This window comes from Caulobacter sp. FV2ye17ST (assembly GCF_058680955.1).
This window is the reverse complement of record NZ_CM178727.1, coordinates 1066612-1177032: the sequence shown is the minus strand read 5'-3', so window position 1 is coordinate 1177032 and position 110421 is coordinate 1066612. Positions and strand designations below refer to the sequence as shown.

General features: G+C 67.1%; 108 protein-coding genes, 3 tRNA genes and 2 pseudogenes (2 of these 113 cut by a window edge). 56 read left to right on the top strand and 57 right to left on the bottom strand.

The window, feature by feature from the left end; genetic code table 11:
- The 6 genes from cckA to ACW17V_RS05580 form a co-directional block, all read right to left on the bottom strand.
- Window positions 1–348, bottom strand: the start of a protein-coding gene (gene cckA / locus ACW17V_RS05605; RefSeq protein ID WP_492107876.1) for a cell cycle histidine kinase CckA. The gene continues 1740 nt to the left of window position 1, outside the view; 348 of the gene's 2088 nt are visible here — the first part of the coding sequence; the start codon lies at window positions 346–348; its stop codon lies beyond the left edge, outside the window.
- Between the two features lie 117 nt (window positions 349–465).
- On the bottom strand, window positions 466–1551 hold the full coding sequence (gene flhB, locus ACW17V_RS05600; protein ID WP_492107875.1) for a flagellar biosynthesis protein FlhB: 1086 nt from the start codon (window positions 1549–1551) through the stop codon (window positions 466–468).
- A 9-nt stretch (window positions 1552–1560) separates the two neighbouring features.
- Window positions 1561–2316, bottom strand: coding sequence for a flagellar biosynthetic protein FliR (gene fliR / locus ACW17V_RS05595; RefSeq protein ID WP_492107874.1), 756 nt, complete (start codon window positions 2314–2316; stop codon window positions 1561–1563).
- A 16-nt stretch (window positions 2317–2332) separates the two neighbouring features.
- Window positions 2333–2596: a flagellar biosynthesis protein FliQ gene (fliQ, locus tag ACW17V_RS05590; protein ID WP_492107873.1), complete on the bottom strand. Its 264-nt coding sequence runs from the start codon at window positions 2594–2596 to the stop codon at window positions 2333–2335.
- Between the two features lie 153 nt (window positions 2597–2749).
- The gene (locus ACW17V_RS05585; RefSeq protein ID WP_492107872.1) at window positions 2750–3049 is read right to left on the bottom strand and encodes an energy transducer TonB family protein; all 300 of its coding nucleotides are present in this window, start codon (window positions 3047–3049) and stop codon (window positions 2750–2752) included.
- 103 nt (window positions 3050–3152) lie between these two features.
- Window positions 3153–4529, bottom strand: a complete 1377-nt coding sequence (locus ACW17V_RS05580) for a hypothetical protein (protein ID WP_492107871.1) — start codon at window positions 4527–4529, stop codon at window positions 3153–3155.
- A gap of 425 nt (window positions 4530–4954) precedes the next feature.
- On the opposite strand from ACW17V_RS05580, the gene ACW17V_RS05575 reads away from it, so the two are divergent.
- A complete protein-coding gene (locus ACW17V_RS05575) occupies window positions 4955–5431 on the top strand; it encodes a ribonuclease H family protein (RefSeq protein WP_492107870.1) in 477 nt (158 codons plus the stop codon).
- A 589-nt stretch (window positions 5432–6020) separates the two neighbouring features.
- On the opposite strand, the gene ACW17V_RS05570 is transcribed toward ACW17V_RS05575, so the two are convergent.
- From ACW17V_RS05570 to ACW17V_RS05545, 6 genes are all read right to left on the bottom strand, one after another.
- Window positions 6021–6398, bottom strand: coding sequence for a methylglyoxal synthase (locus tag ACW17V_RS05570; protein ID WP_492107869.1), 378 nt, complete (start codon window positions 6396–6398; stop codon window positions 6021–6023).
- 10 nt (window positions 6399–6408) lie between these two features.
- Entirely contained in the window at window positions 6409–7344 is a 936-nt protein-coding gene (locus ACW17V_RS05565) for a glycosyltransferase family 2 protein (RefSeq protein ID WP_492107868.1), read from the bottom strand.
- Window positions 7341–8270 (bottom strand): Gfo/Idh/MocA family protein, encoded by a 930-nt coding sequence (locus ACW17V_RS05560; RefSeq protein WP_492107867.1) that lies wholly within the window; start codon window positions 8268–8270, stop codon window positions 7341–7343. The genes ACW17V_RS05565 and ACW17V_RS05560 overlap by 4 nt, the downstream gene beginning before the upstream one ends.
- Window positions 8267–8833 (bottom strand): dTDP-4-dehydrorhamnose 3,5-epimerase family protein, encoded by a 567-nt coding sequence (locus ACW17V_RS05555; protein ID WP_419320742.1) that lies wholly within the window; start codon window positions 8831–8833, stop codon window positions 8267–8269. Before ACW17V_RS05555 ends, ACW17V_RS05560 begins: the two co-directional genes overlap by 4 nt.
- Before the next feature lie 77 nt (window positions 8834–8910).
- Entirely contained in the window at window positions 8911–10512 is a 1602-nt protein-coding gene (locus tag ACW17V_RS05550) for a peptide chain release factor 3 (protein WP_492107866.1), read from the bottom strand.
- 80 nt (window positions 10513–10592) lie between these two features.
- The gene (locus tag ACW17V_RS05545; RefSeq protein WP_492107865.1) at window positions 10593–12992 is read right to left on the bottom strand and encodes a TonB-dependent receptor plug domain-containing protein; all 2400 of its coding nucleotides are present in this window, start codon (window positions 12990–12992) and stop codon (window positions 10593–10595) included.
- Window positions 12993–13225: 233 nt separating this feature from the next.
- Here ACW17V_RS05545 and ACW17V_RS05540 point away from each other — a divergent pair, with 233 nt between their 5' ends.
- Window positions 13226–13360, top strand: a complete 135-nt coding sequence (locus ACW17V_RS05540; RefSeq protein ID WP_492107864.1) for a hypothetical protein — start codon at window positions 13226–13228, stop codon at window positions 13358–13360.
- A 12-nt stretch (window positions 13361–13372) separates the two neighbouring features.
- Here the strand turns inward: ACW17V_RS05540 and ACW17V_RS05535 are convergent, their stop codons facing one another.
- Together ACW17V_RS05535 and ACW17V_RS05530 are read right to left on the bottom strand one after the other, a co-directional pair.
- A complete protein-coding gene (locus ACW17V_RS05535) occupies window positions 13373–13753 on the bottom strand; it encodes a hypothetical protein (protein WP_492107863.1) in 381 nt (126 codons plus the stop codon).
- Window positions 13754–13895: 142 nt separating this feature from the next.
- Window positions 13896–14225, bottom strand: a complete 330-nt coding sequence (locus ACW17V_RS05530) for a DUF1491 family protein (RefSeq protein WP_419254702.1) — start codon at window positions 14223–14225, stop codon at window positions 13896–13898.
- 106 nt (window positions 14226–14331) lie between these two features.
- Here ACW17V_RS05530 and ACW17V_RS05525 point away from each other — a divergent pair, with 106 nt between their 5' ends.
- A complete protein-coding gene (locus tag ACW17V_RS05525; protein ID WP_492108743.1) occupies window positions 14332–15183 on the top strand; it encodes a hypothetical protein in 852 nt (283 codons plus the stop codon).
- On the opposite strand, the gene ACW17V_RS05520 is transcribed toward ACW17V_RS05525, so the two are convergent.
- Window positions 15184–16944: a sensor histidine kinase gene (locus tag ACW17V_RS05520; RefSeq protein ID WP_492107862.1), complete on the bottom strand. Its 1761-nt coding sequence runs from the start codon at window positions 16942–16944 to the stop codon at window positions 15184–15186.
- Window positions 16945–17143: 199 nt separating this feature from the next.
- Between ACW17V_RS05520 and ACW17V_RS05515 the strand changes: the two genes are divergently transcribed.
- Together ACW17V_RS05515 and ACW17V_RS05510 are read left to right on the top strand one after the other, a co-directional pair.
- Window positions 17144–17929: a sensor histidine kinase gene (locus tag ACW17V_RS05515; protein ID WP_492107861.1), complete on the top strand. Its 786-nt coding sequence runs from the start codon at window positions 17144–17146 to the stop codon at window positions 17927–17929.
- Between the two features lie 38 nt (window positions 17930–17967).
- Window positions 17968–18393, top strand: a complete 426-nt coding sequence (locus tag ACW17V_RS05510) for a SufE family protein (RefSeq protein WP_492107860.1) — start codon at window positions 17968–17970, stop codon at window positions 18391–18393.
- Between the two features lie 21 nt (window positions 18394–18414).
- Here ACW17V_RS05510 and ACW17V_RS05505 read toward each other — a convergent pair whose 3' ends face one another.
- Window positions 18415–18576 carry a hypothetical protein gene (locus ACW17V_RS05505; protein WP_492061277.1) on the bottom strand — a complete coding sequence of 54 codons (162 nt, stop codon included), beginning with the start codon at window positions 18574–18576 and terminating at the stop codon, window positions 18415–18417.
- 79 nt (window positions 18577–18655) lie between these two features.
- Here ACW17V_RS05505 and trhO point away from each other — a divergent pair, with 79 nt between their 5' ends.
- From trhO to ACW17V_RS05490, 3 genes are all read left to right on the top strand, one after another.
- Entirely contained in the window at window positions 18656–19633 is a 978-nt protein-coding gene (gene trhO, locus ACW17V_RS05500) for an oxygen-dependent tRNA uridine(34) hydroxylase TrhO (protein WP_492107859.1), read from the top strand.
- A 67-nt stretch (window positions 19634–19700) separates the two neighbouring features.
- A complete protein-coding gene (locus ACW17V_RS05495) occupies window positions 19701–19994 on the top strand; it encodes a hypothetical protein (protein ID WP_492107858.1) in 294 nt (97 codons plus the stop codon).
- 56 nt (window positions 19995–20050) lie between these two features.
- Window positions 20051–20503, top strand: coding sequence for a PA2169 family four-helix-bundle protein (locus ACW17V_RS05490; RefSeq protein WP_492107857.1), 453 nt, complete (start codon window positions 20051–20053; stop codon window positions 20501–20503).
- A 59-nt stretch (window positions 20504–20562) separates the two neighbouring features.
- Here the strand turns inward: ACW17V_RS05490 and ACW17V_RS05485 are convergent, their stop codons facing one another.
- The 7 genes from ACW17V_RS05485 to ACW17V_RS05455 all read right to left on the bottom strand — a co-directional run bounded on the left by ACW17V_RS05485 (window position 20563) and on the right by ACW17V_RS05455 (window position 25856).
- On the bottom strand, window positions 20563–21294 hold the full coding sequence (locus ACW17V_RS05485) for a DUF6456 domain-containing protein (protein WP_492107856.1): 732 nt from the start codon (window positions 21292–21294) through the stop codon (window positions 20563–20565).
- Window positions 21291–21662: a helix-turn-helix domain-containing protein gene (locus ACW17V_RS05480; RefSeq protein WP_492107855.1), complete on the bottom strand. Its 372-nt coding sequence runs from the start codon at window positions 21660–21662 to the stop codon at window positions 21291–21293. Before ACW17V_RS05480 ends, ACW17V_RS05485 begins: the two co-directional genes overlap by 4 nt.
- 137 nt (window positions 21663–21799) lie before the next feature.
- The gene (locus ACW17V_RS05475) at window positions 21800–22642 is read right to left on the bottom strand and encodes a hypothetical protein (protein ID WP_492107854.1); all 843 of its coding nucleotides are present in this window, start codon (window positions 22640–22642) and stop codon (window positions 21800–21802) included.
- 79 nt (window positions 22643–22721) lie between these two features.
- A complete protein-coding gene (locus tag ACW17V_RS05470) occupies window positions 22722–23654 on the bottom strand; it encodes a sugar kinase (RefSeq protein WP_492107853.1) in 933 nt (310 codons plus the stop codon).
- Window positions 23655–23761: 107 nt separating this feature from the next.
- Complete coding sequence (locus tag ACW17V_RS05465) at window positions 23762–25540, bottom strand: DUF885 domain-containing protein (protein WP_492107852.1); 1779 nt, start codon at window positions 25538–25540, stop codon at window positions 23762–23764.
- A gap of 121 nt (window positions 25541–25661) precedes the next feature.
- Window positions 25662–25736, bottom strand: a tRNA-Gly gene (locus ACW17V_RS05460).
- A gap of 45 nt (window positions 25737–25781) precedes the next feature.
- Window positions 25782–25856: transfer RNA gene (locus ACW17V_RS05455), tRNA-Gly, on the bottom strand.
- A gap of 149 nt (window positions 25857–26005) precedes the next feature.
- Here ACW17V_RS05455 and ACW17V_RS05450 point away from each other — a divergent pair.
- A complete protein-coding gene (locus ACW17V_RS05450; protein ID WP_492107851.1) occupies window positions 26006–26866 on the top strand; it encodes an SDR family oxidoreductase in 861 nt (286 codons plus the stop codon).
- A 175-nt stretch (window positions 26867–27041) separates the two neighbouring features.
- Window positions 27042–28094 carry a DUF5694 domain-containing protein gene (locus ACW17V_RS05445; RefSeq protein ID WP_492107850.1) on the top strand — a complete coding sequence of 351 codons (1053 nt, stop codon included), beginning with the start codon at window positions 27042–27044 and terminating at the stop codon, window positions 28092–28094.
- A gap of 125 nt (window positions 28095–28219) precedes the next feature.
- Here ACW17V_RS05445 and ACW17V_RS05440 read toward each other — a convergent pair whose 3' ends face one another.
- Genes ACW17V_RS05440 through ACW17V_RS05430 form a run of 3 tightly spaced genes read right to left on the bottom strand, consistent with a single transcriptional unit; the run spans window position 28220 to window position 29706 of the window.
- Window positions 28220–28504 carry a type II toxin-antitoxin system RelE/ParE family toxin gene (locus ACW17V_RS05440; RefSeq protein ID WP_492107849.1) on the bottom strand — a complete coding sequence of 95 codons (285 nt, stop codon included), beginning with the start codon at window positions 28502–28504 and terminating at the stop codon, window positions 28220–28222.
- A 3-nt stretch (window positions 28505–28507) separates the two neighbouring features.
- Complete coding sequence (locus ACW17V_RS05435; RefSeq protein ID WP_419320702.1) at window positions 28508–28777, bottom strand: CopG family ribbon-helix-helix protein; 270 nt, start codon at window positions 28775–28777, stop codon at window positions 28508–28510.
- Window positions 28778–28833: 56 nt separating this feature from the next.
- Complete coding sequence (locus ACW17V_RS05430) at window positions 28834–29706, bottom strand: alpha/beta fold hydrolase (protein ID WP_492107848.1); 873 nt, start codon at window positions 29704–29706, stop codon at window positions 28834–28836.
- Window positions 29707–29760: 54 nt separating this feature from the next.
- On the opposite strand from ACW17V_RS05430, the gene ACW17V_RS05425 reads away from it, so the two are divergent.
- Together ACW17V_RS05425 and ACW17V_RS05420 are read left to right on the top strand one after the other, a co-directional pair.
- Entirely contained in the window at window positions 29761–30942 is a 1182-nt protein-coding gene (locus ACW17V_RS05425; protein ID WP_492107847.1) for a glycosyltransferase family 4 protein, read from the top strand.
- Window positions 30939–31907, top strand: coding sequence for a glycosyltransferase family 9 protein (locus ACW17V_RS05420; RefSeq protein ID WP_492107846.1), 969 nt, complete (start codon window positions 30939–30941; stop codon window positions 31905–31907). The genes ACW17V_RS05425 and ACW17V_RS05420 overlap by 4 nt, the downstream gene beginning before the upstream one ends.
- A gap of 1 nt (window position 31908) precedes the next feature.
- Here ACW17V_RS05420 and ACW17V_RS05415 read toward each other — a convergent pair whose 3' ends face one another.
- On the bottom strand, window positions 31909–32514 hold the full coding sequence (locus tag ACW17V_RS05415) for a YitT family protein (protein WP_492107845.1): 606 nt from the start codon (window positions 32512–32514) through the stop codon (window positions 31909–31911).
- A gap of 218 nt (window positions 32515–32732) precedes the next feature.
- Here ACW17V_RS05415 and infC point away from each other — a divergent pair, with 218 nt between their 5' ends.
- From infC to ACW17V_RS05345, 14 genes are all read left to right on the top strand, one after another.
- Window positions 32733–33254, top strand: coding sequence for a translation initiation factor IF-3 (gene infC / locus ACW17V_RS05410; RefSeq protein ID WP_492108742.1), 522 nt, complete (start codon window positions 32733–32735; stop codon window positions 33252–33254).
- A 159-nt stretch (window positions 33255–33413) separates the two neighbouring features.
- The gene (locus tag ACW17V_RS05405; protein WP_492107844.1) at window positions 33414–35357 is read left to right on the top strand and encodes an alpha/beta hydrolase family protein; all 1944 of its coding nucleotides are present in this window, start codon (window positions 33414–33416) and stop codon (window positions 35355–35357) included.
- Between the two features lie 90 nt (window positions 35358–35447).
- Window positions 35448–36659, top strand: coding sequence for an MFS transporter (locus ACW17V_RS05400; protein WP_492107843.1), 1212 nt, complete (start codon window positions 35448–35450; stop codon window positions 36657–36659).
- 150 nt (window positions 36660–36809) lie between these two features.
- Window positions 36810–37010: a 50S ribosomal protein L35 gene (rpmI, locus tag ACW17V_RS05395; protein WP_007672148.1), complete on the top strand. Its 201-nt coding sequence runs from the start codon at window positions 36810–36812 to the stop codon at window positions 37008–37010.
- A gap of 13 nt (window positions 37011–37023) precedes the next feature.
- Window positions 37024–37383, top strand: coding sequence for a 50S ribosomal protein L20 (gene rplT / locus ACW17V_RS05390; protein WP_062147973.1), 360 nt, complete (start codon window positions 37024–37026; stop codon window positions 37381–37383).
- A 121-nt stretch (window positions 37384–37504) separates the two neighbouring features.
- Window positions 37505–38593, top strand: coding sequence for a phenylalanine--tRNA ligase subunit alpha (gene pheS / locus ACW17V_RS05385; protein ID WP_492107842.1), 1089 nt, complete (start codon window positions 37505–37507; stop codon window positions 38591–38593).
- 61 nt (window positions 38594–38654) lie between these two features.
- A complete protein-coding gene (gene pheT, locus ACW17V_RS05380) occupies window positions 38655–41054 on the top strand; it encodes a phenylalanine--tRNA ligase subunit beta (protein WP_492107841.1) in 2400 nt (799 codons plus the stop codon).
- 310 nt (window positions 41055–41364) lie between these two features.
- On the top strand, window positions 41365–41502 hold the full coding sequence (locus ACW17V_RS05375) for a hypothetical protein (protein ID WP_492107840.1): 138 nt from the start codon (window positions 41365–41367) through the stop codon (window positions 41500–41502).
- A gap of 119 nt (window positions 41503–41621) precedes the next feature.
- A complete protein-coding gene (locus ACW17V_RS05370) occupies window positions 41622–41918 on the top strand; it encodes a hypothetical protein (protein WP_492107839.1) in 297 nt (98 codons plus the stop codon).
- Window positions 41915–42178, top strand: a complete 264-nt coding sequence (locus ACW17V_RS05365; RefSeq protein ID WP_492107838.1) for a hypothetical protein — start codon at window positions 41915–41917, stop codon at window positions 42176–42178. The genes ACW17V_RS05370 and ACW17V_RS05365 overlap by 4 nt, the downstream gene beginning before the upstream one ends.
- 67 nt (window positions 42179–42245) lie before the next feature.
- Window positions 42246–42842, top strand: a complete 597-nt coding sequence (gene msrA / locus ACW17V_RS05360) for a peptide-methionine (S)-S-oxide reductase MsrA (RefSeq protein ID WP_492107837.1) — start codon at window positions 42246–42248, stop codon at window positions 42840–42842.
- A 73-nt stretch (window positions 42843–42915) separates the two neighbouring features.
- Window positions 42916–44286 (top strand): DUF4139 domain-containing protein, encoded by a 1371-nt coding sequence (locus ACW17V_RS05355; RefSeq protein ID WP_492107836.1) that lies wholly within the window; start codon window positions 42916–42918, stop codon window positions 44284–44286.
- Window positions 44283–45884, top strand: coding sequence for a DUF4139 domain-containing protein (locus tag ACW17V_RS05350; protein WP_492107835.1), 1602 nt, complete (start codon window positions 44283–44285; stop codon window positions 45882–45884). Before ACW17V_RS05355 ends, ACW17V_RS05350 begins: the two co-directional genes overlap by 4 nt.
- A gap of 20 nt (window positions 45885–45904) precedes the next feature.
- Window positions 45905–46432: a TIGR00645 family protein gene (locus tag ACW17V_RS05345; RefSeq protein ID WP_492107834.1), complete on the top strand. Its 528-nt coding sequence runs from the start codon at window positions 45905–45907 to the stop codon at window positions 46430–46432.
- Window positions 46433–46449: 17 nt separating this feature from the next.
- Here the strand turns inward: ACW17V_RS05345 and ACW17V_RS05340 are convergent, their stop codons facing one another.
- Window positions 46450–47031, bottom strand: a complete 582-nt coding sequence (locus ACW17V_RS05340) for a DUF1134 domain-containing protein (RefSeq protein ID WP_492108741.1) — start codon at window positions 47029–47031, stop codon at window positions 46450–46452.
- 204 nt (window positions 47032–47235) lie between these two features.
- On the opposite strand from ACW17V_RS05340, the gene lepA reads away from it, so the two are divergent.
- Window positions 47236–49044 carry a translation elongation factor 4 gene (gene lepA, locus ACW17V_RS05335; protein ID WP_492107833.1) on the top strand — a complete coding sequence of 603 codons (1809 nt, stop codon included), beginning with the start codon at window positions 47236–47238 and terminating at the stop codon, window positions 49042–49044.
- A gap of 24 nt (window positions 49045–49068) precedes the next feature.
- On the opposite strand, the gene ACW17V_RS05330 is transcribed toward lepA, so the two are convergent.
- The 5 genes from ACW17V_RS05330 to ACW17V_RS05310 form a co-directional block, all read right to left on the bottom strand.
- Window positions 49069–49932: a NaeI family type II restriction endonuclease gene (locus ACW17V_RS05330; RefSeq protein ID WP_492107832.1), complete on the bottom strand. Its 864-nt coding sequence runs from the start codon at window positions 49930–49932 to the stop codon at window positions 49069–49071.
- Window positions 49933–49969: 37 nt separating this feature from the next.
- Complete coding sequence (locus ACW17V_RS05325) at window positions 49970–51037, bottom strand: DNA cytosine methyltransferase (RefSeq protein WP_492107831.1); 1068 nt, start codon at window positions 51035–51037, stop codon at window positions 49970–49972.
- Between the two features lie 94 nt (window positions 51038–51131).
- Entirely contained in the window at window positions 51132–51497 is a 366-nt protein-coding gene (locus tag ACW17V_RS05320) for a very short patch repair endonuclease (RefSeq protein ID WP_492108740.1), read from the bottom strand.
- A 386-nt stretch (window positions 51498–51883) separates the two neighbouring features.
- A complete protein-coding gene (locus ACW17V_RS05315) occupies window positions 51884–52483 on the bottom strand; it encodes a retropepsin-like aspartic protease (protein ID WP_492107830.1) in 600 nt (199 codons plus the stop codon).
- Window positions 52458–52718, bottom strand: a complete 261-nt coding sequence (locus tag ACW17V_RS05310; protein ID WP_492107829.1) for a hypothetical protein — start codon at window positions 52716–52718, stop codon at window positions 52458–52460. The genes ACW17V_RS05315 and ACW17V_RS05310 overlap by 26 nt, the downstream gene beginning before the upstream one ends.
- A gap of 280 nt (window positions 52719–52998) precedes the next feature.
- On the opposite strand from ACW17V_RS05310, the gene ACW17V_RS05305 reads away from it, so the two are divergent.
- Both ACW17V_RS05305 and ACW17V_RS05300 read left to right on the top strand, forming a co-directional pair.
- Window positions 52999–53910 carry a hypothetical protein gene (locus ACW17V_RS05305; protein WP_492107828.1) on the top strand — a complete coding sequence of 304 codons (912 nt, stop codon included), beginning with the start codon at window positions 52999–53001 and terminating at the stop codon, window positions 53908–53910.
- Window positions 53911–53968: 58 nt separating this feature from the next.
- Window positions 53969–55576 carry a GMC family oxidoreductase gene (locus ACW17V_RS05300; RefSeq protein WP_492107827.1) on the top strand — a complete coding sequence of 536 codons (1608 nt, stop codon included), beginning with the start codon at window positions 53969–53971 and terminating at the stop codon, window positions 55574–55576.
- Here ACW17V_RS05300 and ACW17V_RS05295 read toward each other — a convergent pair.
- Window positions 55573–56388: a protein NO VEIN domain-containing protein gene (locus ACW17V_RS05295; protein WP_492107826.1), complete on the bottom strand. Its 816-nt coding sequence runs from the start codon at window positions 56386–56388 to the stop codon at window positions 55573–55575. The two genes, ACW17V_RS05300 and ACW17V_RS05295, sit on opposite strands and share 4 nt — an antisense overlap.
- Before the next feature lie 52 nt (window positions 56389–56440).
- The gene (locus tag ACW17V_RS05290; RefSeq protein ID WP_492107825.1) at window positions 56441–56977 is read right to left on the bottom strand and encodes a hypothetical protein; all 537 of its coding nucleotides are present in this window, start codon (window positions 56975–56977) and stop codon (window positions 56441–56443) included.
- Between the two features lie 82 nt (window positions 56978–57059).
- Here ACW17V_RS05290 and ACW17V_RS05285 point away from each other — a divergent pair, with 82 nt between their 5' ends.
- Entirely contained in the window at window positions 57060–57227 is a 168-nt protein-coding gene (locus ACW17V_RS05285) for a hypothetical protein (protein ID WP_492107824.1), read from the top strand.
- 3 nt (window positions 57228–57230) lie between these two features.
- Window positions 57231–57851, top strand: coding sequence for a glutathione S-transferase family protein (locus ACW17V_RS05280; RefSeq protein WP_492107823.1), 621 nt, complete (start codon window positions 57231–57233; stop codon window positions 57849–57851).
- On the opposite strand, the gene ACW17V_RS05275 is transcribed toward ACW17V_RS05280, so the two are convergent.
- Complete coding sequence (locus ACW17V_RS05275) at window positions 57848–58603, bottom strand: class I SAM-dependent methyltransferase (protein ID WP_492107822.1); 756 nt, start codon at window positions 58601–58603, stop codon at window positions 57848–57850. The two genes, ACW17V_RS05280 and ACW17V_RS05275, sit on opposite strands and share 4 nt — an antisense overlap.
- Before the next feature lie 170 nt (window positions 58604–58773).
- Between ACW17V_RS05275 and ACW17V_RS05270 the strand changes: the two genes are divergently transcribed.
- Complete coding sequence (locus tag ACW17V_RS05270; protein WP_492107821.1) at window positions 58774–60876, top strand: acylase; 2103 nt, start codon at window positions 58774–58776, stop codon at window positions 60874–60876.
- Window positions 60877–61238: 362 nt separating this feature from the next.
- Here the strand turns inward: ACW17V_RS05270 and ACW17V_RS05265 are convergent, their stop codons facing one another.
- From ACW17V_RS05265 to ACW17V_RS05245, 5 genes are all read right to left on the bottom strand, one after another.
- Complete coding sequence (locus ACW17V_RS05265; protein ID WP_492107820.1) at window positions 61239–61364, bottom strand: hypothetical protein; 126 nt, start codon at window positions 61362–61364, stop codon at window positions 61239–61241.
- A 31-nt stretch (window positions 61365–61395) separates the two neighbouring features.
- Window positions 61396–62073, bottom strand: a complete 678-nt coding sequence (locus tag ACW17V_RS05260) for an RNA polymerase sigma factor (RefSeq protein ID WP_492107819.1) — start codon at window positions 62071–62073, stop codon at window positions 61396–61398.
- 103 nt (window positions 62074–62176) lie between these two features.
- On the bottom strand, window positions 62177–62554 hold the full coding sequence (locus ACW17V_RS05255) for a flagellar protein FliS (protein WP_492107818.1): 378 nt from the start codon (window positions 62552–62554) through the stop codon (window positions 62177–62179).
- Complete coding sequence (fliD, locus tag ACW17V_RS05250; protein WP_492107817.1) at window positions 62541–64238, bottom strand: flagellar filament capping protein FliD; 1698 nt, start codon at window positions 64236–64238, stop codon at window positions 62541–62543. Before fliD ends, ACW17V_RS05255 begins: the two co-directional genes overlap by 14 nt.
- Before the next feature lie 58 nt (window positions 64239–64296).
- Window positions 64297–65121 (bottom strand): flagellin, encoded by an 825-nt coding sequence (locus ACW17V_RS05245; protein ID WP_492107816.1) that lies wholly within the window; start codon window positions 65119–65121, stop codon window positions 64297–64299.
- A gap of 246 nt (window positions 65122–65367) precedes the next feature.
- Between ACW17V_RS05245 and ACW17V_RS05240 the strand changes: the two genes are divergently transcribed.
- From ACW17V_RS05240 to ACW17V_RS05210, 7 genes are all read left to right on the top strand, one after another.
- A complete protein-coding gene (locus ACW17V_RS05240; RefSeq protein WP_492107815.1) occupies window positions 65368–65643 on the top strand; it encodes a flagellar hook assembly protein FlgD in 276 nt (91 codons plus the stop codon).
- 3 nt (window positions 65644–65646) lie between these two features.
- Window positions 65647–66927, top strand: coding sequence for a flagellar hook protein FlgE (flgE, locus tag ACW17V_RS05235; protein ID WP_492107814.1), 1281 nt, complete (start codon window positions 65647–65649; stop codon window positions 66925–66927).
- Between the two features lie 2 nt (window positions 66928–66929).
- Entirely contained in the window at window positions 66930–67232 is a 303-nt protein-coding gene (locus ACW17V_RS05230) for a hypothetical protein (RefSeq protein ID WP_492107813.1), read from the top strand.
- A gap of 5 nt (window positions 67233–67237) precedes the next feature.
- The gene (flgK, locus tag ACW17V_RS05225; protein ID WP_492107812.1) at window positions 67238–68575 is read left to right on the top strand and encodes a flagellar hook-associated protein FlgK; all 1338 of its coding nucleotides are present in this window, start codon (window positions 67238–67240) and stop codon (window positions 68573–68575) included.
- Window positions 68576–69472 (top strand): flagellin, encoded by an 897-nt coding sequence (locus ACW17V_RS05220; RefSeq protein WP_492107811.1) that lies wholly within the window; start codon window positions 68576–68578, stop codon window positions 69470–69472.
- 206 nt (window positions 69473–69678) lie between these two features.
- Entirely contained in the window at window positions 69679–70284 is a 606-nt protein-coding gene (locus tag ACW17V_RS05215) for a beta/gamma-crystallin (protein WP_492107810.1), read from the top strand.
- Window positions 70285–70365: 81 nt separating this feature from the next.
- Entirely contained in the window at window positions 70366–70503 is a 138-nt protein-coding gene (locus tag ACW17V_RS05210) for an entericidin A/B family lipoprotein (protein ID WP_492056807.1), read from the top strand.
- 5 nt (window positions 70504–70508) lie between these two features.
- On the opposite strand, the gene ACW17V_RS05205 is transcribed toward ACW17V_RS05210, so the two are convergent.
- Window positions 70509–70664, bottom strand: a complete 156-nt coding sequence (locus ACW17V_RS05205) for a hypothetical protein (protein WP_492107809.1) — start codon at window positions 70662–70664, stop codon at window positions 70509–70511.
- A 257-nt stretch (window positions 70665–70921) separates the two neighbouring features.
- Between ACW17V_RS05205 and ACW17V_RS05200 the strand changes: the two genes are divergently transcribed.
- The 4 genes from ACW17V_RS05200 (at window position 70922) to ACW17V_RS05185 (ending at window position 73750) form a co-directional block, all read left to right on the top strand.
- Complete coding sequence (locus ACW17V_RS05200; protein WP_492107808.1) at window positions 70922–71305, top strand: DUF983 domain-containing protein; 384 nt, start codon at window positions 70922–70924, stop codon at window positions 71303–71305.
- A 103-nt stretch (window positions 71306–71408) separates the two neighbouring features.
- Complete coding sequence (locus tag ACW17V_RS05195; RefSeq protein WP_492059700.1) at window positions 71409–71564, top strand: DUF3309 family protein; 156 nt, start codon at window positions 71409–71411, stop codon at window positions 71562–71564.
- 87 nt (window positions 71565–71651) lie between these two features.
- Window positions 71652–72956 carry an MFS transporter gene (locus ACW17V_RS05190; RefSeq protein ID WP_492107807.1) on the top strand — a complete coding sequence of 435 codons (1305 nt, stop codon included), beginning with the start codon at window positions 71652–71654 and terminating at the stop codon, window positions 72954–72956.
- A gap of 44 nt (window positions 72957–73000) precedes the next feature.
- Entirely contained in the window at window positions 73001–73750 is a 750-nt protein-coding gene (locus tag ACW17V_RS05185; protein ID WP_492107806.1) for a DUF599 domain-containing protein, read from the top strand.
- Here the strand turns inward: ACW17V_RS05185 and ACW17V_RS05180 are convergent.
- Together ACW17V_RS05180 and msrA (ACW17V_RS05175) are read right to left on the bottom strand one after the other, a co-directional pair.
- Window positions 73747–74097, bottom strand: a complete 351-nt coding sequence (locus tag ACW17V_RS05180) for an MmcQ/YjbR family DNA-binding protein (RefSeq protein WP_492107805.1) — start codon at window positions 74095–74097, stop codon at window positions 73747–73749. The genes ACW17V_RS05185 and ACW17V_RS05180 overlap by 4 nt on opposite strands.
- Window positions 74094–74747 (bottom strand): peptide-methionine (S)-S-oxide reductase MsrA, encoded by a 654-nt coding sequence (gene msrA / locus ACW17V_RS05175; RefSeq protein ID WP_492107804.1) that lies wholly within the window; start codon window positions 74745–74747, stop codon window positions 74094–74096. The genes ACW17V_RS05180 and msrA (ACW17V_RS05175) overlap by 4 nt, the downstream gene beginning before the upstream one ends.
- A 152-nt stretch (window positions 74748–74899) precedes the next feature.
- On the opposite strand from msrA (ACW17V_RS05175), the gene ACW17V_RS05170 reads away from it, so the two are divergent.
- Window positions 74900–74989, top strand: a tRNA-Ser gene (locus ACW17V_RS05170).
- Between the two features lie 67 nt (window positions 74990–75056).
- Here the strand turns inward: ACW17V_RS05170 and ACW17V_RS05165 are convergent.
- The gene (locus tag ACW17V_RS05165) at window positions 75057–77183 is read right to left on the bottom strand and encodes a PAS domain S-box protein (protein ID WP_492107803.1); all 2127 of its coding nucleotides are present in this window, start codon (window positions 77181–77183) and stop codon (window positions 75057–75059) included.
- A 164-nt stretch (window positions 77184–77347) separates the two neighbouring features.
- On the opposite strand from ACW17V_RS05165, the gene ACW17V_RS05160 reads away from it, so the two are divergent.
- A complete protein-coding gene (locus ACW17V_RS05160) occupies window positions 77348–78574 on the top strand; it encodes a PQQ-dependent sugar dehydrogenase (protein ID WP_492107802.1) in 1227 nt (408 codons plus the stop codon).
- Window positions 78575–78577: 3 nt separating this feature from the next.
- Here ACW17V_RS05160 and ggt read toward each other — a convergent pair.
- From ggt to ACW17V_RS05135, 5 genes and pseudogenes are all read right to left on the bottom strand, one after another.
- Window positions 78578–80332 (bottom strand): annotated as a pseudogene (gene ggt / locus ACW17V_RS05155) (gamma-glutamyltransferase); the annotation flags it as partial.
- Between the two features lie 104 nt (window positions 80333–80436).
- Window positions 80437–83706, bottom strand: a complete 3270-nt coding sequence (locus tag ACW17V_RS05150; protein WP_492107801.1) for a TonB-dependent receptor — start codon at window positions 83704–83706, stop codon at window positions 80437–80439.
- A gap of 140 nt (window positions 83707–83846) precedes the next feature.
- Window positions 83847–84836 carry a FecR family protein gene (locus ACW17V_RS05145; RefSeq protein ID WP_492107800.1) on the bottom strand — a complete coding sequence of 330 codons (990 nt, stop codon included), beginning with the start codon at window positions 84834–84836 and terminating at the stop codon, window positions 83847–83849.
- Window positions 84800–85390 (bottom strand): RNA polymerase sigma factor, encoded by a 591-nt coding sequence (locus tag ACW17V_RS05140; RefSeq protein WP_492107799.1) that lies wholly within the window; start codon window positions 85388–85390, stop codon window positions 84800–84802. The genes ACW17V_RS05145 and ACW17V_RS05140 overlap by 37 nt, the downstream gene beginning before the upstream one ends.
- A 174-nt stretch (window positions 85391–85564) precedes the next feature.
- Window positions 85565–88354 (bottom strand): TonB-dependent receptor, encoded by a 2790-nt coding sequence (locus tag ACW17V_RS05135; protein ID WP_492107798.1) that lies wholly within the window; start codon window positions 88352–88354, stop codon window positions 85565–85567.
- Between the two features lie 390 nt (window positions 88355–88744).
- Between ACW17V_RS05135 and ACW17V_RS05130 the strand changes: the two genes are divergently transcribed.
- Entirely contained in the window at window positions 88745–90073 is a 1329-nt protein-coding gene (locus ACW17V_RS05130) for an MFS transporter (protein WP_492107797.1), read from the top strand.
- A gap of 14 nt (window positions 90074–90087) precedes the next feature.
- Window positions 90088–91938, top strand: coding sequence for a DUF8034 domain-containing protein (locus ACW17V_RS05125; protein ID WP_492107796.1), 1851 nt, complete (start codon window positions 90088–90090; stop codon window positions 91936–91938).
- A gap of 4 nt (window positions 91939–91942) precedes the next feature.
- Here the strand turns inward: ACW17V_RS05125 and ACW17V_RS05120 are convergent, their stop codons facing one another.
- The 4 genes from ACW17V_RS05120 to kdgD form a co-directional block, all read right to left on the bottom strand.
- A complete protein-coding gene (locus ACW17V_RS05120) occupies window positions 91943–93511 on the bottom strand; it encodes a carboxylesterase/lipase family protein (protein ID WP_492107795.1) in 1569 nt (522 codons plus the stop codon).
- A 51-nt stretch (window positions 93512–93562) separates the two neighbouring features.
- On the bottom strand, window positions 93563–94471 hold the full coding sequence (locus ACW17V_RS05115; protein ID WP_492107794.1) for a LysR substrate-binding domain-containing protein: 909 nt from the start codon (window positions 94469–94471) through the stop codon (window positions 93563–93565).
- A 128-nt stretch (window positions 94472–94599) separates the two neighbouring features.
- Window positions 94600–96177: an aldehyde dehydrogenase (NADP(+)) gene (locus ACW17V_RS05110; RefSeq protein ID WP_492107793.1), complete on the bottom strand. Its 1578-nt coding sequence runs from the start codon at window positions 96175–96177 to the stop codon at window positions 94600–94602.
- Window positions 96161–97105, bottom strand: a complete 945-nt coding sequence (kdgD, locus tag ACW17V_RS05105; protein ID WP_492107792.1) for a 5-dehydro-4-deoxyglucarate dehydratase — start codon at window positions 97103–97105, stop codon at window positions 96161–96163. Before kdgD ends, ACW17V_RS05110 begins: the two co-directional genes overlap by 17 nt.
- Before the next feature lie 300 nt (window positions 97106–97405).
- Between kdgD and ACW17V_RS05100 the strand changes: the two genes are divergently transcribed.
- The 7 genes and pseudogenes from ACW17V_RS05100 (at window position 97406) to ACW17V_RS05070 (ending at window position 105836) form a co-directional block, all read left to right on the top strand.
- On the top strand, window positions 97406–97744 hold the full coding sequence (locus ACW17V_RS05100) for a hypothetical protein (protein ID WP_492107791.1): 339 nt from the start codon (window positions 97406–97408) through the stop codon (window positions 97742–97744).
- 319 nt (window positions 97745–98063) lie between these two features.
- Entirely contained in the window at window positions 98064–98273 is a 210-nt protein-coding gene (locus ACW17V_RS05095; RefSeq protein WP_062148160.1) for a cold-shock protein, read from the top strand.
- Window positions 98274–98375: 102 nt separating this feature from the next.
- Window positions 98376–98735, top strand: coding sequence for a DUF6481 family protein (locus ACW17V_RS05090; RefSeq protein ID WP_492107790.1), 360 nt, complete (start codon window positions 98376–98378; stop codon window positions 98733–98735).
- 166 nt (window positions 98736–98901) lie between these two features.
- Window positions 98902–101205 (top strand): glycoside hydrolase family 3 N-terminal domain-containing protein, encoded by a 2304-nt coding sequence (locus ACW17V_RS05085; RefSeq protein WP_492107789.1) that lies wholly within the window; start codon window positions 98902–98904, stop codon window positions 101203–101205.
- Window positions 101206–101363: 158 nt separating this feature from the next.
- Window positions 101364–102201: pseudogene (locus ACW17V_RS05080) on the top strand (response regulator transcription factor).
- A complete protein-coding gene (locus tag ACW17V_RS05075; RefSeq protein WP_492107788.1) occupies window positions 102198–103547 on the top strand; it encodes a FecR family protein in 1350 nt (449 codons plus the stop codon). The pseudogene ACW17V_RS05080 and the gene ACW17V_RS05075 overlap by 4 nt, the downstream one beginning before the upstream one ends.
- 57 nt (window positions 103548–103604) lie before the next feature.
- Window positions 103605–105836 (top strand): CHASE2 domain-containing protein, encoded by a 2232-nt coding sequence (locus ACW17V_RS05070; protein ID WP_492107787.1) that lies wholly within the window; start codon window positions 103605–103607, stop codon window positions 105834–105836.
- Here ACW17V_RS05070 and ACW17V_RS05065 read toward each other — a convergent pair.
- The 3 genes from ACW17V_RS05065 to ACW17V_RS05055 form a co-directional block, all read right to left on the bottom strand.
- Window positions 105833–106333, bottom strand: a complete 501-nt coding sequence (locus ACW17V_RS05065) for a hypothetical protein (protein ID WP_492107786.1) — start codon at window positions 106331–106333, stop codon at window positions 105833–105835. The genes ACW17V_RS05070 and ACW17V_RS05065 overlap by 4 nt on opposite strands.
- A gap of 103 nt (window positions 106334–106436) precedes the next feature.
- A complete protein-coding gene (locus ACW17V_RS05060) occupies window positions 106437–106586 on the bottom strand; it encodes a hypothetical protein (RefSeq protein WP_492107785.1) in 150 nt (49 codons plus the stop codon).
- A 319-nt stretch (window positions 106587–106905) separates the two neighbouring features.
- A complete protein-coding gene (locus tag ACW17V_RS05055; protein WP_492107784.1) occupies window positions 106906–107541 on the bottom strand; it encodes a TetR/AcrR family transcriptional regulator in 636 nt (211 codons plus the stop codon).
- 424 nt (window positions 107542–107965) lie between these two features.
- Between ACW17V_RS05055 and ACW17V_RS05050 the strand changes: the two genes are divergently transcribed.
- Both ACW17V_RS05050 and ACW17V_RS05045 read left to right on the top strand, forming a co-directional pair.
- Window positions 107966–109144: an efflux RND transporter periplasmic adaptor subunit gene (locus tag ACW17V_RS05050; RefSeq protein WP_492107783.1), complete on the top strand. Its 1179-nt coding sequence runs from the start codon at window positions 107966–107968 to the stop codon at window positions 109142–109144.
- 113 nt (window positions 109145–109257) lie between these two features.
- Window positions 109258–110421: the 5' portion of an efflux RND transporter permease subunit gene (locus ACW17V_RS05045; protein WP_492107782.1), read on the top strand. 2016 nt of this gene lie beyond the right edge of the window; 1164 of the gene's 3180 nt are visible here — the first part of the coding sequence; its start codon is at window positions 109258–109260; its stop codon lies beyond the right edge, outside the window.

Genomic DNA, 110421 nt, shown 5'->3' with positions numbered 1-110421 from the left:
GGCTTCGCCCATGATCAGTCGCCAGGCGACATTGGCCGCCAGCAGGCGCCCGTCGGCGGCGACCAGGGCGGTGGGTTCGTTCAGGGCGTCGATGAAGCCTTCGGCGGCGTCCAGGTCGCTCTCATGATGGGCCGAAGCGCGGATGGCCACGAGGCCCAGAATGGCGACGCCGGCCACGCCGCCCAGCAGCAGCAGCCCGGCCAGGGTGGCCGGTCCGGCCCGCAGGGCGGGAACCGCCGCCAGACCGGCCGCAGCCACGAAAAAGATCGCCGCGCCCCAGATATAGGGGTCGAAGCGGCGGCGCGAGACGCCGGTGTCGACAATGTCCTGGACGGGCATTTCGGCCATGGACGACTGCAATCCTTGTTCAAAGCCCGGTCGCGACTCACTTTGAGCCGATCCGAGGATACTCTTTATGGAACGCAAGGTCAGAGGGCGTCTGAATTACGCTTTAAAAACGGCCAATTAGAGCGGACGGGCCCGCGCCTTCGGCTTCTTGCCGTTCATGATGAAGCCGATGACCTTGGCGACGGCCTCGAAGTGATCGGCCGGGATTTCCTCGTCGATCTCGACGGTCGCATAGAGGGCTCGGGCCAGGGGCGCATCTTCCAGCACGGGCACGCCGTGCTCCTCGGCGACAGCGCGGATCTTCAGGGCCAGGTCGTCCATGCCCTTGGCCACGCACAGCGGCGCGGGCGTCTCGCCCGGCTCGTACTTCAGCGCGACGGCGTAGTGGGTCGGGTTCATGACCACGACGGTGGCCTTGGGTACGGCCTGCATCATCCGCTGGCGAGAGCGCTGCATCTGGATCTGGCGGCGCTTGGCCTTGATGTGCGGGTCGCCGTCCGACTGCTTGTACTCGTCCTTGACCTCTTGAAGGGTCATGCGCATCCGCGTCATGAACCGCTGGCGCTGCCAGAACCAGTCAAAGCCGGCGGTGATGGTCAGCAACAGCAGCACGGCGAAGAACAGCTTGGTCGCCAGCTTCATCGCCGCGGGGATCATCGCGGACGGATCCATGCCCACCATGTTGATGACTTCGCCCGTGTGCGGCTTGAGCACGAAATAGGCGATGATGCCCGTCACGATGAACTTCAGCGCCGACTTGGCGAACTGCACCAGGCCGTCGATGCCGAACAGCCGGCCCATGCCCTTGATCAGGTCCAGCTTCTTGAAGTCGGGCTTGATCTTCTCGGGCGTCATCATGAAGCCGGTCTGGGCCACGTGGGCGACAACGCCGAAGATGGCCGTGGTCAACATCACCAGCACCAGCGGCGGCAGGGCCGCCATGATCGCCTGCCGGGCGATGACGACAGCGCCGCCGCTGCTGAGATCCATCTGGCCCGCATGCGCCAGGAACGGCACCAGCGCGGCGGCAAGGTCGCGGGTCAGCCAGCCGCCCGCCATCAGGATCACGCAGACCGCGCCCAGCAGCGAGGCCAGCTGCGGAACGTCCGCGCTCTTGGCGACGTCGCCCTTGGCCTTGGCGTCCGACAGCTTCTTGGCCGACGGCTCTTCTGTTTTCGAGTCGTTGTCTGTGTCTTCCGCCATGGCCCGCCCCTAGTTGAAGATCAGGAGGAGGTCGCGGTAGCGGTCGGTCCAGACCATGGCGATGCCGCCAAGGCTGAGCGCCAGCAGGGACAGGCCCAGGATCACGCTGAGCGGAGACGCCACAAAGAAGATCTGGAACGACGGCATGACCCGTCCCACCAGACCGACGGCCAGGTTGAAGACCAGCGAGAACACGATCACGGGCGCGGCCAGCTGGATGCCCAGGGAAAAGCTCTCAGCCACCGTGCGCACGGCCAGGGTGGCGGCGTCATGCACCGGCACGGCGCGGCTGAACGGGAAGATGTCGTACGACTTGACGATCGCCCCGATGAACAGGTGATGCAGGTCGGTGGCCATGATCAGGGTCAGGCCCAGCATCGACAGGAACGTCGCCACCGCGGTGCTGGACTGGCCCATCGAGGGGTTGGTGGTCTGGGCGAACGACAGGGTGGTCTGCATCGAGATCACTTCGCCGGCCGTCGACATGGCGGTGAAGAACAGCTTCAGCACCGAGCCGATCATCAGGCCGATCAGGATCTCGTGGATCACCTGACCCCACAGGCCGCCGACCGAGGTCGGCACGCCCGGGACGGTGTTCTGCAGCAGGGGAGTCAGCAGCAGGGACATCAGCAGGGCAAAGCCCAGACGAACACGCGGCGGCACCGCGGTGTCGCCGATGCCGGGCATCAGCATCACCATGGCCCCGACCCGCGCGAAGACGAGGCCGGCGACATAGACCTGGGCGGCTGTCGCGTAGGAGTCCAAGCGGCCCTCGCCTCCCCTACATGCCAGCGATGCGGGCGGCGATCTGGCGCATGAAGCCCGACATCAGGGCTCCCATCAGCGGCAGGAAGATCAGCAGGGATATGAAGATGGCCACGATCTTGGGCGCATAGACCAGGGTGGCTTCCTGGATCTGGGTCAGGGCCTGGAACAGGCCGATGGCCACGCCGACCACCAAGCCGACGATCAGAACGGGCGCGCAGAGCTGAAGGGTCAGCCAGATCGCATCGCGACCGACATCAAGAACTTCGGCGCCGGTCATCCAAAAAGCCTCGTGAAAGCGAGCCGAACAGGCCTCAGAATCGAGGCTTCAGGATGCGTCGGGTATGGTTAACAGGGCGTTAGGGGTTGGCGATTGCGGACGCCGGGACGGCGACCGCGACGCTGGGCCGCAAGCCGCCGAACAGCGCTCGGATCAGCGGATCCGAATGCGCACGGGCACCTGGACGTAGGACCCCGCGCGGCTCTTGCCGTCAGGACCCAGCAGGTCGACCTGGAACTGGGAGACCATCTTCAGGGCCGCGTCGCCGACGCCCAGTTCCGGCGAGCTTTCGCCTTCGACGGTGCAGGCCGTCAGGTGGCCGTCGTCCTTGACCAGGCAGTTGAGGATGGCGACGGCTTCGCGCGGCTGCGAGGCCGGGATCAGGAGGTCGGTGTCGGCCTTGGCCGGCGCGGCGTTGGAAAGAGCGGCGGCGAGAACAAGCGAAGCAATCACGATTTCGTCCCTGTTAGTTCCTGATCCGCTGCCTCGCCTGAGCGATGCGCCGACCTTTGTTTCGACGGGGCGACCCTGCCGCCCCCTGTTGTCCCGATCCGGGTCAGTGGGCGTGAGCCGCCTTCAATCGTTGCAGTCCCTGTGCCGCCAGATCGGTCAGCGACCGCAGGCCAAGCTCGGAGAACACATCGAAGGCGCAGGCCAGGGCCACGGCGGCCCGGTCCAGACGGCCGTCGTCGCGACCGGTGATCTCGACCCGCGCCTCGTAGAGCCGGGCCAGGTTCATCTGGGCCACGGCCCAGGAGGCCGGATCGCGTGCGCCCGGCTGGGCGGAAAGTTCGGTCTTGAAGGCCATCTCGGCGGCGTCCAGCACCGCCAGATCGGCGGTCAGTTCGGCGCAGCGCGCCAGGCTGAGGGCCCGGTTGTTGGCGACCACCGCGCGAAGGGCCAGGGACGGTTGGGCCTTGAGCACCTGGGTGGCGCGGTCATAGCAGGTCACCGCCTGCTCGAAGGCGCGGTCCGAGGTCGTGGCCTCGCCCACCGACTGCAGACCCATGCCCAGCGCGGCCTGGGCGCGGGCCCAGTCCATCGGGCTGTGATCCATCGACAGCGGCTCCAGCGCGGCGGTCAGGGCCTCGACGCCATCGGCGATCTGGGCCAGTTCGCCGTCCAGTTCGCCCAGTTGCACCAGGGCCGAGCCACGCAGACCTTCAAGCCGCGACCAGGTCAGGGGCTCGAAATCAGGATCCAGGGCGGCGGCGGCGGCCGTGGCCTCGGTGATCGCCAGCTGGGTCAGGGCGCGATCCTTCAGACGCGCGCCGCAGGTCAGGATCAGTTCGATGCGCGCGGCGCGCTGCTCGGCCAGCAGCAGCCGGGCCGAGCCGCCCTTGACGCGCTTGGCGGCGGCCAGGGCGCGCAGCGGGGCGTCATAGCCCTGCACGGCGGCCAGGGCGCGATCGATATTGTTCTCGGCCAGGCCCGCGCGGCCATCGAGGCCGGCGACCAGCGCCAGGGCCAGGCCGCAACGCTGTCCCGGCGCGGTGCGCGCCAGGGTCAGGGCCGCGCCGGCGGCGGCGTTCAGGCCCTCGTCGCCAAACAGGTCGGCGCCCAGAATGGCCAGGACGGCCTGCTCGCAGCGGGTCGAGGCCAGGGCCTCCAGGCGGCGTTCGCTTTCGAAGATCTTGCCGGCGGCCTCGGCGTGCGAGGCGGCCTTGCGCAGGGCGGCGGCGTCACCGGATCGGCGGGCCAGCTCGCGCCAGACCACGGCCGCTTCCAGAAGGCGCGCGCCACGATCGCGGGTTCCAATGCGGCCCGCGGCCACATCGGCCGAGCGCGCCTCGTTGGTCAGCAGTCTTATGTCGAGAAGCTCGAGCAGCGAGGTGTCGCCGCCCGTCAGGCCCTCGCGATACGACGCCGCCTTGGACTCCGCTCCGGCATCGACGCCGAAGAGACGTTTCAGATCACGACCGAACTCGAACATCGACGCGCATCTCCGCACACGGACCGTCCCACACCGGGACGTCCGGCAAGGGTTCAACGCATCAGGAGCAAAGCCGGAGCCAAGAGACTTAACAAGTGGTTAATGGGTGTTTACGGCGCGTTAACCATAAATAGTCGGGGACTCATTGGAAAATGAGCCAAACCCCGACAATTCAGTCCATTTTGACCCAAATTGGCACACTTCTTGCTGGAGCGGCGGCGGTCGCGCCGCTTCGCAAACCAATGTTGTTAGAACATTGTTCATGAATGCGAAGATGACGTTAACCATCAAATTTAAGATCCCGTTTACTTTTCGTTCCACTCCACGGGCCCGTTGCGACGGGTTCGGGCCCTCGCCATCTGGCCGCCCCTCCCCTTCCGCGCGAAACAGGCTAGAAATCCGGCTCCAGCGCGAGGGAGCCCGCCATGACCGTCATTCTGTGGACCGCCAGCCTGTGCCGCTCGGACCCTGGCTATGGCGGCTGGTCCTTCGTGCGGCGGATGGAGGGCCAGACCGGCCCGGAAGCCATCAAGGGCGCGGCCGGCGGCGAGCGGCGGACCAGCAGCGCCCGCATGTCCCTGATCGCCCTGACCGAGGCCCTGGCCAGCCTCACGGACCAGCCCGCCGACGCCGCCGTGACCCTGTACTTCGAAGATCCTGCCCTCGCGACCGAACTGGTCAGCGCCGACGGCGCCTATGCCACGGCCGAGCCTGAGCTCTGGGAGGCCGCCAGAGCAGCGGTCGCCGCCCACCCCGTTCTGAACCTCGCGCCCCTGCCCCCCAATGCGCCGGCCGCCGGGTTCCTGGCCGCCTGGGCCGATTTCGGCCTCGACACCGCCAAGACGCGCGGCAGCTTCAAGGCCGCGATCCCCAAGCCCAACCTGCTGAAGTTCCCGGGTTAGACACAGAGCACGGGTTCGCATCCTCGCCGGTTTCAAGCCGGCAAGTGTGGGGAGGCGGCGGAGCGTCCGGGCCAGGCCCGGATGGGTTTGTAGTGGAGTACCGTTTCGGCCGTGGCCGGAGCGCTCCGCGCGGTCGTTATCCCTCTGGCCGGGGCGCGCGGGTCTTGTTCAACCCTATGCCCCACCCGGATTTCATCCTCCTCGCGACGGACGCAGCCTTGGGCTGCAGCCACGCCGATTCCGGAGGAACCCGGAGCGAACCTTCGGACGGGCGGAGGCTTGGCTTTCCTCCGATAGGCGGGTTTACGTCACCCGCCCTCTTGCACCCGTACAACCGCCTCCACCGCCCGTCAGGTCGCCAGCTGGACGCCCTCCCCTTGCGATGAAGCGGGGAGAAGTATGCGGGCGTTTTGGAGGGGGCTGCGTCGATTTTGGATCGTGACGCTGGGTGCCGGGCTTAGGGCGTTGAATTTGTTGGGGTCGACAGTTGGATATCCCCTTGCCGGCACGGGGATAGGCGCTCTGCGGAGGCCCTCTCAAGGCGAGACTTCGCAAGGCCCACCCCGGGCCGTACTCCGGACCGCGCTCGCTAGCCCAGCCCGCCGGCGATCAGATCGGCCGTCGCCGGATTGCACGCGAACGGGATGTCGGCCAGAGTCGCCATCCGGATCAGCGCCTTCACGTCCACGTCGTGCGGCTGCGGCGACAGCGGGTCGACGAAGAAGATCAGCACATCCAGCCGCCCCTCGGCGATCAGCGCGCCCAGTTGCAGGTCGCCGCCCAACGGGCCGCTCTTCAGGCGCGTCAGGTTCAGATCCGGCAGGGCTTCCAAAATGCGGCCGCCGGTCGTGCCGGTGGCGTAGAGGGTCTTGCCAGCCAGAAAGCCAGCATGGGCCCGGACCCACTCGACCAGAGCGGCCTTGCGATCGTCATGGGCGACAAGGCCGATGGTCACCATGACCGACATCAAGCTCCGGCTACGGGAGGGAAGGATTAGATCCGAGAACGGGATCCGACGAGGGCCCGCCCTTCAGGTGTTGGATCTCCGCCTCCAGCGCCGCCACCTTCTCGCGACCAACGGCTTCAAGCACCATCAAACGGCGCTCGAGAATCTCGACCTCATCGATCAGCTTTGCCTGTTCATCCCGATTTCCCCACAGGATGCCGATGACGCCCTTGAGAACGCGCTGACGGATGTCGTCGCGGCCCGCAGAGGTCTTCATAAGGTCGAGGTAGCCCGCAGCCTCTTCTCGGCGTCGATCCAATGACCACCCGGCGCGAAGTTGAGCGGCGAAATGGAGCGACGTAATGGCGTGGCGGGTCCCCAGCCTCAAACCGGGCGCAGCCAGGAATTTCCGCCACATCGCCAGATCGGTCCACAAGTCTGCCGGCGCCGGCGACCAGCCCACGGGCAAGTTGCGGTATGCGTCCAGCCTATAGCCCGCCGAGGTGGGTCCAAAGATATTGAACTTGCTCGTCAGCATGAGCCTGCGCATCACATCGAGAGACAGATCGCCGCAGGTTGAGGACATCGCGCCGTCAACCTCGACCCGCACATGGGCCAGATTGCCGAAATCGACGCTTTCCAGTAGCGCGCCCATCTCGATAAGATGATTGGGCAACCAAAGATCATCATCAGCGATCTGGCAGACATACTGTCCGCGGGCCTCGCCCAGAGCCGTGTGACGGTGAGCCTCACCGTGTCGCTCGCCCTTGGGGAAATCGAACACCCGGATGCGATCGTCGGTCTCCGCCAACTGCCTGGCTGCAGCGACGGTTTCCCGCGGCGCGCCGTCGCAAACGATCATCAACTCGAACCGCTGCTCAGCTTGCCCGAGCACCGAGGCTACGGCGAAGGGCAGCAGGTCGGGTGGGCGCACCACCGGCAGGAGGATCGTGAACACCGGGTTCATACGGCCACCGCCGGAGCCATGCCCAAAGCGGCCTCGATCTCACCGAGCCGCTCGACGATCGCCAGCCCATCGGCGGCAGAGCTCATGGGGGCAGGACCTTCTCCGGCGACATAGCTCAGGAACCGCTCGATCTCGACCCTGAGCGGCATGGCCGCCCCGGTAAGCCGGATACGTTCGACGGCGGTCGGATCGCCCGGCAGGCCGTCGCGGATGACCAGCTTGTCCTCGTCGCCGTCACGCAACTCCAAACAGCCGCGAGAACCAATCACCTGGCAACGTCGCCGATGCTGCGGGCTGGCGATGCCGATATCCAGCGTCACTGACGGAAAGCCGGAGCCACCCAGATGGACCATCATGCCCAGATCAGCGCGGGCCGGCGCGATCGGAAAGGCCGCGACCAGAGGCGGCAGGCTTCCGGTCAGGTGCAGTACAATTGAAAGGTCGTGGGGCGCGAGGACCCAGAGGGCGCTGACGTCGCTGTGTGGAGTGGACCAGCCTTGTCGAACGCACTGGATCGCCAGGACCTCGCCAACTCTCCCCGAGGCGATCTCGTCACGCATGGCGTCCACCACCGGATGGTAGCGCCACTTGTCCATGACGAAGAGCCGGTCGCCCGCCAGCTCGACCAGACGGCGGGCTGACGCCAGATCACTTGTCATCGGCTTTTCGACGAAAAGCGGCTTGCCGGTATGGGCCAGCAGTTCCACGACCGACGCGTGAGTCACTGTCGGAGTGGCGACAACATAGCCATCCATGAGCGGCAGATCCGCCGCCGAGATCACCGCACGGGTCGCCCCGCCCTCGATCGCAGAAGCCCTGGAGTGCTCTTCTGGAGTAGCGACATGGACCTCAGCGCCGCTGGCCAGAAGATCCCGCAGAATCAGCCGACCCCAGCGCCCGCATCCAATCAAACCAATTCTGATCAAGAGGCCGCCGGCTTAGCGGCGAACCGCGCAAGCATCTCGCCATAGGTTCCGGCCTTGGCGTCCCTGTTCGACAACAGCGGAGCGTCGCAGGGCCAGGCGAATCCCATTTCCGGATCGTCCCAGCGACAGTCCAGGTTCTCTGGCTGGATGAAATAGGCCGAGACGCCCAAGACGTATGCGCTGGGCTCCGGGCAATAGAAGCCGTGCGACACGCCGGGTGGGATCACCACCATGTGTGGATCACTCCACTCGAGAGTCATCATCGATGCCCGCCCGAAAGTGCTGGAACTGGCGCGGCTATCTCGCAGGGCCAAGATCATCGTCCCCGCCACCACGACGAGATAATCGTATTGGACCTCGTGAGTGTGCACGCCACGCAGCACGTTGGCGACCGAGTGCGAGTAGTTCCATTGCAGCGGCCTCGGGCCGAGCTCCCACGCTTCGCGATAGAGCTCGGCGAAGGCTCCCCGCTCATCGTCATAGAGCGTTAGCGGGGCAATGAGCACGCCATCCGGGAGCTGGTCATTGGCGGCGGCAAGGCTGCGCGCGGTAGGGTGCTGCATAGACATCGCGGTAGGGTGCTGCATAGACATAGAGCCTGAATACACTTCGAAACCGGCCTACACTAGAGCTAGCGCGCTCACCCCCGCTCCCGCGTCCGCTCGAACCGCACCTTGGGGAACTTCTCGGCCACGTAGCCGATTTCCCAGGACGACTTGCCCAGGAACACCGGCTGGTCGTCGATGTCGGTGGCCATGGCGGTCTTGTGCTTGTCCTGGAAGTCCTCGACATCGGCGCGTGCGCCGCTGATCCAGCGGGCCTCGGCATAGGGCGAGGGCTCGAAGATCACGTCCAGCGCATATTCGCCGCCCAGCCGGTCGGCCATGACCTCGAACTGCAGCTGGCCCACGGCGCCGACGATGAAGTCCGAGCTGCCCAGCATGGGGCGGAACAGCTGGGTGACGCCTTCCTCGGCCAGGCCTTCCAGCGCCTTCTTCAGGTGCTTGGCCTTCAGCGGATCCTTGACCCGCACGCGGCGCAGGATTTCCGGGGCGAAATTGGGCAGGCCGGCGAAACGCAGGGTCCCGGTCTCCGACAGGCTGTCACCTACCCGCAGCACGCCGTGGTTGGGAATGCCGATCACGTCGCCGGCATAGGCGTCTTCGGCCAGTTCGCGGTCGGAAGCGAAGAACATCACGGGCGCATTGACGCTCATCGACTTGCCGGTGTTCTGGGCCTTCAGCTTCATGCCGCGCGTGAAGCGGCCGCTGGTCAGGCGCAGGAAGGCGATCCGGTCGCGGTGATTGGGGTCCATGTTCGCCTGGACCTTGAACACGAAGCCCGACACCTCGGGATCGCCCGGGGCGACATGGGTCTCGGCGCCATTGCGGACGGCCTTGGCCGGGTGCGGCGCGGGCGCATAGGCACCGATGCCGGCCAGCAGTTCGGCCACGCCGAAATGGCGCAGGGCCGAGCCGAAGAACACCGGCGTCATGTGGCCCTCCAGGAAGGACTGCACGTCGAAGGGCTTGGCGGCCTCGGAGACCAGCATCGCGCCCTCCTCGACCTCGGCCTGCTCCTCGGGGTCGAGGAAGCGGCTGATGGCGTTGGACTTCAGGGCCACCGGCGCGGGATGGCCGTCGTCGTCGGTCGAGCTCTTCTTGGCGTAGGGGATGAAGGTCTGCTTGCGCAGGTCGAGCATGCCCTTGAAGCGTCCGCCCGAGCCGGCGGGCCAGTACAGCGGCGCGGGGTCGAGGGCCAGCTTGGACGACACCTCGTCCAGCAGCTCGAACGGGTCCTGGGCCTCGCGGTCCATCTTGTTGATGAAGGTGATGATCGGGATGTCGCGCAGGCGGCACACCTCGAACAGCTTCAAGGTCTGGGGCTCGATGCCCTTGGCGGCGTCCAGCACCATGATCGCCGCGTCGGCGGCCGTCAGGGTGCGGTAGGTGTCTTCCGAGAAGTCCTCGTGGCCCGGGGTGTCGAGCAGGTTGAACATCAGACCATCGTGGTCGAACGTCATCACCGAGGCTGACACCGAGATCCCGCGCTCGCGCTCGATCTTCATCCAGTCGGACTGGGTGCGGCGGGTCTGGCCGCGCGCCCGCACCGCGCCGGCCGCGCGGATGGCGCCCCCGGCCAGCAGCAGGTTTTCGGTCAGGGTCGTCTTGCCGGCGTCAGGGTGACTGATGATGGCGAAGGTGCGCCGACGGGCGGCTTGCGCGGCGGGAGAGGTGCTCATGGCGCGGGGTTAGCCGTCCAGGCTCGATTTGTCACCTTCCGGCTTGAGGGCGGACCTGACGGCCCGCCCTCTTTTCGGATCTAGAACGCCACCGCCAGACGCGCGTAGTACAGGCCGCCGTCGGTGTCATAGACGGCGTTGCGCGAATAGATCAGGCCGCGCGAGGCCTGGAACGTCGCCTCGTCGGGATAGGTGTCGAACAGGTTTTCGGCCCCCACGGTCAGCTTCAGGGCGTCGGTGATCTGGGCGCTGGCCGACAGGTCGACGAAGGTCTTGCCGCCGAACACCTGGATCAGGTTGGCGGTGCCGTTCAGCTGGGCGTCGGTCCATTCGCCCGTGTAGCGCACCCGCGCCATGACGCTGTAGCGCCCCTTGGCATAGTCGAAGGTCAGGTTGCCGGCGTATTCGGGCAGGCTGTCCTCGATATTGATCCGGGCCAGGGCGCTGATCTGGGCTGCGTTGGCGCGACGCACCTGGGTGTCGTTCCAGTTCACGGCGCCGGTCACGCCGACCTTGCCGCCCAGCCATTCGCCCTTCCAGGCGGCCACGGCGTCGAGGCCCTGGGTGCGGGTGTCGAAGGCGTTGGTGAAATAGGACACCGTCGTCAGGCTGTCGGCGCCGGGGACGCCCAGGGCCAGCAACTGCGCCTTGATCGCCGCCGTCACCGTAAAGCCCTGCGACGAGGCAAAACGGTTGTCGACGTCGATGCGGTAATAGTCGAGCGAGGCGGTAAAGCCCGCCCGGCGATAGACCGCGCCGAGGGCCAGGTTGGTCGACTCTTCAGGCTGCAGCGGCTTGGCGCCAAAGAACACGGCCACGGGATTGGTGGTCGCCAGGCGACCCGAGGTGAACAGCTGCAGAGTCGTGGTGTTCAGCCCCTGCGAGGTGCGGGTGCTGTAGATCTGGCCAGGCGTCGGGGCGCGGAAGCCGGTCGAGACCGCCCCGCGCAGGGCGAAGTCCGGGGTGATCTCGTAGCGCGCCGTGATCTTGCCGTCGGTGGTCGACCCGAACTCCGAGAAGTCCTCGTGGCGGACGGCGATGGCGGCGGTGAACTTGTCGCTGATCGGCAGGTCCAGATCGACATAGCCGGCATAGCTGGTCTGATCCCACGATCCGGCCTGGCTGGGGCTATAGCCCGGGAAGCCGTTGGAGCCGCTGGGCAGGCCGCTGGCCGCGCCGGGGCCGACATCCCACGAATAGCGGTCGCCCGCCTCGATCTCATAGGTCTCGGTGCGCGCTTCCAGACCCATGGCCAGGTTGGCCGGCTGGGCCAGGAACGACCAGGCCAGGGGGCGGGTGACGTCGAAATTGACGGTCTTTTCTTCCTGGATCAGCGCGCCGGCGTCGAAGCTGGTCGGTGAGTTCGGACCAAACGAGGCGTTGATGCTGTTGTTGAGGCGGTAGTTGATCTCGTCGCGACCAAAGCCGGCGCTCAGATCCCAACGATAGGCGCCCAGATCGCCGCGCACGCCGCCGTTGAGCTGATAGTCGGTCTCGTCCTGCCCAAACCTGGGCGAGAAGCCGGTCGGATACAGCTGATGCAGCGTCCAGCCCGGGAAGGCCGTGCTGGTGCGGTACGAAGAGTCGTTGGACGGGTTGCGCCAGTTGAAGTCGGTCAGTCCGGTGCTGTCGGTATAGGTGGCGAAGGCGTAGGCCTCGGCGCTTTCGCCCAGCGGCAGGCCAGCGTTCAGCGTGCCGCGCCAGGATTCACGATCGGGTTGACCCCAGCGCTGCACGGGGTTGGGCACCTTCAGGGTCGGGTTGGCGGCCTGGAAGGCGATGGCGTCAGGGCGCTGGCGGGTGCGCGAAGTGGCCTCGGCGTCGGTATAGTCCAGCCCGGCGACCAGATAGCCCTCCTGGCCCAGCTTGACGCCATAGCGGCCGCCGACCTCGAGCTTGGCCCCGTCGCCTTCATAGTACTGGCTGGTCTGGGCAAAGCCGCTGAAGCCCAGGCGGTCGCTGAGAATGATGTTGATGACGCCGGCGATGGCGTCGGAGCCGTATTGCGCCGAGGCGCCGTCGCGCAGGACCTCGATCCGCTCCATGCCGCTGGCGGCGAACTGGGCCATGTCGACGCCCTGCTGGCCGCGACCGCCGAGGGCGGCCGAGCGGTGGCGGCGCTTGCCGTTGACCATCACCAGGGTCTGGTCGGGCGACAGGCCGCGCAGGGTGGCGGGCCGCACGAAGGCCTGGCCGTCGGCGGCGGGCAGGCGCTGGACGTTGAACGACGGCGTCGTGGCCTGCAGCTTGTTCATGATCTCGTCGGAAGCGACGCTTTCCAGCGCCTCACGCGACACCACATCGACCGGGGCGGCCGACTCGAAGGCGGTGCGGTTGGTCCGCCGGGTGCCCGTGACCACCACGGCCTCGATCTCGGTGGCCGCGGCGCCCTGGGCGGCGACGGCTGGCGCCTGGGCCCAAGCGGGCGTGGCGATGGCCAGGGCCAGAACGGTCCAGGCGGTGGAAGTCATAAGCGTCATGAGTCGACGAGCCCCGTTTGTTACTGGGCCGGGGCATAGAAAGCGGCGATGACCGCCACGCGACAGGCCCGTATTGCTTAAATGACGATCACTTTTCACCCGCGCCGCTGCGACCAGACGCCGCCGGACCCGGCGACAAATGGCCCCTTTCCCTGAAGGGGGATCGGAGTCATGCTCAAGGCTTCAGGAACGTGTCACCCATTGAGAGTGGCCGGCCTGGTGAGGAAACAAAGATGGCCCTCTGGGACGAACCTCGTGGTTCACGCGGCCCGCGCGCCGAAGCCAGCGCTCTGTGCATGACGATCACCATTGGCGGACTGGTCGCTCTGGCCGTCGCCATAAAGTGGCTGATCGCTCTGGTCCTCTAGGACCAGACGAAATCAGGCGGCCAGGCGACGCCAGACCTGGCGATCGGCCTCGACATTGGTCAGAGAGCCCGCCTTCTGGCGCGTCAGCAGCGCGCCCATGACCTCAATACCGATCTGCGCGTAGCGGACCTGCACTTGGTCGACCAGGCAGCCGCGCCCCGGCGCGATGAACAGGGCGGCGTTGATTTCCGGCGCCTTGGAGATGATCAGAGACGCCAGTCGCCTGGCCCGCTCCGGGTCCTTCAGATGCAGCAGCGGCTCGTCGGCGTACAGTTCCCGTCCCAGCTCGCTGACATAGTTCAGCGACAGCTTCGCGAAGCGGTCGCGCGCCATCGGCGGGGCCATTTCGCCCGCGTCGAAGCTGAAAACGACATCGTTCATCAGGAAAAGCATGGCGAAACGGGCAAAATCTCTGAAAGCGACTGGAGACGAGAGATTGCCGCACCGAGCTTTAAGTCCGGTGTAGGAGCGCGGTTAACAAGACGTAGAAGTAGAGCTATCCACAGGAAGCCCGTCGCGCGGCGGCCGCGTTTTGCTACTCTTCCACGGCCTCGGTCAGGAAGTGTCGGCCGTCGCGATCCTCGATCTCGATCACCCAGATGTCGGGGTCGATGCGCGCCGCGCGCTCCGCATAGGCGTCCAGGTCCGGCTCGAAATCCGACTTGGTCGGCTGCATCCAGAAGCGCTCGCCATCGCCACGCGTCGCTTCCGCGAACAGGCGGGCCTTGTTCTCGCGGCGATCGACAGCCTTGACCAGCACGGCGCCGGCCTTGGCGTCACCCTTGCGCGCCACGGTCGCGAAGGCTCCGCCCAGTTCGGCGCGGCGGATCAGCGCGCTCACCCAGATATCCGTCGACAACAGCATGCTAACCGAACCGCAACCACGAGGGCTCTACGGTGGCCCTTCAAGTCTCGAAGCATACGAGAAAACGACGCTGATGAACCTTCTTAAAGGTCACGCGGCGCGGTGGATGGGGTTCCTGGCCGGCGCGGTGTGTCTGACATCGCCCGGCGTCCTGTTTGCCGCCAACGCCGCCGACCAGCTTTATGAGCGCACCCTGATGACGGCCGCAGACGGCCGTTGCCGGCTGTTCGCGCCCGCCATTGGCTCGGCGCTCGATGCGGCGCGAGCCCAGGCGCGCGGCGCAACCCTGCGCTCGGGCGCCACCCAGGCTCAGGTCGAGGCGCTGGAAGGCCGCGCACGATCCAAAGCCGCCTCGGCCGGCTGCAAGTCCAAGGATCTGACCACCGCCGCTGATCGGGTTCGCGGGGCCTTTGAGGCCTATGCCACCCTGCAGAAGATGACCTATCCAGGCGATGTTGCGACCTGGCAGGCCGACCGCCCCGTCTCGGCGACCTTCCCCGTCTGGCGTCTGTCGCAACCCAGCAACTTCGGCCCCGACCGCCTGATCTTCGGCCTGGCCGGCCGCGCCAAGGCGGTGACCGCCGTGGCGACCTTCGCCGACGGCGCCCAGCCCTATGCGGCGCGGGTGGTGATGCGCGATCCGGCCCGCACCCAGGGTCCCTATATCGACGCCCGCGGCGGCCGCAGCCTGTCGGCCAAGGTCGCGCCGCGCTCGGCCAGTCAGGTGTTCAACGCCGAAACCCGCGAACAGGCAGCCCTGACCTTGCTGCCCACCGGCGCCAAGACCGGCCTGGGCTTCCGGTTTCCGGTCGCGACGGCCGACGCGCTGTCGCTGCTGGACCCGCGCGAGGCGGTGACCATCGAATTCACCTTCGCCGGCCGAAATGGCGGCGACGTGGTGCGCAAGGCCTATGTCGAGGTCGGAGACTTCGCCGCCGGACGGGCGTTCCTGCGGTAGCTACCGCGGCGCGAACGCGATGACGTTGTCGCCCAGGCTGGTCGGCGGTTCGGATTCCTGGGCTGGCATGGCCGCGTCCGGTTCGGGCGACGGCTCGGTCGGCGGGGGCGGCGCCTTCAGCGGGGCCAGCAGCACCGGCAGTCGCACCGAGACGCTGGTGCCCGCGCCCATCCGGCTCTCGATATGCATCTCGCCGCCATGCAGCTTGGCGAAGGCGCGCACCAGAGACAGGCCCAGCCCCGTGCCCATGGCGCGCTGGTCGGCGCCGCCGGCCTGCTCATAGGGTCGACCCAGGCGTTCCAGATCTTCCGGGCTGATGCCGACGCCGGTGTCAGCGACCACGATTTCCAGCACCCCGTCATAGCCATCGGCCGTGACCGTCACCTGGCCGCCGCGCGGGGTGAACTTCAGGGCGTTGGAGATCAGGTTCAGCACGATCTGCTTGAGGGCGCGACGGTCGGCGTCGACCTCAAGGTCGGTGGGCGGCAGCACGCCGCGCAGCTGGACGCCGGCCCCGTCGGCCTGAACGCGCATCAGCCGCATGGCCGCCGTCATCGCCTCACGGGCGTCGAACACGCCGCGCGACAGTTCGAAGCGCTCGGCCTCGATCTTGGACATGTCCAGCACGTCGTTGATCAGGTCCAGCAGGTGGCCACCGCTCTCATGGATCAGTTCGGCATATTCGCCGTAGCGGTCGCTCAGCGGGCCAAACATCCGCGAACGCATGATGTCGGAGAAGCCCATGATGGCGTTCAGCGGCGTGCGCAGCTCGTGGCTCATATTGGCCAGGAAGCGGGCGCGGCCGGCGGCCAGGGCCTCGGCGTCCGAGCGGGCCCGGTCCAGATTGCTCTCGCGATTGCGCTCGACGGTGACGTCGCGCAGCAGGCCCACCAGCATCACCGGCGAGGCGCGCTGCAGGTCCAGGGCCACGATCCGGTCCACGCCCAGGGCGGGACTGAAGGTCAGGCTGACCTGGCCCTCGCGGAAGGCCTGGGCGATGGCGCCGCCAACCTTCTGGCGGTCATTGGGCGCGGCGGCGCCGGCCAGGCCGCGATTGACGATGTCGGCGATGGTCACGCCGGGCGGCGGCGAGCCGCGCACGACGGTGACCTGGCCCTTGGTGGTCACGGCGATGGCCAGTTGCGGAAGGGCGTCGAGCATCACCTCCAGAGCGGCCATCTCGGCGCCATGGCGGGCGTCGCGCGCGCCAAACCGGCGGTGACCGATCAGCAGGCCCGAGGCCAGGCCAAGGCCCGTGGTGGTCAAGGCCAGGAAGCCCAGGATGAAGGACAGGGCGCCGGTCGGCGCGGGCGGGGCCAGGCCCGACAGCTGGGTCAGGGCCGCGACGCAGCCGCCGATCAGCGACAGGGCCGCGCCCTCGGCCAGGCGGCGCGACGAGACCAGGGTCGAGGCGGCGGCCACCGGGGCCAGGCACCAGGCGGCCATGGCGCCCGAGACGCCGCCGGTCAGCACGGCTGCGGCAGATCCGCCCACCGCCCACAAAACCAGCAGAACCGACTGAACGCGATCGTCCTCACGCGCGCTCTCGCCCGACAGGGGCAGCGACAGCAGGGCCGGCGCAGCGCCGGCCAGGAACGCCGCCCAGACCGGCCAGCGGAACTCGCCGGGCAGAAAGGCGGTCGCGAAAGCCGCCATACCGATCGCCGCCAGCCAGCCCAGACGCCATACGCGCGCAGGGCCTAGGCCGCGCGGGGCGCGCGCTGGCCGCTTGAACGGGTCCGGTAGCAGTTCGAATTCCAAACCGGGCGACTTCTTTCATTGCGGCGCCGAGCAACGCCGTCGCCAAACCTTAACGCGCCTTGGACCTTCCCTCCAGACCACTCAATCATCGAGCGATCATTCGCGGTGGAGGGCCTGTGGACGGAAACGGAATAGTAAGCGCCTTGGGGCACTGTTCCAGACTGCGCCAATGCGGACAGAATGTCCGGGAGCTTATCGCATGCCTGAACCGGCGTCCCTCGACGCATCGCCCGCCTACGACGCATCGACCGCGCGACGCGCAGCGGCCCATGCGCGTCGTCGGGCCGCGCTGGACGACCGCAAGCGCTCGTTCCTGCGCATGGTCAGCCATGAACTGCGCACGCCGCTGAACGCGGTAATCGGCTTTTCCGAGATCCTGTCGCACGAGCTGTACGGCCCGCTGGGTTCGCCCCAGTACCGCGAATATGCCCAGATCGTGCACGACAGCGGCCTGAAGCTGCTGAAGCTGGTCAATCAGATCGTCGAGATCGCGCGCCTGGAAGGCCATGTGACCGATCTGGACCTCGCCCCCGAGGGCCTCGACGAGGCCATCGAGGATGCGGTCGAACAGTTGAAGGCCGAAATCGCCCTGCGGCAGGTGACCGTGACCGTCCCGGGGGACGGCGCGTTGCCGGTCGTGCTGGCCGACAGTCGGGGCCTGCGAACCGTGCTGGGCAATCTGCTGCAGAACGCCGTCAGCCATTCGCCGGTAGGCGGAGAGGTGTGCATCTACGCCCAGGCCCTGCCGGGCGGCGTGGTCGAAATCGCCATCGCCGACCAGGGACCTGGCGTCGAGCCCGAGGAACTGCCACGTCTGCTGCGGCCGTTCGAACAGGGCGGATCCACCCTCACACGGACGAGCGAGGGGGCGGGCCTTGGTCTGCCGATCGTGGATCTGCTGGCCCGGGCGATGGGAGGCGGTCTGCGCCTGACCTCGCATCCGGGCGCGGGCCTCACGGCGCAGGTCACCCTGCTCGAAGGGTGACGCTTGCCAGCGGCCTGCCGGGCCCCTAATTGGCGGCCATGACACGCCCCATCGACGCCGCCCTCGTGGAACTTGCCGACGAGTTCGAACTGCTGGGGGACTGGGAAGAGCGCTATCGTTATGTGATCGAGCTGGGTCGCGACCTGGCGCCGCTCAGTGACGCCGAACGCTCGGAAGCCAACAAGGTGCGCGGCTGCGCCAGCCAGGTGTGGCTGGTGACCGAGCCCCAGGGCGACGGGTCCATCGACTTTCGCGGCGACAGCGACGCTCATATCGTCAGCGGCCTGATCGCGATCCTGCTGCGGCTCTATTCGGGCCGGCCGGCAACGGATATCGCGACCTTCGACGCCAAGGCGGCCCTGGACAGGCTTGGCCTGTCTGAAGCCCTGTCCTCGCAGCGCTCGAACGGACTGAAGGCGATGGTCGCCCGCATTCAGCGCGACGCCCAGGCGGTGCTGGGCTAGCCGCGCTGAACGGGCGTTGGCCTAGAAGAAGCCCGCGCGATTGCCGATGAACAGGATCGCAACCACCACCAGAAGGAGCTGGATGATCCAGTTCACTGGCGACGGAATTGGCGACCGCTGCACGATGTAAAGGGCAAGTCCGAGGAGGACCAGGGCGATGATGATGACGATCAGGATGCTCATGCCAGCTTAACCGCCTGAGCGAATGTTGGTTCCCCTGACGCTTGAGACCCAGACGGCAATTTCCTATGGCCTGCCCCCGATGACCGCAGACACCCAAACCTTCCGCGTAGCCGCCCTGTACCGGTTCACGCAGTTCGACGATCCGGCGGCGCTGCAGGGCCCGCTGGCCAGGGCCTGCTGCGAGGTCGGCGTCAAAGGCACCCTGCTGCTGGCGCGCGAGGGGATCAACGGCACCATCGCCGGAACCGACGCCGCCATCGAAACGGTGCTGACCCATATCCGCGCCCTGCCCGGCTGCGCCGACCTGACGCCCAAGACAGCGTGGGCTGACGACATGCCCTTCCACCGCATGAAGGTGCGGCTGAAGAAAGAGATCGTCACCCTGGGCCTGCCCGACCTCGACCCCGCCGCCAATGCCGGGACCTATGTCGAGCCCGCCGACTGGAACGCCCTGATCGCCGATCCCGATGTCGTGGTGATCGACACCCGCAATGACTATGAGGTCGCCATCGGCGCCTTCGCGCGCGCGGTCGATCCCAAGACGTCCAGCTTCTCGGCCTTTCCTGACTGGTTCCGCGACTACCGGCAGGGCCTTGAGGCGCAGCGCGGACCGGACGCGCCGCCGCTGAAGGTGGCCATGTACTGCACGGGCGGGATCCGCTGCGAAAAGTCGACGGCCTTCCTGAAGTCGGAGGGGATCGAGGACGTCTTCCACCTGAAGGGCGGCATCCTCGACTATCTCGAACAGGTTCCTGAACCTGAAAGCCTGTGGCGCGGCGAATGCTTCGTGTTCGACGAGCGCGTGGCGGTCGGTCATTGCCTGTCGCCCGGGACCCACGGCCTGTGCCGCGCCTGCCGCCGCCCGGTCAGTCCGGAACAGAAGGCCTCGCCGCTCTATGTCGAGGGCGTCGCCTGTCCCGCCTGCCATGACGAGCGCGACGAGGCCAGCAGAGCCCGCTACGCCGAGCGCCACAGGCAGGTCGCCAGGGCCCGCGAACTGGGCATCGCTCATGTCGGGGCCCAGGTCGGGGCCAAGCTCGAAACCGGCGAAGACTGACTACGGCGAGGGATCGCCTCGCCCGTCATCGCGTTATCGGAGGCAACCCCCAGCAAGGAGCCTCCCCATGGTCGCCTACGACTCCACCTATGGCGCGACGCCGCCCTCCGCCAAGCGCTCGCGCGCTGCTGGCAAGATTTCCAGCCTGCTTGGCCACAAGACCGCGGACGCAGGCCTCGACCCGGTCGCCCCGGCGCCCGACTACGCCCTGACGCCGGACCAGCACGGCAAGATCACCCTGGCCCTCGCCGTGCTCGGCGCGGGCGTCGCCGCCGTTCTGCTGATCAACCCGCGCACCCGTGGCCCGATGATCGCGGCCGCCACCCAGGCGTGGGGCTTTTTCGGCAAGAAGCTGGCCTGAACGCAACCGCCCGCTCCCCCGCCGCGTTAGCTGATCTCATTCCCAAGGACCTCCCCATGCCCCACACCAACGAAGACCACATCAAGCTCGTCAATGGCCTGGTCGAGACCACCATCGACAGCGCTGACGGCTATCATGAAGCCGCCAAGGACGCCGATGGCCAGCGTTACAAGACGCTGTTCGAGCAGCGCGCCCAGGAGCGCCGCACCATCGCCACCGAACTGCAGGACGAGGTTCGCCGTCTCGGCGGTGAGCCCAAGGATGACGGCACGATCCTGGCCGCCGCCCACCGCGTCTTCGTCAATCTCCGCGACAGCCTGTCCAAGGGCGACGAGGCGGTGATCAACGAGGTCGAGTCCGGCGAGGACTTCATCAAGGCCAAGTACGAAAAGGCCATGCAGGACACCGACGTCGACGCCCATACCCGCGCGGTCATCGAAAAGGCCTGGACCTCGGTGAAGTCCGGCCACGACCAGATGCGCGACATCAAGCACATGCTGAAGCACTAGGCTTCCCGCGCAGGGAAGATTGCGAAGGGCGGGACCGAAAGGTCCCGCCCTTTTCGCGTTCAGGCCATGCGGTAGTGAACGACCAGCCGCTGCAGGGCCAGCTTGAGCACCGTCTTGCCCGCCCGACGCGGCAGGCCCAGCGAACGCTCGGCGGCCTCCAGCGCGGTGCCCGCAAGGCAGACATGTTCGAGGATCTCGCGCAGGCCCGGTCCGGCCGCGTCCAGCGCGGCGGCGATACGGTCCTTGGCGGCCCGCGCGCGTTCGGCGGGATCCAGGCGGGGTCCGCCGCCGCCCGAGCGGGGCGAGGCGTCCCAGTTCATGGTCAGTCGCCCCACGGTCCCGGCCCGATGGAAATCCTCGCGCAGACGCTCGCCCGCCGCCGCCTCGACCGGCGCGATCCAGGGGCGGCCCTTGCCGTCCCGACGTCGCGCCAGCCAGGCCAAGGGCGACTCTCCCAGATTGGCCTTGAAGGCGGCGCGGCCAACGCCCGGCTCTTCCAGGGTCACCTCGCCCTCGATCACGCCAGGACGGCCAGGCGGCGGCGCGGGCTTGGCCGGCGGCGTGAAGACCATCGACCAGCCGCCCTGCGCCCTCGGCTTCAGCGTGGCCAGACGCACCAGCGCCTCAAAGGCCGTCTCGTCGATGACCAGCATCGGCCGCCGTCGGCGACTGGGCCCAAACCGCACCGCATAGCCCAGCGGCGCGGCCTCGATCACCGCGCCGGGACGGGCCAGCAGACGAGCGGCGCGCAGGGCCAGATGCTCGGTGGCCAGATCGAGGGTCCCGCTCATCGCGCGCCCTCCAGAATCTGGCGGGGCGCCTGGCGGAGACAGTCCTCCAGCGTGGCCAGCCTGGCGTCGAAGCCCGCGTCCTCGCGCAGGTCCTCGATCTTGTGGCAGGCGTGGGCGCAGGTTGTGCGATCGCGCCCGAACGCGAAGGCCACCCTGTTCAGCGGCCAGTGAAAGGTGACGTGGGTCAGGTAGATGGCGATCTGCCGCGCCCGCGCCGCGGCGATGCTGGTGCGCTTGTGCGCCGAGATGTCGCCGGGCGAGACATCGGTGGCCATGGCGACCAGATGGGTGACAAAGGCGACCGCGAGACGGTCACGACGGGGATCGGGCGAGATCGCCCAGATATCCTCAAGAGCTTGAACCAACATGGGGTCCTCCAATCGAGATCGCGATCCAGCGACCACGACTCGATGATAGGCTTAATTTCTGTTGGTGAGGATAATATTCCTATCGTGACGCACAAGTAGGAAAATAAGCCGTTGAAAATCCTACGTCCGATACTGTCTTATCCCCGTCCGGGCACGGGGATAGCCAGCTTCCGCGTAGCCAGCAGATCGCGAGAATGGGCGGCCAGCCAATCGTTATTCGACGCCAGCCCGTCGGCCCGCGCTGATCGGCATGCGCTCAAGGCAGCCTCCAAGCTGGCGCCCGGATTGGCCGCCAACAGATCGGGCGGACAGCGCGAGCGGATCGCTTCCACGACTGCCACGGGCGGAACTGGCCCCTCCCCCAGCCAGCGCTCCGATAGGGTGAACTGACTCGCTCGGAACAGATCGACCATATACCGGGCATCCGAGTAGATGCGGGCGTTACCCCGAGCGTCCACGCCGATCATCGGAAACAAGGGCGCCAGTGTTGGCAGGGCGAGATTGGCGTAGAACGTGACGCCCCAGTACTGCTCGGCGATCCTGGCGAAATGCGCGGCGTCGCGAACCGCCTCAAGGCCGGACTGCGCCATCGGCAGGATCTCGACCTTCGGCTTGCTGACATCGACGGTGTCGTTGGAAACGTCGATGTACAGACTCCCTATGTGAAAGGCGTTCTGAAAGAAGCGCTCGCGCAGCACGCCCCAGACGCGCCGCGCCGCGCCGCCAGAATTCAAATAAGCCTTGATCGCCCGCTCTCCGGGGTGCTCCGGCTGTTTCAGCCGCGCTTTCAGACGCGCCTGCACATCTTTGGTGATCTCCAGGCAGTAGCCGTAGGGATAGGGCTTGCCGTATCGGGCCCGCGCACTCTGCCCCAGTGTCTGATCGGTTTCCGCACGCAGAGCCAGAAAGAGATCTTCGAGCAAAGGCTCGACGGGGCTCAGAAACCGCGCGGTCATAGCCGCTTCGCGCCGGCTAGTCATGAGCATCGCCTGATCCACTCACTCTGTCAGGCGTCAAGCACACCCCACGCTTCCCCTAACCGCCAAGCACCGGGAGTCGCTATGAGGCATCAAGGCGCAGGGGTGTGCCATGCGGCACGATGGCGCCGCGACAGCCCACCACAATGGCCGCCAATCTATGAGCCCGCTCGACCGCTGTCTCGATGGGCATACCCGCCATGCGGGCCGACAGATAGGCCGCGTTGAAACTGTCGCCCGCGCCGGTGGTGTCCAGCGCCTTCACCCTCTCGGGGGCCGGCGTGGCGGTGCGCCCGTCCGGCCGATGGACGTTGACGGCATGGCTCTCGTCGCGGGCCACCACCTCGGCGCCCAGCGCCGCCCATTGCGCGGCCAGATCCTCGGCCTCGCGGCCATAGAGCGGGCGGGAGTCCTCACTGCTCAGCGAGATATAGCGGCAGGAGGGGGTGACGCCGTCCAGCGCGCCGCGCGCGGCCTCGGCGCTGGCCCACAGGGCCGGTCGATAGTTGAAGTCGAGGGCCACCGCCACGCCCAGCGAATGCACATAGGCCAGGATGTCCTTCAGCCGCGCCCGGCCAATATCGCCGATCACCGCCAGGGTCACGCCTGACAGATAGACAAGGTCGCTGGCCTTGGCGGCCTCGATCAGCTGGTCGGCGGTATGCTCGGAAAACAGGTCGCGGATCGGGGCCCGCTCGCGCCAGTAGTGGAACTTCCGCTCGCCGCTGTCGTCCAGCACGATGGCGTAAAGCCCCGGCAGGCGGTTGCTGACCTCGCGCACCAGGCGGGTGTCCAGGCCCTCGCGGCGCATGGCGCCCAGCACGCCTTCGCTGAACGGGTCGCCCTGCCCCAGCGCCGTGCAATAGGCCACCGCGTCGCCCAGCCGGGACATGTAGACGGCCGTGTTGAAGGTATCGCCCGCAAAGCCCATCCGGTAGCGCGGCGCGCCGTCGTCGGACTGGCCGTCCGGCGACATCTCGACCATGCATTCGCCCAGCACGGTGATCCTGGCCATGACACCGGTTTCCTTTCGCGTTTTCCGCCTGATAGTCGGTTTCGGCGCGGAAGGTTAGAGCGCGCGCGTATTTGCGACTGGAAGTCGGCGCTCTCGCTCACCCATGCTCAAGCCCCGCCTGCCGCCTTTCGCTCGGCGATCCAGGCGTCGATCCGCTGCTCCAGCACGGCCATGGGCATCGAGCCCTGCAGCAGCACGGCGTCGTGGAACTTGCGCTCGTCGAACCTGTCGCCCAGCGCGGCCTCGGCCCGCTTGCGCAGTTCCAGGATCTTCAGCTCGCCGATCTTGTAGGCCAGGGCCTGGCCAGGCCACGACACGTAGCGGGCCAGTTCGACCTCGATATTGACCGACGAAAGGGCCGTGTTGTCGGTGAAGCAGGCGCGGGCCTTGTCGATGCTCCAGCGCTTCCAGTGCATGCCGGTGTCGGCCACCAGCCGGCAGGCGCGCCACATCTCGTAGGACAGCCGGCCAAACAGTTCATAGGGGTCGCGATAGATCCCCATCTCCTCGCCCAGCCACTCCGAATAGAGACCCCATCCCTCGCCAAAGGCGTTGAAATACAGGCCCTTGCGGAACTCGGGCGCGTCTGTCTGCTCCTGGGCCAGCGAGGTCTGGATGTGGTGGCCCGGCGCGCCCTCATGCAGCACCAGGGCCGGCAGCTCATACAGCGCCCGCTGGTCCAGCTCGGAGGTGTTGATCATCAGCCCCCCGGCCCGACCGATCTTGGGATCTCCCCCGAAGTAACGGCCCGTGGTGTAGCCCTTCTCGATGCTGGCCGGCACGGGGCGCACCCCATAGCTCAGACGCGGCAGCACGCCGAAGTGAGCCGGCAACTGGTCGTCGGCGCGCTTGGCGATCTCGCTGGCCTTTTCCAGCAGTTGCTGGCGGCTGGTGGCGTAGAATTTCGGGTCCTTGCGCAGATAGGCGATGAACTCCGGCAGGGTCCCCTTGAAGCCGGTCTGCGTCATCACCGTCTGCATGCGGGCGCGAATGCGCGCCACCTCGCTCTGGCCAATGTCGTGGATCTGGTCCGGGGTCATGGCCGTGGTCGTGTGACGCCGGGCCAGGAAGGCGTAGTAGCGCTGGCCATCGGGCAGATCGACGGCGGCCAGGCTCTTGGCCGCTTTGGGCAGGTACTCGGTTTCCATAAAGGTGACGAAACCGGCCCGGGCCGGAGCGACCTTCTCGGCCAGCACCTTTTCGCCCTGGGCGATCAGGGCCGCCTTGCGGTCGGCGGGCACGCTGGCCGGTAGGGCGCGCAAAGGCGCCAGCAGCGGCTCCTCGGCCACCGGCGTGGCGGCCGTGCGCCTGGCGCGGTCGAGCACCGACTGGGCGGTGGGAACGGCCTGGACGAAGCCGCTGGCGATACCGCGACGGGCATTGACCAGATTGGCGTCGTACCAGGCGGGGGTCTTGGCCAGCAGCTCCAGCCATTTGAGCGCCTCGGCCTCGTTCTTCAGCCGCATGCCGTTGGCGCGGTAGAGCAGGGTGACGTCGAAGCCGCCGTCGCTGCTGAAGGGCATGCGCGACTCGTCGAACGACAGGCCCTCGATCCGCTCATCGAGCGTGAACTTCAGAAGCTGGGCGGTCAGTTGCTGGTCGGGCGTCAGGCCTTTCGTATCAAGGCCTTCCAGAAGACCCCGGGCCTCGACCAGCTTGGCCTTGCGCCGGGCGTCGGCTTCCGCCCCGACCGGCGGCAGGCGCCAGCGCTGGGCCTCGCTGCCACCGCCGTCGTCATCCTCGCCGCCGGCGGTGCTGGACTCGTAGACCTTGATCGCCTGGGCCAGGCGATCATTGGCGACAGGCGCGGCCTGGGCGGCGCCCGCCAGCATGACGGCGGCGATCAGACTGCCGGCGGCCCAGCGGCCAAGACGATGATCAAGCATGAGAGACCCCGAACACGATGACGGGGAAGGGTTAGATCAGGAATCCGCTCGGCGCCAAACCCTGTCGGGCCGGCGCGGGGCTCGCTGATGTAACTGACCTGTGGAAGGCTTTAGGAGAAATTGGAGCGGGCGAAGAGATTCGAACTCTCGACCCCAACCTTGGCAAGGTTGTGCTCTACCACTGAGCTACGCCCGCATCCGGATTTCTCGGGTCTCGTTCCACTCTCCAAGAGGGGAGAAATGGAGCGGGCGAAGAGATTCGAACTCTCGACCCCAACCTTGGCAAGGTTGTGCTCTACCACTGAGCTACGCCCGCATCGTGGAAGCGAAAGAACCGCCCCGCGACGAGGAGGCGGCTTATGGCAGAGCGATCCCGCCTTGGCAAGCGCCCTTTGAGGGGTTGCGAAGCGCCGTCTTTCAGGGGCTCATTCAGCCCCTGTTTTTCGGGGTGGCGGAGCTTCCAACTTGCGTCTGTTCGTGTTCGGTCTGGGTTATGTCGGCGCGGCTTTCGCCCAGGCGCTGCGGGCCCGGGGCTGGGATATCGCCGCTTCGGCGCGCTCGCCGGAGCAGGCCAGGACGCTGCGGGCGGCCGGGATCGAACCGGCCGATCCAAGCGACCGCGACGCCATGGCCAGAGCCCTGACTGGCGTCAATGCGGTGCTGATCACCTCCCCGCCTGGCGAAGACGGCTGCGCGGCGCTGGAATCGGTCATTCCGGCGCTAGCCCAGGCCGAGGCCTTCCCCGACTGGATCGGCTATCTGTCGAGCACGGGCGTCTATGGCGATTTCGAGGGTCGCTGGGTGTTCGAAACCTCGCCGCTCAAGGCCCAGTCGGTCGAGGGCGCCCGCCGGGTCGGGGCCGAGCGCGACTGGCGCCAGGTCGGCCGCGGCATGGGCCTGACCGTGACCACCTTCCGCCTGCCCGGCATCTATGGTCCCGGCCGCAGCGCTCTGGACCGCCTGCGGGCCGGCGAAGGCCGCCGCCTGGTCAAGCCGGGCCAAGTGTTCAGCCGCATCCACCTGGACGACATCGTCTCGGGCCTGCTGGCCTCGCTGGACCAGCCCAAGGCGGGCGGCATTTATAACCTGTGCGACGACGAGCCGGCCCCGCCGCAGGACGTGATCGAATACGCGGCCCGCTTGCTGGGCGTGCCCGTACCACCGGACCTGCCGTTCAACGCCCTTGGCATGTCGCCCGCCACTCGGCGCTTCTATGCCGAGAACAAGCGAGTCTCCAACGCCCTGGCCAAGGCCGAGCTGGGCTGGCGGTTGAAGTATCCGACCTATCGCGAGGGCCTGACGGCGATCCTCGAGAGCGGCGGCTGACGGTCCGCAAGACTCTGGGATCCGGGATGCTGCGCCACATTAAATAAAATTCAGGCGCCTCCATTGGCCGCCTTTGAGGCCTCTAAGGTTGAGTAGCCATCGAGAGCGCCTCATGTTTCGCCCAGTAAGCCAGCCTTTCCTTCGTCTTATGGTCGCGAGCGCCGCTGCGCTGGTGATGAGCACGGGCGCCGCAGTGGCGCAGGACTATCGGCCTAGCTTCCATCCCGACACGCTGAAGGGGCCTCCCGCCGGGAAGGTCAATGAAGTCCTGGTGCTGGGCACCACCCACCTCTCCGGCCTGCCCAAGACCTTCGACATGGCGCTGCTGGCCCCGCTGGTGGATCGCCTAGCGGCCTGGAAGCCTACAGGCATCGCCACAGAGGACCTGTCGGGCCTGCAGTGCGACGCCCTACGGCGCTATCCCGCCCGCTACGCCGAGACGGTGAAGAGCTACTGCTACGATCCGACCATGGCGGGCCAGGCCGTCGGCCTCGACGTGCCCGCGGCCAACGCCGAGGCCGAGCGCCTGCTGGCTGCGTGGCCCGGCCAGCCCACGGCCGCCGAGCGCCGACATCTGGCGGCCGTTTTCCTGGCGGCGGGCGAGCGAAACTCGGCCCTGGTGCAATGGCTCCGGTTGCCGCAGGCCGAACGCCTCGCCGGCGACGGCCTCAACGACGCACAGGCGACCTATCTGGAGTCCTTCAAGAGCCGCCGCAATGAGTCCACCCTGATCGCGGCCGTGCTGGCCGCGCGCCTGGGTCATGAACGCCTGTGGAGCGTCGATGATCACTCGGCCGACACACCCGACAGCAGCGATCCGGTCGAGCAGAAGGCCTTCGAGGCCGCAATCATGAAGGCGTGGGACAACCCCTACAGCCACGCCCGTCGGGCCGAGAACGAGCGCCTGCAATCCGACCTGGACAAGCCAGACGGCGTGCTGAACCTGTACCGGGCCTACAACGGCGCCGACGCCCAGATGATGGCCTTCAAAGGCGACTTCGGCGCGACGTTCGTAGAGCCGTCGCCGCAGGGCTTCGGCCGGCGGTATCTGGGCTATTGGGAGACCCGCAACCTGCGCATGGTCGGCAATATCCGAGAGGTGCTGGGCCTGCATCCGGGCATGCGAATGCTCGCCATCGTCGGCGCGTCGCACAAGGGCTACTACGAGGCCTATCTGAACCAGATGCACGACGTGCGCCTGGTCAGCGCCGACGCGGTGCTGCGCTAGGACGGCGCGAGGGGCGACAGGGGTCGAAAGCGGGCCAAACCCGGCCCGCAGCCGCCTAACTCCTCGTCCGCCCCGATAGCCGCCGCCAAGGCCAGGCTGGCGCCTTGAGCCAGATCTGCCGTTGACTAGAGATTTTCCGGCCAGCGCCTGGAGCCATGGAGCACGCGAAGAAGCTCGATCTGCTCACCCTTTACCCGATAGGCCACGATGAACGGGCCGTTGGAGATCACGAGTTCACGAGTGCCGCCCCGGCGACCCGGTCGTCCAAGATGAGGAAAATCCGCTAGCAATGCCACGGCGTCCACGATCCGGATGACCTGCCCGGCGGCCGCTGTGGGCCTGTCTTGCGCGATCCATGCCCGGGCGAACGCAAGGTCACGGAGGGCCAGATCCGTCCAGCGAACCCGCACGGCTCAGTCGCGGCGGGGCATTGGGCGCTCGTTGGGCTGCCCCCATGACGCAACCCAATCCGCGACCTCATCATGCTCGAAAAGACGCCCTTCTTCGGCCGCACGCAGACCTTCGTCGATTGCGGCGTCCTGCCAGTCGCGCAGTTCGAGAAACTCACGCACAGCGCGCTCGACGACCACCGCTTTAGGCTGATCGAGCACCGCCGCCGTCTCCGTGAGACGACGATCCAGTTCACTATCGAGCTCAAGACTGAGAGGAGCGCTTTTTACCATCGGCTTTCTCGAACAAGTCGTGAACACAGCATAGGCCCGAGAGCGAAAAAGGCTAGCTATTCCTCATCAATCGGCGCCGCTCGCGCGACGATACCCGTCGCCTCCAGCCCCGCCGCATTGCGCAGGCGAGCCGCCCGGGCCAGGCGCCGGGCCACCAGGTCGCCCTCCTCCGGCGCGGCCAGGCCCCGCGCCTCGCTCACCGCCGCGACCAGCCGCTCCAGATCCTGCGGCCGCGACAGGCGATGGTCGCCGTCCTTGATCAGGGTGAAGACCACGTCGTCACTCTTCAGCGCATTGGCCAGTTCCAGCGCGTGGGTCCACGGCACGTCAGGATCGGCCCCGCCCTGCAGCACGCGGACGGGAACCTCGATCGGCACGTCGCCCAGCAGGATCGACCACCGCGCGCCGTCCTCCAGAAGCTCGCGGGTGATGGCGTAGCCGCCGTCATCATACTCGGATGGCCGGATCCAGAAGCCATCGCGGGCGATGGCGGCCCTCGCCTCGTCCGACAGCTCCGGCTCCATCAGTTTCTCGGTGAAATCCGGCGCCGGGGCGATCAGCACCATGGCCTTGACCCGCTCGGGCCGGGCGATGGCGGCCAGACAGGCGATCCAGCCGCCCATGGATGAGCCGACCAGCACCAGCGGCCCTTCGGTCAACTCGTCGATCACCGCCAGGGCGTCCTCGCGCCAGCGGCTGATCGTTCCGTCCCGGAACTGCCCGTCGGACTCGCCATGGCCGAAATAGTCGAAGCGCAGATAGGCCCCGCCCGTCGCCTCGGCGTGATCAGCCAGGACCTGGGCCTTGGTCCCGGTCATGTCGGAGTGAAATCCGCCCAGCCAGACCACCGTGGGCCCCTCGCCGGCCACCAGACGGTAGGCCAGGCGCTGATTGTCAGCCCTAACCAGAAACTCCGGGTATTCGGTCATGGCGCGGCCTTGATCCTTTCGCTAACTAAACTGGTCATCTCACCCGAGAGTCGCGTGCCCGCACTTCCCGCCGATTTCACCTTGCTGCAGGTCACCCCCGAACTGGAAACGGGCGGGGCCGAGCAGACGACGATAGATGTCGCCCACGCCGTCGTGGCGCAAGGCGGCAAGGCGTTGGTCGCGACACGGGGCGGACGCATGGCCTCGCGGCTGGAAGCCGATGGCGGCCGCCTGGCCCACATGCCGGCCCAGAGCAAGAACCCGCTGATCATGCTGGGCAACGCCGCGCGCCTGATCGACCTGATCCGCCGCGAGAAGGTGAGTCTGGTTCACGCCCGCTCGCGCGCCCCGGCCTTCAGCGCCCTGTGGGCGGCCCACGCGACCAAAACGCCCTTCGTGGCCACCTATCATGGCGTCTACAACGCCCGCTCCAACCTGAAGCGCTGGTACAATGCGGTGATGACCAAGGGCGACCTCGTGATCGCCAACTCCGAATATACCCGCGCCCATGTGATCAAGGAGCATGGCGTCGATCCCGACCGGGTCGTGGCCATCCCGCGTGGCGTCGACCTGACCCGCTTCGAGCCGGGCATGGTCAGCGCCGACCGGATCGAGGCCCTGCGCAAGGCCTGGGGGATCGCCCCCGACGAACGCCGCCTCAAGGTGCTGCTGGCCGGCCGCCTGACCCGCTGGAAGGGCCAGGCCCTGCTGGTCGAGGCCATGGCCAGGCTGAAGGCCGCCGGCGACGCCAAAGTTCTGCTGCTGCTGGTCGGTGACGACCAGGGCCGCAAGGCCTATCGCGCCGAGCTGGAAGCCCAGATCGCCGCCGCCGGCCTGCAGGATGACGTGAAGATCGTCGGCCATTGCGATGACATGCCGGCCGCCTATCTTGTGGCCGACCTCGCGATCGCACCGTCGCTGGAACCTGAGGCCTTTGGTCGCACGGCGGTCGAGCCGCAGGTGATGGGACGCCCCGTGCTGGCCGCCGATCACGGCGCCGCGCGCGAGACCGTACTGCCGGGAGAAACCGGCTGGCTGGTCGCGCCTGGCGACGCGGAGGCCTGGGCCGCGGCGCTGGTCAAAGCCCGCGACGCCGGCGCGGCAAAGCGCCAGACCATGGGCCAGACCGCCCGGGCTCGCGCTCGAAGGTTGTATTCGGTGGACGCCATGTGCGAAGCCACCTTGAACGTCTATGCGCGCGTGCTGGAAGCCAGAGTTTTGGAGCGGAGACCGTGAGTAAGGAGATCAAGAAGGTCCTGGTGATCAAGCTGGGGGCCCTTGGCGATTTCGTTCTCGCTCTGGCGGCGATGAAGAAGATTCGCGAGGCCCATCCCAAGGCCAAGATCACGCTTCTGACCACCCCGCCCTTCGAGGCCCTGGCCAAGCTGAGCCCCTATTTCAATTCGGTCGAGACCGATGGCCGTCCCGAAGACTTCGGCGACCTGACCCGGATGCTGGGCCGTCTGCGCGCGGCCCGCTACGACCGCGTCTACGACCTGCAGACCAACAGCCGGACCAACTGGTACTTCCAGGCCCTGCGCCCGTTCGCGCCGCAATGGAGCGGCATCGCCTTTGGCTGCTCCCTGCCCCAGCGCAGCAAGGCGCGGCAGACCATGCATACGCTGGAGCGTCAGGCCGACCAGTTGCGCGCCGCCGGCATCTGGCCCGACGCCCCGATCGAGCACGGCAACGCCCCGCCGCCGGACCTGTCGTGGATCCTGCGACGCCACAAGGAATCACGGCCCGTCGCCGGCGCCGCCGCGCCGCGCCCCTATGTGCTGTTCGTGCCCGGCGGCTCGGCCCACCGGCCGGAAAAGCGCTGGCCCGTCGAGGCCTTCGCCCAGCTGGGCTCGCTGCTGAAGGCTCGGGGCCTGGACATTGTCATCATCGGCGGCCCGCAGGAAAGCGCCATGGCGCGGGCGATCCAGAAGTCCGTCGGCCAGGCCCGCGACCTGACCGGCCGCACCGATTTCGCCCAGCTGGCGGTTCTGGGGGCCAAGGCGGCGCTGGTGGTCGGCAACGACACGGGTCCGACCCATTTGCTGGCCGCCTCGGGCGCCCCGACCATCGCCCTGTTCTCCGACGCCTCGGATCCCGAGCTGTGCGGCCCGCGCGGCCATGTGGCGGTGATCAAGTCGCCGGACCTGAAGGCCCTGCCCGTCTCGACGGTGGCCAGCGCGGCGATAAGCCTGCTGCCCTGACCTAGTACCCCGCGTAGCGTCCGGGCCGGTGATTGGCGATGATCACCGCGCTCAGCGCCACCGCCGACAGAATCGACAGTAGCAGCTTGACCGGGCTGATCACCGCGAACGCGGCCGCGACCACCAGGCAATCGGCGATCATCTGCACCTTGCCGGCGCTGATCCCGCGCTTTTCCTGAAGATACAGCGCCAGCACCCCCACGCCGCCGACGCTGGAGCGGTGACGCGCCAGGGCCAGGATGCCCATGCCGATGATCGTGCCGCCAAACACCGCCGCGAAGATCGGGTCCACGCCCTCCACCTTCAGCCAGTGCGGCATGCCGAACGCCAGTCCGGCCAGCAGCAGGTTGGTGGCCAGGGTCTTGATCGTGAAATCCCGCCCCAGCGCCCGGTAAGCCAAGACGTAGAAGGGAATATTGAGCACCAGGAACACCGTCCCCACAGGCCAGTCGGTCAGGTAGGAGACGATCAGGGCCACGCCAGCGACCCCGCCGGTGACCAGGCCAGCGGCCTTCAGCAGGGTCAGACCCACGGCGATGAAGCTGGAGCCGATCAGCAGGGCGTGGACGTCTTCGATCGGGGTGTGTCGATGCGTGTTCGTGGGCAAGGCGGGTCAATATCCGTCAGCGAAAAACCAGGTTCCCGCCCGACCGTTTCCGTCCCTGATACGCCTTGCGCCCAAAAGGATTGGCTGCGCTGGCGCCTGTTTGGTTCGCGCCGCTTGATAGGGGGCGCCCGACAGGTCATATATCAACTTCTCGCCGCGCGCCTTCGCGCAGCGCGAATACCTTCAACTGTACCGGAGCCGCCCCTATTCGCCGTCCTATGCAAACGCCGCCCGTCAAAGACGGACCGCGTATCAACGATGAAATCCGCGTCCCACGCGTCCTGCTGATCGACCAAAACGGCGAGAAGCAAGGCGAGATGCCGACCGCCTCCGCCCTCGAAGCGGCGGAAGAAGCTGGTCTGGACCTGGTGGAAATCGTTCCGAACGCCAATCCTCCCGTCTGCAAGATCCTGGACTACGGCAAGTTCAAGTTCCAGGAGCAGAAGAAGAAGAACGAGGCGCGCAAGCGGCAGAAGATCGTCGAGCTCAAGGAAATCAAGCTCCGCCCGAACATCGACATCCACGATTACGAGGTCAAGGCCAAGGCCATGACCCGGTTCTTCGAGGAAGGCGACAAGGTCAAGGTCACCCTGCGCTTCCGCGGTCGTGAAATGGCTCACCCCGAGCTGGGCATGAAGCTGTTGATCAAGGTGAAGACCGACTTCGAGGAAATCGCCAAGGTCGAGTACGAGCCACGTATGGAAGGCCGGCAGATGATCATGATCCTGGCGCCGCGCTAACAGCGCAGTTTCGGATCCAGGATTTCAGATCAACGCCCCGGCTTTCGCCGGGGCGTTTTTCGTTTCCGGCTTCGACTTTATCAAGATCAACCATCAAGGCCGCTCGACACGAACACGCGCCTTGATAGAGTCCCCTCAGGGTTTGGGGGATGAGACAGCGTGTTTGACAGAAGCTTGGCCGTCGCGGCGGCATGTGTGGCGATAAGCGCGGGTACCGCGCACGCCGAGGAAAAGATCCCGCTCGCCGCCTATGGACGGTTGCCCAATGTGGAGGGCATCGAAATCTCTCCGGACGGCAAGATGCTGGCGGTGACGGTCACCAATGGCGAGCAGCGCGTTCTGACGGTTCGCAAGACCGACGGCGTCATTGTCGCCGGCCTAAACATGGGCGCGGCCAAACTGCGCGATGTGCAATGGGCGGGCCAGGATCACCTGGTGGTGATCGTATCGCAGGCCGCCAAGGTCGCGGACGTATCGGGGCCTCAGCGCGAATACTTCATGGCCATGGACTTCAACCTGACCACCGGAAAGCAGACGGGACTGCTCAACGGCAAGTCCAATTCGATGAACCTGGCCGGGGCGATGAACGTGGTGCTCGGCAACCCGATGCTCCGCACGGTCGACGGCGCGCCACATGCTTTCCTGGAAGGCATCCGCTTCGTGGACAATATCGGCGTGAATACGCTGTACCGCGTCAACCTTGCGAACGGCCTGACCCGCATCGCCGACTACAGCGGCGAACCCAACACCGATAGCTGGCTGGTGGACACCGAGGGCAAGCCGGCCGCCATGTCGCTCTATGATCAGGAAAAGGGCGTCTGGCTGCTGAAGTTGCGGATCGACGACCACTGGCAAGAGGTCGAACGCGTCGTTACGCCCATGGGATCATACGGCCTGTCCGGCTTTGGTCGCGACGGCAAGTCGGTGCTGGTCAGCATGACCAACGACAAGAACGAGTCCTTCCTTCGTGAATATGGTCAGGACGGCTCCAAGACGGATTTGCCGCAACTGGGCGGACTTCTGCACGATCCGAGCGACCTCAAGCTTCTGGGCGGCGTGAACCTGATCGGCGACGACCTGGTCTATTCCTTTTTCGACGCCAAGAGCCAAGCGACCTGGAACGCCGTGACCAAGGCCTTCAAGGGCAGCATCGTCGGCCTGGCCTCGTGGTCCCAGGATCGCCGCAAGGTGGTGGTGAGGGTCGATTCGCCCGTCGCCGGCCCAGGCTACGCTCTGGTCGATCTGGACGCCAAGAGCGCCAATTGGCTCGGCAATATCTATCTCGGCGTGCCGCCCCAGGGACTCTCGCCGGTCAAGGCTATCCGCTACAAGGCCAAGGATGGCCTGGAGATCAGTGGCTATCTCACCCTGCCGCGTGGAAAGATCGCCAAGAACCTGCCGCTGGTGGTGCTGCCGCACGGCGGACCGGAGGGCCGGGACTCGCCTGGCTTCGATTGGTGGGCCCAGGCCCTGGCCTCGCGCGGCTATGCGGTCCTGCAGCCCAACTTCCGGGGCTCGGAAGGGTTCGGCTGGGAGTTCGTCAAGGCGGGCTTTGGCGAATGGGGCAAGAAGATGCAGACCGACCTGTCGGACGGGGTGCGCGACCTGGCCGACCAGGGCCTGATCGATCCCAAGCGGGTTTGCATCGTCGGCGCGTCCTATGGCGGCTACGCCGCTCTGGCCGGCGCGACGCTCGACAAGGACGTCTATCGCTGCTCGGTCTCGATCGCAGGGCCCAGCGACCTCCAGCGCATGCTACAGGATAATCAGCGGATGTGGCAGTTCACCGGCAACTCGACCCTGCGCTACTGGCTGCGCTTCATGGGCGGCGACCGGGTCAAGGATCCTGACCTCGCCGCGATCTCGCCCGCCCGCCTGGCCGACAAGGTCGAGATCCCGATCCTGCTGATCCACGGCAAGGACGACACGGTCGTGCCCTATGTGCAGAGTCAGGTCATGGCTTCGGCGTTGAAGAAGGCCGGCAAGTCCGTGGAGCTGGTGACGCTGGAAGGTGAGGATCACTGGCTGTCCAGTGGCGCGACCCGTCTCACCATGCTGAGCTCGACGGTGGACTTCCTGGAAAAGCACAACCCGCCGAACTGACGCGCGCCGGCTATAGCGGCTGGCGGGCGAAGTTTTGGTCGTCCGCCACCGCGAAAAAGCGTATTCGGCGGCTCTTCGAAAGCGCCGACCATGTCCCCGACCGCCTCCCCTGCGCCGTCCGCCCACAGTCCCCACGCCCTCTATGTCCTGCTGCTGGTTGTGTTCATCAACCTAGTGGGCTTTGGCCTGGTCATTCCGCTGCTGCCCTTCTATGCGCAGTCGCTGAAGGCCGAGCCCTGGCAGATCACAGCGCTGTTCTCAGCCTACAGCCTGGGACAGTTCTTCGCCGAGCCGTTCTGGGGGCGGCTGTCGGACCGGATCGGCCGGCGGCCGGTGCTGATCGTCACCATCCTGGCTAACACCCTGTCCTATGTGGCGCTGGCCTTCGCCCCGACCATCTGGATCGCCTTCGCCATTCGCCTGGTCGGCGGGTTCGGCAGCGGCAATATCTCGACCATCCAGGGTTACATGGCCGACGTCACCCCGCCAGAGAAGCGGGCGGGGCGTATGGGCCTTCTCGGAGCGGCCTTTGGCGCCGGCTTCGTGGTCGGTCCTGCGCTGGGCGGCCTGCTGGCCCATCCGGAAGCCGGACGCCTGGGGTTCCAGATCCCGCTGTTCGTGGCCGCCGGCATGGCGGCCCTGGCCTCGCTGGGCGTCTTTCTGTTCGTGGTCGAAAGCCGCTCGCCCAGCGCCCCCGGCGCGGCGCGACCGCACCGGCGCGAGGCCCTGCAGGCGGCCCTGGCCAACCCGGTCCTGAGCCGGGTGCTGCTGGTCACCCTGGTCTCGACCGCCGCCTTCGCCGGCATGGAATCGGTGTTTGGCCTCTGGACCCACGCCCGGTTCAACTGGGGCCCGCGCGAGGTGGGCCTGTGCTTCGCGGTGATCGGGGTGATCGCCTCGATCGGACAGGGGGCTGTGACCGGGCGGCTAGCGCGGCGCTTTGGCGAACCGCTGGTGCTGACCACCGGCCTGTCGATCATCGCCGTGACCCTGTTTCTCACCCCCTTCGTCCCCAGCGCCGCCCTGGTGCCGGTGATCGTGGGCGGCACGGCCTTTGGCCAGTCGCTGGTCTTTCCGTGCGTGGCGGCCCTGATCTCGCGCAACACCGCGCCTGATCGCCAGGGCGAGATGCTGGGCCTGAACATGGCCGCCGGCTCGCTGGCCCGCATGGCCGGCCCCCTGGTGGCCGGGCCGCTGTTTGGCCTGGCGATCGGCGGTCCCTACTGGTTCGGGGCAGCGCTGATGCTGCCCGCCGTCTGGCTTGGCGTGACGCTGGTGGGCCGCGCCAAGGCGGCGGCCTGAGTGTCGTGGCGCCGCTCCGGACCGTCCGCCCTTGCCTTCCCCGACTCTTTCCCGTACTAACCCCGCCTTTCCGGAACCGCCTGGCTTATTGGCATGCCATGGCGGTTCGTCTTGCTATCCCAGAGGACGGGGCGAAAGCTCCGACGCGAAATGCCTAAGTTGAAGACCAAGTCGGGCGCGAAGAAGCGCTTCAAGATCACGGCCACGGGCCTGCTGAAAGCCGGCGTCGCCGGCAAGCGTCACCGTCTGATCGGCCACAACGGCAAGTACATCCGCCAAAACCGCGGCACGAAGGTCATGAGCGAATCCGACGCCAAGACCATCCGTTCGTACCTGCCCTACGGCCTTTAAGGAGCGCTGACACATGGCTCGCGTCAAAAGGGGCGTCACCGCCCACGCCAAGCACAAGAAGGTTCTTGAGCAGGCAAAAGGCTTCTACGGTCGCCGCAAGAACACCATCCGCACCGCCAAGGCCGCCGTCGACAAGGCCGGCCAGTACGCGTACCGCGACCGCAAGGTTCGCAAGCGCGCGTTCCGTTCGCTGTGGATCCAACGCATCAACGCCGGCGCCCGCACCGAGGGCTTCACCTACTCGCAGTTTATCCACGGCCTGGACGTGGCGGGTATCGTGATCGACCGTAAGGTCCTCTCGGATATCGCGGGTAACGACCCTGCCGCGTTCAAGGCCATTGCTGACAAGGTCCGCACCGCCCTGGCCGCCTAAGGTCTTTTTCGGGTTCGTCCCGATTGCGATCTAAGAAAAGCCCTCCGGTGCGAACCGGGGGGCTTTTTGCTGCGCGCTCCCCTACTCCGCCCCGCCCGAATGCTCTAGACGGAAGCCCGTCATGACCGATCTCAAAACCCTCGAATCCGATGTGCTGGCGCAAGTCGCCGCCGCCGCCGATCTTTCCGCCCTCGACGCCGTGCGCGTCGCGGCCCTGGGCAAGACCGGCTCGATCTCCGGCCTGCTGAAAACCCTGGGGGCGATGAGCCCCGAGGAGCGCAAGACGCAGGGCGCGGCGATCAACGCCCTGCGCGACGCCGCCGCGACCGCCATCGCCGACCGCAAGGCCGCGCTGGAGACCGCCGAGCTGGACGCGCGCCTGGCCAGCGAGACCCTGGACCTCACCCTGCCGGCTCCGTATCGCCGCAAGGGCAGCGTCCACCCCACCATGCAGACCATGGACGAGATGGTCGCCATCTTCGCCGAGATGGGCTTCGCGGTGGCCGAGGGTCCCGACATCGACGACGACTTCCACAACTTCACGGCCCTGAACTTCCCGCCCAAGCACCCGGCGCGGGAGATGCACGACACCTTCTTCTTCAATCCGAAGACCAACGCCGACGGTTCCGAGGGCGAGCGCATGCTGCTGCGCACCCACACCTCGACGGTGCAGGTGCGGACCATGATGTCGCAAAAGCCGCCGATCCGGATCATCGCCCCGGGCCGCACCTATCGCTGCGACAACGACGCCACCCACACCCCGGTGTTCCACCAGGTCGAGGGCCTGGTGATCGACAAGGGCATCCACATGGGCCACCTGAAGTGGACCCTGGAGACCTTCCTGGCGCGGTTCTTCGAGACCGACGCGGTGACCACCCAGTTCCGCCCGCACCACTTCCCGTTCACCGAGCCCTCGGCCGAGATGGACGTGCAGTGCGATCGCTCGGGCGGCGAGATCAAGATCGGCCAGGGCACGTCGTGGCTCGAGATCCTGGGCTGCGGCATGGTTCACCCCAATGTCCTGCGCGCCTGCGGCATCGATCCGGACGAGTACCAGGGCTTCGCCTTCGGCATGGGCGTCGACCGTCTGGGGATGCTGAAATACGGCATGCCCGACCTGCGCGACATGTGGTCGTCCGACAGCCGCTGGCTGGCCCACTACGGCTTCAGCGCGTTTGCCGCGCCGAACGCCGCCAGCGGCCTCAGCTGATCGCCATCCTGAAATTCCACCAACCCCTGCGCTCGGCGTCGGGGCTTGGAGACACAAGACGATGAAATTCACCCTCTCCTGGCTCAAGGATCACCTTGAGACCACCGCCTCGGCCACCGACGTCGTCGCCGCCATGACCATGGCCGGCCTCGAGGTCGAGCACGTCACCGATCCGGCCACCAAGCTGGCCGCCTTCACGGTCGCCAAGATCGTCGAGGCCGTGCAGCACCCCAACGCCGACCGCCTTCGCGTCTGCCAGGTCGACACCGTCGACGGCATGAAAGAGATCGTCTGCGGCGCGCCCAATGCTCGCGCGGGCCTGACCACCATCTATGCCCCGATCGGCGCCTATGTGCCGGGACTGGGCGTGACCCTGGTCGAGAAGCCCGTTCGTGGCGTCGTCTCCAACGGCATGCTGTGCTCGGCCTCCGAGCTGGAAGCCGCCAGCGAGAGCGACGGCATCATGGAGCTGCCTGACTCCCTGGCCGTTGGCACGCCCGCCGCCACGGCGCTGGGCCTGGAAGCCGTGATCGACTTCGAGGTCACTCCCAACCGCCCCGACTGGCTGGGCGTGGCCGGCATCGCCCGCGATCTGGCCGCCGCCGGCGTCGGCACGCTGAAGGACCTGTCGATCGCCCCCGTGGCCGGAACCTTCCCCTGCCCGATCACCGTCAAGGTCGACGGCGAGGCCTGCCCGGTGTTCGCGGGTCGCCTGATCAAGGGCGTCAGGAACGGCCCGTCGCCCAAGTGGCTGCAGGACCGCCTGCTGGCCATCGGCCTGCGCCCGATCAGCGCCCTGGTCGATATCACCAACCTGATCACCTATGACCGCGCCCGGCCGCTGCACGTCTATGACGTGGCCAAGCTGTCGGGGACCGAGATCTCGACCCGCCTGGGCCGCCACGGCCAGCATGGCGACGAGCACCTGATCGCGCTCGACGGCAAGACCTATGAGCTGACGCCCGACATGTGCGTGATCGCCGATGCGGCCGGCGAGCGCCCCATCGGCATCGGCGGCGTGATGGGCGGCGAGAGCACCGGCTGCGGCGACGACACCACCGACGTCTTCGTCGAGAGCGCCTGGTTCGAACCGATCCGCATTGCCCAGACCGGCCGCACCACCGGCATCAACAGCGACGCCCAGTACCGCTTCGCCCGCACGGTCGACACCCACTCGCTGGTTCCAGGCATCGAGCTGGCCACCCGGCTGATCCTCGACCTCTGCGGCGGCGAGCCGTCCGAGATCGTAGTGGCCGGCGAAGCCCCAGCCGCCCCGACCGGCTTCGCGTTCGAGCCCGACTATGTCGAGCAGCTGTCGGGCCTGGCGGTGACGCCCGAGCAGACGCGCCAGATCCTGTCCGACCTGGGCTTCGACATCGTTCTGGGCTCGCCCTGGACCGTGACGCCGCCCACCTTCCGCCGCGACGTGGAAGGCAAGGCCGACCTCGTCGAGGAGGTCGCGCGCATCGCCGGCTACGGCGCCCTGCCCTCAACGGCCCTGCCCGAGGTTCCCCGCGCCGTGGGCGGCGTCCTGACCGCCAAGCAGGCCCGCGGCCGCTTGGCCCGTCGCGCCCTGGCCGCGGCCGGCTATGCCGAGGCCCTGACCTGGAGCTTCACCAACCAGAAGATCGCGACGCTGTTCGGCGGCGGCGCGGCCGAGCTAGTGCTGGCCAATCCGATCGCTTCGGACCTGGACTGTATGCGCCCGTCGCTGCTGCCCAACCTGATCGAGGCCGCCGGCCGCAACGCCCGCAAGGGCTTCCCCGACGCGGCCCTGTTCGAGATCGGCCCCACCTTCCACGGCGACCGTCCGGCCGACCAGCGCACCGTGGTGGCGGCGATCATCGCCCCGCACGCCCCGCGCGGCTGGAACAAGGCGGCGCAGGACGACCTCTTCACCGTCAAGGCCGACCTGCTGGCCCTGCTGGAGGAACTGGGCGCGCCGGTCGACAAGCTGCAGACCGCTCAAGGTTCGGCGTCGTCCTGGTGGCATCCAGGCCGCTCGGCGCGCCTGCAGCTGGGCCCCAAGGCGGTGATGGCCGAGTTTGGCGAACTGCATCCCGCCGTGCTGAAGGCCCTGGACGTGGCCGGCCCGGTCTATGGGTTCGAGATCACCCTGGAAGCCATCCCCGAGCCGAAGAAGAAGGCCCACAAGTCCCGGGCCGCCTTCTCGCCCTCGCCGCTGATGCCTCTGACCCGCGACTTCGCCTTCCTGGTCGAAAAGGCGAAGCCGGCCGGCGATCTGGTCAAGGCCGCCCTCGGCGCCGACAAGGCGCTGATCACGGCCGTGCGGGTGTTTGACGTCTATGACGGCGCCGGCGTGCCCGACGGCTTCAAGTCGGTCGCGCTGGAGGTGGTGGTGCAGCCGCGTGAGGCCACCCTGACCGACGCCGATATCGAGGCGCTGTCGGGCCGGATCGTGGCGGCGGCCGAGAAGGCCGGCGGGAAGCTGCGGAGCTAACCTGCTCCCTTCCCGTCGGCGGATGGGGGAAGGGTCGGGGATGGGGGTGACAGCACGTCAGGATGCGGCGCGGTCGAGTTCAAGCCCGCCAGCGGTGTCGCCCCCACCCCTGCCCCTCCCCCATCCAAGGGGGAGGGAGAGCTGTTGAGACGCCCGCGCATCAAGCTTGCCTACTCGATAGGCGCCTGAGCCCAGGCTTCGAACAAACTGCCCACAACCGCGACCGATCGCCCCTCCGCGAGGCAAGGTCTTGCGCGCGGCGCATACCCACGCTACCTCTAGTGAACTCGCAAGGAGCTACTGGGTCCACATGGTCTCGCAACTCGTCATCAACATCGCGCTCGTGACCGGCTTTACCGCCGTCGCGGCGATGTCGTGCGCCGCGACCATGATGTGGAACCAGATTAAAACCGTTCCGGTACGGACGGGGCAACGGCGCGCGAGATAGACTGAACGCAGCCGACGGATCGCAAGATCTTCAAAAAGCCCCGCTTCCGAAAGGAGCGGGGCTTTTTTGTTGCGCGTTTCGTCGGTCCTCCAAAACCAACCCGAGGGGACTAGAGACCAATGAGCTACCTGCCATCACCACCCGCCTTCCACAGCGACGCCGACGGCGTCACCGTTCACCAGCTGCTGCTGGCCGCCGACGACGCTCACAGCGCGCTGGACGCCGTTCGCCAGGGCCTGGCCGACAGCGGCGCCGAGCTGTGCAACCTGACGCTCAAGCCTGTCGGCCAGATCGTCGAAGCCTCCCTGCGCGTCCGCCATCTGGGCGATCAGGCCGCCCGCCTGCTGGCCCGCGACCTGGCCGCCTGGCCCGGCGTCACCTCGGCCAGCGTCGAGCATCAGTGGGTGCGCCCTTGAACCCTTCCAAACCGGACGAGGACAAACGAAGACTCTTCCTCGTCACCGCCGAGGACACGCCCGACGCCCTGATGCGGGTGTTGGGCGTGGCCAGCGTGCAGCAGACCCGCCTGCGCGCCTTGACCGCCACGCCCGACGGGCTCAACCTGGCCATTCGTCTGGAGATCGACGACCAGGGCGACGAGCGCGCCGCCAGCCTCGCCTCGCGCCTGCAGGCCTGTCCGTCGGTGCGCGGCGTCGGTTTCGGCTGGCGAGCGTAACCAAAACGCTCGCTCGTACGTATCTAGGTTCAAGGCCCGCGCTCGGGCCGCTCCGGAAAGACGTTCGATGCGCCGCCTGCTGACCCTGATTCTCGCCTTCGTCGCCTTGGCTGGCGCTCCGGCCCTCGCCGCACCGCCGCCCGCCAAGACCGCCACCGCAGTGTTCGCCGGCGGCTGTTTCTGGTGCATGGAGCACGACATGCAGGGCGTGCCCGGCGTCCTGAAGGTCGAGAGCGGCTATACGGGCGGTCACGTCAACAACCCCAGCTATCGCGACGTGACCAGCGAGAAGAGCGGCCACTACGAGGCGGTCCGCGTCACCTATGACACTGCGAAGCTGGACTACGGATTCCTGCTCTATCGCTACTGGAAGCTGGTCGACCCTACCGACGACGGCGGCCAGTTCTGCGACCGTGGCCCGTCCTATCGTCCGGCCGTCTTTGTCAGCGGCGCCCAGCAGCGCGCCGCCGCCGAAAAGTCCCGCGCCGAGGCCGCCAAGCGCCTGAAGCGGGGCAAGATGGTCACGCCCATTCTCGACCTGAAGACCTTCTGGCCGGCCGAGGAATATCACCGCGACTACGCCAAGCGGAACGCGCTGAACTACCAGGCCTATCGCATCGGTTGCGGCCGCGACCTGCGGCTGAAGCAGGTCTGGGGCGGGTAGCCGCGCAAGCTCCACCGCCTCGACATCGCCCCAATCCCATGTAGGTTTAAGCCTGTAAAATGGGAGAACGTCGATGAACCGCGCGCTGCTGGCTACCGCTGCTGTCGTGCTGAGCATGGGCGCCGCCGCCCATGCCCAGACGGCCCCGGACCTGTCGGTCACCATCTACAACTCCGACCTCGCCCTGGTCGAAGACGCCCGCGACCTCGACCTGAAGGCCGGTCGCCAGCGCCTGGAGTTCAAGGACGTCTCGGCCGCCATCCGGCCCGAAACGGTCAGTCTGTCGGCGTCCGGTGTGACGATCATCGAACAGAATTTCGACTACGACCTGCTGACCCCCGACAAGCTGATGGAAAAGGCGGTCGGCCAGCAGGTCCGCATCGTCCGCACCAATCCGGGCGACGGCAAGGAGACCACTGAAGTCGCCACCGTGCTGGCCGCCAATGAAGGCGTTGTGCTGAAGATCGGCGACCGCATCGAGGTGCTGCGCGACGATGGCGTGCCCACCCGCGTGATCTTCGACAAGGTGCCCGAGACCCTGCGCGCCCGCCCGACCCTGTCGGTGACGGTCGACGCCGACAAGGCAGGGCCCCGCGCGTCGAAGCTAAGCTACCTGACCTCGGGTCTGGGCTGGAAGGCCGACTATGTAGCGCTGTTCGACGAGAAGAAGGGCGCGCTGGACCTGCAGGGCTGGATCACCCTGACCAACAATTCGGGCACCCCGTTCGACAACGCCCGCACCCAGCTGGTGGCCGGCGACGTCAACCAGCTGAACAATGGCGGCTATCGTCAGTCCAGCGGCGCGATGCTGGCGGCGGGAACCGAGAGCGGCGACGCCGAGCGTCTGGCCGACTACTACATCTATCCCCTGCCCCAGCGCACCACGATCGCGGCCAACCAGAGCAAGCAGGTCGGCTTCCTCAGCGCCCAGGGCGTGGCGGCCAAAAAGGTCTACGAAGTGCGCGAGGGCTGGTTCACCAGTCAGGCCAACCCCGCGTCGGCCACCGTCGCCATCCAGTTCAGCAACGCCAGGCTGGCCGGACTGGGCAGTCAGCTGCCGGCCGGGGTCATGCGCGTCTATATGCGCGACCAGGCGGGTGATCCCAAGTTCGTCGGCGAGAACAGCATCGGCCACACCCCGGCCGGCTCGGAGCTGTCGATCAAGACCGGCGACGCCTTTGACGTCACCAGCCAGGCCACCCTGGTCAGCGAGGAAAAGGTCTCGCGGACCCGCTCGCGCTACGCCATGAAATACCTGGTCCGCAACGCCCGGCCAGAGGCGGTGACGGTGGAGCTGCGCCAGGGCGGCCTGTGGCGCGACGGCCAGGTCAAGGCCGAGAGCCTGAAAAGCCGTCGTATCGACGCCCGAACCCTGGGCTGGAGCGTGCCCGTGCCGGCTAACGGCGAGACGGTGCTGACCTTCACGGTCGAGACGGGCTGGTGAGCGCCCTTCCCCGCGCGGCGGGGAAAACGGCCAGCGCGATCCTCGCCCTAACCGCCCTCGCCTCGCCCGCCCTGGCCGACACCATCGCCTCGCCGGCCGCCGAGACAACGGCGGTGACGCTCTATCGCGCCGGCTCGACGCCGTTCCAGAGCCTGCAACCCTGGCGGCGCGAACAGGCCCTGAAGAAGGGCCTGATCATGGTGACCGAGACGCGCACCGTCACCCTGCCCGCCGGCCGCCACACCCTGCGCTTTGACGCGGTGGCCGACGGCCTGATCCCCCAGAGCGCGGCGGTCGAGGGCCTGCCGGGCGGCGTGATCGAGCGCAACTACGACTACGCCCTGCTCAGCCCTGGAACCCTGCTGGAGCGCTCGCTGAACCAGCCGATCGGCATCGTCCGCACCAATGCCAGGACCGGCCGCCGGACGGCCGAGAACGCCATCGTCCGCCAGGGTCCCAACGGCGTCGTCCTGCAGACCGCGCGCGGCGTCGAGGCCCTGGGCTGCTCGGGCGGCGCCGAACGGCTGGTGTTTGATCACATCCCCGCCGGCCTGTCGGACAAGCCCTCGCTGTCGACCCTGATCGACGTCCCGACCGCCAAGACCGTCAAGCTGACCCTGTCGTATCTCGCCATCGGCGTGAACTGGCAGGCCGACTATGTGGCCCGCATCGCTCCGGACGGCAAAACCCTGGACCTCACCGGCTGGCTGACCCTGGTCAACAGCAGCGGGACCAGCTTCATCAACGCCCCGACCCAGGCCGTGGCCGGCAAGCTGTCGCGCGTGCCCATCAACATCCCGAAGGCCGACACCAAGGCCATCCGACGCGCCTGCTGGCCGATGGACACCACCACCCACGGCCGGTCACCGCCGCCGCCACCGCCGCCGCCTTTTCTGCAGCCGCCCATGCCCGCGCCGCCGATGATGGCCATGGCCGGCGCGGCACGCGAAGAGATCACCGTCACCGCCCAGCGCGCCAAGCTGGCCGAGCAGTCCGAGCTGGGCGACTACAAGCTCTACACCCTGCCCGAGCCCGTCACCGTCGCCGCGCGCCAGACCAAGCAGGTGGCCTTCCTCGACCAGAAGGGCGTGGCGTTTCAGCGGCTCTACATGGTCGCCGTCAATCCCTGGGACGACTACGGCGACAACGCCTTTTCCGCCGCCAGCGTCCTTCTCCGGTTCGAGAACAAGGTCAGCCAGGGCCTTGGCAAGGCCCTGCCGTCCGGCGCCCTGGCCGTGATGGAGACCCGCGGCGGTCGTCCCGCCTTCGCCGGCGAACAGGCCATGCGCGACGTGCCCGTGGGCCAGCCTTTCGACCTCGACATCGGCAAGGCCATGGATGTCACCGTTCGCCCGCGCATAGTCGCCGAGGCGCGCCTGCGGTCCGGTCGGGTTCGACGCACCTATGAGGTCGACATGGCCAGCGCCAAGACCGCGCCCATCGTGATCGAACTGCGCCAGCCGACCCAGCAAACGAACTTCAAGCTGATCTCCGAGCCCCGGCGCCATGACATTCGTGACGGCGCCATCGCGTGGCGCTTCACCTTGCCGGCGGGCGGTCGCGAGACCGTGCGCTATGTGGTGGAATACGCTGGCTGAGACACCGAGGATTCGCCCCCATGCTGAAACCCCGCCTGGAACTCCTGCTGGAGCGCGGCCTGTTCGCCTCGCGCTGGCTGATGGCGCCGTTCTATGTCGGCCTGGTGATCTGCCTGGGCGCCCTGCTGGTGGTGTTCTTCAACGAGCTGTTCCAAGAACTGCCCAAGGTGATGTCGATGAAGCCGGAGGGCGCCATCCTGATGGCCCTGACGCTGATCGACCTGTCGCTGGCGGCCAACCTGCTCGTAATCGTCACCCTGTCGGGCTACGAGAACTTCGTCTCCAAGATCGACACCGCCGCGCATGAGGACCGGCCCGACTGGATGGGCACGGTCGACTTTTCCGGCCTGAAGATGAAGCTGATCGCCTCGATCGTGGCGATCTCGGCCATCGCCCTGCTCAAGGCCTTCCTGACCCTCAGCGAACCGGGAACCCCGCTGGACGAGCCGCGCCTGCTGTGGCTGGTCGTCGTGCACCTGTCCTTCGTGCTGTCGGGCGTGCTGCTGGCCCTGATGGACTGGCTCAACAGCAAGGTCGCCAAAGCCTGAGGCGAGGCGTCCTCCGCCTAGAACGGCATCAGCCGGCGCTTACGGCTGTAGCCCAGATAGCCGACATTGGCGCCCAGACGCAGGCCGACGCCCGCGCGGATCGGCGCCAGGACGATGTCGTCGGCCTTCTGGTAGTTGATGCCCAGACCGCCGATCAGATAGGCGGTGCCCTCGACGCCGGGGAAGCGGCGGAAAATCGCATCGGGATACTGCAGGTTATAGCACAGGGTGAAGACCCGGCTGGCGTTGCCGCCCATGTCCCAGCCCACCGACGGCCCTTGCCAGAAGGTCTCCAGCGTCGGCCGGCCCTTCATGTAGAGCAGGCCCCGGCCATAGCGCAGACCCACGCCGATGGCGCCCGAGCCCTCTTCGCCGGCGATGTAGCCGGTGGGCTGGCCCTTGTCGCGGAACACCTTCTCGATGGCCGCCCCGGCGCTCTCGGCCGTGACGCCCAGGAAGTCGGAGGTGGCGCGGATCATCTCGTCGGCCGAATAGGTCTGGGCCGAGCCGGTGTCATAGGCCGGGCTGGTCGTGCCGCTGGAGGCCGCGTCCTGGGCCATCGTCTCCTGAGCGAAGACGCTGGAGGCCCCCGCGCTCATGCCCAGCGTTGCTGCGCCCGAGAGGATCAACTTGCGACGGTCCATGACGGCCCCTTCCGAAATATCGTTGCGCTACTGTCGCAGCCCATTGGGACCGGTTTGCGGCCACCGGCTTTAAGGTTCGGTTAAGCATGAGGAAAGCCGCCGCCCCTGCGGCCGCATCGCCCTCTCGCGAAGCGGCCCAAATGTGCTAGACGCGGGCGCATGACCTCTACGCCGCTCGACAAGATCAGAAATTTTTCAATCGTGGCCCACATTGACCACGGCAAGTCCACGCTGTCGGATCGCCTGATCCAGGAGACCGGCGGCCTGACCGCGCGCGAGATGACCGCGCAGGTTCTCGACAACATGGAGATCGAGAAGGAACGCGGCATCACCATCAAGGCCCAGACCGTGCGTCTGGAGTACAAGGCCGATGACGGCGAGACCTATATCCTCAACCTGATGGACACCCCCGGCCACGTCGACTTCGCCTATGAGGTCAGCCGCAGCCTGGCCGCCTGCGAAGGCTCGATCCTGGTCGTCGACGCCAGCCAGGGCGTCGAAGCCCAGACCCTGGCCAATGTCTATTCGGCCATCGACAACAATCACGAGATCGTCCCGGTCCTCAACAAGATCGACCTGCCCGCCGCCGAGCCCGAGCGCGTGCGCGCCCAGATCGAGGACCTGATCGGCCTGGACGCCAGCGACGCCGTCCTGGCCAGCGCCAAGTCGGGCCTGGGCATCCACGACGTGCTCGAAGCCATCGTCACCCGCCTGCCGCCGCCCAAGGGCGACGAGAACGCCCCGCTGAAGGCCCTGCTGGTCGACGCCTGGTACGACGCCTATCTGGGCGTCGTCGTGCTGGTCCGCGTCATCGACGGCCGCCTGAAGGCCGGCATGAAGATCAAGATGATGCAGCACGGCTCGACCCACCTGATCGACCGGGTCGGCGTCTTCAAGCCCAAAAATACCCCCGTCGAGAGCCTGGGCCCCGGCGAGATCGGCTTCATCACCGCCCAGATCAAGGAAGTGGCCGACGCCGCCGTCGGCGACACCATCACCGACGAGAAGAAGCCCACCGACAAGGCCCTGCCCGGCTTCAAGGACGTGCAGCCGGTCGTGTTCTGCGGCCTGTTCCCGGTCGACGCCGCCGACTTCGAGGACCTGCGCGCCGCCGTCGGCCGCCTGCGCCTGAACGACGGCAGCTTCACCTACGAGATGGAGAGCAGCGCCGCCCTGGGCTTTGGCTTCCGCTGCGGGTTCTTAGGGTTGCTGCACCTGGAGATCATCCAGGAGCGCCTCTCCCGCGAGTTCGACCTCGACCTGATCGCGACCGCCCCCTCGGTGGTCTACAAGATCCACATGCGCGACGGCTCGGAGATCGAGCTGCACAACCCCGCCGACCTGCCCGACCCGATGCACATCGAGAGCATCAGCGAGCCCTGGATCAAGGCCACCATCTTCACCCCCGACGAGTATCTGGGCGGCGTGATCAAGCTGTGCCAGGACCGCCGCGGCCAGCAGCGCGAACTCAGCTATGTGGGCAACCGCGCCATGGTCATCTACGACCTGCCGCTCAACGAGGTGGTCTTCGACTTCTATGACCGCCTGAAGTCGATCTCCAAGGGCTATGCCAGCTTCGACTACCAGGTCGAGGACTACCGCCAGGGCGACCTGGTCAAGATGTCGATCCTGGTCAATGCCGAGCCCGTCGACGCCCTCTCCATGCTGGTCCACCGCGACCGCGCCGAGGGCCGGGGCCGGGGCATGTGCGAGAAGATGAAGGAGCTCATCCCCCAGCACATGTTCGTCATCCCGATCCAGGCGGCCATCGGCGGCAAGATCATCGCCCGCGAAACCGTCCGCGCCCTGCGCAAGGACGTGACGGCCAAATGCTATGGCGGCGACGCCAGCCGCAAGCGCAAGCTGCTGGACAAGCAGAAGGCCGGCAAGAAGCGCATGCGCCAGTTCGGCAAGGTCGAGATCCCACAGGAAGCGTTCATCGCGGCGCTGAAGATGGACGAGGATTGATCTGGGGGCGCATATCCTCTGAATTTAGTCCAAATGACCTGCAACACGTAACTGCTCTAGCTCCTCAGCATTGGCGGGGCTAAGGCTGATAAACTCATCGGACAGGGTCGCGGGGAGCTGCAGAGCAGCTATCAGCGCTCTATCTTTGGTGCCCCAAAGAATTGCCACGCCCTCGGGGCGCAAAATGTCACGTGCACCGCCGTTCTTCCTGATCCGTTTTAGCGGGTCCAGCTGCGCTGCAATCGCCGGAATGGCGCTCCTCGGTATTGGCTTGCGCTGAATATTCCGAAACAATTCGGCAATTCGCGCGGAGCCGCCGCGGTGGGAATTTATAAGCGCGAGTAGTTTTTGGTCGAATCCTTGCCAAATATTGGGTGGATAAGGCTCATCCTTCGCCAACCAAACGACCTGCTCACGACCATAAGCTGAGATCTGCAATTTCTGATCTTTGTTACCACCCTTGGTTAGGTTTTCTGGGCGGCAAATAATTATACCTAGATTGAAGCGAGCAGTTTCTTCATTCTCCGATATGAGTACGCAGGGCTTATTGATTGCCTCTGTAGGGATCATCCATGCTGTGCCGATGCTATGCTTAATATCAGTGTCCACTCCACCGAGATCTAGATCTAGAAATTCACCCTTAGGCTGACCTATAGCATCTCTGAACAGTATCTCGATCTTAGTACCGAGGTACGTTTTCTCTGTCTTTTCGCATTCGGACAGAATGAGGCGCTTGGTTCTTGGCGCATCGATCACCTCATCGATAGCGCGACGAATCAACTGAGCGGTCGCGCCCACAATTCCGTCAGGATCGCCAACTGCGCGTTTAAGCTTGCCTGCCAGATAGACCAATAGGTCGCTATCGTCTTCGAAGTGAGGCTGCTCCATACTGCAGCGTCACATCTCGGCGTATCCGTTAGGTTAATTACGCTGCGAGTTGGCGTTCGACCAAGATATCTCGAACGGTCATCGCCAATGCTCCGGCGAGGTTTGGGGGCACCGCGTTTCCGATCTGTCGCGCGATCTCTACCTTAGTGCCGTAGAACTTGAAACTGTCCGGGAACCCCATCAAGCGCGCAGCCTCCCGATGGCTAATCGGGCGGTTAGCTTCAGGGTGCAGGTAGCGCCCTTTCTCGGGCTTATAAAATTCAGTGCGGATCGTCACCGAAGGCCGATCCCACCATAGGCGTCCGAACAAGTCAGTGCCGCCGCTGGTCTTACGAACCCAGCAATCCGGTGTGATGTCTGGACGTTTAGCCAAGAGATCGAAGCGATTTCCACCAGGCGGTACAGCCGCATATCGCTCAAGGCTCTTCTGAGTGGGCGTGCGTCCGAAATGCAGGTTCAGCGTCGGAAGAGACCCGATCTCAGTACCTATCGTTTGTATCGGCAGATCCGATATCACGTCGCGAACCGTACGCCAGCGCGGCAGATTGCTTTTCAACTTCGGGTCCGCGTGCGACGGCAGCGGAGGAAAGCTCGGGAAATTATTCGCTTCTCGCCAACCCAGGATGATTGTCCGCTTGCGCGTCTGAGGCGCTCCATAATCGGCCGCATTGACTATGGTCGCTTGAGTTTGAAAGCCATGCTGCCTGGCTTTAGCCTCAATCAACTGACGCTCCGGCGAACGGAAAAGCTCTGCGACGTTCTCCATGACGAACACGCGAGCACCTGAACGCTCAGCAATTTCGATGAAGGGCTCCCAAAGCGCGCGGCGCGTGTCACCGTCACGCTTTTTGTTCAGCAGGCTGAAACCTTGGCAAGGCGGGCCGCCAATGACTACGTCGGCCGCAGGCACCTCATTGTGAAGCAGCCATTCCTCAATGTTCGCGCAAACTGCTCGACCAGGGAAATTCAACTCGTGTGTTTTGACGGCGGCCTGATCATTGTCGAGCGCCAAAACGGTCTCGAAACCCCCGCAAAAATTCTGATCGCAAAACCCGAGGCTCATGCCGCCTGCGCCGCTGAACAGATCAATCACACGGAGTGTCATGGTCTTTTTCCACCGTCCCGATAGTTGGAACAAAACGCGAATATCGACCAGATGTCAAGCATTCGCTCTCCAGGATGCCGGCTACCGGCTGATTCTACAGCACATGCGCGGTGAGCTTTTTTGCAAGCCCATGGCGATCCTTCGTCTCGCATTCCCATACAGTCAAAACCCGTAGGCCTAGTTCCGCCAGGGCGCTTTCCGCTTGGGCGTCCCGCTGCTTGTTGCGCTCGAATTTTACCCGCCACAGCTCACCGTTGTGAGACGGCATCGAGCCCCGCGCACAAGTGTGCTGATGCCAGAAGCACCCATGCACCTGAACGACCCACTTTCTCCTGCGGTTCGCGAAGTCGGGGGAACCGGGCAGTGATCGCACGTTCCTCCGGTATGCCACCCCTATTTCACGCAGAAGCGAGGCGACACTCTCTTCCGGGGTCGTCCTTTTTTGACGCACACGCGCCATGGCCATCGAAGTTCGCGGGTCTTTTGGCTTCATCGACGTGGATTGCTTTGACGGATCACACCGACAGTACACCAAACTCACCCCACGCCCCTCAGGCATTACGACTACGGTTATGGCTTGGGCGTTCAATCCGCCGGCAGCCCCCCGCAACCCGACCCCAAGGTCGGTGCGATCCTTAAATCTCCTGGAGGCTGCAGCGTGCAGGGCGGATCAGGTCAGTCAAGGCCCGGTCTGCGACCGGCCGCTTCGCGGCGACGCGAAGCGTCGGCCTTGAGTGACCTGATCCGCCCTGCGATCGTCTCGCCGTGAGATGTAAGGATGGCTCCGCCCGGAGGGGCGGCGGCCTCGGATAACGGAGCTGGTGCACTAAATTCGCCATGCCCCGCTCAAGCATTGCCCGGTAACGGCCAATCCCCTATCGTCTCCCCAAATGGACTGGGGTTTCTCGGTCGGCGTCGGGCTCCTGGGGTTTCTCGGGGGCCTTTCTGCTGTCTGGGCGCAAGGTCTTCGGACCGGTGGCCCTGCCCTTCCCCAGACTCCGCAATCTCCACCTGCCCCGTGACTCCCTCATAGACCAGTCGATACCCGCGCAGGAACGAGCGCCCCAGGATCACGCGGCGCCATTGCTCGCCCTCGTGCAGCTTGACGCCGGTGAAGGGCTGAAACAGCAGCCTGTCCAACTGAGGAACATAGAGGCGCGCCGTGTAGATGAAGGCGTGGTGGCGTCCGCCGACGCCGCTGATCTCGCCCTCGTCCATCACAGGCAGGTTCAGGCGCCGGGCAAGGTCATCGTCGATGCAGTCGCCGCCGGCGCCGGTGTCGATCAGCGCCTTGATCTTCTTTCCGGCGAGGTCAGGCGGCGCCCCGGCCGGCGCCAGCGACTTCAGGCCGATATCGACCTGGATCGTCGGCCCCAGCCTGACGAGCAGATCCGCCTGGCTCTCGCCATTGCGGCCGGACTTAAAGCCCGCCTGTATCGAGCGCATGGGCGGGTCGGAAGATCATGCCGCCGGGCAGCTGGACGGGGCCGGCGCCGACCTGACGGATGAGATAGGGGCCATTGCCGAACCGGTCGACGGCCATCGTCGCGGCCGCCTCGAAGTCAGAGAAGGCGGCGATGAACTTGCCGCTGTAGAAAACAACCCAGTCATGGAAATGCGAGGCTTCGAGCTCGACCTTCATGCGGTCGAAGGCGGCGATATCGTCCTTAAGACTGGCCATCAGACATTCCCCATATGGGCTGTTGAACCACAGCCGGCGAGACCCTGCCAATCACAACAAACGCGACGCATGAACTGTGCCCTGAGTCGGCGGGGCGGGGGTTAACCTCATGGGTCCACCCCCTTTCGACCTGGCCTTAGGCCTGCGGCGGGCGCGACCCGGCACATCCCCCCACCTCTATCCCCGCCCCTCGCCGAAACTTCCCTCGCCCCTTCAACCCCTTGCCAAAAACTCAGCCGTCCCGATCCCCACCTCTCCGCATGGCCGCATAATGCCGTGCATGACCGATCACAGCTCAGAAGCCCCGCCCACCTGGTTCCGCCTTTCCGAGGCCTCGTGGGCCGAGATCGGGGAGGCCTATCGTAACGGCGCGACGGCCAAGGAATTGGCGGCGCTGTGGAAGACCTCGCCCAGCAGCATCTATCGCCATGCCGGCCAGGAAGGCTGGACCAAGAAGGCCAGCGCCGACGCGGTGGCGCGGGCCCATGTGGCGGCGCGACAGGCGCAGGCTGACGAGGGGCGGCGGGCGGCGGAGGCTTCGCCGGCGGGGGCGGCGCGCGCAGATGGGGCGGCGGCCTGCGGTGCGCCGCCGTCGTCCGATCCGGCCGACCTGAAGGCGGCGGCGCTGGCGCGGCTGGCGGGCGCGATCCATGACGGGCGCGACCACGAGGCCCTGCGGCTGTCGGCGCTGGTCCAGCGACTGGAGAAGCTGGGCGCCCCGGGCGGAGGCGAGGGGCGCGGCGCGGATCTTGTCGATCCGGGTCCATCGTTTCCGCCCAACGGCGGCTGGCCCGACGACGGCGGCCATTTCGTCGACTGGCGGCCGACCCGCGAGGCGGTCGAGCGTGAAGTCGAGATCATGTTCCGCGAGATCGCCCTGATCAGCCTGGCGGTCATCGTCGCGCCCGAGCGGGTGCATGCGATCTTCAAGCGGCGGGTCTATCGCTTCCGCCGCGACTTCCTGGGCAAGGACGAGCCGGAGGCCCTGGCGGCGGCCGAGCTGATCACCGAGCGGGTTCTGCGCGACCTGGAGCGCCCCATCATGGACTTCAACGGCGCCACGCCCCGCCCCGCCGTGCGCAAGCCCTGCAAGACCTGGCCGCCGGCCAAGCCGCCCTTCCCCGATCGCGGCCACACGCCCCGGCGCTCGACGCTGCCACCGCCGCCGCTGGTGGATGGCCGCCGGGTCTAGCGGCTGGCGCCCGCCCTCAAATCGCGGCACGACTGCCGGGAACGGGAGGGGCAAGTCCGTGGCGGTCGAGACCTACGACTACATCATCGTCGGCGCGGGGTCGGCCGGGTGCGTGCTGGCCAACCGGCTGTCGGCCGATCCGGGGCGGCGGGTGCTGGTGCTGGAGGCAGGGGGCCGCGACGACTGGATCTGGTTCCACATCCCGGTCGGCTATCTGTTCGCGATCGGCAATCCGCGTTCGGACTGGATGTATCGCACGCAGGCCGTGCCGGGGCTGGACGGGCGCAGTCTGGCCTATCCCCGGGGCAAGGTGATCGGCGGGTCGTCGGCGATCAACGCCATGATCTATATGCGCGGCCAGGCGGCCGACTATGACGGCTGGCGACAGCGAGGGCTGGCCGGCTGGGGGTGGGACGACGTCCTGCCGCTGTTCAAGGCCCAGGAAGACCACATCGCGCCGCCGTCGGAGCATCACCAGTCGGGCGGCGAGTGGCGGGTGGAGCATCCGCGCATGCGCTGGAAGGTGCTGGACGCGTTCGCCCAGGCGGCGGCGCTGGAGGGCATTCCCGTCAGTCCGGATTTCAACGGCGGCGACAATACCGGCTCGGGCTATTTCAACGTCAACCAGCGGGCGGGCCTGCGGTGGAGCGCGGCGCGGGGGTTTCTGAAGCCCGTGCTGTCGCGGCCCAATCTGGCGCTGCGCACCGGGGCGCGGGTGGATCGGGTGATCCTCGAGAACGGCCGGGCCGTGGGCGTGGCCTGGACCGAGGGCGGGGAGGCGCGCGAGGCGCGGTGTCGCGGCGAGGTGGTGCTGACCGCCGGGGCGGTGAACACCCCTCACCTGCTGGAGCTGTCCGGCCTGGGCGACGGCGCGCGGCTGGCGGGGCTGGGGCTGAGCGTGCATCGCCATCTGCCAGGCGTGGGCGAGAACCTGCAGGACCATCTGCAGATCCGGCCGATCTATCGGGTGAAGGGTGTGGCGACCCTGAACGCTCACTATGCCTCGCTGTGGCGGCGACCGTTGATGGCGCTGGAATACGCCGTGATGCGGCGCGGGCCGATGTCGATGGCGCCGTCGCACATGGGGGCCTTCGCCCGGACCTCGCCGGACTATGCGACGCCCAATGTGCAGTTCCACGTCCAGCCGCTGTCGCTGGACCGGTTCGGCGAGCCGCTGCACAGCTTTCCGGCCATCACCATCAGCGTCTGCAACCTGCGGCCCTCCAGCCGGGGGAGCATCCATGCGGGCAGTCCCGATCCGGCCGCCGCGCCGCTGATTCAGCCCAACTATCTGTCGACGGCGGAGGACGAGCGGGTGGCCGTCGACTCCCTGCGCCTGATCCGCCGCATCGTGGCCCAGCCGCCTCTGGCCTGCTATGGCCCCGATGAGATGAGCCCGGGGCCGGCGGTCGATGACGACGCCGGACTGCTGGCGGCGGCGCGGCAGCTGGGCACGACGATCTTCCACCCCGTGGGGACGGCGAAGATGGGTCTGGCCGACGATCCGATGGCCGTGGTCGACGCGCGCCTGCGGGTGCTGGGGGTGGCGGGCCTGCGGATCGCCGACGCCTCGGTCATGCCGGCCATCGTCTCGGGCAACACCAATTCTCCCACGCTGATGATCGCCGAAAAGGCCGCGCGGATGATCCTGGAGGACGCGCGCTAGACGGCTTCGGCCTCCGCCGCCTGGGGCGGGCGCAGCTTGTAGAACCGCAGATCGCGGCCCAGGTCGTACAGGCGATACAGGCGGAAGACGTCGGGGCGGGTGGTCCACAGGGCGTCTTCGGCGTCGCTCAGGGCCATGGGCGTGGCGACGCCGCCGGTGGTGGTCTTGACCACGATCAGGCGCTCCTCGCCGGTGGGCTTGAAGCTGAGGATGTCGCAGCCGGCAGGGTCGACGGGCGGCCGGGCCAGGCGGACCTGGTCGGCCAGGTCGGCGCGGCCGTGCTCGCGCAGGCGGCGCTGCTCGAAGGCCAGGACGGCGGCGCGGCCGGCCTCGGCCAGCAGGCTGTTGGCGTGGTCGCGACCGGCGGGGTCGAATTTGGCGATCAGCTGCTCAGCGCGGAGGCTGGGCTGCAGCTGCTCGGGCTCGAAGGCGGGCGGCGGTCCCTCGAGCAGATGCAGGGGCTCGCGGGCGGTGAACAGGGCCGGCGGGCGCATGGCGGCGGCGATCAGGGTGGGCCGGGTGGACAGCTGGCGGTCGACGGCGTCGATCAGCGGGTCATGCAGTTTCCAGCGCGGGGCGAAGTCCTTCAGGATCGGCACCCCGATCAGGCTGAGGGCGGCCGAGATGTTGCGCTGGCGGAACTCGATGGCCCCGCCGGGACGGCCGGTGACGAATCGCAGGGCGCGCTGGTGGCTGGCGGCGTTGACGTCCTGGCCGGCCAACTCTTTGGCCAGCATGACGAAATAGTCGCCGACCACGAGGTCCAGATCGGCCTCGGTCCAGTCTCCGGTCTTGTGGGTTTCCTCGGTCACGGCGCGACGATGCCTCAGCTGCGGGCCTCGCGCCACCAAAGCTTGGCCCGAGCTAGGGCGCGGGACGGACCGGCGGCTTGGGCGCCTCTTCGATGGGCTCCTCGTCGGACTTCAGGCCGGCCGCCTGCAGGGCGCCGGCGATGGTGGTGACCGGCTCGCCGCGCACCACCTGAAAGGTCAGGACATGGCTCTGCGCCGGGTTGTCGCCCAGATTGGCGAAGCCCCCGGCCCGCTCGCCGTTGAGGGCGACCTTGTAAGTGCGGTTGGACAGCACCCGGCACAGCAGGACGAAGGTCTTCTGGTCGTTCAGCAGCCGGGGGGTCTTGGTGCATTCGGGCGGCTCGCCGCCCTCCGCGACGCCGTAGTTCCAGACCTTGGGGTTCATCTGCTGGTCGAAGGCGACCTTCACGATCAGCACGCCGGGAGCGATGGTCTGGCCCTCCGCCGGATAGGTGGCCACCACCTTGGGCGGCAGGGTCGGCGGCATCACCGTGACCGGCGAGACGGCCGTGGGCTCGTCGCGGACCTGGGCGGTCGCGACGGCGGGGCCGGCGAGGAGAGCGGTCAGGGCGAGGGCGCGAAGGATCATGGCGCGCAGCTTGACCGCCAAGCGCGGCGTTCTCAAGGCGGATGCGCGCCTCCCCGCCGCAGATTGTGCTATAGGCGCCGTCATGACCGATACGCCCGACCTTTCGAACGAAACCCCGATCCAGCGCGCCCTGCGCCTGAAGAAGGCCGCCATCGACGCCAAGCCCAAGCCCCCGCGCGGCGGCAAGTTCCAGCGCGAGCAGGCCGCCGGCGTGCAGGCCGGCAAGTCCAAGCCCTGGATGACCCGCTAGCCGATGCGCGTGCTGGGCCGAACCTCGTCGATCAATGTCCGCAAGGTGCTGTGGACTCTGGACGAGCTGGACCTGGCCTATCAGCGCGAGGACTGGGGCGCGGGCTTTGCGTCCACCGACGATCCCGCGTTCCTGGCGCTCAATCCCAACGGCCTGATCCCGGTGCTGGTCGATGACCAGGGGCCGCTGTGGGAGAGCAACACCATCTGCCGCTATCTGGCCCACCGCCATGGCGACGGCGCCCTGCTGCCCGCCGATCCGCGCGGCCGGGCCGGGGTTGAGCAGTGGATGGACTGGCAGGCCACCGAGCTGAACAGCGCCTGGCGCTATGCCTTCCTGGCCCTGGCCCGCAAGGCGCCGGGCTTTGACGATCCGGCCAGCATCGCGGCCAGCACGGCGGCGTGGAACGGGGCCATGACCCTTCTGGAGCGCCAGCTGGAGACCACCGGCGCCTATGCGGCCGGCCAGACCTTCACCCTGGCCGACGTGGTGCTGGGCCTGTCGACCCACCGCTGGGCCGCGACGCCGATCGACCACGCCGACCTGCCGGCGGTGCGCGCCTATTACGAGCGCCTGGGCGAGCGCGGCGCGTTCCCGCCCCACGCCCGCCCGAATGTCCCCTAGCGGGGCTTCCTGAACTTCAGGATGAACTGATCGGTCTTGCCGCGAATGGCCGGGTCGAAGACGCTGGCCGTGTGCGGGTCGCTGGCGTCGCGCAGCAGCGGGCTCTCGGCTTCCAGCTTGAAGCCGGCGGCCTCGACCTCGGCCTTGACGGCGGCGACGTCGATGCGGTGCAGGCTGTCGGAGGCCGTGATCCCCGAACCGCTGGCGGCGGCGTGGTCGACGATCAGGAAGACGCCGCCCGGCTTCAGCGACTTGAAGACCTCGGCATTGACCGTCGCGGCCGTGGCCACCGGGAACGGCTTCAGATGCAGGTCGTGATAGTTCTGGACGGTGAAGACCAGGTCGAGGTTGTCGGGCAGGTCCAGGGCGACGAGGCGGCCGTCCAGCGGCTTGGCGTTGGGCAGGGCCGCCGAGACGGCCTTGAGGTTTTCACCGTACTTGGCCTGGAACTGGATGAACTCGGCCGGCTGATAGGCATAGACCGTGCCCGAGCCGCCGACCGCGCCCGACAGGATGCGGGTGAAATAGCCGCCGCCCATGATGAAATCGACCACCGTGTCGCCCGGCTTCACGCCGGCGAAGGCCAGGATCTCGCCGGGATGGCGGGCCGCGTCGCGGGCGCTGTCCTCGGCCGGGCGGGCCGGACTGGCGACGGCAGCGGTGATGTTGGCGGGAACCTGGGCGAAGGCGGCGCCGCCAAGAGCGCAGACGGCCAGGGCCGCGAGGGCGGGAACCATCGACTTGCGGATCATGCGTTTATCTCCCTGATTTTCCCAAGCGGTAGCAGGTTCTGACACTTCACCGAACGCCGTTCTCGTGAATTCTTGGTAACGCGCCCGCACCCCTTCCGCCACGTCGCTCTTCCCCTGCCCTGCCGGTTGCGCTCATGATCAGCGCAACGAAAAAAGTCGGGGAGGCTTGAATGCGGTGGATCCTGCGCGGGATCGGCGGACTGCTGGCGCTTGTGGTGCTGGCGGCCGTCACTCTGATCGTCGTCGACCGGGCCAGCCTGCCCAAGGCGCCGGACAAGGCGGCCCTGATCGCGGCGGGCCAGCGCTATGATGTCCGCATCCGCCGCGACGAATGGGGCGTCCCCCACATCCTGGGCAAGACCGACGCCGACGCCGCCTATGGCCTGGGCTTCGCCCAGAGCGAGGACGACTTTCCCACCCTGCGCGACGTGACCCTGGCCACGCGCGGCGTGCTGGCCCGCACCAAGGGCGCCTCGGCCGCGCCGACCGACTATGTGGTCTCGCTGCTGGGCGTCTGGCCGACGGTCAACGCCAATTACGACAAGCTGCCGGCCGAGCTGCGCGCCGTGCTCCAGGCCTATGCCGACGGCGTCAACCACTATGCCGCCCTGCATCCGGAGCAGGTCACGCCGGGCCTGCTGCCGATCACCGGCAAGGACATCGAGGCGGGCTTTGTCTTCAAGCAGCCCTTCTTCTACGGCCTGGACGGCGAGCTCAAGAAGCTCACCGCGCCCGATGCGCCCCCTCCCCCGCCGAAAGGCTCCAACGGCCTGGCCATCGCCCCGTCGCGCAACGCCGACGGCGCCACCCGCCTGCTGGTCAATTCGCACCAGCCCTATACCGGCCCGGTGGCCTGGTACGAGGCCGTGGTGCAGAGCGGCCAGGGCTGGCACGTGGCCGGCGGCTTCTTCCCCGGCTCGCCCTTCATGCTGCACGGCCACAACGCCACCCTGGGCTGGGCCAATACGGTCTCCAAGCCCGACCTGGTGGACACCTACCGCCTGACCATCAATCCGCAGGACAAGAACCAGTACCGGCTGGACGGCGCCTGGCGCGACTTCGAGATCTCCACCGCCATCCTGCGCGTCAAGCTGTGGGGCCCCATCGTGCTGCCGGTGCGCAAGTCGGTGCTGCGCTCGGTCCACGGCCCGGTGCTGGAGACCAAGCGCGGCGTCTTCGCCATCCGCTATGCCGGCATGGGCGAATACCGCCAGCCGGTGCAGTACTGGAAGCTGGACAAGGCGACGAACCTCGCCGAATGGCGCGCGGCCATCGCCACCCACGCCCTGCCCAGCCTGAACTATGTGTATGGCGACGCGGCCGGAAACATCGGCTTCGTCCACAACGGCCAGTATCCCAACCGCACGGCCACGGCCGACTGGGCCAATGTGCTGCCCGGCGACCGCTCCGACCTGATCTGGCGGGGCTACCTGCCGGTCGAGCAGAGCCCGCAGCTGTGGAATCCGAAGTCCGGCTACGTCTTCAACTCCAACAACAGCCCGTTCGAGGCCAGCGCCCCGGCCGATAATCTGAAACCCGCCGACTTCCCCGCCGCGATGGGCCTGCAGACCAACGTGACCAACCGCGCCCTGCGGGTGCAGGAGACGGTCGGCCTCGATGCGGCGATCACCGACGAGAGCTTCCGGCGCTACAAGTACGACCTGACCTACAGCCCGCGCTCCAGCGTCGTGGCGATGATCGACCAGGTCACCGCCGTCGACCCGAAGGGCGACAAGGACCTGGCCGCCGCCCAGGCGATCCTGAAAGGCTGGGACCGCCGGACCGACGTCAGGAATCGCGGCGCGGCCCTGGCGGCGCTGATGAGCCAGCCGATCCTGTTCGCCCGCACCAGCGGCGATCCCGAGCCCGCCCCGATGGACACCCTGAAGGCGGCCATCACCACCCTGAAGACCCATTTTGGCCGGCTGGACCCCGAGTGGGGCCAGGTCAACCGCATCCGTCGCGGCAAGGTCGACCTGCCCATCGACGGCGCCGCCGACACCTATCGCTCGGTGTGGGGCATTCCGCAGGAGGACGGCACCACCACCGCCGACGGCGGCGACACCTTCATCATGTTCGTCACCTGGGACCAGAACGGGAAACTGTCGTCCGACAGCATCCACCAGTTCGGCTCAGCGACCCTGGATGCGGGGTCCAAGCACTATGCCGACCAGACGCCGCTGTTCGTGGCCATGAAGACCAGGCCGGTGCTGTTTACGGAGGAGCAGCTGAAGGGGCATGTGCGGGAGGATTACCGGCCGGGGGGAAGGTAGGAGGCGGTCGCGGCGAAGGTCCGCTATGGGTGGGAAGCGGCCCTCGGAACCCCTCTCTCATAGAGAGAGGGAGGGGCCCGCCGCGAAGCGGTGGGAGGGTGAGAGGTTACAGCCTCTCAGAACCTAGCTCTGCGAAGACGCCGGGTGGCCAGTTCTTGTCCGGGGGTGAGCGTAAACTCGCTGGGGAATGGCGGAAGGGATCGGGACCTTCCGGAAACGGTGAAACCTCTCACCCTCCCACCGCCTCCGGCGGCGGGCCCCTCCCTCTCTCTATGAGAGAGGGTTTCAAAACGTCCGCAACGGGGGCGAAAGCACGCTTTGCCTTTCCTCCCACAAGCGGACGCCCCGCGTCTCGCTCACCCCTAAATCTCCTGGAGGCTGCTGCGCCCCTTAGCCGCGTCGGCCAGGGTCGGCTCAGGCGGCAGGTCGGCGGCGCTGGCGGCGGCCAGCAGGGCCACAGCGTCATCGGACAGGGACAGAAGATCCATGGCCGCCTCGGCCTCCGGCCGAGGCCAGCGACTAAGGTCGGGGCCCAGCGCCAAGAGCCGCGCCTGAAAATGCGAAAGGTCCATGGTCACAGATCTTCTTCTGTCTCTGGAGGGTGGATCTCAGCGCCTGCTTGCCCCGCTTGAGGAGCGAGCGCACGGCCTGTTCCGTGGTTTCCAGGGCGGCGGCTATTCTAGCCACGTCCAGGTCCTCGAAATAGAACATTGTCAGGGCCCGGCGCTGGGTGTCGGGCAGTCTGTTGAGATGGGCGTTCAGGGTTTTTGAGGTCTCCCGGCGCTCCAGCGCCTGATGCTGGTTCTCGACCGGTTCGGCCTGCTCGCCATCGACCAGGCGGGTGATGACCTCGGCGGGCTCCGCCACGGCGCGTCGGCCCCGATAGCGGTCGATGGCCTTGTTGACCGCGATCCGGTGCAGCCAGGTGGTGAAGCGCGCCTCGGGCGACCAGCGCTCGCGGGCTCGCCAGGCGGCGACGAAGGCGTCCTGGGCCACGTCCTCGGCCTCGTGCTCGTCGCCCAGGATGTTGAGCGCCAGCCGCCGAACCAGCCGCGCGTGGCGGTCGACCAGCACCCGGAACGGGGCCTCGTCGCCATCGCGGCAGGCGGTGAACAGAGCTTCGTCGCTCCAGGCGAGCAGGCTCGCCGGGTCGGAAGCTTTGGGGGTGGGCAGGTCATTGAGATCGAACACGGTCATTTGGCTGTCCGCTGAAGAGTGCGGTCAGATCCAAGCAATGTGCATGCCTGTAACAAGTCTTCATGAAATCAACGGCGCGATATGTTCAGAATTATTTCAATAATCATTCTGACTGAACGCCCCGTAACTCGCGACACATCGGCCGCAACAGATCAAGGCACTCCTGATACCCACCCGAGATCGAACCCGCGCGGGAGACACGATTTAGCCGGTTCAGCAATGTCATGTAAAATTGGCGCAGCACGGCTCCATCTCGCCCGACTGCGGAAAAATTCAAAGTTGTTGCAAGAACGGTGATTATGCGAACACCGCGTCCGAGGTGATTGCACATCTGATCGAGCGCATTCTGCTCATGGGCAGCTTTTGCCGAGACTATGGCGCGATACAGTTCTTCATGCACAGACGACAGAATGTCGCGCGGATGCTGGTTCAGATGCTGTGAAGCGCGGTAGGCGGAGGCCGCCTGATTAGCTGTCGTCATCGCTGGTGCTTCCTAGAATGGCCTGGATCTGTTGCTGCAGGACCTGGGCGGCGTAGAGCTCGGTTTCCATCGCCGCATATTTGGCGACCAGCCGGGCGCGATAGGTTTCCGCGTCGTCGCGGATCTTGTCGGCCTTGGTGGTCCAGGCGGTGTCGGCGGTTTCCAGGCTGGTGATCTGCCGGGCGATCACGCCGGTGGTGGTGTCGGCATAGCCGCTGAGCAGGGTGGTGATCTGGTTGGCGAAGCCCTGGGCCAGCTCGACCTGGATCGAGGCGCTGGCCGTCCCGGCATAGGCAAAAGACAGGCCCTCATAGATCGAGCCCTCGGCCCCGACGATGCGGCTGCCCGAGACGGTGAACAGGCCGCTCTGGCCGTCGATCGTGGCGTCGATGAGCACGCCGTCCGCCACCGTGAGATCCAGGGTGAAGTCGAACGAGGCGCTGGTGTCGTTCTTCAGCAGCTTCAGGCCGCTGTCGCTGCTGGTGAAGCGGGTCTCGAAGAAGCTGGCCAGGCTGTCCAGACCGGTCAGCAGCAGGTTGTCCAGCGCGGTCTCGTCCGACAGTTCCAGCTGGTTGGAGCCGTTCAGGGTGATCCCCATGTCGGTCAGGGCCGCCACGGTGTCATCGGCCGAGGCGACCTCGCCGCCGATCAGGGTCGAGAGCTGCTTGGTCAGGCTGCGCAGGACGGAGTCGGCGAACAGCACCGCATCCTCGGCCACCACGCCGCCCGAGCCCACCGTCTGGTGGGTGACGACGAATTCACGCAGGGCGTTATAGGCGTCGACGAAGCCGGTGATGGCCGTCTTGATGTCTTCGTAGTCGGCCTCGATGTCGAGGGTGACGGTCTGGCCCGCTTCGGTTTCCTGCAACAGCGAGATCGAAAGGCCGGTCAGGGTGTCGGTCAGCTCGTTGCTGGCGCTGGTCACCTCGACGCCGTCGATGGTGACGATGGCCGGCTGGGGCTCCTGCAGCACGGTGGTGAAGGCGCCGTCGGCGTCGGTCAGCCCGATGGCCAGGGCCGCGCCGCTGGTGTCGCTGATCTGGATATCGACATCGGTGTCGGCGGCCGACAGCACCAGCTGATAGCTGTCAGTGGCCACCTTCAGCAGGGTGGCGGCGACGCCCGTCGTGCTGGTCTGGGCGTTGATGGCGGCGGCCAGATCCTCCAGCGTCATGTCGGCGGTGACCGCGATCGTCGCGGCGGCGCCGTCCGTCACGCCAAGGGTCAGGTCGCCGGCCTGACCCAGGGCGGCGGTCCTGTCCTGGGCCGAGGAGGCGACCTTCATCGCCTTGGCCAGCTGCTCGACGGTGATCGCATACGAGGCCGCCGTCGCGCTGCTCTCGGCGCTGACGGCCAGGATGTCGGTGGCGTCGGCGCCGTCCGAGGCGGTCAGAAAGGCCTGCTTGGCGTCAAAGGCGTTGGCGGCGCTGTCGGTCGACAGGGCGCTGTAGGTCGTCGACTTCAGCGACGACATCGAGTCGATGATCGCCGTCAGCAGGTCCTGAAGCGTCTCATAGGCGGTGATCTTGGCCTCATTGGCGGTGACCTTCAGGTCGATGGTGTCGGCGCGGGCGGTCTTCTGGGCGACGGCGGCCTCGATCAGGGCGTCGGTGTCCAGGCCCGAGATCGTGCCGGAGATGTAGCTGGTCGACGACGAGGTCGAGACGCTGCTGGTGGTGGCCATGGCGAACCTGGAAAAGCGGCGGGAAGGCTTTCGCCCTCCCGCCTGAGCAGAGAGCGGACTACTGCAGCAGCTTCAGAAGCGACTGGCTCATCGAGTTCGCTTGCCCGAGGGCCGAAATCGCTGCGCTGGTCAGGGTCTGATAGTTGGTGAAGTTGGTCTGCTCGGTCGCGATGTCGACGTCCGAGATCGAGGACTCGGCCGCCTGCAGGTTTTCCAGCGAGGTGCTGATCACATCGCCCCGGAACTCGAACCGCGACAGGCTGGCGCCGACATTGGCCCGCATCTCCGAGATCGTGGTGATCGCGGTGTCGATGAGATCCATGTTGGTCGCCGCCGAGGCCGCGTCGGTGATCGAGGTGCCCGAGAGGGCCAGGGTGGTGGAATCCGCGCCGTCCAGCGACACCGTGATGACGTCGGTGCTGGCGGTGCCGACCATGAAGTCCACGCCGGCGGCGTAGTCGCTCGTCCCGTCCAGCAACGCCACGCCGTTGAACGTGGTGGTGGTGGCGATCTCGTCGATTTCCTCCAGCAGCTGCTGATACTCGGCGTCGATATAGCTGAGGTCGTCAGTGCTGGAGCTGCCCGACTGGGCCTGGGCCGTCAGAGCGTTCATCCGTTGCAGGATGTCGGCGATGTTGGAGAGCGCGCCGTCGGCCGTGTTCAGGACCGAGGTCCCGCTGGTCACGTTGGTGGCGGCTTGGTTGAGCACGGTGATGTCAGCGTTCATGGACGTGGCGATGGCGAGACCCGACGCATCGTCCTTGGCGCTCACGATCCGCGAGCCGCTCGACAGCTTGGCCAGGGATTCACTCTGCGCCGCTGAGTTGGTGTTCAGGTAGCGCAGGGCGGTGTTGGCCGCTGTGTTGGTCGAGATAACAGGCATTTTCTAATCCGCTTCTCTTCAGGCGACCGCCGGGAAGAGCCCCGAGCGGAAAGCCGATCGCCGGTTCTTGGCGGTCGCGCTTCACAGCTTCAACGGGACGAGCGCGGTCGATGGGGCGGTGTTTTTTCGCCCTGAATTTTCTGGCGGGCAGAGGCGATTTTCCCCGCCCCATCCGCCCCGGACCCTCCGTTGAAGACTGTGATCGGCGCCGCTGGGCGTCGCGACACTTCGACCGCGAGGGTTTCGATGACCACCGTCACATCCGCCACCAGCGCCGCGACGACGACGTCTTCCTCGTCGTCCAGCCTGCAGCTGGGCACCACCGACTTTCTGCAGCTGCTGATGACCCAGCTGAACAATCAGAACCCGCTGGATCCGACCGACACCACCGAATTCACCAACCAGCTGGCGACCTATTCGGGCCTCGAGCAGCAGATCAGCATGAACGACACGCTGACGAAGATGTCGGACACGATGGCCGACGTGCTGACCCAGGTTTCGCTGCTGGCCTCGGGGAGCTGATCGATGTCCCTGTCCGCAGCGCTCTCCACCGCCGTCTCGGGCCTGACCGCCCAGAGCCGCGCCCTCTCGGCGATTTCCGAGAATATCGCCAATTCCTCGACCACGGCCTACAAGACCAAAGACGTCTATTTCCAGGCGCTGGTCAGCGGCAGCATGGGATCGGCCACCTCGACCAGCGCGGTCACCGCCAAGTCGAGCCAGGCCATGACGGCGCAGGGGGTGATCGCCTCCACCGCCGTGGCGACCAATATCGCCATCCAGGACAGCGGCTATTTCGTCGTGACCAGCAATCCTGGCGCGGCCGCTTCGGAGGACATGTACACCCGCAACGGCAGCTTCGAGACCAATGCCGCGGGCTACCTGGTCAATACCGAAGGCAAGTACCTGATGGGGTTCGCCACCGACGCGGACGGCGCCATCCTGGCCTCCAACACCAACGACCTGACGGGCCTTGAAGCGATCAACCTTTCGTCCATCGGCGGCACGGCCAAGGCGACCGGCACGGTCACCATGACCGGCAACCTGCCGGCCGACGCGGCGGTCGGCGACACCTTCACCACCAGCATGCAGGTGATCGACAGCCTGGGCGTCAGCCATACGGTCGGTCAGAGCTGGTCGAAGACCGGCGAGAACACCTGGGAACTGACCCTGTCGGATCCCGTGCTGACCTCGGACGGCGTGACGGATTCCGGTGATATCAGCGGCGGCCCCTATACGGTGACGTTTGCATCGACCGACGGGGCCCTGGCCTCGGTCACCCCGGCCATCGACTTCACCATCTCCGACTTCAGCAGCGGCGCGGCCGACAGCGACATCACGCTGGATATCGGCACGGTCGGCGGCGCTGACGGGGTGACGCAATACGCCTCGACCTCATCGACCCTGGGCATCAGCGACGTCACCACCGAGCAGGACGGCGCGCTGTATGGCGAGCTGTCGGGCATCGCGATCGACGCCGACGGTCTGGTCACTGCCAATTTCGACAACGGCATCTCGCTGGCCATCTATCAGGTGCCGATCGCCACCTTCAGCAATCCCAATGGCCTGACCCTGGTGTCGGGCACCACCTATGACGAGAACACCAAGGCCGGTCAGGTCCACCTGAACCTGCCGGGCGAGGGCGGCGCGGGGACCCTGGCGGCCAGCGCCCTGGAGGGGTCGACCACCGACATCGCCACCGAGTTCAACAAGATGATCATCGCCCAGCAGGCCTATTCGGCCGCCTCGCAGATGGTCAGCGCCACCAGCGACATGTTCGACACCCTGATGCAGTCGGTGCGCTGATCATGGAGACGGTCGCCAGACTCACGACCCGGGCGGCGCGATCCCGTCGCGCCAAGGCCGACCTGCCGGTGGTCGAAACCGTGGAGCAGGCCATCGCCCTGGCCCAGGCGGTGGCGCGCGGGCTGGACGGCCTGCATGGCGATGCGCGCCTGCTGATGCTGTCCAATCTGGACGATGTGCGACAGGCGCTGGACGGCCGCATGCAACAGCTGGAGCGCGACATGGCCGAGGAGCGCCAGCGCCTGCGCTCGGTCAATCACGGTCTGCGGGCGGTGGACGGTTACGCCCCCGCGCGGCGGCGGTAGCGGCCATGTCGCTGACCTCGATCCTGACCTCGGCGGGCGCGGCCCTGACAACCGCGCAGTACAGGATGTCGGTCGCCCAGACCAATGTCGCCAATGTCGATGACGAGACCTACAGCCGCAAGACCGTCACCACGACGGCGACCAGCATCACCTCGGCGGTCTCAAACGGCGCCGTCACCCGGGCGGCGGATCGGTATCTGTCGCAGGCTGTGGTCGCCGGCGCCTCGGCGGCGTCGCGCGACAGCGTCACCGACACCTATATGCAGGCCTACGACGCCAGCCTGGGCTCGGTGGATGGCGGCGACGACATCGCCAGCCTGCTGGACGCCTTCCAGAGCGCGATCAGCGGCCTGGCCTCGGAGCCGTCAAGCACCTCGGCCAAGGCCCAGGTGGTCAGCGCCGCCTCGCAGGTGGCTGACACCCTCAACAGTCTTTCGGGCGACCTGCAGTCCCTGCGCACCCAGGCCAATACCGAAATCGCCAGCACGGTCGAGGCGATCAATACCAGCCTCTCGACCCTGCAATCCCTGAACGACCAGATCGTCACCACCCGCGCCCAGGGCGGTGATGTCACCACACTTGAAGACCAGCGCGCGGCCGAGCTTTCGACCCTCTCGTCGATGATCGGGATCACCAGCTATACGACCTCGGACAACAGGGTGGCGATCTACACCAGCGGCGGCGACCAGCTGCTGGGGGCCAGCGCCGCCAAGCTCTCCTACACCGCGTCCAGCAGCCTCAGCGCCGACACGCTGTATCCGGGGTCGATCTCGGGGATCACCCTGAACGGCAAGGATGTCACCACCAGCGTCACCGGCGGAGCACTGGGCGCGCTGGTCACCCTGCGCGACCAGACCCTGACAGGCGAGCAGGACGCGCTGGACAGTCTGGCCGCTGGCCTGATCAGCCAGGTCAACGCCGTCAGCGCGGGCCTGTTCTCGGGCTCGGACGCCGGCGACATCGCGGTGTCGGCCAGCCTGCTGGCCGACCCTTCGAGCCTGGCCTCTGACCAGACCCTGGCGACCGCCCTGATCAGCGTGCTGACCAGCCCGGTGTCGTTCACCGCGGCCGGCCAACTGGCGGCCGGTCAGTCCAGCCTGCTGGACTATGCCGCCAGCTTCGTCTCGACCGCCGCCACGACCATCGCCGACGCCGCCGACCAGGCCGAAAGCTCATCCGCCACCCACGAGGCCGCCGCGACCCGCCTGGCCAACCTGACCGCCGTCAATCTGGACGAGGAACTGGCCATGCTGGAGATCTACGAGCAGGGCTATCAGGCCAACGCCCAGCTGATGTCGATGGTCCAGGACCTGTTCGACGCCCTGATCAGCATGGTCAGCTAGATGATCACCCGCATCGGCACCTTCTCGCACACCAGCGCCATGATCACCGCCAGCCTGCGCACCCAGGCCAGGTTCGCAGACCAGCAGACCAAGGAGGCCACCGGACTCAAATCGACCAGCTATGGCGGCCTGTCGAAAGACGCCGCCTCGGTGCTGCGGCTGGCCAGCCAGTCCTCGCGCCTGACGGCCGACAACACCGCCGCCTCCAGCGCGTCCAGCTATGTGCAGGCGGCCTATTCGGCGGTGGGCGAGATCGCGGATCTGGCCACCAGCATCAAGTCCCAGCTGGCCTCGCTGCTCAGCGCCAGCACCCTGAACGCCGACACCCTGGCCACCTATGCCCAGGGTTGGCTGGACGATCTTCAGACCCAGATGAACGGCGATCTTGGCGGGGCGTATCTGTTCTCGGGCGAGGCGGTTGAAACGGCGCCGGTCGATTTCAGCGCCGCTGCCTACGATCCCACCACAAGCGGCGACACCGGCTACTATCAGGGCGCGGCGACGGTGCGGGTGTTCACGGCGTCGGATGGCTCGAAGACCGCCCTGTCTGTCTCGGCCGACAACGCCGCCTTCGAAGAGCTTGCCCGGGCGCTGTCGTCGATCATCGCCGATCCGGGGGATAAGACAGTCCTGGCCTCGGCCATCGATCTGGTCGGTCAGGCGATCACCGATCTTGGCGCGGCGCAGGAAACCCTGGGCGTCCAGGCCGCGTCACTGGCCAGTCTGGTGGAGCGCAACACCACCAAGATCGACACTCTCGACAGCCTGGCCTCAGAGTTGAAGGACGCCGACCTGACGCAGGCCGCCGTGCTGGTGGTGCAATATCAAACCCAGCTGGAGGCGCTGTATTCGACCATCAGCTCGCTCTCGTCGGTCAGCCTGCTCAAGTACCTTTAAGAGCCTGCGAGCCTGGGCCGCCGAAACGCCAGATCTCCGCGCGGCTGCGCGTTTCACATCGCTCCCCGCCCCTTCCCATCCACTCGGCGGCTTCCGCGCGAGGGCGCCGGGGCGTGTCCGCCACTGGCGTCCCGCGAGCGTTCAGCTACGGTTCAGCCGCACGGCCTAGCTTGGCGTCATTGAGTTCAAAGCGTGGGGAATCCGCAATGCGCAAGACCATCAGCCTGATCGCCTTCGGCGTCGCCTCCTGCATCGGCGCGGCCGCCCAGGCCCAGGCGCCCAGCTGGAACGGGCCCTACCAAGAGCCGCCGCGCGGCTCCTATGTGCAGACCTGCCGCGAGATCACGACCTTCAATGGCGACGTCTATGCGCGCTGCAAGACCAGCGACGGCCGCTGGACCTGGACCGGCGCCCATCTGCGCGACTGCAACAGCCAGGGCCTGGCCAATGCCGGCGACGGCCGGCTGATCTGCCAGAGCCTGATGGGCGGCGGCGGTGGTGGTGGCGGCTTCCCCGGTGGCGGCGGCGGCGGCGGGCGCCCGGGCGGCGGCGGCAACCCCTATCGCGCCGACGCGGTATTGTTCGAGCACGCCGGCTATGAGGGCGCCGCCTATGAGGTGCGCGGCGACATGCCCGACCTGACGGCCATCAAGTTCAACGACGTCGCCTCGTCGATCAAGGTGATGCGCGGCGAATGGGAGCTCTGCGAGCATACCAACTATCAGGGCCGCTGCTGGATCGTGACGCGCGATGAAGGCCTGTTTGATCGCAACATGAACGACCGCGTCAGCTCAATCCGGCGGGTGCGCTAAAGGCCCGCAGTCGGCCGCGCCGCTCTTGATGGGCGGCGCGCGCCATGGCTAAGGTCCCGCGCCATTTTCCGGAGCTTCACCATGCGCAAGATCGTCGTCCTGGCCGCCGCGGCGGCCGCCCTGCTGGTTTCGGCCTGCAACACCATCGAAGGCGTGGGCAAGGACGTCTCGGCCGCCGGCCGCGCGGTCACCGACACGGCGCGCGACGTCAAGAAGTAGCCGCGTCAGGCGTCTTCCTCGCGGGACGTCTCGATGGCTATGGCCTGCTTTTCGTGCGGCGCGATCTCCTGATCGGTCGCCCCGCGCGCCGCCTGCTCGGCGCGTGAAGCGGCGGGTGGGCGGTCGTCCCGCGGCGGCGTGGGAGGGTCATCTTCCGGCATGGGGTCTGGCTCCGCTTTCAAGCACCGCGTGAAAACGTGCGGCGATCGCTTAGGTTGCCGCGCGGCTGTCGCAAACCCCTGCCCGCTGAACGGCGGTCTGGACAGTCAAAAATGTCCATCTCGTCAATTTTGTTCAGATCGTGTTAGGAACTGGACCATATCGATACTTGATAATGTCGATATTCAGCACCAATTAACTACGCGATGCGTCGCTAGGTCACCTTTAAACCTGCGCGCAAGGGGCGCATATTGCGGACATGTCCAGTACTCCCGCACCCAGCTTCCTGACCGGCCTCAAGCGAGGCATCCTCCATCGCTGCCCCAACTGCGGCGACGGGCGTCTGTACATGCGCTATCTGAAGGTCGATCCCGAGTGCGAGGTCTGTGGTCACGATCTGGCGGAATATCCCGCCGATGACGGCCCGGCATATTTCACCATTCTGATCATCGGCCACCTGTTCGTGGCCCCGCTGCTGCTGTTCCCGTTCATCTGGAAGGCGCCGGTGGGGATCGTGCTGCCGCTGACGGTGCTGCCGCTGGCCGCCCTGACCCTGGTGCTGCTGCCGCGCGTCAAGGGCGCGGTGATCGGCGCGCTTTGGGCCATCAAGCTGCGCAAGGCGCAGGACACGCCGGGCGACTGAACGCGACCTTCACCGGAACCGACAAGCGGCGCCGCACATTCCCCCTCCCGACACCGCGACCCGGCGCTGAAGCCGGTGCTCGCGGCCGAACGGGAGAACGGACATGCTCGGCACGATCCTCATCATCATCCTGATCCTGGCCCTGATCGGCGCCCTGCCGACCTGGGGCCACAGCAAGTCGTGGGGCTATTTCCCCAGCGGCGGCCTGGGCCTGGTCCTGGTGATCCTGATCATCCTGGTCCTGATGGGACGACTCTAGCGCTCTGGCCGGACGCCGCCGAACAGCGGTTGGCGTCCGGCTTTGCCTTCGCCTAAGGTCCCCCGCAACGCTGGGGGGAATCTGGGCATGACGACGCAAGCCGCCGAGGCGAAACCGATGAGCTCCATGACGCGGGCTCGCGCCATCCTCGGCGGGTCGGCCGGCAATCTGGTCGAATGGTACGACTGGTTCGCCTACGCCGCCTTCTCGATCTATTTCGCCAAGGTCTTCTTTCCGGCCGGCGACCAGACCGCCCAGTTCATGAAGACCGCCGCCGTGTTCGCCGTGGGCTTCCTGGCCCGTCCGGTCGGGGCCTGGCTGATGGGCCTGTATGCCGACCGCGCCGGCCGCCGCGCCGCCCTGACCCTGGCCGTGGGCCTGATGAGCCTGGGCTCGCTGATCATCGCCATCACCCCCGGCTTCGACAAGATCGGCGCCGCCGCCCCCGCCATCCTGCTGGCCGCCCGCGTGCTGCAGGGCCTGTCGGTCGGCGGCGAATACGGCGCCAGCGCCACCTATATGAGCGAGATGGCCGGCAAGAAGCGCCGCGGCTTCTGGTCCAGCTTCCAGTACGTGACCCTGATCATGGGCCAGTTGGTCGCCGCCCTGGTGCTGGTGATCCTGCAGAACGTGCTCGAGCCCGCCCAACTGTCGGCCTGGGGCTGGCGCATCCCGTTCTTCATCGGCGCGGCCCTGGCGGTGATCGTGTTCTGGATCCGCAGCGGGCTGGAGGAGTCGCAGTCCTACACCAACGCCAAGGCCCAGGGCGCGCCCAAGGCCAACACCCTGGCGATGTTCACCCAGCACCCGCGCGAGGCCCTGGCGATCATCGGCCTGACCGCCGCCGGCTCCTTGGCCTTCTACGCCTACACCACCTACATGCTGAAGTTCCTGACCAACACGACCGGCTTTACCAAGGAGGTGGCCGGGGCGGTAAATCTGGCGACCCTGATCGGCTTCATGCTGATCCAGCCGCTGTTTGGCTGGATGTCGGACCGCTGGGGCCGGCGACGCATGCTGATCTTCGCCTTCGCCGGCGGCGCGATCCTGGCCTGGCCGATCTTCACCCTGGTGGCCCGGGCGACCGACCCGACCGTGGCCTTCCTGCTGATCTTCGCGGCCCTGGTGGTGCAGTCGGCCTACACCTCGATCAGCGCCGTGGTGAAGGCCGAGCTCTTCCCCACCCATGTCCGCGCCCTGGGCGTGGCCCTGCCCTACGCCATCGGCAATGCGGTGTTCGGCGGCACGGCCGAGTTCGTGGCCCTGTGGTTCAAGAGCATCGGCATGGAGAGCGGCTTCTACATCTATCTGGCCGGCATGATGGCCATGGGGGCCCTGATCGCGTTCGCCCTGCGTGACAGCGGCCAGCACAGTCGCATCCTCGAAGACTGAACCAGACGCTTCGCCGAATCCCGTTCCAGCCGTAAGCTTGAGCCATGCCGATCATCGACATCGTCGCCCTCGCCCTCTTCATCTTCGCCTGGCTGTTCTATGAGCCCTTGCTCAAGCGCCTGGGCGAAAGCGGCAACCTGATCAACACCGACATGACGGTGATCCGGCGGCGCTGGATGCAGGAGATGGCGGTGCGCGAGATCGCCCTGCTGGATGGCCAGCTTCTGGGCCACGCGATCAACTCGGCGTCGTTCTTCGCCTCGTCCAACCTGATCCTGATCGCGGCGGCGGCCGGCGTGCTGTTCGGCGGCGACGGCGCGCTCAAGAACATCGAGGGCCTGGCCGTGCTGGCCCCCGCCACCCAAATACTCTTCCAGCTGAAGCTGGGTCTGGTGCTGATCGCCCTGGCGCGCGGTCTGCTCGACTTCATCTGGGCCATCCGCCAGATGAACTACTGCCTGGCCGCCATCGGCGCGACGCCGATGTGGGCCTCGCCCTCCACCCTGGCGGAATATGCCGAGGCCACGGGCGGCATCCTCAACCCGGCCCTGTCCGCCTTCAACGCCGGGGTGCGCGGCTACTATTTCGCCCTGGCCGGCGCCGCCTGGCTTCTGGGGCCCTACGCCTTCATCGCCGCGACCCTGGGCGCCCTGCTGCTGCTGGTCTGGCGTCAGCGCCGCAGCCGCGCCTCATCGGCCGTGCGCAAGGTCCGCCAGATCCTCGAGCGCCAGCCCGTCGTCCACGGCCCGCACATGCGGCACGCCGAGAAGGAACCACCGGTCGATACGATCTAGGCGAGGCCCAGTTCGGCGCGGACTTTCCTGGTCAGCTTGGCCGCGATCAGAGCGTGGGCCGTCTTCAGCCAGTCCTCGACCTCGGCGGCGTCCAGCGCGGCCAGATCGTCGAACTTCACCCATTTGGCGCGGGCCAGATACGGGGCCGGGATCGCCCGTCCGGTTTCGGTGAGCACCTCGAAGGCGACGTCCGAGACCTTGAACGACACGCCGTCCTGCGCGACCGCGTCGCCCATCACCGCGAACATCTTGCCGCCGACCTTGTAGACCTGATCGGCGCCCCACTGGATATCCATCGTCGCGCCCGGCAGGGCCCGGCAGACGGCGTCGAAGGCGTCGGGACTCAAGCCTCGACGCCCACGCCGATCGGGCAGGTCACGCCGGTGCCGCCGATGCCGCAATAGCCGCCCGGGTTCTTGGCCAGATACTGCTGGTGATAGTCCTCGGCGAAATAGAACGGCCCGGCGGCGGCGATCTCGGTGGTGATCGACCCAAGGCCCTTGGCGGCCAGGGCCTGGCCATAGGTTTCCTTCGACGCCGCAGCCGCCGCGGCCTGGGCGTCGCTCGTCACATAGATGCCCGAGCGATACTGGGTGCCGATGTCGTTGCCCTGGCGCATGCCCTGGGTGGGATCATGGTTCTCCCAGAAGGTCTTGAGCAGGGTCTCGTAGCTGACCGCCTTGGGATCAAACACCACCAGCACCACCTCGGTATGACCGGTGCCGCCGCTGCAGACCTCCTGATAGGTCGGGTTGGGGGTGATCCCCGCCGCATAGCCGGCGGCGGTCACATAGACGCCGGGGACCTTCCAGAAGATCCGCTCCACGCCCCAGAAACAGCCCATGGCGAACACGGCCGTCTCCATGCCGTCGGGATAGGGGCCCTTCAGCGCATGGCCGTTGATGAAATGGGTCTCGGCGGTCGGGATCGCCGCCTCGCGGCCCGGCAGGGCGCTGTCGACGGTGGGCAGATCCAGGGACTTCTTGGCGAACAGCATGGCGGGGCCTCGGCGGGAAAGGGTCTCAGCCGATATATGTGCTCCCGCCGCACATTTCATCCCTCATGAGCGCTTGCCCCGGAAAGCCCCATGAGTATATTGCGCGCCTTCCTGCGAAGGGGGGCCTCAACCGCTCCCGATTCCGTGCGCATGGTGAGGTGGCCGAGTGGTTGATGGCGCACGCTTGGAAAGCGTGTTTAGGTGAAAGCCTAACGAGGGTTCGAATCCCTCTCTCACCGCCACCGCCCCCGAAATCCCTCTATCTCCAAAGCGGCCGCGCTAGCCCCGCGACGCCGCTCGGCGACATCGTCAATCGCTCAGCGCGATCGGCACCACGGCTTCGACCCCGTCCGGGGCGAACAGCAGGGTGGGTCGGCCGCCCAGGTCGGCCGCCAGACCGCCGTCCAGCAGGCGCGAGCCAAAGCCCTTGCGGGTCGGCGGCGTGACCGGCGGACCGCCGCGCTCTTTCCAGCGCAGCTTGACGCTTCGTCCGTCCTCGCTGGGTCCCCAGACGATGTCGACGCGGCCCTCGCTGGTCGACAGCGCGCCGTACTTGACCGCGTTGGTGCTCAGCTCGTGCAGGGCCAGGGCCAGCGCCAGGGCGGCGGATGGCCCCAGACGGCCAGCGGGCCCGCTGACGCGAAACCGGGGAGCGTCGGGGCCGACGAAGGGCTGGATCGCGCCGAAGACGATGTCGTGCACGGACGCGCCCTCCCAGCTTTCGCGGGTGAGAATGTCGTGCGCCACCGACATCGCCATGATCCGGTCCTGCAGCAGTTCGCGCGCGGCGGTGGCGGTCTGGCCCTCGCGAAGGGTCTGGCGAGCGATGGACTGCACCGAGGCCAGGGTGTTCTTGACCCGGTGATTGAGCTCGTTGATCAGCAAGCGCTGACGGGTCTCGGCGGCGCGCAGATCGGTCAGGTCGATATTGACGCCGATCATGCCGATGAACCGGCCCGAAGCGTCCAGCCGGGGCTGGGCCACGGTGTGCACGTCGCGGATCTGGCCGTCGGCGCGGTAGTAGCGGGCGTCGCCCTCGAAAGGCTCCTGGCGAGCCATGCTGGCGTCCAGGGCGTTGAACAGGGCCGGGCGATCCTCGGCGACCACGGCGTCGCTCCAGACGAGATCGGAGGGATCGTCACCCGCCCCCGAACCCACGCCCAAAAACACGCGCAGGGCCAGGTTGAGATAGGTCCAGGCGCCCCGATCGTCGCTCATCCACAGCATGACCGGCGCCGTTTCGGCGATCAGTCGAAAGCGCGCCTCGCTTTCGCGCAGGGCGTCCTGGGCGCGGCGCGTCTCGGTCAGGTCAATGGCCAGGCCGGCATAGCCCAGGAAGTCGCCCGACGGCTCGAAGCGTGGCTTGGCGCTGACGAACATCCAGCGATACTCGCCGTCCCCGCGCTTGAACCGCGCCTCGAAGGTATAGGCCGACAGGGTCGTGCGGGCGGCGATGCGCGCCATGGCCACGTGAGCCAGATCATCGGCATGGATCAACTGGATCCAGACATCGCCCAGCAGGCTGTCGGCCGCCAGACCGGTGATCTCGACGAAGGCCTGATTGACGAACTCGATGCCGCCTTCGACGCCCGTGATCCACACCGGCGCGGGCGCGGAATCGGCCATGGCCCGAAAGCGCGCCTCGCTGTCGCGCAGGCGATCCTCGGCGGACTTGTGTTCGGTGACGTCGACCAGCACGCCCAGCAGGGTGCTGGGCCGTCCCGTGGAGCCCAGCTTGATCTCCGCGCGCAGCTGGTACCAGCGCCAGACGCCATCCAGTCGGCGGTAGCGGAACTCGACCTCAAGGAAGTGATCGCCGCGTTTCCAGGCGGCCTGCGCCGCTCGCGCGACGCAGCCCACATCGTCAGGCGCGAACCCGCCGCGCAATGCCTCTAGGGTGGGTTGCGCTTCCCCGGGAAAGCCCAGCAGGTGATAAAGTTCAGGTGAGCCGCTCACCCGCTCGGTGGCGACATCATATTCCCATACGGCCATGCGGCCGGCGCCCAGGGCCAGCCGCAGGCGATCGCTGGCCCGGCGCTCAGCCTCTTCCAGCCGCTTGCGCTCGGTGACGTCCTCCAGGGTGCCGATATAGCGCACAGCTCGTTCGACGCCCTCGACCCGATCGAAGATCGCTTCGCCGTGCGCCACCAGCGCGCGCACGGCGCCGTCAGGCCTCACGATGCGAAACTCGTAGACCGCCCGCGCGCGGAGCGCCGGATCCAGAGCCCTGGCCGTCATGTCGGCGGAATGGGCGCGGTCCTCGTGATGGGTGAGCGCCCGAACATCTTCGATGCCGATCGCCTGGAGAGGATCGAATCCGCTGATGGCGCGCGCCGCCGGCGAATAGACGATCTGATCGGTCAGCAGATCCCAATCCCATATGCCGATGCCGGCGGCGCGGGTGGCGATTTCCAGCCTTAGTTCGCTGTCGTTCATGCGGCTCTGGTGGCTTTCCGACGTCCCGGCTCTCGATCGCGTCGATGATGACCGAAGCGATGCTGGGCGTCACCCCGCGCCCTGCACAAACCTTGCGCAGCCAAGCTTGCGGACGGCCGAGGAATGAGATTGCCGAGCCCGACAGCTCGTCTAAGGTTCAGCCCATGCAAACGCGCCTTCTCCCCCTCCTCGCCCTGGTCATGTGCGCCTGCGGCCCCGCCCCCGACGCCCCCGCCGCTCAGGAGGGTTCGAGCCCGCCGGTCGAGACCCGGGCCGCCAATGCGCCGGACCAGAAGCCCGCCTTCGCCGGCCAGACCCGCGCGCCCGGCCAGGCGCTGGGCGTAGCCTACAGCGTCGAGACCGTGGTCGGCGGCCTGGACCACCCCTGGGGTCTGGCCTTCCTGCCGGACGGGACCAGGCTGGTCACCGAACGCGCCGGACGACTGCGCCTGGTGGGCGCCGATGGCCAGCTGTCGACACCCGTGGCCGGCCTGCCTGCGGTCGACGCCAACGGCCAGGGCGGCCTGCTGGGCGTGGCGGTCGATCCGAACTTCGCCAGCAACGGCCTGATCTACTGGACCTACGCCCAGTCCGGCGACGGCGGCAACGGCACGGCGGCGGCGCGCGGCAAGCTGATCAGCGGCCCCTCCCCGCGCGTCGAAGGCGTGCAGGTGATCTGGAGCCAGACGCCCAAGCTGAACTCCAGCCTGCACTTCGGCGGTCGCCTGGTCTTCGCCGGGGACGGCACACTGTTCATAACCACCGGCGATCGCTCGATCCAGGAGGGCCGCATGCAGGCCCAGCGTCTGGACGGAACCCTGGGCAAGGTCGTGCGCATCAACGCCGACGGCTCGATCCCCTCGGACAATCCCCATGTTGGCAAGGCCGGCGCGAAGCCGGAGATCTGGTCCTCGGGCCACCGCAATCTGCAGGCCGCCGCGCTGGATCCCTCGGGCCGGCTCTGGACCGTGGAGCACGGCGCCAAGGGCGGCGACGAACTGAACCGACCCGAGGCGGGCAAGGACTATGGCTGGCCGACCGCCACCTATGGCGAGGAATATTCCGGCAGGCCGATCGGCGACGGGATCACCGCCAAGGCCGGCATGGAACAGCCGGTCTATTACTGGGATCCGGTCATCGCCCCTTCGGGCATGGCCTTCTACCAGGCAGATCTGTTCCCCGCCTGGAAGGGCAGCCTGCTGGTCGGCGCGCTACGCGGTCAGCATGTCGCGCGCCTGACGCTGCAGGGCGACAGGGTTGTCGGCGAGGAGCGCCTGTTCGAGGATCTCGGCCAGCGCATCCGCGACGTCCGCGTCGGTCCCGACGGCGCGGTCTACCTGCTGACCGACGCGGACGATGGCAAGCTGCTGCGGGTGGTCCCCAAGCCCTAAGGCCTAGCGCGCCACAGCCGCCGCGCCCGGACGCCGGGGATCGGCGCCGCCCAGGAACAGGCCCTTGTCGATCATGATCGACTGGGCGCTGCCCATGGTCTCGTCGGACTTGATGGGATGGCCCATCGCCTTGAGCAGGGCGACCGTGTCGGGATTGAAGTTCGGCTCGACCTCCAGCGGATCGCTGGCGTTCTGGAAGATGCGCGGCTGGTGGGTGGCCTCGGCGACGTTGAGGTCGAAGTCCACCACGTTGACGATGACCTGCAGCACGGTGTCGATGATCGTGCTGCCGCCCGGCGTGCCGGTGATCAGCCAGGGCTTGCCATCCTTGAACACCATGGTCGGCATCATGGTCGACAGCACCCGCTTGCCGGGCTCCAGGGCGTTGGGCGGCAGGGGGGCGCCGGTCTGCCGGGCCTTCCACGCCGCTTCGTGGGCGTAGTTGTTCATCTGGTTGTTGAGCACGAAGCCCGCGCCCGCCACCATCACGCCCGAGCCGAAATCAGCGCCCAGGGTATAGGTATTACTGACCGCATTGCCCTCGGCGTCGGCCACCGAGAAGTGGGTGGTGTTGGGGCTCTCGAAGGCCCAGGGATCGCCGGCGCCCAGTTCCCTGGCCGGCTTGGCGCGGGCCGGATCGATCAGCTTGGCGCGCTCGATGCCGTAGGCCTTTGACGTGAAGCCCTTCAGCGGAACCTTGTCGAAGTCGGTGTCGCCCAGATACTTGTAGCGGTCGGCATAGCCCAGCTTCATCGCCTCGGCCATCAGGTGCAGTGACCGGGCCGAGCCGGCGCCCGTGGCTTTCAGGTCGAACTGCTCGAGGATGTTGAGCATCTCCAGCAGGGTCGCGCCGCCGGCGCTGGCGGGCGGCGAGGTCATCACGGTCAGGCCGCGATAGGTCCCCTCCAGCGGCTCGCGCATCACCGGCTTGTAGGCGGCCAGGTCTTCCAGGGTGATCAGGCCGCCATGGGCCTTCATGTCGGCGGCGAAGCGCTTGGCGATCTCGCCGCGATAGAAAGCGTCGGCTCCGTGGTCGGCGATCTGGCGCAGGGACCAGGCCAGATCCGGCTGCTTCAGGGTCTCCCCGGCGGCATAGAGCGCGCCGCCCGGCTTGTAGAAGGCGGCCTTGCCGGCGGCGCTGGTCGACAGGCGCTCCTGCCCCCAGCTGAACACGAAGGCCTCGTCGGGTGTCAGGGCCACGCCATCGGCGGCCAGGCGGACGGCGGGTTCGACCACGGCCTTCCACGGCAGCTTGCCGTAGGTCTTGTGCGCGAAATAGAGGCCCGCGACCGTGCCGGGCACGCTGGGAGCCTTGTAGCCGATCGAGGCGACGGCGTTGTTTTCCTTGCCCTTGTCATCGACAAAGGTCTCGAGCCGCGCGGCCTTAGGCGCGATGCCGCGATAGTCGATGAAGACCGTTTTCCCCGTGCCCGCCATATGGACCAGCATGAAGCCGTCGCCGCCGATATTGCCGGCGCGCGGCAGGGTCACGGCCAGGGCGAAGGCGGTGGCGACCGCGGCGTCCACGGCGTTGCCGCCCTGGCGCAAAATCCCGACGCCGACCTCGGTCGCGATGGCGTTCTGGCTGACCACCATGCCGCGCTCGCCCACCACCGGATGGTGGATGCTGGGATATTCCAGCAGCTGCTTGCGCTGGGCCCAGCCCGAGGCCGGCAGCAGGGAAGCCGTGGAAAGGGCGAGGGCCGAAAGACCCAGGGCGACAAGTCGGAAGGGTTTCACGCGCGCCTCGTCGAGGAGAGTTGGAAAAGGGGTGCGGGACGACGAGCACGGGGGGCTGAGTCGTCGTCCCGCTAGAGTCCCGGCCGGGAATGCGGAATTGGGCCGGAACTCCTAGGCGTCGGCTAGAAGCGCTTGCTGGCGTTCAGGTACCAGTAGCGTCCAGTCGCGTTGTGGAGCGAACCGAGGTAGCCGAAGTTCGAGGACACGATCGGCGGTTCCTTGTCGGCGACGTTGCGAACGCCCAGACGGATCGTTGAACCGTCAAAGCGGCCTTCCTCGAAGGCGTACTGGCCGTAGAGGCTGACCGTGGTCCAGGCCTTCACGGGGAAGTACTCGCCGGCGATCTGGACCGGGCCGGTGTCATAGACCTCGCCCACATGGCTGACGAAGACGCCCGCGCCCCAGCCGTTCAGGCGCCAGGTCAGGTTGGCCGTGCCGCGGAATTCCGGAAAGCCGTCCATCTTGATCTGGTTGCCAGCCGACGCCACCGTCAGGCCGGTGAGCTTCCCGTCGGCGATCGCCCTCGCCAGAGTCGCCTCGATGGCGCTGGGCGACTGGTCGTACTTGGACAGCTTGGCGACGTTCAGCGACAGGCCAAAATCGCCCAGCGGCGTGTCGTCCAGATCGTAGTCCAGGCTGAAGTCGAAGCCCTGGACCATGCGCGGCTGCAGGTTGGAATAGGTGTCGTTCACATAGCTGATCGCGCCGACCGTGTTGGTCCCGACCGGGGCGTCGCGCACGACATTGGGGTTGGAGCCGCCCGACAGTCGCAGCAGCAGGTCATAGTTGATCTGGTTCTGGGCCCCGAGAATGCCGATGACGTTCTTCTCGCGGATCGACCAGAAGTCGGCGGTCAGGACGAGCTTGCCGTATTCGCGCGGGATGAAGGCCGGCTGATAGACGAAGCCGACCGAGGCGTTGTCGGCCTCTTCGGGCTTCAGCTGATCGTTGCCGCTGCGCACTTCCAGCGTGCTGGAGCTGGCGCAGGTGGTGGCGGCCGGGTTGTTGATCCGGCAGGCGGCGAAGTCGGTGCGGGTGTTGGAGACCGTCGAGCCGGGGCTGTAGAACTGCGGCAGGTTCGGCGCGCGGAAGCTTTGCGACACCGATCCGCGCAGGGAGAAGCCCTTGCCGACGGTCCACAGGATCGCGCCCTTGGGCTTCAGCACGTTGCCGAAGTCGGAATAGTGCTCGTCACGCACGGCCAGCTGCAGCTGGATTTCCTCGACGAACGGGATGCCCATCTCCGGCGAGACGATCGGCACGGCCAGTTCGGCGAAGGCCGACGCGATCGAGCGGTCCGCCTTGACGTCGACCGAGCCCGAAGCGCCCATCACGTCGGTGCCGTAGGTCAGGCCCGTAACGGTGTTGGTGTAGGTGATCGTGCCGTCCAGGCGGTCATCGCGATCATCCAGGAAGGTCTCGCGACGCCATTCCACGCCCGCCGCGAAGCCGACCGGACCCGCCGGCAGCGAGAACAGGTCGCTGTTGGAGACCTTGAAGTCGCCCATGGCCAGGCTGGTCTTGCTGATGCGGTAAACGTCGATGAGGAAGGAATTCATCGTCGCGGCGCTGTTGGGCGTTTCGTCCTCGCCCGAATAGTTGGTCTGCGAGCCGCCGTTGAAGGGGTTGTAGGCGTCGCTGGTCGTGCGGTTCAGCGCCGCCTGGAAGAGCGTGTTGCTGATGGCGTTGTGGGTCTTGTCCTTGGTCCGGGCCTCGGAATAGACCAGCGCCGACTCCCACTTCCAGCCGTTCCAGTCACCCTTCACGCCGCCCAGCAGGCGGTAGCTGTCGTCGGTGACGGTGTAGGTGCGCGGCCCGGTATCGACCGGGCGATAGGTGGTGATGTTCATCGCCAGGCCCGTGGTCGGCACGCCGGTCAGGCCCGCCAGACGGTTGACGCTGCCAACCGGACCAAAGGGGTTCCAATAGGCGTTGGCCGCAATGCTGATCGGGGCCGAAGCGATAGGAGCCGACTGCTCGCGGCTGCCGGTGAACAGGGCGTGATAATAACCCAGCTCGCCAAAGACGGTCAGGCCGTTGTCCAGGTCGCGCTCGACGGTGCTGAACAGGTTGGTCCGTTCAAGACCACCCTTCAGCGTGCGTTGCGGGTTCTGGTTGTAACGCAGCTCGCGGTCGGCGGCGCCAGTGATCGTGCCGGCGCGCAGGCAGAGATTGCCATTGATGACCGTGCTGCTGCAGCCGGCCGCCGTGTTGCTGGTCGGCTCGACATGGAACACGCCGGTAGTGGTCAGCGCCACGCCGTTCTGGCGCACGGCCGTCGACGACGGGATCACCGTGAAGGAGCCCCAGGGGCTGGAGGTCGTGCGGTTGTCGAAGGTGGTGTTGCCGACCCAGGGGGTGTCGGCGACCTGGGCGCGATGGTCTTCGCTGGCGGAATAGTCGCGGTCGGTCGCCATCATCCGCGAGCGGCCGGTATAGCCGCCGAAGAAGGTCAGGCGCGTGCCGTCTTCCAGCCGCGTGCCCGCCTTCACGTTGAAGCTGCCTTCGCGATAGCCCGTACCTTCCGAGCCGCCCAGCTGGCTTTCAATGCGCAGGCCGCGAAAGCGGGTGTCGAGCACGGTGTTGACCACGCCGGCCACGGCGTCGGTGCCGTAGATGGCGGCGGCGCCGTCACGCAGCACTTCGACGCGCTTCACACCGGCCACGGGAAAGGCGTTGGTGTTGGGGGTCTGCACCGGAACGAGGTTTTCAGTCTGGGTGCCCGGGTGCATGACCGCGCGGCGGCCGTTCAGCAGCGACAGGGTGTTGCCCGTGCCCAGGCTGCGCAGGTTCAGCGACGAGACGTCGCCCCGCGCGTCGTTCAGATTGCCGGTGGTGCGGGCTTCCTGGAACTGGACATCGCCAGCCTGCGGGATCGAGCGAAACAGCTCGTCGCCCGACACGGCGCCGGTGGCGACGATGTCGCGCTCGTCCACCACGGTCACCGGCAGGGCGCCGGTGGTCTTGGCGCCCTGGATCTGCGAGCCGACAACCACGACGGTTTCGACGACGGCGACGTCCTCGTCAGCCTGGCCGCCCGACGCGGCCTGGGGCTGGGGGCGGGCGGCAGACGCCGGACGCAGGGTGATGGTCTGACCGTTGTCGGAGGCGATCTCGAGGCCGGCGGCCGAGATCAGACGGGCCAGGGCCTCGCTGTCGGCGATCTCGCCGACCACGGCCGGTGTCTTTCGACCGGACGCCGCTTCAAACGGAAACAGGACCTGCTTGCCCGACTGCTTGGCGAAGGTCTGCAGGGCCGAGACGGCGTCCTGGGCCGGGATATCGAAGCGGTGGCGGGCGTCCTGTGCCAGGGCCGGTCCGGCCAGAACCAGAACGGCCGCTGACGTGAGCAGAAGCCCCCGGATGCTCCGAAGACGATTGGAATTGCGCATGGTTTGGACCTGCCCCTAGCCGCGCCCTGCCCCCTCGACATGGCGTTCTTGCCTTACTCGACGGGCGATCTCGAACGATCCGCCATACGCCACTGAAATTTTTGTTTCTCGCCGCCCCGGGGCGGCCAGAGGCGCGAAGTTCAGTCGCGGGCGGTCAGGCGGATCACGCCCTCGGCGTCGCGGGTCGCGCGCACCGGGAAGGTATTGGTCACAGCGGCGACAAAGCTGCCGGGCTCTGTGCTCTGGAAGTATCCGGCCAGTCTCAGCCCCGAGACAGCGGGATCGTCGACCGAAATCCGCTGGCGGTTATAGCGATTGAACTCGGCGACGGCCTGTTCCAGCGTCTGGCCGTTCAGGGCGATGGCGCCCTGTCGCCAAGCCAGGGCGCGGTCGATTTCGGCAGTAGAAACGCGCTGCACGCGGCCGCCCACCGGGCCATACACCGCCGCGACACCGGCCGACTGACGCGAGTCCGTTTCGGTCGCCTCCTGGTCCACGGACACCGAGCCGCTCTTGACCGTGACAGCTGCGGCGCGCCCTCCGACCCGCACGGCCAGTTGGACGGCGTCCGAAGCTTCCAGGCGCGTGTCGCCCGCGCGAACGATAAAGGGGCGGCGGTCGCGCGCCGCCATAAACAGGGCCTCGCCCTTGACCAGCCGAACCTCGCGCGCGCCGTTGCGGTAGCGCACAAGGACCTTGCTGTTGGTGTTGAGCTCGATGCGGCTGTCGTCGCTGAGCACGATCACACGCCGCTCGCCGATGGCCGTCGCGTAGGCGGTCGTGGCGGTGGCCGAGATCACGCCCGCGGCCGTGACGCCAATCGCGCCGACAATGGCGGCGGCGCGGGCCCAGACCGTTGGACGGCTCCAGATCGAGGTGCGCTCCCGTGGCGGCGCCAGCAGGTCGGCATTGGCGGCGCTCGTCCCAGGCGCAATGGCGCGCAGCCGCTCCAGGCGCTCCCAGGCGACGGCCTCGCGCTCGAAAGCGGCTTCGTATTGCGGCCCCTGATCGCGCCAGGCTTCGAAGGCGAGGCGATCAGACGGGGCGCAGGCGGGGTCGTCCAGCCGGACCACCCACTGGGCGGCGGCCTGCCTTACGGCTTCCCGCTGAGATCCCGCTTCACGCGCCATGAACGCTCTTCCTCGACCTTTCTTGTCCGACCGTCTCCACGGCCCAGTTTATCCGAACAGTACCGCAACCCCTTTACGAGGTGCTTCTCTACAGTGGAGACGGACAGGCCCAGCCTTTCCGCTATCTCCCTTGGCGAAAGATCATAGACCTTTCGCAGCGTGAAGACCCGCCGGCATTGGTCGGGCAATTCCGCCATGGCCTCGCGCAGTTGCCGCAGTTCGTCGCGGTCGACGATGGTCTGCTCCTGGGTCGGAGCCTCGTCGGCCAGGGCCAGACGCTCGAAATCGGCGACCGCGGTGATGGTCAGAACCTTGCGGCGGCGCAGGGCGTCCAGGGCGGTGTTGCGCAGGATGCGCGAGGCGAAGGCGCCTGGATTGAGAACCTCCCGCCAGCTCTTGTAGGCGATGGCGCGGGCAAAGGTGTCGTGGACCAGATCCTCGGGATCGGTCTCGCCGTCCCGGCAGAAGCGTCGCGCATAGGCCAGGAGGTCCGCCTCGAGGGGCAGGATCTCTCGCCGAAACCAGGCGCGCCGTTCTTCGTCTTGTTGGTCCATGCCACCCCCTCGCGCAACGAAGCCTGATCCGCAACGGAAGGCAACGGACGAAAGTCGCTTTTGGGGAATGCGCCACCCAAGCGGGCAGCCGGCGCCGCCAGAACGTAGAAAGCGCCGGCCCTGGAAGGAGGGCCGGCGCTTGATCCAAGGCGCGGAGGTTGGGGAGGCGACGCCTTAGAAGTTGTATCGCAGCCCGACGAAGAACTGCCGCCCGCTGTGGGTGTAGACGTTGAGACGGTTGCTCTCGCCGACATACTGGTCGTTGAATTCGTCGGTCAGGTTCACGCCTTCGAACGACAGCTTCAGGTTCGGACGCAGGGCGACGGTAGCCTGCATGTCGAAGTTCAGCGTCTCGTTGGTGCCGTGATAGGCGTTGCCGTCGCTGCCCGGCACCTGGGTCAGATAGCCCGAGCGATAGGCGGCCGAGCCGCGCACGCTGAACCGGTCGGTCTCATAATAGATCGTCGCGTTGGCGGCGTTCTTGGACAGGCCCACCAGGGTGGCGTTGACCGTCGGCGCGCCGGGCGTGGTCGAGGTCAGGTACTCGATGTCGGAGTTGACGTAGGTGTAGTTGGCGATGAAGCCGAAATTGCTCCAGAAGCCCGGCAGGAAGGTCAGGGGTTGCTGCCAGTTCAGCTCGACGCCCGACAGATCGCCGCCGTTGGAATTGACCGGCTGGGTGACCTGGAACACTTCGCTGGAATTGGCGCCGGTACCGGCCAGCAGCGAGTCCGGCAGGCCAAGCGTGTTGTAGACGGCTTCCTGGCGCAGGGTGGCGACGAAGGTGTCGATCCGCTTGAAGAAGACGCCGGCGGCCAGCATCGTCCCCTTGGCCGGGTACCATTCCAGCGACAGGTCCAGGTTGGTCGACTTGGTGGGATCCAGGTCCGGATTGCCCGAGCTGAAGTTGCGGTTAGCGCCCTGGACGTTGACGTCGCCGCCGGGGGACAGCGAGCCGATGCCCGGGCGGGCGATGGTCTGGGCCGTGCTGATGCGGGCCACCACGGTGTCGGTGACATCGGCGGCCAGGTTGAAGGCCGGCAGGGTCAGGTCGTAGTCGCGGTGGGCGTCAACCCGCTGGATGACGCCGCCGACAGCGGCGTAACCGGCCGACTCCTGCTTGGTCTGGACGTGGCGCAGGCCGGCGTCGCCGCGGAACGGCAGACCGAAGGCCTGGAAGCGGAAGTCGGCCTGGACATAGGCGCCCGTGCTGGCCTCCTGCACCGCGCCATACTGGCCGCGCGCCGAGCTGTTGTTGGTGTTCGTCAGGGCATAGATGCCGGTGTTGCTGTAGATGCCGAACTTGGCGGCATAGGCGTCGATGTCGGGAACCAGCCAGGCGGTGGCGTTGCCGGCGGGCAGGTCGAGATTGCGGCCAAAGCCGCTGAACACCTTGGACACCGAGGCCAGTTCGGCGGCGGTCAGGGTCTGGCTGACGGTCTCGCTGGTGCGATAGGCGCCGTAGCTGTCGTACTCGAACTTGCGCCAGTCGACGCCGGCCTTGATCGTCAGGTTCTCATTGGCGTCCCACTCGCCGTAGATCTTGGCGGTCGAGAACTGGTTCTCGACGAACTGGGGACGGATGCGCACTTCCGACGTGCCGTTGATCGCCGACCAGTTAGCCGGATTGGTCGGGTCAAAGCCCAGATCGATCTTGGGCAGCCGGCCGTTGCGGAAGTCGTAGCTGTAGCCCTGGGTGTTGGCCCGGTCGAAGGTGATGATGGTCGAGACCGGCTGGGTGAAGGTCGAGTCCGCATAGCCGGCGATGACGCCCGTGCGGATGTTGGAGCCGAAGTCGCGCGTGCCGGTGAAGGTGAACTGCTTGAACTCGGTGTGCAGCTCGTCATAGGCCGACTGGGTGCGCAGATCGACATTGTCCATGCGCGCATAGACCAGGTTGTTCCCTTCCACGACGCCGTCGCGGATGATCGTCTGGGGCTTGCCGACCCCGGACCGCGACAGGCCGATGGCCTGCAGCTGGGCTTCCTTGCGGGTGCCGTCGAGATAGGAATACAGCGCGTCCAGGGTCAGGACGGTGTCTTCATCGGGCCGGAACTGCACCGAGCCGGTGACGCCCAGGCGCTTGGAATTGATGTCGTAGCTGACATAGGACGGGATGCGCGGGGCGAAGATGCCGCCAGCGGCCGTATTGTTGTTGATCTGGGCGATCGTGTAGCCCGGCACGGTCGAGGCCGCGTTGAAGCCGCCGTTGCTGCCGCCATAGGTCCAGCGCGTGATGTTGGCGCCTTCTTCCTTCAGGTGGCGCTGCTCATAGGCGACCGAGACCAGGGCGCCGAGCTTGCCGTCAAACCAGGTGCGGCTGGCCAGGGCCGACAGGCGCGGCGTCGTCTTCTCGGACAGGTCGTTGTAGCTGGCGGTCGCCGACAGCACGAGCTGGGGCTTGGGATTGTCGAACGGGCGGGCCGTCATCAGGTCGACCGTGGCGCCCAGCGAGCCTTCTTCCACGTCGGCCGAAGCGGTCTTGCGGACGGCCAGGCTGTTGAAGAGGTCCGAAGCGAAGACATTGAAGTCAAAGCCCCGACCGCGATTGGTGCCGCCGCTGTTGGCCGTGCCGCCGGTGGTGGAGATCGCCTCCATGCCGTTGATGCGGACGCGGGTATATTCCGAGCCGAGACCGCGCACGGTGACCTGACGGCCTTCGCCATTGATCCGCGAGATCGAGACGCCCGGGATGCGTTGCAGGGATTCGGCCAGGTTCAGGTCGGGGAACTGGGCGATGTCCTCAGCCTTGATGGCGTCGACGACGCCGCTTTCGGCGCGCTTGAGGTTGATGGCGCTGGCCAGGCTGGCGCGGAAGCCGGTGACCACCACCGCCTCGACCTCGTCAGCCGCCGGCGCGGGGGCCGCGTCCTGGGCATGGGCGACGCCGGCCAGCGTGACCGCCATCATCGAGACGCCGCCGGTCAGCAATGCGCGCAGGCCATTTGTGGTGTTGAAAGCCATGGTTCCCTCCCAAGCCCGCCTTTGCGGGTCACGTTCTTGTCCGGGCCGGGTTCCGCGCCGCATCGCGGCGACAGGTCCTGGCCCTTGTGTTCGAGGCAAACGATAGGGTCGAGGATCTGGCCAGGGCCAATCCTAATCGGGCATGGACCTATGCGTGATTTGCACCGATTGGCCGACGAGGCCCGCAGACAACGGCAAAATCCCGACGTTTCCCAACGAAACCGCGCCTGACGAGGGATGGCGGGACCGCCCATTCATGCCGATCTGACCTCAATCCATGTCCCGCGTGGATCGGTCCATAGGCGATTTGACTTAGACCTGACCGTCGCTCGCCTCTAGCTTCCGCGCTGCAAGCCTCCCGAGAGCGGAGGCGATGAGGATGGAAACGCGATGACCGGTACGGACGCGGACAAGGCCAAACGCACACGCGTGCGCTGGCTGATCATCACGGTGTTGTTCGTCATCACCACGATCAACTACGCCGACCGGGCCACCTTCTCGATCGCGGGCCAGTCGGCCTCCAAGGAACTGGGCCTGGACCCGGTGGCCATGGGCTACATCCTGTCGGCCTTCGCCTGGGCCTATGTGCTGGGCCAGATCCCGGGCGGCGCCCTGCTGGACAGGTTCGGCTCCAAGAAGATCTATACCGCCGCCCTGGTCCTGTGGTCGGGCTTCACCATGCTGCAGGGCTTTGCAGGCATCTGGAGCGGCCTGGCCGCCGCCGTCGCCCTGTTCGTCATGCGCTTCATGGTGGGTCTGGCCGAGTCGCCCTCCTTCCCCGCGAACGCCCGCATCGTCGCCGCCTGGTTCCCCGGACCCGAGCGCGGCACGGCCTCGGCGATCTTCAACTCGGCCCAGTATTTCTCGCTGGTCGCCTTCGCGCCGCTGATGGGCTGGCTGGCCCACAGCTTCGGCTGGCGTTCGGTGTTCTTCGTGATGGGCGGCGTCGGCATCGTGGCCGCCTTCTTCTTTGTCAGACTTATCCATAGCCCTGTGGATAGTCCGAGCATCAACCAGGCCGAGTTCGACTACATCGAAGCCGGCGGCGGGCTGGTGCGCATGGAAGAGAAGAACGCCGCCAACGGTGCGGCCTTCAACTGGGCCAACGTCAAGCAGGTGCTGACCAGCCGCATGCTGCTGGGCGTCTATCTAGGCCAGTACTGCATCAATGTGCTGACCTATTTCTTCGTCACCTGGTTCCCGATCTACCTGGTCAAGGAGCGCGGCCTGTCGATTCTGCAGGCCGGCTTCACCGCCGCCCTGCCCGCCCTGTGCGGTTTCGCCGGCGGCATCCTGGGCGGCATGATCTCCGACGCCCTGCTCAAGAAGACCGGCAACCTCGACATCGCCCGCAAGACGCCGCTGCTGCTGGGCATGGTGCTGGCCACCAGCATCATCCTCTGCAACTTCGTCGAACAGGAGTGGCTGGTCATCGTGATCATGGCCGCGGCCTTCTTCGGCAAGGGCGTGGCCTCGCTGGGCTGGGCGGTGGTGGCCGACACCTCGCCCAAGGAGATGGCCGGCGTCACCGGCGGCATCTTCAACACCTTCGGCAATGTGGCCGGCATCGTGACGCCCATCGTCATCGGCTATATCGTGGCCGGCACGGGCTCGTTCGACGGCGCCCTGATCTTCGTGGGCGCCCACTGCGTGATCGCCATCGCCGCCTACTTCCTGATCGTGGGCAAGATCCAGCGCCTGCAACTGAAGCCAGCTTGAGTAAGGGCTCAACGATGACCACGCGCCGCCGTTTCCTCGGCTCCGCCTCGGCCCTGCTGCTGGCCGGGATCGCCGCCCCCGCCCTCGCCGCCCCGCTGGCGACGATCAGCAGCCCGATGGCGCCGCCCGACTGGGCGCTGCTGGAGCGGCAACTGCTGCACGCCCACACCGCCGCGTGCGAGGCCTTCTATGCCCGCTATTTCGACGAGCGCGGCTATCTGCTGGCCATGGAGCGCTGGGGCGCCAATGACGGTCCCGACGACGCCGTCGAGAACGTCAATGACTGGCCCCACCTGCATGCGCTGGGCGGCGACGACCGCATCCTGGAGCTCTACAAGAAGGTCTGGGAAGGCAATATCCGCCAGTACACGGCGGCAAAAACCAAGGACGTGCCGTTCGCCCGCGACGGCATGTACTACAAGGAATTTCCGGTCCAGATCGACTGGCAGCACATCAGCGAAGGGCTGTCGGTCTTCAATCTGCAGGGGCTTTCCGACCCCTACGATCCGCGCTTCCGCGACCGAGCCAAGCGCTTCGCCGGCTTCTACATGAACGAAGATCCGGGCGCGCCGAACTACGACCCCAAGGTCAAGATTATCCGCTCGATGTTCAACGGCAGCCGCGGCCCGTTGATGCGCAAGGCCACAGCCCTGGACTGGGCGGGCGACCCGTTCGAGGTGGCCGACCGCTTCCAGATGGAGCACGGCGAGCGAACCTACGAAGAGACCCTGCACCACTACGACGAATACACCGACATCGTCGGCGACAGCCCGCTGAACCTGCACGCCACCACCCTGGCGCTGAACGCCTACATGCTGGAGCAGAACCCCAAGTACAAAGCCTGGATGCTGGAATACCTGGACGCCTGGATCGAGCGGGCCAGGGCCAATGGCGGGGTGTTGCCGTCCAACATCGGCCTGGACGGCAAGATCGGCGGCGAGACCGGCGGCAAGTGGTGGGGCGGAACCTACGGCTGGGGCTTCAGCCCCGTGGTGCCGCAGACCGGCAAGCGCGAGGATCGCAACCGGGTGCCGCGCGCCATCGTCGCCTTCATGAACGCCTATCTGATCACCGGCGACGACAAGTACCTGGACGTCTGGCGCAAGCAGAACGACGTCATCAACGCCCAGAAGAAGGTGATCGACGGCAAGCCCTCGACGCCCCGGATGTATGGCGACAACGGCTGGTACAGCTTCGTCCCCGGCGACTACACCGCCAACACCTGGGAGATCTGGTACCTGACGATGAAGGCCTCGGACCGCGCGCGGACCGGCGGCGACCATCCGTGGGTGTCATTCCTGGAAGGCAAAAACCCAGGCTATCCCGGGCAGGCCCTGCGCGCCGATCTCTCCCGCCTGCGCGAGAAGATCCAGGCCCAGCTCGACGACAAGACCACCCCCGACACGCGCCTCGCCGACAACGCCCTGGACATCAATCCAGCCAGCGTCACGGCCCTGATGCAGCTGATGCAGGGCGCCATCCACATCGCCCGTCCGCCGTGGACCAAGACCTCGCCCAACCAGGGCGGCGCGCCGCTGCATGCAAGGCTGCGCTACTTCGACCCTGCCCGGAAGCGGGCGGGGATCCCGCCTGACGTGGCGGCTCTGGTCGAGGGCATGACGGCCGACGAGACGACGGTGACGCTGGTGAACGTCAATCAAAGCGAAGCCCGGGACGTGGTCGTGCAGGGCGGCGGCTATGGCGAGCATCAGGTGATCAGCTACGCGCTCGACGGCAAGACCGTGCCGGTCGGGGTATCGGCCTTCACCGTGCGACTGGCGCCAGGCGCTGGCGCGCGGCTGGTGCTGAAGATGAAGCGCTACGCCAACCAGCCGACGCTGAGCTTTCCGTGGGATCGCGCCTAGGCGACTAGGTCCCCTCCTTCAGGAACGGAGCCACCGAGAACAGCTCCCGCTCCTCCCGACGCGGATCGTCGACGATCTTCGACGTCACATCGATCACCAGCGTCTCGCGCTTGGGCAGCGTGTACTTCCCCCACGCCGGGATCGCCGCGCAGTTCGGGTCACCCGTCCGGGCAAAGGCTATGAACGCCTCGCTCATCTGATGCGCCACGGCCCTGGCGTCCGGCCCGGTCCCGGTGCGAGAGCCCGGCGCGGCGAGGTTGTCGAACACCAGGGCGATATCGAAGCTGTGGTAGGCGCGCATCTTTCCGCCGTCGATCGGCGAGCCGAAGTCCAGCTGGTACATCCAGGCCGGCGCGCCGATCCTGGCCCGCTGCTCGGCCTGGATCAGGTGGCCGGGCCAGGACCGCCCGGCGGTGGTGGCGGCGAAGAAGACTTCCGACGGCGTGTAGCGCGGATAGAGCTCGCGATAGCGTTTGACGATCAGCGCCGGCGCGACATCCAGCACCAGTTCCGGACCCAGTCGCGCGGGAAGCTCTTCCCAGGTCAGGTCAAAGTTCTTCGGATCGCCGCCCAGGAAGGCGCGGGTCTCGTCGTGGGTGTTGCCGATAATCATGGGGATGTGGCCGCTCTCGCGCGGGGCGTCCGGATAGAACGGATGGCGCGCCAGCACACCGCCATCCATCACCGACCAGAAGAGGATCGAGCCCTTGAGCTCGATGGGTTCGGGCATCTTCAACGCCTCGACCAGCCTGTCGGCCGGCAGGGTTCGCAGCCCATCGACCTGATCGGGCCGCAGGCCCAGCTGCTTCATGAAGGCCCTGGCGCGCAGCTCGGCGTGATAGGGCCCCATGGCGGTGACGTGCTGCCCGCTCATGGTGGCGACCTTGTGCATCAGCCCCTTGGCGACCGGCATGGCCATCAGCGTCACCAGCTTGGCGCCGCCGCCCGACTGGCCGAACGCCATGACGTTGTCGGGATCGCCCCCGAAGGCGGCGATGTTGTCGCGCACCCACTTCAGGGCCAGCACCAGATCCAGATTGCCGACATTGCCGCTGTCGGCCAGGTCGGGTCCGCCCAAAGTCGCCAGATAAGCATAGCCGAACACATTGAGCCGGTGATTGACCGTCACCACCACGACGTCGCCACGCCTGGCCAGGTTCAAGCCGTCATACAGCGGATCCGAGCCCGAGCCGTTGGCGTGAGCCCCGCCGTGGACATAGACCATCACCGGCCGCTTCTTGCCGTCCAGCGCCGGTGTCCAGACATTGAGGAACAGACAGTCCTCGCTGGTGGGCTCCCTGGCCTTGGTCTGCGGGCTGGCCGGACCATAGGCCACGGCGTCCGCCACGCCGGTCCACGGCGTCGGCGGGATCGGCGGCAGGAAACGGCGCGGACCGGTGTCGGCGCCATAGCGCACGCCCTTGAAGACCTTGATCCCCTGGACCTCGGCTCCGCGCACCTTGCCGTATTGGGTCGTGGCGACGGGCGCCTTGGGCGCGGCTTTCGCGGATGACAGTCCAGCCAGGCCTGCTGCGGCGGCTCCGGCCAGGACGGCGCGGCGATGGGTGGTCATGGGCGGTCTCCCCAATAGTGTTTTGGCCCGCCCTGTTCGGAGAAGGCGTGGTTAGGCCTCGCCCGTCTCCACCGGCGAGGCTTCGGCCATGCACAGGTCGATGAACGAGGCCAGGATCGGGCTGTCATTGTCCTTGCGCCAGGCCATGTAGAGCTCGACCGGGCGATCGGGCGTGGTGGCCACGGGGCGGAACTGCACGTCGTCGAAATGCAGGCTCATCGCCGCTTCCGGCACCAGGGCGGCGCCCAGACCGGCATGGACCAGGGCCAGCATGGAGTGGATCTGGGTGACGTGCTGCACGTAGTGCGGCGACACCCCGTTGGCGTCGAACAGCGTCGTCAGCATGTTGTAGAAATAGCCTGCCCCCTCGGGCGAATACATGATCAGCGGGGCGGCGTCGAAATCGGCGAGGGTCAGCGAACCCTTGGCCAGGCGGGGATCCCCCGTCGGCAGGGCTGCGACCAGCGGCTCGCTGAGCACGCGGGCGGTCACGAACTCGGCGCGCTCCATGGGCGGGCGCACCAGACCCACATCGATCCGGCCGGTGAGCAGGGCCTCGACCTGTTCGCTGGTGACCATCTCCCGAAGGGTCAGGTCGGCGTTGGGCAGGCGGGCGCGCGACAGGATCACCAGACGCGGCAGGAAATTGTAGCCCGAGGCCGCCGTGAAGCCGACGGCGATCTGGCCGGCGTCGCCGCTGGCGATGCGACGGGTGGCCAGGGCCGCGCTCTCGGCCAGACGCAGGATGCGGCGGGCCTCCAGCAGGAAGGCTCGGCCGGCCGGGGTCAGGCGCACCGAGCGGCTGGTGCGGTCCAGCAGCACCACGCCCAGGATGCGCTCCAGCAGTTGCACCTGCCGGCTCAGCGGCGGCTGGGTCATGTTCAGGCGCTGGGCGGCGCGGCCGAAGTGCAGCTCCTCGGCGGTGGCCACGAAGCAGCGGAGCTGACTGAGTTCGAACATCGGAAAGCGCCCGCTGGAAATCCCTAGAGGGCGCGACGCTATCGTCTGGGACGGTGTCGCCGCCAGCGCCTTCTTCCCGAGCACGGGACTCGCATCACGAGGAAGAAGGCGCGTGACGGGCATCGGCCTCAGGTCAGGTTGAGCTTGCCGTCGACCCGGCGCACGAGACCCAGCGGGTTCTCGGGCTTCAGTTCGTCGGGCAGCAGCGAGACAGGCAGGTTCTGGTAGCTGACCGGCCGCAGGAAGCGGGCGATGGCCAGCGTCCCGACCGAGGTCGTCCGGCTGTCGGAGGTGGCCGGGAACGGACCGCCGTGGACCATGGCGTGAGCCACCTCGACGCCGGTGCCAAAGCCGTTGACCAGGATGCGGCCGGCCTTCAGTTCCAGGTCCGGCAGCAGAGCCGAGGCCAGGGCGTGGTCGGGCTCGTCCATGTGCAGAGCGATGGTCAGCTGGCCTTCGAGGGCCAGGATCACCTTGTGCAGCTGCGCCATGTCCGCGCAGCGCACCACGATCGAGGCGGCGCCGAACACCTCCTCGGCAAGGTGCGGGTGGGCGAGGAAGTCCGCGCCGGACACGCTGAACAGGGCCGCTTGCCCTTGGTTCTGTCCGGGCTCCAGCCCCTTGGCCACCTGGGTGACCACGGCGCTCTCGGCCAGCACCCGTACGCCGGCGGCGTAGACGCGGCTGATGGCCGGGGTCAGCATGGTCGCGGCGGGAACCGGCGACAGGGCCTCTTCAGCGGCGGCGAGGAAGCCGTCCAGCTCGGGACCTTCCAGCGCCAGGATCAGGCCAGGATTGGTGCAGAACTGGCCGGCGCCCAGCGTCAGGGCGCCGACGAAATCCTTGGCGATCGCCGGGCCGCGCGCGGCCAGGGCGGCCGGGAACAGCAGCACGGGATTGATGCTGCTCATCTCGGCATAGAACGGGATCGGCTCGGGGCGGCCCTGGGCGATGGCGGCCAGGGCCAGACCGCCGCGACGCGACCCGGTGAAGCCCGCGGCCTTGATGCGCGGATCGGCGACCAGGGCCTGACTGATCTCAAAGCCGGTGTCGTGGATCAGGCTGAAGACACCCGGGTGCAGGCCGCAGGCGGCCACGGCCGACTGGATGGCGCGGCCCATCATTTCCGAGGTTCCGGGGTGGGCCGGGTGCGCCTTGACCACGATCGGGCAACCGGCGGCCAGGGCCGAAGCGGTGTCGCCGCCCGCCACCGAGAAGGCCAACGGGAAGTTTGACGCCCCGAACACGGCCACGGGGCCGAGTGGAATGTTGCGCAGGCGCAGGTCCGGACGGGCCATCGGCTTGCGGTCCAGCATTGCCGGATCGATGCGGGTCTCCAGGAAACCGCCGTCGCGCAGCACCGCCGCGAACAGGCGAAGCTGGCCCGTCGTGCGGCCGCGCTCGCCTTCGAGACGACCGCGCGGCAGGCCGCTCTCTGCCATCACGCGGACGATCAGGTCATCGCCCAGCGCCTCGATATGCTCCGCGATGGTTTCCAGGAACGTCGCGCGGGCCTCGTAGGACAGCGCGCGATAGGGCTGGAAGGCCGCCGCCGCCTGGGCGCAGGCGGCCTCCAAATCCTGCAGCGTCGCGCCGCCGAACACGGTCTCCAGCGCTTCACCGGTCGCGGCGTCGATCCCGCGAAGTTCACCCTGGGAGCCGCGCGTCGCGCCGCCCCCGATCAGCAGTTCACCCGTTAGCCGCAAGTCGTTGGTCCTTGGGTTGGACGACGGCGATGAGAGCCTTCAGCTCTGCCAGTTCGCCGGCCGTCACATCGGTCAAAGGCGGCCGAACGGGACCAGCCCCCCGGCCAATGGCGGTCATGCCGGCCTTGACGATCGACACCGCATAGCCGCGACCGCGGTTGCGCAGGGTGATGTAGGGCAGCACGAAGTCACGCAGGCCATTCATGACCGTTTCCCGGTCGCGCGCCCGCACTGCCTTGTAGAACGAAAGCGCCCATTCCGGCATGAAATTGAAGATCGCCGACGAATAGGTGGTCACGCCCATCTCGAGATAAGGCAGCGCGAAGGTCTCGGCGGTGGGAAGCCCGCCGATATAGGTCAACCGATCGCCCATTCGCGCATAGACGCGCATCATCAGCTCGATATCCCCGACGCCGTCCTTGAAGCCCACGAGGTTGGCGTTGCGATCGCAAAGCTTTTCCAGGGTGTCTTCGTTAAGGATGGCGTTGTCGCGGTTGTAGACGATGACCCCCAGCGAGGTGGACTTGCAGACCGCCTCGACGTGGGCGGCCAGACCGTCCTGCGTCGAGTTCATCAGATAGGGCGGCAGCAGCAGGATGCCATCGGCGCCTTCCTTCTCGGCCGACTGGGCCAGGTCCGTCGCGATGGCGGTGCCATAGCCGCAGCCGGCGATGACGGGGACCTTGCCATTGGTCTCGGCGACGGCGGCGCGAACGACATGGGCGACTTCCTCAGGCCGCAACGAGAAGAACTCACCGGTGCCGCCGGCGGCAAACAGGCCGGCCAGCTCTCGCTGCAGCATCCAGCCGCAATGTTCGCGATACGCATCTTCCACGAACTGGTGCTGGTCGTCGAAATGGGTAACCGGGAAGGACAGCAGGCCTCCACCGATGATCTGCGCCATTTCGGACGGCGTCATTCTGCTCATGGAAGTCCTCGCTAATCGTGGGGCCGCATTTGGACCGCTGCCGCCCTCGTCGACCCTGACGCTAGAGGGCGCGGCGGCCAGGGTCTAAGCCAAAGGCGCTATGGACCGATGCGTGAATTGGCTTGATGGACCAGCGACTGCAGCGAAGGCGGCGGCCATTCCTGTGTGGACAGCGGATATCGGCGCATGGAGCGACATCGTTCCAAGAAATGGATGGGTGGCTGCGGGGGTGGCCGGACCGGATGGCGCAAGGTCATCGAGATTGCTACAGAGCGCCCTCGTCAAGGAGCCCTCGACAACATGGCCCGCAAACTCTCCGGCAAGGTCGTTCCCGACGTCACCGCCCTGGCCGACAAGGCCTGGTTCGACGCCAGGCCCGAGCGTGACTTCATGCTGCGCGACCCGGCGCCGTTTGAGTTCAGGGATCCGCTGGGCGAGGCGGGCGAAGGCTTCAGCTGGCGGGTGCTGGTGGTTCGGCTGGATGGCGGCTCGCGCCTGCGCCTGCCGATCTCGCTGGCCTGGGACCTGCACAACGATCACGCCAAGGAGCAGCACCTGGCCGTGATCTTCGAACAGGTCGCGCCGGAACAGGCAAAAGCCCTGCGCGCCGCGGCCGTCGCCAAGGCGCCGCGCGCCTAGCCAAGCAACAATCCCTCATCGCCCGACAGTCAAATCGCGCCCAATCCGATAAATTCCGATCTCGCCGAGCAAAATATTATTGCTCGATATTATTTTATATAGCCCGATGGAAAACTCAGGATTTTCTTCGGTTTTACAGACATTGCGCATCCGATATTTTTCGGATATGGTGTCCATATTAAATGACGATTTGGTTCGATTGCTCTCCAACGCTTTATCTCAGGATCGAGCTTCGAGCCCATCACGATCCTCTCCGAAAATTTGATCACGCGGCTTACATTCGAGCCGCGCGTCCCTTTTCACCTGAAAGGTGACCATCATGACGACCGGTACCGTGAAGTGGTTTAACTCCACCAAGGGCTTTGGCTTCATTCAACCTGACGACGGCGGCGCCGACGTGTTCGTGCACATCTCGGCGGTCGAGCGTTCGACCCTGGGCTCGCTGAACGAAGGCCAGAAGCTGTCCTACGAACTTGAGCGCGACCAGCGCAGCGGCAAGATGTCGGCCGGCCAGCTCCAAGCTGCCTAAGCCTAATCGGAGCGCGGGCCCGTCCCGCGCTCCAGCCTGGCTTTCCTGACTATCAACCTCGAATGACACGCGGGGTTCTCCCCCTTCGTAATCCGAGGCCCTATGAACGAAACTCTGCGCACCAACTTCTCCACCAGACTCCAGACCGCCGCCGACGCCAAGAAGGCGCTGCTTGAAAAGTTCAAGCCCAAGGCCGCCGTCGTCGATCCCAACTTCGAGAACCGCGACGCCGATAAGGCCGCCGAACTCCAGCAGGTTCGCGCCGATCGCGCCGAAGAACGCGCCGCCGCCCGCCAAGTCGTGGCCGACAAGATCCAGGCCGCCGAGCAAGCCATCGCCGACAGCGCCGCCGCCGTGCTCAGCCTCAAGCGTGGCGCCACCAAGGAACGCAAGGCCCTGTCCAGCGCCGAAGCCAAGGCCAAGCGCGACAGCAAGTACGCCGCCCGCAAGGCCCGCAACTAGCGTTCAGCTCTCCAAAGCACGATGAAGGCCGGGTCATTTCCGGCCTTTTACCCTAGACCTTTGACAGCGTTGTCGGCGCTGTGAACTTCTGTAGTGTGCCGCCACGGCCTTGGCCGAATGGACGCAAAGAGCTCCGCTACGCAGGGGCCGCTACGGGAGACCAGGAATGTCGGCAATCGCTACAGGACCAAACCGCCGCGCCTTGTTGGCGGGCGTAGCCGCCCTCGCCTTCGCCGGCGTCGCCCGCGCTGCGGTCGGCCCGTCCTCGCGGCACACTGCGATGATCAAGACCCTGATCGGCCAGATGACCCTGGACGAAAAGATCGGTCAGCTGAACCAGGCGCCCGGCGGCCGGCAGAGGGCGCTGAACTCCAGGATCGACGCGGCCCAACTGGATCTCGTGCGCAAGGGCGGCATCGGCTCGTATCTGCACGTGGCCGGCGCCGACTTCCTGCGCGAGCTGCAACGCGTCGCGGTCGAAGAGAGCCGGCTGAAGATCCCGCTGCTGTTCGGCATCGATGTGATCCACGGCTTCCGCACCATCTTCCCCGTGCCGCTGGGCATGGCCGCCACCTTCGATCCCGATGTCGTCAAGGCCTGCTCCCGCGTCGCGGCCATCGAGACCTCGGTCAGCGGCCTGCACTGGACCTTCACCCCGATGGTCGACATCGCCCGCGACCCGCGCTGGGGCCGGATCGTCGAGGGCGCCGGCGAGGATCCCTATCTGGGCTCGCGCATGGCCGAGGCCCAGATCCTGGGCCTGCAGGGCGAGGATCTCGCCGGCAAGGATGTGATCCTGGCCTGCGCCAAACACTTCGGAGCCTATGGCGCGGCCGTCGGCGGCCGCGACTATGACAGCGCCGACCTCTCCGAGCGGACGCTGCAGGAAGTCTACATGCCGTCCTTCCACGCCTCGGCGAGGGCCGGCGCGGGCAGCTTCATGACCGCCTTCAACGACATCGGAGGCGTGCCGACCACCGCCAACCAGGCCCTGGTGCGCGGCCAGCTGCGTGACCAGTGGGGCTATCAGGGTCTGGTGGTCAGCGACTGGAACGCCATCCTGGAACTGATCAATCACGGTGTCGCCGAAACCCCGGCCCAGGCCGCCGCACTGGCTCTCAAGGCCGGTGTCGACATGGACATGGCCGGCGGCGTCTATGCCGGTCACCTGAAGGAAGCGGTCGCCGCCGATCCCTCGCTGACGCCCTATCTGGACCAGGCCGTCGGCCGGGTGCTGGCGGTCAAGGCGCGGCTGGGCCTGTTCGACGACCCCTTCCGATTCGGCGACACGGGGCGGGAGAAGACCGAGCTCAACTCTCCCGCCCACCGCGCCATCGCCGGCGAGGCGGCGCGCAAGGCCATCGTGCTGCTCAAGAACGAGGGCGGCCTGCTGCCCCTGTCGCCGGCCGGCAAGCGCATCGCGGTGATCGGCGCCTTGGCCGACGACGCCTCCTCGGCGCTGGGCTCATGGCGGGCACGGGGGCAGGTCGGCGACGTGAAGACCCTGCTGACCGCCCTGCGCGAGCTGTCCGGCAGCGCCATCGACTACCAGCCCGGCGCCGCGCCACGCGGGGACGACGCCTCGGGTATTCCCGCCGCCGTCGCGGCCGCAAAGGTCGCTGACGTCGTGCTGCTGGTGATCGGCGAGGATTTCGATCACAGCGCCGAGGCTCGCAGCCGCTCGGAGATCACCCTGCCCGGCGTGCAATCGCAACTGGCCCAGGCCGTGCTGGCGACGGGCAAGCCGGTGGTCGTGGTGCTGATGAACGGCCGCCCGCTCGCCCTGGCCGATATCCTGGGCAAGGCCGCCGCCGCGCTGGAAACCTGGTTCCTGGGCGTAGAGAGCGGCCCGGCCATCGTCGATATCCTGACCGGCAAGGTCTCCCCTGCGGGCCGCCTGCCCGCCGGCCTGCCGCGCAACGCCGGGACCAGCCCGACCTTCTACGCCCACATGCCCTCGGGCCGTCCGGCCGATCCGGACCTGACCAAGGACAGCGCCCGCTACCACGATGTGGAGATCGGCCCGCTCTACCCGTTCGGCCACGGGCTCAGCTATGCCAGCTTCGCCTATGCGGACCTCGCCATCGACAGGCCCAGCATCGGGCCGGACCAGTCCGTCGCCATCAGCCTGTCGGTGACCAATACCGGCAAGATCGCCGCCGACGAGGTGGTGCAGCTCTACATGCGCGATCCGGTCGCCTCGGTCGCCCGGCCGGTCAAGGAGCTGCGCGGCTTTATCCGCCTGGCCCTGAAGCCCGGAGAGACGCGCCGGGTCACCTTCCACCTGCACGCCAGGCAGACCGCCCTCTGGAAGACCGCCGACCAATGGCGCGTCGAGGCTGGGCGCATCGATGTGATGGTCGGCGCATCATCTGAAGACATCCGACTCAGAGGCAGCTTTGCCATCACCCACTCGACCAACACGATGGAGCCCGCTGCGTCGCTGCATACGCGGGTGTCGATGGGGTGATGGACGAGCCTGCGCGAAAGCTAGCCAACCCCTGCGCGCAACGGCTTTCCAGCTCGCGTCAATTCAACCCCCGCATGAAAGCGGCTCGACCCGACTGTAAACCATTGTAAAATCCTTGCCTGGCCTAGCGCGATGCAAGGGCGAACAAGGTATTCCCAATGGGCGGACGATCATCTGGATCCCCCCCACCGGACAGACGGACGACCGCCGCGCGCCCCGCCCCGAGCGGGGCGCGCGAATTAGTTCTCCGCAAGTGAGCGTATGAAAGTCGCCCTACTCGACGACGATGAGAGTCACAATGCACTGGTCGCCGGCTTGCTGGGACCCGCAGGGTACGACTGCGTCAGCTTCACCCATCCCGAGCGCCTCCTGGCTGAACTGCGCCGCCAGACCTTCGATCTGCTGATCATCGACTGGAACATGCCCGACCTGTCCGGCATCGAGACCCTGAGCCGGCTGGACGAGATGCTGACCACGCCGCCGCCCGTGTTGCTGCTGACCAGCCGCTCGATAGAGGCCGATCTGGTCGAGGGCCTGAACGCCGGCGCCGACGACTATATCGTCAAGCCGCTGCAGCCTCAGGTGCTGCTGGCGCGGGTCAACGCCCTGGCGCGTCGGGTCTATCGCCCCTCGACCACCCAGCAGGTCGAACAGCACGGCCCCTATCGCATGGACCCCGGCGCCCACACGGCAAGCTGGGAAGACCATGTCGAGGCCCTGACGCCCAAGGAATTCCAGCTGGCGACGATCCTGTTCAACAACCTGGCCAGACCGTTGTCGCGCGAATACCTGCTCCGCCGGGTCTGGGGTCAGCGCCCGGATCTGGAGACCCGCACCCTTGACGCCCACGTGTCACGACTGCGCTCAAAGCTACAGCTTCGTCCCGCCAACGGCTTTCGTCTAACGACGGTGTACGGTTTCGGCTATCGTCTCGAGGCCTGTGATCCCCAGGGCCAACCCGAGGCGGACGCCGAAGCCGGAGCCACCCAAGCATGACGTCCAAGCGCGACCTGGTTCTTCTCGCCGCCGCCCCCGTCGCATCCATCCTGGGCCTGGCCGCCGCGACAGCCGCCGTCGCGGCGCCGCCGATCGATGCGCCGGTGGCCTATGTGGTCAAGCCAGGCGACACCCTGCTCGGCCTGGCCGCAGCCTATCTGAACAAGCCCAGCGACTACCGGCATGTGCAGCGCGCCAACCAGATCGCCCGCCCCCGGGCCCTGAAGATCGGCTCGACCCTGAAGATCGATCCCAAGCTGCTGAAGAGCACGCCGATCGACGCACGGCTCAGCGCCGTCAGCGGCGCGGTTGATCTGGAGACCAACGGCGCTCGCGCCCCGGCCCGCGCCGGCATGGCGCTGGTCGAGGGCCAACGCCTGATCACCGGCCCCGGCGGCTTCGCCACCTTCGAGATGGCCGATGACTCGCGCGTCACCCTGCCCTCGAACACCAGCCTGCGTATCGATCGCATGCGCCAGATCATCCTGAACAACGCGCCCCAGCGGGTCTTCCAGATGGACCAGGGCCGCGGAACGATCTCGGCGACGCCCAATCCCAATCCGGCTGGTCGCTTCGAGGTCCGCACCCCGGTCTCGATCTCGGCGGTGCGCGGCACCGAGTTCCGGGTCGGTCAGGACCCCGCCGGCGCCAAGGCCCAGACCGAGGTGCTGAAGGGCGCGGTTGGCGTCGACCTGGCCTCGGCCTCGACCGAAAACCCCCCCGTGCCCGCCGGCTTCGGGGTCAGCGCCACGCCGGCCGGTGTCAGCGCGCCGATCGCGCTGCTGCCCGCCCCCAAGCTGGGCGAAGGCGGCCAGCGCCAGGGCGACAAGATCGTCCGCTTCGCCGTCGAGCCCGTGCAGGGCGCCGCGACCTATCGCCTGGCCCTGTCGCGCGACGCCGGCTTTGTCGAGGTCTTCGCAGAGGCCGACACGCAGGCCCCCGCCGCCGAGTTTGGCGAGATCGCCAACGGCACCTATTTCGTTCGCCTGACCGCCCTGGACGCCGGCGGCCTTGAAGGGCTGCCCGCCGACTACAGCTTCGACCGTGATCTGGACGTGCTGGAGCCGGGAGCGCCGCCCAGCGCCCAGGTCTCGGGCAAGCACCGAAACTTCCTGTTCCGCTGGAGCGCGGCGGGCGATGGCGTGCGTGTTTACCGGTTCCAGCTGTTCGCCGGCGCCGACGCGACCTCGCCGATCATCGACCAGCCGGGCCTGTCCGAGCCGCAAATGACGCTCACCGATCTGCCGCCGGGCACCTATGGCTGGCGGGTCAGCGCGGTGCGCTTCAAGGGCGGGACTTTCGCCGAAAAGGTCGGGCCTATGCAGACACTGCAGATCGGTCGCTAGATCTTGAACTCGCCCGGCAGACTGCTTGACCCGGCGGCCGCCTCACCGCGCCGGCGTTTGCTGGCCTGGCTGCTGGTGGCCGCCCTGACCAGCCTGACCCTGGCCGGCTTGACCGCCAGCCCGCTGACGACGCGCCTGGACAACATCCTCTATGACGCCCTGCAACGCGCCTCGTCGCGGCCGGTCGATCCCTCGATCCTGATCGTCGAGGTCGATGAAAAGAGCCTGCGGGACATGGGCGCCTGGCCGTGGTCGCGCACCGCCCACGCCCGGATGATCGACCATCTCAGCCAGGCCGGCGCGCGGACCATCGTCTATGACGTGCTGTTCAGCCAACCTGCGGCCACGCCCAGCGATGACGTCACCCTGGCCAATTCCATCGCCCTGTCGGGACGGGTCTATCTGCCGCAATTCATCGAGCCCGGCCCAGGCGAAGGCGCGCCGCAGCAACTGGTCGGACCACGCCCGGAGATCGCGCGTGGCGCGGCCGGCCTGGGCCTGGTGCATGTCATGTTCGACGCGGACGGCGTCGTCAGGCGCATGGCGCCGTTCGAGGCCTTTGGACCCGACCTGCGTCCAGATCTGATGACCGTGGTCCATCGGGCCACACACGCGATCGATGCGCGCGACATCACGCGCGGCGCCGAGACCAGCCTGCTGATCCCGTTCGCCGGCGCGCCGGATCGCTTTCCGCGCCTTTCGTTTTCCGACGTGCTGGCCGGCAATGTCCCATCGGAACTGATTGCCGGCCGCACCATCTTTGTCGGCATGACCGCGCCGGGTCTGGGCCCCGCCTTTCCGACCCCGGTGACGCCCAACGCGGCCAGCATGACCGGCGTCCAGCTTCAGGCCAGCATCCTTGACGGGCTGCGCAGCGGCGCGATGATCCGCCCCGCCGGCCTGGTCAGTCGCATCGTCTTCGCGCTCAGCCTGCTTTGGCTGTTGCTGGCGGGCCTGCTGGTGCTGCCGCCGCGGGCCAATCTGATGCTGGTGGTCGGCCTGTCGAGCCTGGCCCTGGCGCTGAGCTGCGCCTTTTTCTGGCGGCTCGACCTGTGGCTGTCGCCCGTGGCGACGATCATCGGTCTGGCGACCGTATCGCTGGTCTGGGGCTGGGGGCAGTTGGGCCGGGTCAGCGACCTGCTGGGCCGCGAGCTGCGCCGCCTGTTGCCCGTGACCCACACACCGCCGGCCGAGGGGTTCGAGAGCGATCTCGTCGCCCGCCAGGCGCTCAGCCTGGGCGCCGCCATCAACCGGATCGAAGACCTGCGCCGTTTTTCGGCGGACGCCCTGTTCAGCCTGCCCGACGCCACCGTCGTGCTGGACGCCCGGCGGCGGGTGATCGCCGCCAACGCCGCCGCCCAGACCCTGCTGCGCGGAACCCACCTGCCTCTGGCGGGCGCCTCGGTGGCCTCGCTGCTTAACGCCCTTGAGCCCCTGGGCCGCACCTTCGATGAGTCCTGGCCGCCAGAGGCCGAGCGTATCGAACCGGTCGACCTGCACCTTAGCGACGGTCGCGCCTATCAGTCCCAGACCGTGTTCCGGCGGGACGAAGCGGGCGAGAGCGCCGGCTGGATCGTGCGCCTGGCCGATATCACCACCCTAACCGCGGCCATGCGCCAGCGTGAACAGGCCCTGCAGCTTCTGACCCACGACATGCGCTCGCCACAGACCTCGATCCTGGCGCTGCTGGCGACGACGCCCGACCTGCCTCAGGACGTGTCGGATCGCCTGGCCGCCTGCGCCCGCCGCACCCTGGCCCTGGCCGACGGCTTCGTGCAGCTGGCCCGCGCCGAGGTGACGCCCGTGGCCATGGAGCCCCTCGATCTCTGCGACGTGGCGGTTGAGGCGGTGGACGAGCTGTGGCCGCAATGCCGCCAGCGCCACATCGAGATCGAGCAGAGCGGTTGCGACACGCCCCTGATGGTGCTGGGCGACCGCAGCGTGCTGGCCCGGGCCGTGGTCAACCTGCTGGGCAATGCGGTCAAGTACAGCCCCGAGGGTTCACGGATCAAGGTTTCGGCGCGGGCCACCCGCGAGGACGGCCGCGCCTTTGTCGATGTCTCGATCAGCGACCAGGGGCCGGGCCTCTCGCCGGAAGAGGCTGCGATGGCGTTCCGGGCGTTCCAGCGGTTCGACCGGCCGGGCTCGGAAGCCGCCGGCGGCGTCGGCCTGGGCCTGGCCTTCGTCGAGGCGGCCGCCGCGCGCCATGGCGGCGGCGTTCTGTGCTCCAGCGCGCCGGGCGCCGGCGCGACCTTTACCCTGCGCCTGCCGGAATATCGCCCCGGCTAGGGCGTCGGCGTAGTCAGCGCCTTGACCAGGCGATCGGCGGTGACCTCGGCGTCGGCGGCGTCGGCTCGCACCGTCGCCCAGGCAGCTGGTTTGCCGGTCGCGACATCGAGCACAACGGCAGTGGCCGTATGGGCCGGACCGCGACGGCTCCAGAAGTGGCGCTTGGTCGGCGCGCTGCGCCAGGCGGTATCCTTGAACGAGGCCCCGGCCACGCCGGAGACCCCAACAACCGGCGCCGAAACGCCCAAGCCCACCTGCAGCAGATAGGCCGGCGGCTTGCCGCCCGAGACGTCGGCGCCACTGGCCGCAAGACGCTTCAGAACCCCGGCCTGGATCGCGTTGGCAAGGGCCGCATCAGCGGGCGCCGACTGACCGCTCAGCGGCGCAAGGCTCTGGCCACGCAGGGCCGCGAGACTGCCCTCCCGCACCGCCGTGGGCGCCGTTGCGCAACCGCTCAAGGCCAGCGCGCCCGCCAGGCTGAACACCAAGATACGCATGGACACCGCTCCCTCATCACCGCTCTTGCGGCGAAGCCCCGATCAGACGTGAAATCTAGCTGCGGTAGAGCCTGCGGTCATCCGCTGATCGCGCGATGTCACATTAGAGTGGCGCCGCCCAGTCGACGATCCGCATCAGCGCCCACAGAAACAGGGCCCATAGCGCCAGGCTGGTCATAATGGCGGCCGCGAACCGCAGCATCCAGCGCCTGGTCGGGCGCCGACCGGGGGCCATGCCCAAACGGTCGGCCATATGTTGCATCCAGACCAACAGCTTCACCGCCCGCCCGTATCCGCGCCGCTCGGGGCGCGCAAAGCCAGGGTGTTTGCTTGGTCCATGTTCATCCCAGACTCGCGTTATGCGACTGTTAGACCCCACGAACGGAAATGCGGCCAGAGGTTACAGCTCTGTTTTTACAATGCGTTACAATGCCTTGGCCAAATGGCTCACCAGGGCCATGAGCCTCGCGCATCGCTACGAGAAGGCCGCGACGGGCCTGTCTGGCGCGAGACTTGGGGCGTCGACACTTGCGAAGACAGCCGCCGCCAGGTGATGGCTGCGATGAGAGTTTTTACGAACGCTCGCCCAGCGCGCACCGGATCAGCGCCCGTCCCGCCCGGGCCACGGCGCGCACGGGCCCCTCGGCGCCCAGGGTAACCCGGGCCGAGGACGAGCCCTCCATCAACAGCATGAGGCCGTCGGCCAGGTCATTGTCGGGCGCGCCGGCGCGCTGGCACAGGTCGATCAGCCGCGCGTGCAGGGTCTGCTTGTAGGCCACCGACACCTTCTGGGCGGGATGGTCGACCTCGTGCAACTCGATGGCGGCGTTGGACAGCGGGCAGCCATGCACGTCACCGCTGCAGGCCTTGGTCTCGAAGGCGTCGAAGACTGCTTCCAGCTGGCCGCGCGGATCGTCGCAACAGGCGGACGTCACCTGATCCCACCAGATCCAGTAGTCCTTCTCCTGCTCGCGCAGGATCTCGGCCACCAGAACATCCTTGGACGGGAAGTTCCGATACAGCGTCATCTTGGTGGCGTCGGCTTCGGCGGCGATCGTCTCGACACCCACGGCCCTTATGCCGTGCTGGTAGAACAGCTCACGCGCCGTCTCGAAGATGCGATCCCGGGCCGGGCGCTTCGATGCGGGCGCGCAGACCGCGGCGTCCGCCTCGGCTGAATTGCCCCCATCAGAATTTCTCGCGGCCATTTTTCAACTACCTCATCTTGACGTGAGAGTGACCGGTCAGTATCTCTGCCTCATGGCGATGATACCGAACGGTCTCGTCACATCCTAAATCGTCCTCGCAGGGACGAAGGTCAAGTGGCCCGCCCCGCGACATTCCATCCCATAAACCCATTTGGAGGGCGCGCCATGCCCCTGGACACGAACAAACACGCCGTCCCGGTCGTCCGTTCCCCCACGCGAGCCGAGGGATGGATCGCAACCGCGCGGCTTCACGCCCGTCCAATTCGCCATTGGATCAAGCAAGCCTCGAAGACGGCCCCGGGTCACGACTGGACAGCAACCCCGTCCGGCCGATCCGCCCGGCGCCCCGTCTGGGAATGACGGTCGGGGAATGACCGTCAAATCCCTTCCTCCCCGTTTTCCACGCCCTTCGGCAGGATCTACCATGCGTATCCAACCCCTCCTCACCTCGCTGACCGCCCTGGCGGCCGCCGCCGTGCTGGCCGCCTGCGGCGCCCAGGCCAAGCAAGAGGTCGCTCCGCCCCCCGCCCAGGTCACCATCACCGCCGTGGCCTTCAAGTCGCTGCGCCAATGGGACGACTTCACCGGCCGTCTTGAAGCCATCGACACCGTCGAAATCCGCCCCCGTGTCGGCGGCTATGTCGACGGCGCCCGCTTCCAGGAAGGCGCCCGGGTCCGCAAGGGCCAGGTGCTGTTCGAGATCGACCCCCGCCCCTTCCAGGCCGAAGCCAATCGCGCCAATGCCGAGGTGGCCCGCGCCAAGGCCCAGCTGGATCTGGCCATCGTCAATCGCGAGCGCGGCCAGCGTCTGATCGACCAGAACGCCCTGGCCCGCAGCGAATTCGACCGCCTGTCGTCCGAGGAAAAGGCCGCCCAGGCCAACCTCGCCGCCGCCAGCGCCGCCTATCAGACCGCCCGGCTGAACCTGGAATTCACCCGCGTGGTCTCGCCGATCGACGGCCGCGTCTCCAAGGCCCTGATCACCCGCGGCAACCTGGTCACCCAGGCCGACCTGCTGACCACCGTGGTGTCCGACACCCCGATCTATGCCGCCTTCAACGCCGACGAGCAGACCTTCCTGAAGTACGCCGCGGCCGAACGCGGCAAGCAGAGCCCGGTCTATATGGGCCTGATGACCGAGGACGGTTATCCGCACCAGGGCAAGCTGGCCTTCATCGACAACGCCATGGACGCCAAGAGCGGCACCATCAGCGGCCGAGCCATCTTCGCCAATGGCGACGGGCGGTTCACGCCAGGCCTGTTCGCCCGCATCCGCCTGGTCAGCGACGCCTCGCAGACGGTCGCCCTGGCGCCGGACCGCGCGGTGGCCACCGATCTTGGCAAGCGCTTCGTCGTGGTGGTCGGCAAGGACAACAAGGCCGAATACCGCACGGTCGAGATCGGTCCGCTGGCCGGCAACCTGCGCATCATCCGCACCGGCCTAAAGCCGGGCGACCGGGTGATCGTCGGCGGCCTGCAGAAGGTCAAGCCGGGCGACACGGTCAACCCCGTCGTCATCAAGACCGACCTGACCAGCGACCTCAGCCAGTTCGAGACCGGGCCGCAACGCGTGGCCTTGGCCGAGACCGTCCAGCAGCGCTGATCACCCAGTAACCGCGAGTCTCTCGGCTCGCGGATCCAAGGCTTGAATGCAGAGCGCCGACCACCCCGGTCGGCGCTGACGCCCCCTCTTCGCCTCCTCCCCGGAAGCCTCCCATGAATTTCTCCAAGTTCTTCGTGAGCAGACCACGGTTCGCCGCCGTGCTCTCGATCGTCATCTTCATCGCCGGACTGGTGGCGCTGCCGCGCCTGCCGATCTCGGAATATCCCGAAGTGGTGCCGCCCACCGTGGTCGTGCGCGCCGCCTATCCGGGGGCCAACCCCGCCGTCATCGGCCAGACCGTCGCCGCCCCGCTGGAGCAGGCGATCAACGGCGTCGAGGGCATGCTGTACCAGTCGTCGCAATCGGCCGCCGACGGCGCGATGGTGCTGACCGTCACCTTCGCCCTCGGGACCGATCTCGATAAGGCCCAGGTGCAGGTGCAGAACCGCGTCGCCCAGGCCCTGCCGAAACTGCCCCAGGAGGTGCAGCGCATCGGCGTGACCACCGACAAGGCCTCGCCCGACCTGACCATGGTCGTGCACATGACCTCGCCGAACAATCGCTACGACATGCTCTATCTGAGCAACTACGCCCAGCTGAACATCAAGGACCGCATCAAGCGGGTCGATGGCGTGGGAGACGTTCAGATCTTCGGCGCCGGCGCCTATTCCATGCGGGTGTGGCTGGATCCGGAAAAGCTGGCCTCGCTGAACATGACGGCCGGCGACGTGGTCCGGGCCCTGCGCGAGCAGAACGTTCAGGTGGCCGCCGGCCAGCTGGGCGCGCCGCCCACCAACATGGGTTCGGACTTCCAGCTGTCGATCAACGCCCCTGGCCGCCTGACCGACGAGGAGCAGTTTCGCGACGTGATCATCCGCTCGGGCGACAACGGCGAAATCACCCGCCTGGGCGAAGTGGCCCGCGTGGAACTGGGCGCCAACAACTACGCCCTGCGCTCGCTGCTCGACAACAAGTCGGCCGTCGCCATGCCGATCTTCCAGCGTCCCGGCTCCAACGCTCTGGCCATGGCCGCCGACGTCAAGAAGACGATGCAGGAGCTGAAGAAGGACTTCCCCGAAGGCGTCGACTACGAGATCGTCTACGACACCACCGCCTTCGTGCATGAAAGCATCGACTCGGTGGTCCACACCCTGATCGAGGCCATCATCCTGGTGGTTCTGGTGGTGGTGCTGTTCCTGCAAGGCTGGCGCGCCTCGATCATTCCGCTGATCGCCGTGCCGGTCTCCCTGGTCGGCACCTTCGCGGTGCTGCTGATG

What these genes read in the sequence shown, in the direction of transcription:
- flhB (WP_492107875.1), bottom strand. Translation starts at nt 1,551, where the DNA reads ATGGCGGAAGACACAGACAACGACTCGAAAACAGAAGAGCCGTCGGCC.
- fliQ (WP_492107873.1), bottom strand. Translation starts at nt 2,596, where the DNA reads ATGACCGGCGCCGAAGTTCTTGATGTCGGTCGCGATGCGATCTGGCTG.
- ACW17V_RS05580 (WP_492107871.1), bottom strand. Translation starts at nt 4,529, where the DNA reads ATGTTCGAGTTCGGTCGTGATCTGAAACGTCTCTTCGGCGTCGATGCC.
- ACW17V_RS05575 (WP_492107870.1), top strand. Translation starts at nt 4,955, where the DNA reads ATGACCGTCATTCTGTGGACCGCCAGCCTGTGCCGCTCGGACCCTGGC.
- ACW17V_RS05570 (WP_492107869.1), bottom strand. Translation starts at nt 6,398, where the DNA reads ATGTCGGTCATGGTGACCATCGGCCTTGTCGCCCATGACGATCGCAAG.
- ACW17V_RS05565 (WP_492107868.1), bottom strand. Translation starts at nt 7,344, where the DNA reads ATGAACCCGGTGTTCACGATCCTCCTGCCGGTGGTGCGCCCACCCGAC.
- ACW17V_RS05555 (WP_419320742.1), bottom strand. Translation starts at nt 8,833, where the DNA reads ATGCAGCACCCTACCGCGCGCAGCCTTGCCGCCGCCAATGACCAGCTC.
- ACW17V_RS05550 (WP_492107866.1), bottom strand. Translation starts at nt 10,512, where the DNA reads ATGAGCACCTCTCCCGCCGCGCAAGCCGCCCGTCGGCGCACCTTCGCC.
- ACW17V_RS05545 (WP_492107865.1), bottom strand. Translation starts at nt 12,992, where the DNA reads ATGACGCTTATGACTTCCACCGCCTGGACCGTTCTGGCCCTGGCCATC.
- ACW17V_RS05540 (WP_492107864.1), top strand. Translation starts at nt 13,226, where the DNA reads ATGGCCCTCTGGGACGAACCTCGTGGTTCACGCGGCCCGCGCGCCGAA.
- ACW17V_RS05535 (WP_492107863.1), bottom strand. Translation starts at nt 13,753, where the DNA reads ATGCTTTTCCTGATGAACGATGTCGTTTTCAGCTTCGACGCGGGCGAA.
- ACW17V_RS05530 (WP_419254702.1), bottom strand. Translation starts at nt 14,225, where the DNA reads ATGCTGTTGTCGACGGATATCTGGGTGAGCGCGCTGATCCGCCGCGCC.
- ACW17V_RS05525 (WP_492108743.1), top strand. Translation starts at nt 14,332, where the DNA reads ATGGGGTTCCTGGCCGGCGCGGTGTGTCTGACATCGCCCGGCGTCCTG.
- ACW17V_RS05515 (WP_492107861.1), top strand. Translation starts at nt 17,144, where the DNA reads ATGCCTGAACCGGCGTCCCTCGACGCATCGCCCGCCTACGACGCATCG.
- ACW17V_RS05510 (WP_492107860.1), top strand. Translation starts at nt 17,968, where the DNA reads ATGACACGCCCCATCGACGCCGCCCTCGTGGAACTTGCCGACGAGTTC.
- ACW17V_RS05505 (WP_492061277.1), bottom strand. Translation starts at nt 18,576, where the DNA reads ATGAGCATCCTGATCGTCATCATCATCGCCCTGGTCCTCCTCGGACTT.
- trhO (WP_492107859.1), top strand. Translation starts at nt 18,656, where the DNA reads ATGACCGCAGACACCCAAACCTTCCGCGTAGCCGCCCTGTACCGGTTC.
- ACW17V_RS05495 (WP_492107858.1), top strand. Translation starts at nt 19,701, where the DNA reads ATGGTCGCCTACGACTCCACCTATGGCGCGACGCCGCCCTCCGCCAAG.
- ACW17V_RS05490 (WP_492107857.1), top strand. Translation starts at nt 20,051, where the DNA reads ATGCCCCACACCAACGAAGACCACATCAAGCTCGTCAATGGCCTGGTC.
- ACW17V_RS05485 (WP_492107856.1), bottom strand. Translation starts at nt 21,294, where the DNA reads ATGAGCGGGACCCTCGATCTGGCCACCGAGCATCTGGCCCTGCGCGCC.
- ACW17V_RS05480 (WP_492107855.1), bottom strand. Translation starts at nt 21,662, where the DNA reads ATGTTGGTTCAAGCTCTTGAGGATATCTGGGCGATCTCGCCCGATCCC.
- ACW17V_RS05475 (WP_492107854.1), bottom strand. Translation starts at nt 22,642, where the DNA reads ATGACTAGCCGGCGCGAAGCGGCTATGACCGCGCGGTTTCTGAGCCCC.
- ACW17V_RS05470 (WP_492107853.1), bottom strand. Translation starts at nt 23,654, where the DNA reads ATGGCCAGGATCACCGTGCTGGGCGAATGCATGGTCGAGATGTCGCCG.
- ACW17V_RS05465 (WP_492107852.1), bottom strand. Translation starts at nt 25,540, where the DNA reads ATGCTTGATCATCGTCTTGGCCGCTGGGCCGCCGGCAGTCTGATCGCC.
- ACW17V_RS05445 (WP_492107850.1), top strand. Translation starts at nt 27,042, where the DNA reads ATGAGCACGGGCGCCGCAGTGGCGCAGGACTATCGGCCTAGCTTCCAT.
- ACW17V_RS05435 (WP_419320702.1), bottom strand. Translation starts at nt 28,777, where the DNA reads ATGGTAAAAAGCGCTCCTCTCAGTCTTGAGCTCGATAGTGAACTGGAT.
- ACW17V_RS05430 (WP_492107848.1), bottom strand. Translation starts at nt 29,706, where the DNA reads ATGACCGAATACCCGGAGTTTCTGGTTAGGGCTGACAATCAGCGCCTG.
- infC (WP_492108742.1), top strand. Translation starts at nt 32,733, where the DNA reads ATGCAAACGCCGCCCGTCAAAGACGGACCGCGTATCAACGATGAAATC.
- ACW17V_RS05400 (WP_492107843.1), top strand. Translation starts at nt 35,448, where the DNA reads ATGTCCCCGACCGCCTCCCCTGCGCCGTCCGCCCACAGTCCCCACGCC.
- rpmI (WP_007672148.1), top strand. Translation starts at nt 36,810, where the DNA reads ATGCCTAAGTTGAAGACCAAGTCGGGCGCGAAGAAGCGCTTCAAGATC.
- rplT (WP_062147973.1), top strand. Translation starts at nt 37,024, where the DNA reads ATGGCTCGCGTCAAAAGGGGCGTCACCGCCCACGCCAAGCACAAGAAG.
- pheS (WP_492107842.1), top strand. Translation starts at nt 37,505, where the DNA reads ATGACCGATCTCAAAACCCTCGAATCCGATGTGCTGGCGCAAGTCGCC.
- pheT (WP_492107841.1), top strand. Translation starts at nt 38,655, where the DNA reads ATGAAATTCACCCTCTCCTGGCTCAAGGATCACCTTGAGACCACCGCC.
- ACW17V_RS05375 (WP_492107840.1), top strand. Translation starts at nt 41,365, where the DNA reads ATGGTCTCGCAACTCGTCATCAACATCGCGCTCGTGACCGGCTTTACC.
- ACW17V_RS05370 (WP_492107839.1), top strand. Translation starts at nt 41,622, where the DNA reads ATGAGCTACCTGCCATCACCACCCGCCTTCCACAGCGACGCCGACGGC.
- msrA (WP_492107837.1), top strand. Translation starts at nt 42,246, where the DNA reads ATGCGCCGCCTGCTGACCCTGATTCTCGCCTTCGTCGCCTTGGCTGGC.
- ACW17V_RS05355 (WP_492107836.1), top strand. Translation starts at nt 42,916, where the DNA reads ATGAACCGCGCGCTGCTGGCTACCGCTGCTGTCGTGCTGAGCATGGGC.
- ACW17V_RS05345 (WP_492107834.1), top strand. Translation starts at nt 45,905, where the DNA reads ATGCTGAAACCCCGCCTGGAACTCCTGCTGGAGCGCGGCCTGTTCGCC.
- ACW17V_RS05340 (WP_492108741.1), bottom strand. Translation starts at nt 47,031, where the DNA reads ATGAGCGCGGGGGCCTCCAGCGTCTTCGCTCAGGAGACGATGGCCCAG.
- lepA (WP_492107833.1), top strand. Translation starts at nt 47,236, where the DNA reads ATGACCTCTACGCCGCTCGACAAGATCAGAAATTTTTCAATCGTGGCC.
- ACW17V_RS05330 (WP_492107832.1), bottom strand. Translation starts at nt 49,932, where the DNA reads ATGGAGCAGCCTCACTTCGAAGACGATAGCGACCTATTGGTCTATCTG.
- ACW17V_RS05325 (WP_492107831.1), bottom strand. Translation starts at nt 51,037, where the DNA reads ATGACACTCCGTGTGATTGATCTGTTCAGCGGCGCAGGCGGCATGAGC.
- ACW17V_RS05320 (WP_492108740.1), bottom strand. Translation starts at nt 51,497, where the DNA reads ATGGCGCGTGTGCGTCAAAAAAGGACGACCCCGGAAGAGAGTGTCGCC.
- ACW17V_RS05315 (WP_492107830.1), bottom strand. Translation starts at nt 52,483, where the DNA reads ATGCGCTCGATACAGGCGGGCTTTAAGTCCGGCCGCAATGGCGAGAGC.
- ACW17V_RS05310 (WP_492107829.1), bottom strand. Translation starts at nt 52,718, where the DNA reads ATGGCCAGTCTTAAGGACGATATCGCCGCCTTCGACCGCATGAAGGTC.
- ACW17V_RS05305 (WP_492107828.1), top strand. Translation starts at nt 52,999, where the DNA reads ATGACCGATCACAGCTCAGAAGCCCCGCCCACCTGGTTCCGCCTTTCC.
- ACW17V_RS05290 (WP_492107825.1), bottom strand. Translation starts at nt 56,977, where the DNA reads ATGATCCTTCGCGCCCTCGCCCTGACCGCTCTCCTCGCCGGCCCCGCC.
- ACW17V_RS05285 (WP_492107824.1), top strand. Translation starts at nt 57,060, where the DNA reads ATGACCGATACGCCCGACCTTTCGAACGAAACCCCGATCCAGCGCGCC.
- ACW17V_RS05280 (WP_492107823.1), top strand. Translation starts at nt 57,231, where the DNA reads ATGCGCGTGCTGGGCCGAACCTCGTCGATCAATGTCCGCAAGGTGCTG.
- ACW17V_RS05275 (WP_492107822.1), bottom strand. Translation starts at nt 58,603, where the DNA reads ATGATCCGCAAGTCGATGGTTCCCGCCCTCGCGGCCCTGGCCGTCTGC.
- ACW17V_RS05270 (WP_492107821.1), top strand. Translation starts at nt 58,774, where the DNA reads ATGCGGTGGATCCTGCGCGGGATCGGCGGACTGCTGGCGCTTGTGGTG.
- ACW17V_RS05265 (WP_492107820.1), bottom strand. Translation starts at nt 61,364, where the DNA reads ATGGATCTTCTGTCCCTGTCCGATGACGCTGTGGCCCTGCTGGCCGCC.
- ACW17V_RS05260 (WP_492107819.1), bottom strand. Translation starts at nt 62,073, where the DNA reads ATGACCGTGTTCGATCTCAATGACCTGCCCACCCCCAAAGCTTCCGAC.
- ACW17V_RS05255 (WP_492107818.1), bottom strand. Translation starts at nt 62,554, where the DNA reads ATGACGACAGCTAATCAGGCGGCCTCCGCCTACCGCGCTTCACAGCAT.
- fliD (WP_492107817.1), bottom strand. Translation starts at nt 64,238, where the DNA reads ATGGCCACCACCAGCAGCGTCTCGACCTCGTCGTCGACCAGCTACATC.
- ACW17V_RS05245 (WP_492107816.1), bottom strand. Translation starts at nt 65,121, where the DNA reads ATGCCTGTTATCTCGACCAACACAGCGGCCAACACCGCCCTGCGCTAC.
- ACW17V_RS05240 (WP_492107815.1), top strand. Translation starts at nt 65,368, where the DNA reads ATGACCACCGTCACATCCGCCACCAGCGCCGCGACGACGACGTCTTCC.
- flgE (WP_492107814.1), top strand. Translation starts at nt 65,647, where the DNA reads ATGTCCCTGTCCGCAGCGCTCTCCACCGCCGTCTCGGGCCTGACCGCC.
- ACW17V_RS05230 (WP_492107813.1), top strand. Translation starts at nt 66,930, where the DNA reads ATGGAGACGGTCGCCAGACTCACGACCCGGGCGGCGCGATCCCGTCGC.
- flgK (WP_492107812.1), top strand. Translation starts at nt 67,238, where the DNA reads ATGTCGCTGACCTCGATCCTGACCTCGGCGGGCGCGGCCCTGACAACC.
- ACW17V_RS05220 (WP_492107811.1), top strand. Translation starts at nt 68,576, where the DNA reads ATGATCACCCGCATCGGCACCTTCTCGCACACCAGCGCCATGATCACC.
- ACW17V_RS05215 (WP_492107810.1), top strand. Translation starts at nt 69,679, where the DNA reads ATGCGCAAGACCATCAGCCTGATCGCCTTCGGCGTCGCCTCCTGCATC.
- ACW17V_RS05210 (WP_492056807.1), top strand. Translation starts at nt 70,366, where the DNA reads ATGCGCAAGATCGTCGTCCTGGCCGCCGCGGCGGCCGCCCTGCTGGTT.
- ACW17V_RS05205 (WP_492107809.1), bottom strand. Translation starts at nt 70,664, where the DNA reads ATGCCGGAAGATGACCCTCCCACGCCGCCGCGGGACGACCGCCCACCC.
- ACW17V_RS05200 (WP_492107808.1), top strand. Translation starts at nt 70,922, where the DNA reads ATGTCCAGTACTCCCGCACCCAGCTTCCTGACCGGCCTCAAGCGAGGC.
- ACW17V_RS05195 (WP_492059700.1), top strand. Translation starts at nt 71,409, where the DNA reads ATGCTCGGCACGATCCTCATCATCATCCTGATCCTGGCCCTGATCGGC.
- ACW17V_RS05190 (WP_492107807.1), top strand. Translation starts at nt 71,652, where the DNA reads ATGACGACGCAAGCCGCCGAGGCGAAACCGATGAGCTCCATGACGCGG.
- ACW17V_RS05185 (WP_492107806.1), top strand. Translation starts at nt 73,001, where the DNA reads ATGCCGATCATCGACATCGTCGCCCTCGCCCTCTTCATCTTCGCCTGG.
- msrA (WP_492107804.1), bottom strand. Translation starts at nt 74,747, where the DNA reads ATGCTGTTCGCCAAGAAGTCCCTGGATCTGCCCACCGTCGACAGCGCC.
- ACW17V_RS05165 (WP_492107803.1), bottom strand. Translation starts at nt 77,183, where the DNA reads ATGAACGACAGCGAACTAAGGCTGGAAATCGCCACCCGCGCCGCCGGC.
- ACW17V_RS05160 (WP_492107802.1), top strand. Translation starts at nt 77,348, where the DNA reads ATGCAAACGCGCCTTCTCCCCCTCCTCGCCCTGGTCATGTGCGCCTGC.
- ACW17V_RS05150 (WP_492107801.1), bottom strand. Translation starts at nt 83,706, where the DNA reads ATGCGCAATTCCAATCGTCTTCGGAGCATCCGGGGGCTTCTGCTCACG.
- ACW17V_RS05145 (WP_492107800.1), bottom strand. Translation starts at nt 84,836, where the DNA reads ATGGCGCGTGAAGCGGGATCTCAGCGGGAAGCCGTAAGGCAGGCCGCC.
- ACW17V_RS05140 (WP_492107799.1), bottom strand. Translation starts at nt 85,390, where the DNA reads ATGGACCAACAAGACGAAGAACGGCGCGCCTGGTTTCGGCGAGAGATC.
- ACW17V_RS05135 (WP_492107798.1), bottom strand. Translation starts at nt 88,354, where the DNA reads ATGGCTTTCAACACCACAAATGGCCTGCGCGCATTGCTGACCGGCGGC.
- ACW17V_RS05130 (WP_492107797.1), top strand. Translation starts at nt 88,745, where the DNA reads ATGACCGGTACGGACGCGGACAAGGCCAAACGCACACGCGTGCGCTGG.
- ACW17V_RS05125 (WP_492107796.1), top strand. Translation starts at nt 90,088, where the DNA reads ATGACCACGCGCCGCCGTTTCCTCGGCTCCGCCTCGGCCCTGCTGCTG.
- ACW17V_RS05120 (WP_492107795.1), bottom strand. Translation starts at nt 93,511, where the DNA reads ATGACCACCCATCGCCGCGCCGTCCTGGCCGGAGCCGCCGCAGCAGGC.
- ACW17V_RS05115 (WP_492107794.1), bottom strand. Translation starts at nt 94,471, where the DNA reads ATGTTCGAACTCAGTCAGCTCCGCTGCTTCGTGGCCACCGCCGAGGAG.
- kdgD (WP_492107792.1), bottom strand. Translation starts at nt 97,105, where the DNA reads ATGAGCAGAATGACGCCGTCCGAAATGGCGCAGATCATCGGTGGAGGC.
- ACW17V_RS05100 (WP_492107791.1), top strand. Translation starts at nt 97,406, where the DNA reads ATGGCCCGCAAACTCTCCGGCAAGGTCGTTCCCGACGTCACCGCCCTG.
- ACW17V_RS05095 (WP_062148160.1), top strand. Translation starts at nt 98,064, where the DNA reads ATGACGACCGGTACCGTGAAGTGGTTTAACTCCACCAAGGGCTTTGGC.
- ACW17V_RS05090 (WP_492107790.1), top strand. Translation starts at nt 98,376, where the DNA reads ATGAACGAAACTCTGCGCACCAACTTCTCCACCAGACTCCAGACCGCC.
- ACW17V_RS05085 (WP_492107789.1), top strand. Translation starts at nt 98,902, where the DNA reads ATGTCGGCAATCGCTACAGGACCAAACCGCCGCGCCTTGTTGGCGGGC.
- ACW17V_RS05075 (WP_492107788.1), top strand. Translation starts at nt 102,198, where the DNA reads ATGACGTCCAAGCGCGACCTGGTTCTTCTCGCCGCCGCCCCCGTCGCA.
- ACW17V_RS05065 (WP_492107786.1), bottom strand. Translation starts at nt 106,333, where the DNA reads ATGCGTATCTTGGTGTTCAGCCTGGCGGGCGCGCTGGCCTTGAGCGGT.
- ACW17V_RS05060 (WP_492107785.1), bottom strand. Translation starts at nt 106,586, where the DNA reads ATGGCCGACCGTTTGGGCATGGCCCCCGGTCGGCGCCCGACCAGGCGC.
- ACW17V_RS05055 (WP_492107784.1), bottom strand. Translation starts at nt 107,541, where the DNA reads ATGGCCGCGAGAAATTCTGATGGGGGCAATTCAGCCGAGGCGGACGCC.
- ACW17V_RS05050 (WP_492107783.1), top strand. Translation starts at nt 107,966, where the DNA reads ATGCGTATCCAACCCCTCCTCACCTCGCTGACCGCCCTGGCGGCCGCC.